This window comes from Neobacillus niacini (assembly GCF_000759675.1).
Lineage (GTDB): Bacteria > Bacillota > Bacilli > Bacillales > Cytobacillaceae > Neobacillus > Neobacillus niacini_A.
Genome location: NZ_BAWM01000026.1, coordinates 1 through 93935 on the forward strand (window position 1 = coordinate 1; position 93935 = coordinate 93935).

The 93935-nt window shown below is 37.8% G+C and carries 84 protein-coding genes, 1 tRNA gene, 1 pseudogene, 1 riboswitch and 1 other annotated feature; of the genes and pseudogenes, 62 read left to right on the top strand and 24 right to left on the bottom strand.

All coding sequences use genetic code 11. The annotated features are described in order from the left end of the window. Nucleotides 1-102: 102 nt before the first annotated feature. Nucleotides 103-984, bottom strand: coding sequence for a UTP--glucose-1-phosphate uridylyltransferase GalU (gene galU / locus TR08_RS14095; protein WP_081954486.1), 882 nt, complete (start codon nt 982-984; stop codon nt 103-105). A 182-nt stretch (nt 985-1166) separates the two neighbouring features. On the opposite strand from galU, the gene TR08_RS14100 reads away from it, so the two are divergent. The 3 genes from TR08_RS14100 (at nt 1167) to TR08_RS14110 (ending at nt 4641) form a co-directional block, all read left to right on the top strand. Then, entirely contained in the window at nt 1167-2840 is a 1674-nt protein-coding gene (locus TR08_RS14100; RefSeq protein ID WP_045519115.1) for a DUF6044 family protein, read from the top strand. 19 nt (nt 2841-2859) lie between these two features. Beyond that, a complete protein-coding gene (locus TR08_RS14105; protein WP_045519117.1) occupies nt 2860-3873 on the top strand; it encodes a glycosyltransferase family 2 protein in 1014 nt (337 codons plus the stop codon). A 138-nt stretch (nt 3874-4011) separates the two neighbouring features. Further along, the gene (locus TR08_RS14110; RefSeq protein WP_045519119.1) at nt 4012-4641 is read left to right on the top strand and encodes a LysE family transporter; all 630 of its coding nucleotides are present in this window, start codon (nt 4012-4014) and stop codon (nt 4639-4641) included. Nucleotides 4642-4675: 34 nt separating this feature from the next. Here TR08_RS14110 and TR08_RS14115 read toward each other — a convergent pair whose 3' ends face one another. Continuing rightward, nucleotides 4676-6037, bottom strand: coding sequence for an amino acid permease (locus TR08_RS14115; protein ID WP_045519121.1), 1362 nt, complete (start codon nt 6035-6037; stop codon nt 4676-4678). Next, nucleotides 6021-6194, bottom strand: a complete 174-nt coding sequence (locus TR08_RS32545) for a hypothetical protein (RefSeq protein WP_193747743.1) — start codon at nt 6192-6194, stop codon at nt 6021-6023. The genes TR08_RS14115 and TR08_RS32545 overlap by 17 nt, the downstream gene beginning before the upstream one ends. A 223-nt stretch (nt 6195-6417) precedes the next feature. On the opposite strand from TR08_RS32545, the gene TR08_RS14120 reads away from it, so the two are divergent. Next, the gene (locus TR08_RS14120) at nt 6418-7173 is read left to right on the top strand and encodes a TraR/DksA C4-type zinc finger protein (protein ID WP_045519122.1); all 756 of its coding nucleotides are present in this window, start codon (nt 6418-6420) and stop codon (nt 7171-7173) included. A gap of 320 nt (nt 7174-7493) precedes the next feature. On the opposite strand, the gene TR08_RS14125 is transcribed toward TR08_RS14120, so the two are convergent. Further along, entirely contained in the window at nt 7494-7712 is a 219-nt protein-coding gene (locus tag TR08_RS14125; protein ID WP_045519123.1) for a YozQ family protein, read from the bottom strand. An 89-nt stretch (nt 7713-7801) separates the two neighbouring features. Here TR08_RS14125 and TR08_RS32550 point away from each other — a divergent pair, with 89 nt between their 5' ends. The 6 genes from TR08_RS32550 (at nt 7802) to TR08_RS14145 (ending at nt 12118) form a co-directional block, all read left to right on the top strand. Beyond that, nucleotides 7802-7942 (top strand): hypothetical protein, encoded by a 141-nt coding sequence (locus TR08_RS32550; RefSeq protein WP_193747744.1) that lies wholly within the window; start codon nt 7802-7804, stop codon nt 7940-7942. Between the two features lie 25 nt (nt 7943-7967). Then, nucleotides 7968-8852 carry a cation diffusion facilitator family transporter gene (locus tag TR08_RS14130; RefSeq protein ID WP_045519125.1) on the top strand — a complete coding sequence of 295 codons (885 nt, stop codon included), beginning with the start codon at nt 7968-7970 and terminating at the stop codon, nt 8850-8852. A 207-nt stretch (nt 8853-9059) separates the two neighbouring features. Beyond that, nucleotides 9060-9998, top strand: coding sequence for a magnesium transporter CorA family protein (locus TR08_RS14135; RefSeq protein WP_045519126.1), 939 nt, complete (start codon nt 9060-9062; stop codon nt 9996-9998). A gap of 212 nt (nt 9999-10210) precedes the next feature. Further along, nucleotides 10211-11431, top strand: coding sequence for a helix-turn-helix domain-containing protein (locus TR08_RS14140; RefSeq protein ID WP_045519127.1), 1221 nt, complete (start codon nt 10211-10213; stop codon nt 11429-11431). Nucleotides 11432-11442: 11 nt separating this feature from the next. After that, nucleotides 11443-11595, top strand: a complete 153-nt coding sequence (locus tag TR08_RS32555; protein ID WP_193747745.1) for a hypothetical protein — start codon at nt 11443-11445, stop codon at nt 11593-11595. Between the two features lie 112 nt (nt 11596-11707). Continuing rightward, the gene (locus TR08_RS14145) at nt 11708-12118 is read left to right on the top strand and encodes a hypothetical protein (RefSeq protein ID WP_045519128.1); all 411 of its coding nucleotides are present in this window, start codon (nt 11708-11710) and stop codon (nt 12116-12118) included. A 38-nt stretch (nt 12119-12156) separates the two neighbouring features. Here TR08_RS14145 and TR08_RS14150 read toward each other — a convergent pair whose 3' ends face one another. The 8 genes from TR08_RS14150 to TR08_RS14185 all read right to left on the bottom strand — a co-directional run bounded on the left by TR08_RS14150 (nt 12157) and on the right by TR08_RS14185 (nt 23044). After that, a complete protein-coding gene (locus TR08_RS14150; protein ID WP_045519129.1) occupies nt 12157-12720 on the bottom strand; it encodes an FAD-dependent oxidoreductase in 564 nt (187 codons plus the stop codon). Nucleotides 12721-12840: 120 nt separating this feature from the next. After that, entirely contained in the window at nt 12841-14052 is a 1212-nt protein-coding gene (locus tag TR08_RS14155) for an MFS transporter (RefSeq protein ID WP_045519131.1), read from the bottom strand. A gap of 14 nt (nt 14053-14066) precedes the next feature. Continuing rightward, nucleotides 14067-14480, bottom strand: a complete 414-nt coding sequence (locus tag TR08_RS14160; RefSeq protein ID WP_045519132.1) for a MarR family winged helix-turn-helix transcriptional regulator — start codon at nt 14478-14480, stop codon at nt 14067-14069. Between the two features lie 317 nt (nt 14481-14797). Next, a complete protein-coding gene (metH, locus tag TR08_RS14165) occupies nt 14798-18247 on the bottom strand; it encodes a methionine synthase (protein ID WP_045519134.1) in 3450 nt (1149 codons plus the stop codon). After that, complete coding sequence (locus tag TR08_RS14170) at nt 18225-20087, bottom strand: bifunctional homocysteine S-methyltransferase/methylenetetrahydrofolate reductase (protein ID WP_045519135.1); 1863 nt, start codon at nt 20085-20087, stop codon at nt 18225-18227. Before TR08_RS14170 ends, metH begins: the two co-directional genes overlap by 23 nt. Before the next feature lie 2 nt (nt 20088-20089). Continuing rightward, nucleotides 20090-21277 (bottom strand): cystathionine beta-lyase, encoded by a 1188-nt coding sequence (gene metC, locus TR08_RS14175; protein ID WP_045519136.1) that lies wholly within the window; start codon nt 21275-21277, stop codon nt 20090-20092. Then, nucleotides 21277-22392, bottom strand: coding sequence for a methionine biosynthesis PLP-dependent protein (locus TR08_RS14180; RefSeq protein ID WP_045519137.1), 1116 nt, complete (start codon nt 22390-22392; stop codon nt 21277-21279). Before TR08_RS14180 ends, metC begins: the two co-directional genes overlap by 1 nt. Before the next feature lie 82 nt (nt 22393-22474). Beyond that, nucleotides 22475-22590, bottom strand: a riboswitch (SAM riboswitch). Nucleotides 22591-22687: 97 nt separating this feature from the next. After that, nucleotides 22688-23044 carry a helix-turn-helix domain-containing protein gene (locus tag TR08_RS14185; protein ID WP_045519142.1) on the bottom strand — a complete coding sequence of 119 codons (357 nt, stop codon included), beginning with the start codon at nt 23042-23044 and terminating at the stop codon, nt 22688-22690. A gap of 698 nt (nt 23045-23742) precedes the next feature. On the opposite strand from TR08_RS14185, the gene TR08_RS14190 reads away from it, so the two are divergent. The 19 genes and pseudogenes from TR08_RS14190 (at nt 23743) to TR08_RS33945 (ending at nt 45258) form a co-directional block, all read left to right on the top strand. After that, on the top strand, nt 23743-25572 hold the full coding sequence (locus TR08_RS14190; RefSeq protein WP_045519144.1) for a polysaccharide biosynthesis protein: 1830 nt from the start codon (nt 23743-23745) through the stop codon (nt 25570-25572). Nucleotides 25573-25642: 70 nt separating this feature from the next. Beyond that, a pseudogene (gene galE, locus TR08_RS14195) lies at nt 25643-26704 on the top strand (UDP-glucose 4-epimerase GalE). 45 nt (nt 26705-26749) lie between these two features. Continuing rightward, nucleotides 26750-27487, top strand: coding sequence for a YveK family protein (locus TR08_RS14200; RefSeq protein ID WP_045519146.1), 738 nt, complete (start codon nt 26750-26752; stop codon nt 27485-27487). Beyond that, entirely contained in the window at nt 27468-28163 is a 696-nt protein-coding gene (locus TR08_RS14205) for a CpsD/CapB family tyrosine-protein kinase (RefSeq protein WP_370576311.1), read from the top strand. The genes TR08_RS14200 and TR08_RS14205 overlap by 20 nt, the downstream gene beginning before the upstream one ends. Before the next feature lie 127 nt (nt 28164-28290). Beyond that, complete coding sequence (locus TR08_RS14210) at nt 28291-29055, top strand: tyrosine-protein phosphatase (RefSeq protein WP_045519157.1); 765 nt, start codon at nt 28291-28293, stop codon at nt 29053-29055. Between the two features lie 60 nt (nt 29056-29115). After that, nucleotides 29116-30711, top strand: coding sequence for a phosphoenolpyruvate mutase (aepX, locus tag TR08_RS14215; RefSeq protein ID WP_045519159.1), 1596 nt, complete (start codon nt 29116-29118; stop codon nt 30709-30711). Further along, entirely contained in the window at nt 30708-31838 is a 1131-nt protein-coding gene (aepY, locus tag TR08_RS14220; RefSeq protein ID WP_045519161.1) for a phosphonopyruvate decarboxylase, read from the top strand. The genes aepX and aepY overlap by 4 nt, the downstream gene beginning before the upstream one ends. Next, nucleotides 31831-33687, top strand: a complete 1857-nt coding sequence (locus TR08_RS14225; protein ID WP_045519162.1) for a 2-aminoethylphosphonate aminotransferase — start codon at nt 31831-31833, stop codon at nt 33685-33687. The genes aepY and TR08_RS14225 overlap by 8 nt, the downstream gene beginning before the upstream one ends. 32 nt (nt 33688-33719) lie before the next feature. After that, nucleotides 33720-35243, top strand: coding sequence for a lipopolysaccharide biosynthesis protein (locus TR08_RS14230; protein WP_052427467.1), 1524 nt, complete (start codon nt 33720-33722; stop codon nt 35241-35243). Between the two features lie 139 nt (nt 35244-35382). Then, nucleotides 35383-36546, top strand: coding sequence for an O-antigen ligase family protein (locus tag TR08_RS14235; protein WP_152597427.1), 1164 nt, complete (start codon nt 35383-35385; stop codon nt 36544-36546). A gap of 45 nt (nt 36547-36591) precedes the next feature. After that, nucleotides 36592-37278, top strand: a complete 687-nt coding sequence (locus TR08_RS14240; RefSeq protein ID WP_045519164.1) for a LicD family protein — start codon at nt 36592-36594, stop codon at nt 37276-37278. 34 nt (nt 37279-37312) lie between these two features. Further along, entirely contained in the window at nt 37313-38515 is a 1203-nt protein-coding gene (locus TR08_RS14245) for a glycosyltransferase family 4 protein (protein ID WP_152597428.1), read from the top strand. Nucleotides 38516-38547: 32 nt separating this feature from the next. Next, nucleotides 38548-39801, top strand: a complete 1254-nt coding sequence (locus TR08_RS14250; RefSeq protein WP_045519166.1) for a DegT/DnrJ/EryC1/StrS family aminotransferase — start codon at nt 38548-38550, stop codon at nt 39799-39801. After that, on the top strand, nt 39794-40402 hold the full coding sequence (locus TR08_RS14255) for a sugar transferase (protein ID WP_045519168.1): 609 nt from the start codon (nt 39794-39796) through the stop codon (nt 40400-40402). Before TR08_RS14250 ends, TR08_RS14255 begins: the two co-directional genes overlap by 8 nt. A gap of 53 nt (nt 40403-40455) precedes the next feature. Further along, nucleotides 40456-41196, top strand: coding sequence for a WbqC family protein (locus tag TR08_RS14260; protein WP_274521014.1), 741 nt, complete (start codon nt 40456-40458; stop codon nt 41194-41196). Continuing rightward, nucleotides 41193-41900: a metallophosphoesterase family protein gene (locus TR08_RS14265; protein ID WP_045519169.1), complete on the top strand. Its 708-nt coding sequence runs from the start codon at nt 41193-41195 to the stop codon at nt 41898-41900. Before TR08_RS14260 ends, TR08_RS14265 begins: the two co-directional genes overlap by 4 nt. Further along, nucleotides 41897-42838, top strand: coding sequence for an ATP-grasp domain-containing protein (locus tag TR08_RS14270; protein ID WP_045519170.1), 942 nt, complete (start codon nt 41897-41899; stop codon nt 42836-42838). Before TR08_RS14265 ends, TR08_RS14270 begins: the two co-directional genes overlap by 4 nt. A 102-nt stretch (nt 42839-42940) precedes the next feature. Further along, nucleotides 42941-44650 carry a right-handed parallel beta-helix repeat-containing protein gene (locus TR08_RS14275; protein WP_045519171.1) on the top strand — a complete coding sequence of 570 codons (1710 nt, stop codon included), beginning with the start codon at nt 42941-42943 and terminating at the stop codon, nt 44648-44650. A 263-nt stretch (nt 44651-44913) separates the two neighbouring features. Next, the gene (locus tag TR08_RS33945) at nt 44914-45258 is read left to right on the top strand and encodes an acyltransferase family protein (protein WP_370576314.1); all 345 of its coding nucleotides are present in this window, start codon (nt 44914-44916) and stop codon (nt 45256-45258) included. Between the two features lie 48 nt (nt 45259-45306). On the opposite strand, the gene TR08_RS14280 is transcribed toward TR08_RS33945, so the two are convergent. Beyond that, nucleotides 45307-46011 carry a DUF421 domain-containing protein gene (locus tag TR08_RS14280; RefSeq protein WP_045519172.1) on the bottom strand — a complete coding sequence of 235 codons (705 nt, stop codon included), beginning with the start codon at nt 46009-46011 and terminating at the stop codon, nt 45307-45309. A gap of 27 nt (nt 46012-46038) precedes the next feature. Next, a complete protein-coding gene (locus TR08_RS14285) occupies nt 46039-47097 on the bottom strand; it encodes a lactonase family protein (RefSeq protein ID WP_045519173.1) in 1059 nt (352 codons plus the stop codon). A 154-nt stretch (nt 47098-47251) separates the two neighbouring features. On the opposite strand from TR08_RS14285, the gene TR08_RS14290 reads away from it, so the two are divergent. Together TR08_RS14290 and TR08_RS14295 are read left to right on the top strand one after the other, a co-directional pair. Then, nucleotides 47252-47965, top strand: coding sequence for a DsbA family protein (locus TR08_RS14290; RefSeq protein ID WP_045519174.1), 714 nt, complete (start codon nt 47252-47254; stop codon nt 47963-47965). Continuing rightward, nucleotides 47958-48377, top strand: a complete 420-nt coding sequence (locus TR08_RS14295; protein WP_045519175.1) for a disulfide oxidoreductase — start codon at nt 47958-47960, stop codon at nt 48375-48377. Before TR08_RS14290 ends, TR08_RS14295 begins: the two co-directional genes overlap by 8 nt. Before the next feature lie 73 nt (nt 48378-48450). On the opposite strand, the gene TR08_RS14300 is transcribed toward TR08_RS14295, so the two are convergent. Beyond that, a complete protein-coding gene (locus TR08_RS14300; RefSeq protein ID WP_045519176.1) occupies nt 48451-48897 on the bottom strand; it encodes a Dps family protein in 447 nt (148 codons plus the stop codon). A 360-nt stretch (nt 48898-49257) separates the two neighbouring features. Between TR08_RS14300 and TR08_RS14305 the strand changes: the two genes are divergently transcribed. Continuing rightward, nucleotides 49258-49857 (top strand): cell wall hydrolase, encoded by a 600-nt coding sequence (locus tag TR08_RS14305; RefSeq protein WP_045519177.1) that lies wholly within the window; start codon nt 49258-49260, stop codon nt 49855-49857. Nucleotides 49858-49943: 86 nt separating this feature from the next. Here TR08_RS14305 and speB read toward each other — a convergent pair whose 3' ends face one another. Beyond that, on the bottom strand, nt 49944-50873 hold the full coding sequence (gene speB / locus TR08_RS14310; protein WP_045519178.1) for an agmatinase: 930 nt from the start codon (nt 50871-50873) through the stop codon (nt 49944-49946). Between the two features lie 350 nt (nt 50874-51223). Between speB and TR08_RS14315 the strand changes: the two genes are divergently transcribed. The 12 genes from TR08_RS14315 (at nt 51224) to TR08_RS14370 (ending at nt 65700) form a co-directional block, all read left to right on the top strand. Then, a complete protein-coding gene (locus TR08_RS14315; RefSeq protein ID WP_045519179.1) occupies nt 51224-52570 on the top strand; it encodes an APC family permease in 1347 nt (448 codons plus the stop codon). 211 nt (nt 52571-52781) lie between these two features. Then, nucleotides 52782-54071, top strand: a complete 1290-nt coding sequence (locus tag TR08_RS14320) for a Glu/Leu/Phe/Val family dehydrogenase (RefSeq protein WP_045519180.1) — start codon at nt 52782-52784, stop codon at nt 54069-54071. Nucleotides 54072-54098: 27 nt separating this feature from the next. Further along, the gene (locus TR08_RS14325) at nt 54099-54389 is read left to right on the top strand and encodes an SAV0927 family protein (RefSeq protein WP_045519181.1); all 291 of its coding nucleotides are present in this window, start codon (nt 54099-54101) and stop codon (nt 54387-54389) included. Between the two features lie 23 nt (nt 54390-54412). After that, complete coding sequence (locus TR08_RS14330) at nt 54413-54661, top strand: biotin/lipoyl-binding protein (RefSeq protein WP_045519182.1); 249 nt, start codon at nt 54413-54415, stop codon at nt 54659-54661. Between the two features lie 103 nt (nt 54662-54764). Continuing rightward, nucleotides 54765-56900, top strand: coding sequence for a sigma 54-interacting transcriptional regulator (locus TR08_RS14335; RefSeq protein WP_045519184.1), 2136 nt, complete (start codon nt 54765-54767; stop codon nt 56898-56900). Between the two features lie 183 nt (nt 56901-57083). Further along, nucleotides 57084-58577, top strand: coding sequence for an aldehyde dehydrogenase family protein (locus tag TR08_RS14340; RefSeq protein WP_045519185.1), 1494 nt, complete (start codon nt 57084-57086; stop codon nt 58575-58577). Between the two features lie 20 nt (nt 58578-58597). Further along, nucleotides 58598-59971: a putrescine aminotransferase gene (locus tag TR08_RS14345; protein WP_045519187.1), complete on the top strand. Its 1374-nt coding sequence runs from the start codon at nt 58598-58600 to the stop codon at nt 59969-59971. A 31-nt stretch (nt 59972-60002) separates the two neighbouring features. Further along, nucleotides 60003-61370: a 4-aminobutyrate--2-oxoglutarate transaminase gene (gabT, locus tag TR08_RS14350; RefSeq protein ID WP_045519190.1), complete on the top strand. Its 1368-nt coding sequence runs from the start codon at nt 60003-60005 to the stop codon at nt 61368-61370. A gap of 4 nt (nt 61371-61374) precedes the next feature. Then, nucleotides 61375-62832: an NAD-dependent succinate-semialdehyde dehydrogenase gene (locus TR08_RS14355; protein ID WP_045519191.1), complete on the top strand. Its 1458-nt coding sequence runs from the start codon at nt 61375-61377 to the stop codon at nt 62830-62832. Between the two features lie 145 nt (nt 62833-62977). Beyond that, on the top strand, nt 62978-64162 hold the full coding sequence (locus TR08_RS14360) for a CaiB/BaiF CoA transferase family protein (protein WP_045519192.1): 1185 nt from the start codon (nt 62978-62980) through the stop codon (nt 64160-64162). Between the two features lie 12 nt (nt 64163-64174). Then, nucleotides 64175-65383 (top strand): acyl-CoA dehydrogenase family protein, encoded by a 1209-nt coding sequence (locus TR08_RS14365; RefSeq protein WP_045519194.1) that lies wholly within the window; start codon nt 64175-64177, stop codon nt 65381-65383. A gap of 17 nt (nt 65384-65400) precedes the next feature. Next, nucleotides 65401-65700: a DUF3870 domain-containing protein gene (locus TR08_RS14370; RefSeq protein WP_045519241.1), complete on the top strand. Its 300-nt coding sequence runs from the start codon at nt 65401-65403 to the stop codon at nt 65698-65700. Between the two features lie 173 nt (nt 65701-65873). Here TR08_RS14370 and TR08_RS14375 read toward each other — a convergent pair whose 3' ends face one another. Further along, entirely contained in the window at nt 65874-66173 is a 300-nt protein-coding gene (locus TR08_RS14375; RefSeq protein ID WP_238579145.1) for an AhpC/TSA family protein, read from the bottom strand. 90 nt (nt 66174-66263) lie between these two features. On the opposite strand from TR08_RS14375, the gene TR08_RS14380 reads away from it, so the two are divergent. Continuing rightward, the gene (locus TR08_RS14380) at nt 66264-67403 is read left to right on the top strand and encodes an HAD family hydrolase (protein WP_045519196.1); all 1140 of its coding nucleotides are present in this window, start codon (nt 66264-66266) and stop codon (nt 67401-67403) included. A gap of 184 nt (nt 67404-67587) precedes the next feature. On the opposite strand, the gene serA is transcribed toward TR08_RS14380, so the two are convergent. Then, on the bottom strand, nt 67588-69222 hold the full coding sequence (gene serA, locus TR08_RS14385) for a phosphoglycerate dehydrogenase (protein ID WP_045519198.1): 1635 nt from the start codon (nt 69220-69222) through the stop codon (nt 67588-67590). A gap of 187 nt (nt 69223-69409) precedes the next feature. Further along, nucleotides 69410-69617, bottom strand: a binding site (T-box leader). A 256-nt stretch (nt 69618-69873) separates the two neighbouring features. Between serA and TR08_RS14390 the strand changes: the two genes are divergently transcribed. The 3 genes from TR08_RS14390 to thrB are packed head-to-tail and all read left to right on the top strand — an operon-like array spanning nt 69874 to nt 73147. After that, entirely contained in the window at nt 69874-71169 is a 1296-nt protein-coding gene (locus TR08_RS14390) for a homoserine dehydrogenase (protein ID WP_045519200.1), read from the top strand. Beyond that, nucleotides 71166-72227 carry a threonine synthase gene (gene thrC, locus TR08_RS14395; protein WP_045519202.1) on the top strand — a complete coding sequence of 354 codons (1062 nt, stop codon included), beginning with the start codon at nt 71166-71168 and terminating at the stop codon, nt 72225-72227. Before TR08_RS14390 ends, thrC begins: the two co-directional genes overlap by 4 nt. Nucleotides 72228-72229: 2 nt before the next feature. Continuing rightward, on the top strand, nt 72230-73147 hold the full coding sequence (thrB, locus tag TR08_RS14400) for a homoserine kinase (RefSeq protein ID WP_152597430.1): 918 nt from the start codon (nt 72230-72232) through the stop codon (nt 73145-73147). Nucleotides 73148-73209: 62 nt separating this feature from the next. On the opposite strand, the gene TR08_RS32560 is transcribed toward thrB, so the two are convergent. Then, nucleotides 73210-73353 carry a hypothetical protein gene (locus tag TR08_RS32560; RefSeq protein WP_193747747.1) on the bottom strand — a complete coding sequence of 48 codons (144 nt, stop codon included), beginning with the start codon at nt 73351-73353 and terminating at the stop codon, nt 73210-73212. A gap of 168 nt (nt 73354-73521) precedes the next feature. On the opposite strand from TR08_RS32560, the gene TR08_RS14405 reads away from it, so the two are divergent. The 12 genes from TR08_RS14405 (at nt 73522) to TR08_RS14460 (ending at nt 87238) form a co-directional block, all read left to right on the top strand. Continuing rightward, nucleotides 73522-74274: a glucose 1-dehydrogenase gene (locus TR08_RS14405; protein WP_045519206.1), complete on the top strand. Its 753-nt coding sequence runs from the start codon at nt 73522-73524 to the stop codon at nt 74272-74274. Between the two features lie 124 nt (nt 74275-74398). Next, nucleotides 74399-77647 carry a BTAD domain-containing putative transcriptional regulator gene (locus TR08_RS14410; protein ID WP_045519207.1) on the top strand — a complete coding sequence of 1083 codons (3249 nt, stop codon included), beginning with the start codon at nt 74399-74401 and terminating at the stop codon, nt 77645-77647. Between the two features lie 163 nt (nt 77648-77810). Then, nucleotides 77811-78995, top strand: coding sequence for a substrate-binding domain-containing protein (locus TR08_RS14415; RefSeq protein ID WP_045519242.1), 1185 nt, complete (start codon nt 77811-77813; stop codon nt 78993-78995). A gap of 280 nt (nt 78996-79275) precedes the next feature. After that, on the top strand, nt 79276-80031 hold the full coding sequence (locus tag TR08_RS14420; protein WP_045519209.1) for an ABC transporter ATP-binding protein: 756 nt from the start codon (nt 79276-79278) through the stop codon (nt 80029-80031). Continuing rightward, nucleotides 80028-80735 carry an ABC transporter ATP-binding protein gene (locus tag TR08_RS14425; RefSeq protein ID WP_045519211.1) on the top strand — a complete coding sequence of 236 codons (708 nt, stop codon included), beginning with the start codon at nt 80028-80030 and terminating at the stop codon, nt 80733-80735. Before TR08_RS14420 ends, TR08_RS14425 begins: the two co-directional genes overlap by 4 nt. Before the next feature lie 18 nt (nt 80736-80753). Further along, nucleotides 80754-81614, top strand: a complete 861-nt coding sequence (locus TR08_RS14430) for a branched-chain amino acid ABC transporter permease (RefSeq protein WP_045519213.1) — start codon at nt 80754-80756, stop codon at nt 81612-81614. Between the two features lie 4 nt (nt 81615-81618). Next, the gene (locus TR08_RS14435; RefSeq protein ID WP_045519215.1) at nt 81619-82617 is read left to right on the top strand and encodes a branched-chain amino acid ABC transporter permease; all 999 of its coding nucleotides are present in this window, start codon (nt 81619-81621) and stop codon (nt 82615-82617) included. Nucleotides 82618-82628: 11 nt separating this feature from the next. Then, nucleotides 82629-82808, top strand: coding sequence for a hypothetical protein (locus TR08_RS14440; RefSeq protein WP_045519217.1), 180 nt, complete (start codon nt 82629-82631; stop codon nt 82806-82808). A gap of 17 nt (nt 82809-82825) precedes the next feature. Continuing rightward, nucleotides 82826-83839 (top strand): 3-oxoacyl-ACP synthase, encoded by a 1014-nt coding sequence (locus tag TR08_RS14445; RefSeq protein ID WP_045519219.1) that lies wholly within the window; start codon nt 82826-82828, stop codon nt 83837-83839. Continuing rightward, entirely contained in the window at nt 83840-84742 is a 903-nt protein-coding gene (gene phaZ / locus TR08_RS14450; protein WP_045519221.1) for an intracellular short-chain-length polyhydroxyalkanoate depolymerase, read from the top strand. Continuing rightward, on the top strand, nt 84739-85479 hold the full coding sequence (gene fabG / locus TR08_RS14455; RefSeq protein ID WP_045519222.1) for a 3-oxoacyl-ACP reductase FabG: 741 nt from the start codon (nt 84739-84741) through the stop codon (nt 85477-85479). Before phaZ ends, fabG begins: the two co-directional genes overlap by 4 nt. A gap of 259 nt (nt 85480-85738) precedes the next feature. Beyond that, nucleotides 85739-87238, top strand: coding sequence for an acyl-CoA synthetase (locus TR08_RS14460; RefSeq protein WP_045519224.1), 1500 nt, complete (start codon nt 85739-85741; stop codon nt 87236-87238). Between the two features lie 64 nt (nt 87239-87302). Here the strand turns inward: TR08_RS14460 and TR08_RS14465 are convergent, their stop codons facing one another. Continuing rightward, nucleotides 87303-88187 carry a selenium metabolism-associated LysR family transcriptional regulator gene (locus TR08_RS14465; protein ID WP_045519226.1) on the bottom strand — a complete coding sequence of 295 codons (885 nt, stop codon included), beginning with the start codon at nt 88185-88187 and terminating at the stop codon, nt 87303-87305. 124 nt (nt 88188-88311) lie between these two features. Here TR08_RS14465 and TR08_RS14470 point away from each other — a divergent pair, with 124 nt between their 5' ends. Both TR08_RS14470 and TR08_RS14475 read left to right on the top strand, forming a co-directional pair. Then, entirely contained in the window at nt 88312-88551 is a 240-nt protein-coding gene (locus tag TR08_RS14470) for a sulfurtransferase TusA family protein (protein WP_045519228.1), read from the top strand. A gap of 132 nt (nt 88552-88683) precedes the next feature. Continuing rightward, nucleotides 88684-90033, top strand: a complete 1350-nt coding sequence (locus TR08_RS14475; RefSeq protein WP_045519230.1) for a DEAD/DEAH box helicase — start codon at nt 88684-88686, stop codon at nt 90031-90033. Between the two features lie 220 nt (nt 90034-90253). Here the strand turns inward: TR08_RS14475 and TR08_RS14480 are convergent, their stop codons facing one another. From TR08_RS14480 to TR08_RS14495, 4 genes are all read right to left on the bottom strand, one after another. Then, entirely contained in the window at nt 90254-91786 is a 1533-nt protein-coding gene (locus TR08_RS14480) for a solute symporter family protein (protein WP_045519232.1), read from the bottom strand. Next, the gene (locus TR08_RS14485; protein WP_045519233.1) at nt 91786-92112 is read right to left on the bottom strand and encodes a DUF485 domain-containing protein; all 327 of its coding nucleotides are present in this window, start codon (nt 92110-92112) and stop codon (nt 91786-91788) included. Before TR08_RS14485 ends, TR08_RS14480 begins: the two co-directional genes overlap by 1 nt. Before the next feature lie 337 nt (nt 92113-92449). Further along, nucleotides 92450-92522, bottom strand: a tRNA-Ala gene (locus TR08_RS14490). 65 nt (nt 92523-92587) lie between these two features. Further along, nucleotides 92588-93286: an MgtC/SapB family protein gene (locus TR08_RS14495; protein ID WP_045519234.1), complete on the bottom strand. Its 699-nt coding sequence runs from the start codon at nt 93284-93286 to the stop codon at nt 92588-92590. Nucleotides 93287-93935: the final 649 nt, after the last annotated feature.

Sequence of the window (93935 nt, forward strand, 5' to 3'; positions counted from 1 at the left end):
TTCAAAATCGAACAAGAAATTGCCGTTTTTTTGTCTAGACCATGCTTACATTTCTAAAAACGTAAGTTTTTCAGTGCCCTCTTAAATTGGAAGGTTATTTTTTTAGCTAGGACCATTTTCCACCTTATTTAAGGTCTCCTGTAAATATTGTGTCAGCTTCCTCCTCAGCTCTGGCCGTTTTAAAGCAAAGTCGATGGAAGCTTGTAAAAATCCAAATTTATCACCAACATCATAGCGATTACCTTTAATCAGATAAGAAAAAATAGGTTCACGAGCCAAAAGGTGGTCAATGGCTTCTGTTAGTTGAATCTCTCCTTTTGAATCAGGTTTACCTCGCTCTAACATCTCAAAAATAGTAGGCGTTAATATATATCTACCTACAATCGCTTGTGTAGAGGGAGCTTGGGTAATAACGGGTTTTTCTATGAGACTCTGAACCTTATACAAGTCTTTATATGGATAGGAATAATCAACAATTCCGTACTTTACCACGTCTTCTTGGGGCACTTCTTTACAGCCGAGGATACTTGATTGCACTTCATGGTATTTATCAATCATTTGTCTCAATGCAGGTGTTTCGCTGTCAATAACATCATCCCCAAGGAGGACGGCAAAGGGTTCATTGCCAATAAATTTCTTTGCACATAATATGGCATGACCAAGCCCTAAGGGTTCCTTTTGGCGGACATAATGAATATCTGCAAGAGTAGAAATTTTTTGGACGACCTTTAGCATTTTTATTTTTCCACTGGTTTTTAATTGCATTTCTAATTCCAATGATTTATCAAAATGATCTTCTATCGCCCGCTTATTTTTACCAGTAACAATAATAATATTTTCGATTCCCGACAGGACAGCTTCCTCAACAATATATTGAATCGTTGGCTTATCGACTATTGGCAGCATTTCTTTAGGCTGAGCCTTAGTGGCTGGAAGAAATCGAGTCCCCAACCCAGCAGCAGGAATGACAGCTTTTTTTATCATCAATGCACCCCCTCTTTTCTCTAAAAGTTGAGACTCATTTAATCCTATGCTCCTTAGAATATATTTAGTATTAACGCATGGTTTAGCAAAACAATTGATAAAAAGGAATAATTTCCATTCTAGATGCGAACTTTATTAAACGAGTTAGGTGTTGAGAAAGAAGGCTTACGAGGTGTTAATGAGTGTTCAATGATTTTAAAAAAGAGCTAAGATTAATCCTATTTGCTTTACTTATTCTAACAATATATCTTTCCCCACTCTTTATTCTCCAAGAAAATGCTCATATCCGTGTTCATGATAATTTGGATTCGAATTTAGCATGGTATAAAGTTCTGACCAGAAGCGGTCAAATGTTTGGAGATGTAAATGCCGTGATCCCCCAAATTATTAATGGGGTACCAAGAAATGCATTTGGAACCGAATACAGTGTAATAGTCTGGCTCTATGCTTGGTTTCCAACCATGATGGCCTATTGTCTAAGTCAAACATTAACTAGGATTGTTGCCTTTATAGGAATGTATTTACTATTAAAAAAACATTTCCTTCCGGGTGAAAGATGGAGCTTTCTACAAGTTGGCACATCGCTTGCATTTGCCTTAACCCCCTTTTGGCCATCAGGCATGCTTAGTACGTTAGGAATGCCGCTGGCTCTGTGGGCTTTCCTTAATATCCGAAATGGAGAAGGAACAAAGAAAGATTACATTGTCCTTACGCTAATTCCTTTTTACGCTAGCATTGTCTTAGGTTTTTTCTTTTTTTTAAGTGCAATGGGAATCTTTTGGCTCGTGGATGTACTAAGAGGAAAAGGGTGGAATCTTCGTTTCTTAGTATCTATTGCCTATATGACTTGTATTTTTATGCTCGTTGAATATCGATTGGTCTACTCCTTTTTATTTTCTACTGAACTAAACAGCCGGGACGAATATTTTCACGCTTCCTTACCATTATGGCGAGTAGTACGGCTGACACTTAAAAATTATGTTTTAGGACATACGCATGTAATGACTGTACATGGTTTATTTATTTTACCAATTACGTTTATTGCCCTGTATTTTGTTTATTCAAAAAAACTATGGAAACAAGAAAAGCTTTTTGTTTTTTTATTTGTATTAAATTTCTTGTTATCACTCTGGTATGCCTTTTGGTTCTATAAAGGGTGGTTACCATTAACTAAAAAGTTCCATTTTATGGACACATTTAATTTTGCCCGCTATCACTTTTTAAGACCTTTGGTCATTTATACTGGGTTTGCTCTGGCATTAAAAATTGTTTCGCTCCAAGGGCATAGCTGGGCGAAAACAGCCAAATGGTTTGCCATTTTGCAAATTCTTTTATTGTTTTTATATAATGATGAGATTATCTATCAGAAAAAACCAACCGTAAAAGAATTTTATGCAGAGGAATTATTCGCTGAGATAAAAGAACACATAGGACAAGAACAAAAAGATTACCGAGTCGCAAGTATTGGGATTCATCCTGCCATTGCCCAGTATAATGGCTTTTACACACTGGATACCTATAATAACTTTTACCCATTAGCCTATAAACATCAATTTAGGAAAATAATCGAGGTAGAATTGGCAAAAAATAAAACAATCCGCAAATATTTTGATCAGTGGGGAGGCCGCTGTTATATCTTTACCAATCAGCTTAGAAAAAGATATATGATCAAGAAGGACTCCAAAAGGAAATTAAAAAACCTGCAATTAAATACTTCTGTGTTTAATGAGATGGGTGGTCAGTACATACTTTCTGCTCTGCCTATAACCAATTCAGAGGAAAATCAACTAACACTGGATAAGGTATTTGAATCGAAAAACTCGGCATGGAAGATTTATTTATACAAGACTTTGTAAACATCGGGGGTTATAACGGATGATGGAACCTGTCCTGACGATTGTTGTGCCTTGTTATAATGAAGAAGAAGTATTACCTGAAACGATTATTCAGCTCGACCAGTTCGTAAAGCAGTTGATAAGCGAGCAGCTCATTTCGAATCGTACTAAGATTTTGTTCGTTGATGACGGAAGTAAGGATCGAACATGGGAAATTATTTATAAAGCAGGTTTAAGAAATGAGCATGTCCGCGGCTTAAAATTATCAAGAAATGTTGGTCACCAAAACGCATTGTTAGCTGGCTTGTTTGCTGCTAAGGAGATTTCAGATTGTGTTGTCTCCATTGACGCCGACCTACAGGATGACATTCAGGTTATTCGTGAATTTATCCATAAATATAATGAAGGAAATGAGATTGTTTATGGCGTTAGAAATCGCAGGGATACTGACACCATCTTTAAGCGGAGTACGGCTCAAGGTTTTTATAAGGTTATGAAGAAGCTTGGTGTCGATCTTGTTTATAATCATGCAGATTTTCGCTTAATGAGTAAACGAGCATTAATGGAGTTAGAAGGATTTAAGGAAGTAAATCTTTTTTTACGTGGAATTGTTCCACTCCTCGGATTTCAGTCTGATATCGTTTACTACGATCGAAAAGAAAGACAAGCTGGTGAAACAAAGTACCCGTTAAAAAAAATGCTTGCTTTTGCCTTTGACGGAGTAACATCCTTTTCTGTTTCCCCTATTCGATTTGTATTATTTATCGGATTTGTTTCCTTTTTCCTAAGTCTTTTATTTGGTTTATACTTTTTAATGTTAAAAACGTTAGGTGAAACACAGACAGGCTGGACGTCACTCATCACTTCAATCTGGTTGATTGGCGGATTACAGTTGATTGCAATTGGTTTAATTGGAGAGTATATAGGGAAAATTTATAAAGAATCAAAGCAACGTCCCAAGTTTATTATTGATATTGATACCTTTTCGATGCCAATTCCAAGACATCATTTAATTAAAAAAAGTGAGGAGGATGAATTTTATAAAACCAACTAATTGATTTATTCGCTTACTATTGGTGAGTTTTCTTTTCTAAAGAAGACTCTTTTTTTTTGAAAATAATGTGGTACAATCCCTCTTTCCTGAATAAAAATTGATAGACAGGCTTCTATTTCGATTCAGGGAGAGATTAGGATGAATGTATTTTTGAGTTATATTTTACTGGGGTTATCGCTCGCTGCACCTATTGGACCAATTAATGCAGCTCAAATTGATAAGGGGATAAGACACGGATTTATGCATTCATGGCTTATTGGTGTAGGGGCTGTCGTTGCTGATGGGGTTTACATGATGGTCGTTTATTTTGGAGTTGTTCACTTCCTGGAAACTCCTTTTATGAAAACCTTTTTATGGTTATTTGGCTGTTTTATCTTAATTTATACGGGAATTGAAACCATGCTTTCTGCAAATAAGCTGAAAATAGGAGAGAAAAGGAAGGATGAATCACTAGTAAAATCCTTTTTATCAGGTTTTTTTATGTCTATATCTAATCCATTAACCATTTTATTTTGGCTGGGGATTTACGGGTCTGTTCTCGCCAAGACAGCTGCCACCTATGAAACGAACCAGTTAATTATTTATAGCAGTGCGATTTTTATTGGATTACTTATTTGGGATATCACAATGGCTGGTATTGCAAGTAATTTCCGAAAATATTTAACCTCTAAACTACTTGTAGGGATTTCACTTCTATCAGGAATCACTCTGATAGGGTTTGGGATTTACTTTGGCTTTCAAGCCTTCAATGTTCTATTTGGATCATAATGAAGCCAGCGAAACAATCGCTGGCGATCAGAAATTATGCGGTAGGCCAAGGACTAAGGACTTTTCCTTTTTTCTTTTTCTTCTTCCATTTGAAATTCATGATCAATGTGATACAGCCTATTATACCAACGAATGCTAAGCTGATAAAAAAGCCTAGACGGCTTGTGCTGTGAAATAATGTTCCACTGACTGCGACCAGTATTAATATGATCCCAATGGAGTATTTTATTTTATCCTTTGCCGTAACCTCTAAAAGTTTCCATGATGAAGCTAAAATAAAAATCCAATTGTATAGCAGCATGAGACCAGCAGCTGTTGTAATGTATTCATAAACATGACCAGGCATAAGCAGAGCACAGATAATGGATGAAGATATACCTATTAATGTAATCACTAACGTTGGCAAAGGTACCTTCAATTTGCCCTGCTTACAGAACATAGCTGGTGCATCGCACTCTTCTGAGAGAGTAACGAGAACACTAGTAACAGCAAAAAGGGACGCTACCATTGTCGAAAAACCGGCAATAATTAAAGCCCCATTAAAAAGATGTGGTATAAAAGTTAAATTGTAATTATCTAATGCGTTAACAAAAGGACTTTTCTCGCCATTAAATTGATTCCAAGGTACCATTAATACAGCGAGACCGATTGAGAGCATATAGATGATCATTAAAGTCAATAACATTGCTTTTCCAGCCTTTGGAGCTTCCTTAGGATCCTTTAACTGAGTGGCCATTAATCCTAATATTTCAATTCCTCCAAATGCATAAAAGGCAAAAATAACACCAGACCATAACCCTAGAACTCCATGTGGGATTAAATCCTTTCTGCTATCAGGATATTGAATAGGACGGTCTCCATCAATCACACCAAATATAGCCAGTAAAGCAATAATAACGAACATTAATATCGCGGCTATTTTTAATATAGCAAGCACGTTCTCTAATTTGTTTAAGATACTTACTCCGATTAGAATGACTACAAGACCTAAAAGAGCATATATACCTGCAAATACCCATAGTGGAATTTTTGGGAACCAAAATCGTGAAAAAATGGAAAGTGCAGTCATTTGACTGCCCATAATTAATACCTCAGACATCCAATAGACCCAGCCGCTGCTAAATCCAGCCCATCTGCCGAAAGCCTTTTTCGCATAGGAACGAAAACCGCCTTTTAAAGGTTCTTGAACAGTCATTTTTGCAAGGGCGTCGAAGACAAAATAGGTTCCAGCAGCAGCAAGGATGAACGCAATTAATATGGCAGGTCCTGTCATTTTGATAGCAATACTTGACCCTAGGAAGAATCCTGTACCAATGGTGCACCCCACCCCAAATAACGAAAGCTGCCACCACTTCATGTTATTTTCTTCATTTGCACTGCTACTTGATTTTCCCATTACTGTTTCTCCCAGTCGCTCCTACCGATTTATCCGTATTATCCTGGTTATTATATTCAGGGTCATTCATGCCGTGTTGTTGGTTGGCGCCACCTAAGTATACCCCCTGATGGTTTTGCTGTTCTTTTTTGAATTTATTAAAATCTTCGTTTACCATTTATATCCCCTCTTTTCCTTTCTAATGACTTTCTATATGTTAAGATACACCCTCTCCAAAAACTTATTCAGACAGTTAGTAAGAGCAATTTAGGATTTTGTTGGAATCACCAAATTAATTACATAATCATGACCATAATCAATGAAAATAAAAAGGTACTAGATAAAGTTGAAATCATTAATGGGCGATATAGATAAGCAATAAGCCTTGAAAGGGGTTTACTATGTTAACGACAGAACAGCTAGCTGGTTTTCGTTTGCAATTATTAAAGGAAAAAGAGGAAATAGAAGAGCGCCTCGAGCAAAATGATCACTATGGTTTAGAACGAGGGCATTTTCATGAATCAATGGGGGAGTTATCTAGTTATGATAATCACCCTGCAGATGAAGGAACAGAGTTGTATGAACGTGAAAAGGATATAGCGTTAAATGAGCATACAGATTTGCAGCTAAGAAATATTAATAAAGCACTCGAAGCAATGGAAAATGGGACGTATGGTAAGTGTGAGGTATGTGGAAAAGAGATCCCTTATGAACGATTAGAGGCCTTACCTAATACAACCTACTGCAAAGAACACAGTCCAGATCAAGTAATTTCACATGATCGACCTATTGAAGAAGGTGTATTAATGCCTCCGTTTGGAAAATTCGATATGGATTCGAAGGATGAAAACGTTGGCTTTGACGCCGAAGATTCGTGGCAAACCGTGGCTCAATGGGGAACATCCGAAACACCATCAGACCTCGCTTTTCCGGAGGAGCGTTACAACGATGTGAATATTGAACCAGATGAAAATGAGGGGTATGTTGAGGACTTTGAAAATTTTGTAGGAAATGATATGTATGGTAACAATATTACCGTTTACCCAAACTCACAACACGAACGCTATGAAGAGTCACTTGATGAAGAAGGTATCATGACAAGCTTTGGAGACTTACCAGCATATGAACATGATCCTTATGTAGACGACGATAAGTAAAAAAGAAAACAGCTTTCGGTTGGAAAGCTGTTTTCTCTAATTTTCAAAATAAGAAAGGATATTTTCGACTTCGAGAATTGTCTAGCTTCAGCGCCTAGGGGCTCGGGGTCATAAGCTTGTCTAGTTGCGGCTCCTTGGGACTTGAGTAATAAGCCACCCCATGAAGAAGGCAAAAAGCGCCTTCTTGCATGGTTCGTCTTATTCCTTCGTCCCAGGGCAGTCGCCTCCACATTTCTGACAATCCGTCAAGAAGGTAAAGACCAACCTTCTCGCCGGCTCGTCTTATGCCTGTCACCCCTAAGCAAGGCGCTTATGCTTTTCTAATGGTTTCTATAGGGTTTTTGGGCAATCGGGAGATCCTTCGCGTTTAAATCGTCATCAGTGGATGCATCTATTTCACCCTCCATATAGGCGTCACTTACCTGTTCATGTGTGGTCGATAGACCCGTAGACATGACATCGTTTTTTTGATAGTCGCTTGTTTCGTAAATACGTCCAGCGAGATCAGTACTGTTGTTGGCAGAATTCTTTTTATCCATGCAGCACACTCCTTTAATATTTTTGATACAACCGTATTTTCTACTTTTTATTCGAGGATTACTCATAAAAAAATTAGGAGCTGTTTAATATGAACAAAGATAAATATCCATCAAGGGAAGAATTGGATGAAGCATTTCATTTTCTCCATGATGCAATTAACAGAATCACAGTCGAAGAAGAAGAAGAAATGATGTTGGAGGAAAATAGGAATAATCAGATGAAGAAATAGAAATTTTTTGAGGTGGAGAAGGAAGATGAGGGAATCCTTAGCTAAGAAAATTGCCTGGATAAGTGTTATCAGTAATATCATTTTAACTTTAGGGAAACTTTTCATAGGTTGGTATGGGAATAGTGACGCTGTTTTTGCGGATGGAATTCATTCTGCTGCTGATGTTTTTGCTTCTGTTATCGTTTTAATGGTCATTAAACTTGCTAATAAACCTGCTGATAAAGAACATCCCTATGGTCATGGAAAAGCAGAGGTCATTGTTTCCGGCATAGTAGGAATTTTGCTATTTCTCGTTTCAATATATGTTGTCTATGAAGGAATCAGTGGTTTCTTCCATGAAGTAGAAACACCGAGTTTCTTAGCCATGTGGATTGCGATCATTTCATATGTTACAAAGGTTATTTTGTACCGTTCGTCATTAAAGGTGGCGAAGGAGCATAATAGTAAGGCAATTGAAGCCATTGCGTTTGACCACAAAGCGGATATTGTGGCTTCAATTGCTGCAGCTATCGGGGTTCTACTTTCCATAATTGGCGAACGCTTTGATATTTTATTCTTGCATTATGGCGATAAAGCAGCAAGTGTATTTGTAGCCTACTTAATTTTTAAAATCTCAAAAGAAATGTTAATGGAAGCGTTCGATATCTTACTCGAACGGAACATTGATGCCGAAACATTACAGGAATACATGAATGTTGTGAATGAATTCCGGGAGGTAAAGAGGATTGATCGGATAAGAGCGAGGGAACATGGTCATTATGTTTTAGTTGATCTTAGAATATCGATTGACCACTTTAAAACCATTAAGGAGGGTCATGACCTTGCTAAGTTAATTAAAGGGAGCATGATGGAGGAATACGATAACATTGAAGAGGTATTAATTCACTTAAATCCATATTTTCCAGAATAAAATCTTGTTTGTGCTTTTTTGTTTTTGGGTTTATGATAATGGAGTAATTAAATGTTAAGGAGTTGATATTTTTGAGTTATGCAATAGACCCAGACCCTAGTAGCAGTGGGGAAGTCAGTGTTATCTTTGAATTGGATTCTACAGGAATATCAGCTCTTAAGAAGGTAGTTTGGCTTCCTCGAACACAGTAAGTGAGGAGGTTTTATCATGTTGGAGATTTATAAAAGCAGTGAAACAAAAGTGCTGGAACAGGTGAATGAAATTTCAAAAGGCTGCTGGGTTAATATGTATGCCCCAACCGAAGAAGAAATTAATAGAGTCGCAAATGAAACAAACATCCACGTTGATTTTATTAAAGACGCCCTGGATGATGAAGAACGTCCAAGAATCGAGCGTGAAGATGGGCAGGTTTATATCATCGTGGATTACCCTTATATTACTCATGATGATGCTGGTTTCCCTATCTATGAGACGATTCCAATTGGGATTGTTTTAACCGATGAATTTATTATCACTGTATCGTTAAAGGATACCCCAATATTAGAAGTTTTTAAGAATAATAAAATAAAAGAGTTTTATACCTTTAAAAAGAACCGATTTGCCCTTCAAATTCTGGCTATCATTACGTCTTATTATCTTCGTTATTTAAAACAAATTAATAAACGAACAAATGAGATCGAGCGGGAACTTCACCAATCGATGAAAAACAAAGAGTTATATGCCTTTCTAGCATTAGAAAAGAGCCTAGTCTATTTCACCACCTCCCTAAAATCCAATAAAGTGGTCTTAGATAAAATTCTTCGTTTCAGTTATATAAAATTGTACGAAGAAGACAAGGATTTATTAGAAGATGTAATGATTGAAAAAATTCAGGCGATTGAAATGGCTGAGACGTATAGCTCGATACTTAGTGGGATGATGGATGCTTTTGCTTCGATTATCTCCAATAACGTAAATATTGTCATGAAGTTTTTAACATCATTCACGATCATTCTTTCGTTCCCAACCATCGTGTTCAGCTTTTATGGAATGAATGTTGATTTGCCGCTCCAAAACAGTCCACATGCCTTTTGGATATCAATAACCGTTGCATGTGTCTTATCCACATTAACTGCATTAATTTTTTGGAAAAAGAAATATTTTTAATATATTTTATGAAAAAAGTTGGGGCTCTGAAGTATATCTTCAGGGTCTTTTTTTATAGAAACGAAAAAATTTCCCAACTTGTTTATTTTTCAGATGGCTTTTCTTGCCCTTAATTATTATATTTTAAATAGTCTGAACAAATAAGTGGAAGAGGGGGTAGTGTTGGTATAAAATAGGAAAAAAAGGAAGGGATTCTAGAGGGTGGTTATGCTATGGAATTTGGACCATTAATTAAATTTTACAGGACCCAAAAAGGGATTACACAAAAGGAACTTGCTGCTGGAATTTGCTCTATCCCTCATTTAAGTAAGATCGAGAATAATTCAAAAGACGCTAATAAAGAGACTATTTCCTTATTGTTAGAGAGACTTGAAGTGAGCTTTGAGGAAATGGAAGAAAAAGAAGAGTTAATTAAAAGTCTATTAAAAGATTTTGGTGAAAAGATTAACTTCTATTTACGAGAGGAAATTGAAATAACTTTTAAAAGGTTAAAAGAAATAGAACATGTTATCCCTTTTTCTGCTCAGATGTATTCATATGAATTATATAAATATCGGTATCTACTTTTCAAGGGTTTACTATCAGAAGCAGAGGCTCAACGAGATATTTTATATAAGCAAAAGAAAAATTTTTCCCAACATGAAAGGTATTTATTTCGCTATTACAATGCTGTATTTTTAATATTGAAGGGACAGTTTAAAAAAGCAGATGTTATCTTCGATGAATTATTTCTAGAAAACAACAATGAAGCCGTAAATGGAGAATTTCTTTACCACTGGACTTTTGTAAAAAGTTCTCTTGATCAGCCTGGTCATGCTATTCACTTCGGTAGGCAGGCACTGCAAATCTTTATGAATCAACATAATTTTTATCGGATTCTCCATACGCTGATGGTGTTAGGTATTAATTATTCTCGTTCCAGTATTTACGAGGAAGCTCAGGTCTGTTTTAACCATTTAATAAGGAATGCTGAACTGCTAAAGGAAGAAAGAATGCTTCCGCAAATCTATCATAATATGGGCTACTTACAGGATAGAATGAACAACGTAAAGGATGCGTTAATGTATTATGAAAAGAGCCTATCTTTACAATCTATTAAAAACCAGCATTACTTTGTAACTTTATATGCAATTGGTGAAATTTACTATAATTTAAATATAATGGAAAGAGCGAAGGAATGTTTTCTTCTTATCAAATCCCTTTCCAAAGAGACTGGTGTGAAAAAACAAAGTCTTCTGTCTAACTTTTATCTCATTCATATGGAATCACCTGAAAAAGCAATGAAATTTTTAGAAGCAAAGGTAATTCCTTATTTAGAGAGCGCAAAAGAACATAAGGACGATTTAACCCGTTATTACAAGCTGCTTTCAGAGAATTACAATCAAAATGGAAAGTACTTAGAGGCAGTAAATTATCTATCCAAAATTACTTGAGGAGGAAGTAAATGAAAAAGTCTATTATACTCTTATTCTCACTCTCTTTACTTATTCTTTTATCACCTGCTACAAAGGATGTAAGCAGTACATCTTCTTCGAATGAACTTGCGAAAAATATCTATTATCAACATGCTGACCCTATTCACCCTCCTGTTGGATAATTATAAAAAAATCCTTTTAGACACTCTTTTTTTGTCTGAAAGGATTTTTTTTTATTAATTTTAATAATTAGGGAAAAGTAATTTATATGTGTTTAACAAGGAGGAAAGTTTTATGAAATCATTTGTTGTAGGTTTTCATCAAGAAGACAATGTGGATTCTATGCAAATTCAAAAGCTAAGCCAAGAGGATTTTGAAAAAGCAACAGAAGGGGGCACCAGACATTTATTTGATTTAGATACAAATATTGGGTTTTTTGTCTTTTTTGATGCAGAGGACGCAGATGGTGATGTTTCCTATATGGTGCTTCAATATGAGGATCCAACTGGAGAGGATGGCAGTGAAGATCCAGTGGGCTGCTATTCCTTCCAGTTGAAAGATTTTTATGAATTTACAGCACTTTACTTAAATGATCTCGAATTTAATGAAGAAGTAAGTGAAGAGGAAGAAGATTATGGACCGATTCACCATCTTGCTCATCTTCTATTCCATATTGTTGAAGAAGGAAAGGATTTAGAGGTATAAACAAAACCCCCTTAACAAAGGGGGTCTTATTATTAAGATTATGCTTTTAATACATCATGGTCGACATAGCGCTCGCCATTCAATTCACTAATTACATTGATCGCTACTTTCGCTCCGTCACCAGCGGTAATAATGGTATGTACACTCACACCAGCCGCAGTTCCTGCTGCCCAAATGCCATCTACACTTGTTTTGCCTTCAGCAGTTACATCAAAAATCGTTTTGACTCTTGGCTCAGTTCCAGGCTTAGTTGTTATACCTGCTTTTTCAGCAATGTCGACAAGGAATCCTGTTGCAACAATAACATGCTTAACTTCATGCTCTCCGTTGTCTGTTTCTACCTTAAAACCGCCTTCAACTTTACTAATGTTGGTAACGGTAGCTTGTACAATTTCGCCGCCAAATTTAGTTACTTGCTGCTTACCAATTTCAACGAGGTCAGGTCCGGAGATTTCAGAAACACCATAATGGTTCTCCACCCATGCACGCTTTGTAGCGCTCTTATCATTGTCAATCACCAATGTTTTCTTTCCTGCTTTCGCAGTAAATAAAGCGGCACTTGCTCCTGCAGGTCCAGCACCAATTACAACAACATCCAACATGGAAAAACCTCCATTCGAAAAATTATATACAAAAAAAGTGTACCTTAATAAGAAGTAAAAGTAAAAATCACTGCTCAAAACGTAGAAAAAACCATCAAAGTAAATGATGGTTCAAGTCGTTTATTGCTCTTTAACTTTTAAGTATTGCTGGTTTTTTAGTTCTGGAGATGCAGGTTTCCGAACTTGCAGGAAGTAGTAAAGAATGGCTCCAATAAGAACATAAAAAGCACTAAGGAAGTATAAAGTACTAAAGTCCATTTTTGCTACAATTAAACCCACTAAGAAAGAACCTAGTGCAATGCCAATATCATAGATTGATAGAAAAGTAGCTGTAGCTAAGCCTCGTTTTCTAGGAGCGGCATTTTGAATGGCAATCGTTTGAAATGTTGGGAAAAGGGTACCCCAGCCTAATCCAATCATTCCGGCTGATACGAGAAAAGTAATCGCACTTCCGCTTTGACTTAATACAAACATTCCTATCGCAAACAAGACGATTGAAGGGAAAACAATCACGTTAGGACCATATAGATCCAACCATTTGCCTGTAAAAGGTCTAGACATTAATAAGATTATCGCATAAACAACGAAGAACAGACTTGATACTTCTCCAAGATGGATTTCATTCGCATAGACGGATACGAAGGAAAGCAAGGCAGAATATACAATCGCTAGAAAACCGCCGACAAGTGCAATCGAAACTGCAGAGGGTTCAAACAAGCTTCTCAATGAGAAAGCTGGAACAATTACCTGCTGCTCAGGCTCTTCTGGTTTTGATAACTTAACTGTTAGACCGGTGATAAGCGCTCCAATAGCGACAATCACGGTCAGGATGAACATTGTTTTTGCTCCCCACTGTTGGATGGCTGTCAAACCTACAAAAGGTCCTAACACCATTGCCATGTTTGTCGACATGACGAAGTATCCCATTCCTTCTCCTCTTCGTGAGTTAGGAATAAGGTCTGCAACAATCGCTCCTACTGCAGTTGTGGCCATTCCAAACCCAATTCCGTGTAACAAACGAATAACAAGAAATCCTGTTACTGACTTTGGGAAAAAATATAAAAGGGAAGCTGCTGCGAAAATAATAAGTGCTGTTAATAGAACTTTTTTATTGCTTCCTCGCTCAAGCCATTGACCTGCAAGTGGTCGTGATATGATGGCGGAAAACAAGAATACAGTTGTCATTAATCCCGCCTGTGAAGCATTGCTGTGAAATTCCTGTAATGCGTATATAGGTAGAGTTACGAGTAAGATATAAAAAGTTAAAAATAGGAAAAAGTTACTCAAGGAAATATTAATAAAATCCTTCGTCCACAATTTTGGTTTGTTCATTTTTAACACTCCTTTTACAATAGCTGTTTTAACCAACTACTTTGCAAGCTTACTAATTCTTGTTGTGAAGTTTCTGGAAAATCCATCAATAATGCCTGGTTGCACTTCGAAACAGCATGTTCCCACTTAGGAAATTCTTTTACTGCTTCTTCGGTTAATTGGATAAACTTCTCACGTTTGTCCTGTCCCGGTATTTGTTTTACATACCCTTGTTTAACAAGACGCTGAATCGTCCGGGTCATAGGAGGAGCTTCAACAAATAAATACTCACATAGTTCTTTTTGAGTTATAGAACCTTTTGTGTTTAAAACAAAGAGGACAGACCATTGAGCACTATATAATCCATAAGGTTTTAGAGCTTCATTTAGTTTATTGGTAAGCTGTCTTGAAAGTTGATGAAGAGTATGAAATAATACGTGGTTGGTCAAATTAAATTCACTCCAAATTTAATATATGCACATTAGTTACCTGAGTAATTAATAAAAATTAATTACCTAGGTAACTATATCGATTATAGAGAGAAATGTCAAGGAATGAAGTCTATAGAGGCAGTTGGCGAGTAATTAAATGGATTCCGCGAGTAAAATGCAATTGTTCGCGAGTAAATCAGAAAATCTCGCGAGTAAATCGTACTATCTCTCAAAAATCAGAGCAAAAACACAATATCACACGTAAATAATCTAGATAAAAGCACAAAATAAAAAGTCCGCGGACAAATAATGCATTTCCGCGGAATAAATGACTACTATCTTAAAACATTAAAGTATCTAGCTTCTGGATGGGAAAAAACCATGGCTGATACGGAGGCTTCTGGCTCCATCATGCACCCATCTGTTAATTCAATCCCAATTTCCTCTGGATGAATCAACGCAAATAGTTTCTTCTGATCCTCTAGTTCTGGACATGCCGGATAACCAAAGGAGAAGCGTTGTCCTTGATATTTAGCGGTAAATCGATCCTGCATCGTAAACGTTAGAGGGTCAGGGAATCCCCAGCGATCACGCATTTGGCGATGGATTAATTCTGCAAAGCCTTCGGCCGTTTCAAGTGCTAATGATTGTAGGGCATGGCTTTCAAGAAAGCGGCCATCATGCTTGAATTGATCTGCCTTCTCACGGATACCTCTTCCGGCCGTTACCGTAAAGAAGCCAACATAATCTTTTTCACCGCTGTCGACCGACTTAACAAAATCGGCCAAGCATAAATGTGGTGCAGAATCCTGACGTGGGAAATCGAATGTTTCGATGATACGATTAGGCTCTTCTGGGTCGTATATGAAAATTTTATTTCCATCTGACTGGGCAGGGAAAAATTGATAGACCGCTGCTGGTAAAATCCAATTATCTTTTTTCGCATCTGCTAATAACCCATCAACTACTTCTTTTACCTTTACAGCTTTTTCATTTTTTTCAGCAAGTAGATTTGCAATTTTTCCTTTAACTCCTAAATGGTGACCGATTAACATTTGCATATTGATATAAGGCTCAATATGGGAAAGGGAGTAGGTTTTTAAGATATGTTTCTTTGTATCCATCGGTGTGAAAACCGGTACTTCTGTAGAAACGGATGGTCTAGTTTTTACAGCTATCGATACGGCTGAACGAGTTGGATGCTCCCGCGGTAGTTCTTGAGCCGCTAGTTTTTCATTTTTTTCAGCAATCAGTTTTTCATGCTCCTCTGGAGATTGAAGCTGATTCGCGAGTGATAATCCAGTCATGGCATCCTTTGCATAAAGTACGAGTCCTTCATATTCCTTTGCAATCTTGGTATCGGTGAACTTTCTAGAAAGAGCAGCTCCTCCCACCATGATAGGTGTTGAAATTCCAGCTTCTCTCATATCCTGTGCCGTTATAACCATTTGCTGTGCCGATTTCACAAGCAAGCCGGATAATCCAACTATGTCCGGTTTCTCTTTATGAATCGCTTGAACCAAATCAGTCGGTGATACCTTGATCCCTAAATCAAGCACATTATAGCCGTTATTGCTAAGAATAATGTCTACTAGGTTTTTCCCAATATCATGTACATCACCTTTTACTGTTGCCAAGATGACCTTCCCTTTGGAAGCAGACACATCGCCTTTTTCCATATAAGGTTCTAAATAAGAGACTGCCGCCTTCATGACCTCTGCGCTTTGAAGAACTTCAGCTACTATGAGTTGATTGTCATTGAAAAGACGTCCTACTTCTTTCATGCCTTCCATTAATGGTCCATTGATAATATCAAGGGGGGCAGGATAATTTTCAAGTGCTATAGCTAAATCAGGCAATAAGCCTTCCTTTGTTCCCTCTATCACATAGTAAGAAAGACGTTCTTCTAAACTCATGTTTGGTACAGTACTCTTTGTCTCTTTCTTTTTGCCTCGATAAAATTCAGTAAAGGTGGCTAATGTTTCATCTGTCGTGTTAAATAAAAGAGCTTCTGCTAATGACACTTCTTCCTTCGATATGGAAGCAAATCGTTCTAGTTTTTCAGTGTTTACAATCGCATAATCCAGACCTGCTAATGTACAGTGGTATAAAAATACAGAGTTTAAAATTTCTCTGCCGACAGGCGGAAGACCGAAAGATACATTACTGATACCAAGAATGGTTTGTGTCTTAGGAAGATGTTCTTTTATTAACTTAATACCCTCTACCGTTGCTTTTGCAGAGCCAATATATTGTTCATCACCAGTACCTACAGGAAAAACAAGCGGGTCAAAAATAAGATCCTGCGGCTTCAAACCAAATTTGTTAACTAGAATGTCATAGGATTGTTTGGCTATTTCTAATTTCTTTTGAGCTGTAACCCCCATACCTTTTTCATCAATCGTACCAACGACGACCGCTGCACCGTATTTATGAATCAGTGGAACGACTGCCTCAAATCTTTCTTCGCCATCTTCAAGGTTAATTGAATTAATAATCGCCTTTCCTTGAGAATACTTGAGTGCTTTTTCGAGTACTTTCTCATCTGTTGAATCAATAACTAGTGGAACTTTTATTTTTTTCACCACTTCAGGGATGAAATTCTCCATGTCGTTAAGTTCATCACGATCAGGGTCGGCAAGACAAATATCAATGACATGTGCGCCGCCCTTAACCTGGGCACGTGCAACCTCTGCCGCTTCTTCAATCTTACCTTCGTTAATGAGGCGTTTGAATTTACGAGAGCCAATGACATTTGTACGTTCTCCGACCATAATCGGACGCAGTGTCGGATCATCGTAAACAAATGGTTCAATACCAGATACCATATGGAAATCAGAAGACTGTGCCTCGCGTGGTGAGAACTTTTTCATTTCATCTGAAATCGCCCGAATATGATTTGGTGTTGTACCACAACAGCCGCCAACAATGTTTAACCAGCCATGGGCTGCAAAATCAGCAAGCTTTTTCGCTAGCGTTTCTGGTGTTTCATGATAATGTCCTTCTTCATCAGGCAACCCAGCATTTGGATAACAAATAATTGCTGTTGAAGCAAGATTGGAAAGGGAACGGACATGCTCCTGCATAAATTCCGGACCTGTCGCACAATTTAGTCCCACTGCGACGGGATTCATATGCTCTAATGAAATGTAAAAGGATTCAATCGACTGCCCAGCAAGGGTTGTGCCCATCGGCTCGATTGTGCCTGACACAATTAATGGAAGAACTTTTCCTGTTTTATTAAAAGCATTTTTTATTCCAATAAAACCAGCCTTTACATTCAGCATATCCTGACTTGTTTCAAGAAGCAGAAGGTCGACACCACCATCAATAAGCCCAATTGCCTGTTCCTCATAAGAAGCAGCTAATGCTTCAAATGTAGTTCCGCCAGTAACACTTAGAGTTTTAGTGGTCGGTCCCATTGAACCTGCTACATACCGCGGCCAATCAGCAGTAGAAATTTTTTCAGCTTCCTTTTTGGCAATTTGACCAGCAATTTTATTTAATTCATAGGCCTTAAAGCCAAGATTGTATTCATCAAGAACAATGCTTGTTGACCCAAAGGTATTGGTTTCAATAATATCCGCACCAGCCTCCAAGTATTCACGATGAATTTTCGCGATCACATCAGGAGCTGTTATATTCAGATACTCATTACAACCCTCGTATTGCTCACCGCCAAAGTCCTCTGCTGTTAGATTTTCCTGTTGAAGCATGGTACCCATCGCACCGTCCATCACAAGGATTCGTTTTTGTAGTTGTTCACTGAATGGAGCTTTCGACATAGCTGTTCCCCCTAACTTGACTTGCACGCTGTCTGGCATATATGGCTAATTCTGTTGTTAGTTCATATCGTAAAAATGGTGTGATTAAATAAATTCCATTGAATAAATCAAGTGCCGTGTCAATTAAAGATTTCGTTATTTCAATTCCTTCACGCGCAGCTTGAAGCGGTCGATCATTCAATGCCGCCATTCTGTCTCGAATCGATTGTGAGATTTTAATTCCTGGTACTTCATTATGAAGGAATTCTGCATTTCTACTGCCTGTTAATGGCATTAACCCGATGTAAATAGGTGCGTTAAGGTGTTTCGTATGTTCATGGACTTCGATTAATTTTTCCTCAGAGAAGACAGGCTGTGAAATGAAATAATCTGCTCCAAATTGAATCTTTTTCTCGAGACGTTTAACAGCTTTTTCTACTGAGCGAACATTTGGATTAAAGGCACCTGCAATACTAAAAGCCGTTTTTTGACCTAGGTCTTTTCCGGAGAATGACAACCCTTCATTTAACTGTTTAATCATTTGAATTAACTCAAATGACGATACATCATAAACAGAGGATGCACCAGGAAAGTCTCCGACTCTGGCTGGGTCACCGGTGATAGCCAGAACATCATGCATTCCAAGGGTATGAAGCCCCATTAGGTGAGATTGCAAACCAATAATATTCCGGTCTCTGCAGGCAATATGAATAAGCGGTCGCATCCCTAATTCTTGTTTAACAAGATAACCTAAAGATTCATTGGAAATCCTCACCTGAGCTAAAGAGTTATCTGCCATCGTAATCGCATCGATTCCTGCTTCTTTCAAAGCCTTTGCACCTTCAAAAAATTTACTGGTATCAAGCTTTCTTGGAGTATCTAATTCTACAATAACTGATGGTCGTCCCTTCACGATTTCCTCAAGAGGCTGGAGGTCCCTTTTAGCTGCACTGTGTTCAATGGTGATCTTCTTCGATTTAAATTTAACTACTTTATCAGTTACAGGAATGCTATTTTTTAACTCTGACGCAAACGCCTGGATATGTGCCGGGGTCGTTCCGCAGCAGCCGCCAAGTAAACGCACGCCTTCTTGACGGAAGCTTTGGGCAGATTTTTTAAAATAATCTGAGTCCCCTTCATAATGGAATTTACCGTCTGTATAGGCTGGCAGACTTGCATTCGGGTAGGCAGAAAGGTAAGCATGTTTAGGCAGTTCAATCTGCTCAAGTGTTTTCAGCATATGATGGGGCCCGAGCCGGCAATTCAAGCCAATTACATCAGCGCCAAGATTTTCAAGTCGGGTAAACGCATCATTAATCGGTGTTTGGTCTTGTAAAATGCCTAGCTCCTGAAGAGAGACTTGGGCAATAATCGGCAGCTTTGTTTCTTTTCGAGCAATTGTAAGGACCGTTTCCAGTTCCTCAAGGTCGTAAAAGGTTTCTAATAAAATGCCATCAACCTCTTCTAGCAATAGGCAATATAGCTGTTCACGGAAACTACGCTTTAATTCTTCTATTGATAAAGCACTAGGCTTAATCCCGCGGTTACCTCCGATTGTACCAAGAACAAAAGCATTTTGCTGAGCTGCTAATTTAGCATTCTGGACGGCTGCACTATTGATTGCTTTAACAGAGTCCTCTAGACCATATCTTTGCAGTTTTAGATAATTCGCCGCATACGTGTTTGTTTGAATCACGTCCGCACCGGCATCAATATAGGCTTTATGGATTTCTTGAATTTTTTCAGGATGAGAAAGGTTCAACTCTTCAAAGCAGCTATCCTTACCAAATGAATAAAGAAGGGTGCCCATGGCACCATCACCTATTATTATTTGATTTTTTAATTTCTCTAAAAAGGTCATCATCATTCTCCTTGCTGCAAGACCAATAGTTTTTCATTCACCTGATGTAACGCCTGAGAGAAGTCATTAATGAGATCGTCTGGATTCTCTAAGCCAACCGATAAACGAATGAGGCTATTTTTAATTCCTCGTTTTTCCCTTTCTGCTTGTGGCATAGCTGCATGCGACATTTTGGCCGGGTAGGATAAAATGGATTCAACTGCACCTAGACTAACAGCAAAAACAGGTATTTTAACATTGGAAAGAAAGACTTGAAGTGCTTGTTCGTTCGTAAAATCAAACGATAAAACCGCCCCAGGTCCTTTACTCTGACTTTTTTGCAGCTCGTGCTGTGGATGGTTTTTAAGACCAGGGTAGTAAACCTTTTCAATTAAAGGATGAGTCTCTAAAAATTCCGCTAGTTTGATAGCTGATTTTTGTGATTGTTCTAGTCTGACATGAAGGGTTTTTATTCCTCTTAGTACCAGCCAGGCATCCTGTACCCCAAGTATTGCACCAAAGGAATTTTGTAAAGAGTATAGCCTTCTTCCTAATTCTTCATCTATTACTACCGCAAGACCTGCAACTACATCACTATGACCTGATAAAAACTTAGTTGCACTATGAAGAACGACATCTGCTCCAAGCTCTAAAGGTCTTTGGTACTCGGGAGTTAAAAAAGTGTTATCTACATATGTGATTGCGTTCATTTCTTTTGCCAAAGAAGTAATGGCTTTAATATCCGTAACCTTTAATAGAGGGTTTGACGGTGTTTCCACATAAAATGCTTTGGTGTTAGGCTTAATTGCTGCTTTTACTAGATTTAGGTCTGTCATATCTACAAATGTATGCTCAATCCCGAACCGAGTCAGTACTTCAGTGACCATTCGATAGGTACCGCCATACACATCTTCGGTAATGACGATATGGTCTCCAGAAGAAAGAAGGAGGAAGGCTGTTGAAATAGCTGCCATTCCTGACGAAAAAGCAAAACCTCTCGTTCCGCCCTCTAATTCAGCAATAACATCTTCGAGCGCTTCTCTTGTGGGGTTTCCACTTCTAGCGTAATCGTATTTCCCGAAACTTTCTAAATCAAATTGATGGAAGGTTGATGCATGTTGGATCGGCACACTTACTGCTCCCGTGACTGGATCAACTTTATGCTGATTATGAAGGAGCTTGGTTTCAAAACGATAATTTTCTGAACTCATTATCCAATCACTCCTTCTTTTAATTTGGCTAATGCAAGTTCAAGATCTTGAATGATATCTGTAGGATCTTCAAGTCCTACAGAAAATCTTAACAACCGATTACAAACACCTGACTGAATTCGAATTTCTTCTGGAATATCTGCATGAGTCTGTGTCGCTGGATACGTAATAAAGCTCTCTGTTCCGCCAAGGCTTTCAGCAAAAGTAATAAGAGATAAACCTTGCAGGAATGGATTAACCCAGGCTTCATCCTGTAAGCGGAAGGAAACCATTCCTCCTTTTCCAGGGTAAAGGACATCTGATACTTCTTCATGATTAGAAAGGTATTCTACGATGACCTTCGCATTGCTTTCATGTCTTTGCATACGAAGGGATAAAGTTTTCATTCCGCGCATCACTAACCAGGAATCAAAAGGACTTAGGACTCCGCCTGCTCCGTTATGATGAAACGCGAGCGCCTCACAAATTTCTTTACCCTTAGCAACGATAAGACCTGCAAGGACATCATTATGGCCGCCTAAGTATTTTGTTGCACTATGAATAACAATATCCGCACCAAGCAGGATTGGCTGCTGGAGTAGCGGTGTATAGAATGTATTATCAACAATCAGAATAATTCCGTGCATCTTTGCAATCTTTGACACCGCAGCAATGTCTGATTGCTGCATAAGTGGATTAGTCGGAGTTTCAAGGAAAATCGCCTTGGTTTGAGTGGTAATCCGACTTTCAATATCTTCCGGACTACACGTATTAACATATTGAGTTTTCAATCCCCATTTTTTAAATCCCTTTTCTAGTAAACGATACGTTCCACCGTATAAATCCTCGCTCACAATCCATTCGTCCCCAGACTGGAAAAGAGAAAGGATTGTAAAAATAGCTGCCATACCCGAGCTGCAGGCATAGCCTTGATCTGCACATTCGAGGTCGGCAATCGCCTTTTCAAGGAGCTGGCGAGTAGGATTACCCGTCCGTGAGTAATCAAATCCTGTTGATTGCCCAATTCCCTCGTGGCGGTAGGCAGTTGAAAAATAAACAGGAGGATTGACGGTGCCTGTCACCTTATCACTTCTATTACCAATTTGAGCTAACTTTGTATCGATCTTATAAACCATTTTCTTTAACCTCCTTTATAAAAACAAAAAAAGCCTTCTATAAGAAGAAGACTTTTGGATGCTTGGTAAGCATAGGTCATTCTCCTTATCTCACAAGTTAACAAATAACTTGCAGGACTTAGCACCTTTTCAATGAAAAAAACATTGAAGGTTGCTGAGACTTCATAGGGCCATTCCCTCAGCCTCTCTTGATAAGAAAGTATAATATTTAGACTTTTTATAAAATTTACTACACTAAAAGAGAAGTGTCAATGTTATTTACTAACTAATTTAAATGTAAGCGTTTAGTTTAATATTATTTATTATTTTTTTCCCAAATTTTAAACTTAATATAATTTATATATTCTTTAAAGTCTTCTTTTTCTATTCCATCCTTAATAGCCTTTTCAATTATATTTTCCCATTCCTTATCAAGGATTTTTTCGCCATTGCAATCCACCTGGTTTTCAATTTGCTCTACCCCAATAAGTAAATATTCAATGGAAACATCTAAAGGTTTCGCAACCTTCATTAAAAAATGAATGGAAGGATTTTTATTAAGATCCCGTTCAATATAGCTTAAATATGACTTTGATACATTAGAAAGTTCCGCAAGCTCGGTTATAGAATATCCCTTTTGTTCTCTTAATTTTTTTATTCGGTCTCCGATCATATTAATCTCCTCAATACCATAATTTTATTATGTATAAAAATGAGTTTTCCCAATTAACAAAAGATATCATGCCTATGTTTTTAAAATTTTTTACTAAATGGGGTATAAGTTCTAAGTACTATCAGTATTAATTGTTAGAGCATATTTTACTAATATTATAAATCATTTAGTTGTACTTTTTAAAGAACAAATTATCGTCAAAATATATAAAGAATTTTAAAGGGAATTGTCGTAAATTAGGGAAAAAACAATATATTTGATTGAATAAAGGAGTTTGATTTTTTGGTCATAAGGATTATAATGTTCTTAATAAAGGATGTTCTGTATATAGAATTATTTTAAAAATATGAAAGAGATACCCAAGAATAAATACAATTTATTACATTTCGGGTGAAATAAATTTGACACTGTGAATTTGTGGGAAATGAAAGCTAAATAGGAAAAAATTTAGTTCTATTTCGAGTTAAACGGTCTATATTATGTAAATAATAGTTCTTAATATGGAATTGGTGATATCTTCTTACCATTATAAATGAAGGTACTCGGTTATACTGTGGGTTGTAAATGACCTTAGACGCTGGTCGTCGAGAGTATGATGTGAGGACGGGTTAGATGCCCTATTTATTAAAAAATTTTAATTATGTGCTCTTTTTCAAGATCATATAATTAAATTTTTTTAAGGGAGAGGAATGGATAATATGACCTATCGGCAGAGAATATCCTTATTTATTTTTATTGATTCATGTATGGTGTTTACCACCATCTTCTTTAGTCGATTTTTGGTAGGTGGAACCTTTAATGTTATTACTTTTCCAATAGTAATTAGCTTGATAGTCATTTTGCTCAGTCATTATTTCCTTTCATTTAGATTCAAGTTGTATAAAAAGGCCTGGGAATATGCGAGTGTAGGAGAATTATTAAGTATTTTGAAGGTTGTAACATCCTCAATCATCGTCACTGCATTTGTACAACACCTTGTGTTCCAAAATACTTCCTTTCGAATACTTGCCGTTACATGGTTACTTAACTTATTTTTTATTGGGGGTTCTCGATTTAGTTGGAGATTGTATCGAGATACCTTTTTAATAAAATTAAATAACAAGAAAAGAACACTAATTGTTGGTGCAGGTTCTGCCGGTATGATGGTAGCAAGACAATTAAAAATGAATAATGAAGCAGATTTATTGGCAGTTGGGTTTATTGATGATGATGTAAATAAACATAATCTTGATATCTTGGGTATTCCGGTAATTGGTGGAGTAAGTAAAATAAAAGAAACTGTTAAACGTTTTAATATTGATAACATTGTTATTGCTATTCCTTCACTAAGTAAAAAGGAATTAAATAGTATTTTTTTAGAGTGTGCTAAGACAAGTGCTAAAACACAAATCCTTCCAATGCTTGAAGATCTTATTTTAGGGAAAATATCAGTTAATCAATTTTGCGATGTTCAAGTTGAGGATTTATTAGGCAGAAATCCCGTTGAATTAGATATTAGTAGTATATCAGGATATCTTTTGGATAAGGTTGTACTAGTAACGGGTGCTGGAGGATCGATTGGCTCAGAAGTTTGCAGACAAATATCTATTTATAAACCAAAGGAACTAATTTTATTAGGCCATGGTGAAAATAGTATATATTCCATAGAGATGGAATTAAAAGAATCCTATAAAAATAAAGAAATTGAATTTATTCCAGTCATTGCTGATATTCAAGATCTTAATAAAATGAGGTTTGTAATGAGTACATACAGACCTGATGTTGTCTACCATGCTGCTGCTCATAAACATGTACCATTAATGGAGTGTAACCCGGAAGAGGCAGTAAAAAATAATATTATAGGAACTATGAATGTTGCAAACGCAGCTAGTTGGAATGATGTTAAAACCTTTGTCATGATTTCCTCTGATAAAGCTGTGAACCCAACAAGTATAATGGGTGCAACAAAAAGGATAGCCGAAATGATCATTCAAAATTTGGATATGGAAAGCAGTACTAAATTCGTTGCAGTTCGTTTTGGTAATGTCCTTGGTAGTAGTGGGAGTGTTATCCCTCTATTTAAAAATCAAATCAAAAAAGGTGGACCTGTTACTGTTACACATCCTGAAATGGTCCGTTACTTTATGACAATTCCGGAAGCAACGAGGCTTGTCCTTCAAGCAGGTGCTTTGGCAAATGGGGGAGAGATATTTATTTTAGATATGGGGGATCCGGTGAAAATTGTTGATTTAGCTACGAATTTAATAAAACTTTCAGGAAATTCTCTTGAAGAAATAGGTATTGAATTTACCGGAATAAGATTAGGAGAAAAGCTCTATGAAGAATTATTAAAAGATGATGAAGTTATTGAGAAACAAATTTATCCAAAGATATACATTGGTAAAGCATCAGAAATACATTTGCAGGAGATATATGAATTAATTTCCAATTGGCCAAAACTAGATAGGAATGAATTAAGAGAACAGCTTTTAAATCTTGCTAACAATAAACTAAACTCTAAGCCAAGTGTATCAGTATCAGTTTTATAGACTAAATAGAAAAGAATAAGAAATATTGGTCATAATGCTTGAATTGTTTTTATATTGGGAGGTGATATTTATGGCAATACTTGTTGCAGGGGGAGCAGGCTTTATTGGAAGCCATACACTAATAGAACTATTAAATGCCGGTTTATGATCTTATTGTTGTTGATAATTTTATAAACAGTAAACCTGAATCGTTACATAAAGTACACGAGATAACTGGAAGAAGTTTTAAGTTTTATCATGTTGATATGATTAAAGAAAAACAACTAGAAAACGTATTTTTAGAGAATCATATCGATGCTGTTATTCACCTTGCAGGAATTAAAGCTGTAAGGAGAATCCGTGAAAAATCCTCTTTGGTATTACAAAAATAACATAATGAGTACGGTTATTCTTACTCAACTAATGCAAAAATATAATGTCAAAAAGTTAGTATTCAGTTCATCAGCAACTGTTAACGGTTTAACTAATAAAGTTCCAATTTCAGAAGACCCTCCACTTAATGCACGTAATCCATATGGTAGGACTAAATTATTCATTGAAGAAATGCTACAAGTTTTATATTCAGCAGATCCGGATTGGAGAATAACTATATTAAGATATTTTAACACGATAGATGCCCATGAAAGCGGAAAGATTGGAGAAGATCCACAAGGGATTCCAACTAATTTAATGCCATATATTACCAAGGTTGTAGTAGGGAAGCTTGAAGTGCTTAATGTATATGGAAATTGTTATCCTACCGTGGATGGGACAGGTGTAAGAGATTATATCCATGTTGTTGACCTAGCAATTGGTCATATAAAGGCATTGGAAAAAATCAGCAATCAACTAGGGATATCTACATATAATCTTGGTACAGGTAAAGGTTGTAGTGTATTGGAATTAGTATCAGCATTCGAATCTGTTACAGGTATTAATATTCAGTATCAAATTACTCAGCCAAGACCAGGTGATTTAGCCATTTGCTATGCGGATCCCTAAAGCAATGAAAGAATTAGGTTGGAAAGCAGAGAGGGGAATCCAAGAAATGTTTTTGGACTCATGGAGATGGCAAGTTAATATTCCAGATGGGTATACAAAGGAAGAAAAATTAATTGGTGGTGTAAAAATTCCTAGCATAACAAAAAGCTAGGAATTTTTAGTTCAAGCACTTCCTTACAAGATCTTGGAGGGGACTATGGAGAAAACAATCAGTCTAATTGATTTTTTTAAAATCCTTAAGCACCGCTGGAAGTTAATTGTGGTTATTACATTGACTGCGGCGATAATTAGCAGCATTATCTCATTTTTTTTATTGACACCTTTATATCAAGCATCTACACAAATACTTGTAAATCAAAAAAATAGTGAGAATCAGTTAGACTACTATTTGTTACAAGGCAATGTGGATTTGATTAATACGTATAGCGTAATAATAAAAAGTCCAGCCATTCTTCAAAAAGTTATTGACGAACTTGAACTCAAACAAAGTGTAGAGGATCTCAATGAGAAAATTACGATTATCAGCCAAGAGAATTCACAAGTGTTTTCTTTGACAATTGAGGATCCTGATGCAGGAAAAGCAGTTGCAATGGCTAATATGGTGTCTGAAATTTTTCAAGAAGAGATTAAAGGCATTATGAACGTTGATAACGTTAGCATTCTTGCAAGAGCAGAATTAAAAGATAATCCTATTCCGGTATATCCACGGCCGATGTTGAATACTTCTATAGCATTTGTAATAGGATTAATGATCGGAATTGGGATAGCATTCCTATTAGAATTAATGGACAATACTCTAAAGGATGATCAAGATGCTGCAGCATACCTTGGACTACCGGTTCTCGGTACTATCGAAAAGGTTTCACGAACTCAAAGTATGGAAGAAAAAGGTTATTTAATTCAGGAAACGGGAAGTGAAACTCTTGAAGCGTAAATCTAAAAACAAAACTAAAAAAACAGTGTATTTAATTGTAAATGAAAATCCAAAATCCCCAATTACAGAACAGTATCGCCTGATAAGGAATAACATTCACTTTTCATCAGTGGATAAAGAAATTAAATCAATAGTAGTCACTTCACCTGAACCTTCTGATGGAAAGACCACTACAGCAGCAAATTTAGCAATAGTACTGACACAGCAAGGAAAAAGGGTTTTGCTTGTAGATACAGATTTAAGAAAACCCTCGGTTCATTATGCGTTTAATACAAGTAATTTAGATGGAATAACCAGTGTGCTAACTAAGGAAATTAACTTAGATTTCGCCATAGCTAAGACCAATGTTCCTAACCTGGATATATTAACTAGTGGGCCCATCCCCCCCAATCCTTTGGAACTTTTAGATTCAAAAGCTATGGAATTGGTAATGGAAGAATTAAAAGATATGTATGAGTATATAGTTTTTGATACACCACCAATACTTGCTGTCACAGACGCGCAAATCTTGGGAAATAAATGTGATGGTGTAGTATTGGTTGTGGCCAGTGGAAAAACCCATAAGGATCAGGCAAGGAAAGCGAAGGATATGTTAGAGAAGGCAAAGTGTCAATTGCTTGGTGTCGTGGTGAATGGAGTCGAATCTAAAAAGAATGGTTATGGTCATTATAGTTAGAGCATTACTCGATAAATTTTCCAAAATAAGGACAGAGTATTTAATCAATTCTTGTTTTAAGTAGGCTTAAAACTTTGCTTAAATCTGGTGATTTCCCTTCTCTACTTTTTTATTTGGGGGTGTAGGATTGATTGATTTGCATTCTCACATATTACCTGGACTAGATGACGGTTCCTCTAATCTTTTAGAGAGTTTGAATATGGCTAAAACAGCTGTAAAAGAAGGTATTACACATTTATTCGCTACACCGCATCATCTGAATGGACAATATTTCAATTCAAAGCGTGAAATCTTGGATAGTGTAATAGAGTTCAATAATCATTTAATACGAGAAAATATTCTCATTACCGTTCATCCAGGTCAAGAATTAAGAATCCATCGTGAATTATTTGCTTCACTGGAAATGAATGAAATATTAACTCTCGACAATAACGGTAAATACTTATTATTAGAACTTCCATCAGGGGAAGTTCCAAATTACACAAGAGAAGTGGTCTATGAACTGTTACTGAAGGAAATCACTCCAATTATTGTACACCCTGAAAGGAACTTAGGGTTTATGGAAGAAAACCATCTGCTTTTTGATTTGATTAATGAGGGCGCATTGACGCAACTTACATCCGGGAGTTTATTAGGGCACTTTGGTAAAAAAGTCAAATCTTTTTCTGGAAAAATCATCGAGCACAACTTGGCACATTTCATTGCAACTGATGCTCATAATGTAGTTTCCAGGGGGTTTTCTCTTCACGAATCCTATGAAATAATTACAAAAAAATTTGGTATTAATCGAACCTTTTATTTTATGGATAATGCCGAATTGCTCTTAAGTGGACAATATATTTACAAAGAGGACCCAGTTCCGATAAGAAAAAGGATATTGGGGATTTTTTAGTATGACAACCTCTTTTAAAAGAATAATTATATATTTTTTAAAATTGAAAGGGAGAAATCAATGAAAAAAACAACACAATTAAAAAACTTAATTTACTCAAATTCTTTGGAATTTATTATGGAGGCCCATAATGGATTGACTGCAAAAATTGTGGAAGAGGCAGGTTTTAAAGGGATATGGGGCAGTGGTCTTTCAATTTCAGCATCAATGGGGGTGCGAGACAATAATGAAGCTTCATGGACCCAGGTACTCGACACATTAGAATTCATGAGTGATGCGACCTCCGTTCCCATTCTACTAGATGGTGATACAGGGTACGGCAATTTCAATAATGCTAGAAGGTTAGTAAAAAAATTGGAGTCAAGAGATATTGCAGGTGTTTGTATTGAAGACAAATTATTTCCAAAAACCAATTCCTTTATTAGAGGGGAAACGCAGCCTCTTGCAGATATCGAGGAGTTTTGTGGAAAAATAAAAGCGATGAAGGACAGCCAGAAAGATGATGATTTTGTTGTGGTGTCCAGGGTGGAAGCCTTCATTGCTGGATGGGGGTTGGAGGAAGCACTTAGGCGTGCCGAGGCATATCGACAAGCCGGAACTGATGCTATCTTGATGCACAGTAAAAGAAGTGATATTTCAGAAATTGAAGCCTTTATGAAAGAGTGGGGGGGCAGACTACCGGTTGTAATCGTCCCAACCAAGTATTACACAGTTCCAACTGATAGATTTAGAGAATTAGGAACCAGCCTGGTTATTTGGGCTAATCATAATCTAAGATCAGCTATAACTGCTATTAAACAAACCTCAGAGCAGATTTATCGGGAACAAACTTTAGCCAATGTTGAGGAACAAATAGTTTCAGTTGACGAGGTATTCCGTCTTCAGGGAGCAGATGAATTAAAGAGAGCTGAGAAACGATATCTTCCTGCCATTGGAAAGAATGTAAGCGCTGTAATATTGGCGGCAAGCCGCGGGGAATTGGATGAGCTTACTGCAGAAATTCCAAAAACCCTTTTGGAAGTCGGTGGAAAGACCTTATTAAATACTCAGGTGGATGAATTCAAAAAGGTTGGTATCAAAGATATATGTGTAGTAAGGGGATTTGGAAAAGAGCAGGTTGCTGGTACAAATTTTTCAGTTATTGACAATGATTTACACTACAAAACTAAGGAGTTGTATTCCCTATACCTTGCAATGGATCAAATTAAAGAAAATACAATTATTAGTTATGGAGATATCATTTTTAAAAATTATATTTTAAATGACTTGCTTAATGATATGAGCGACATTACTCTCATAGTGGATGCTGATGTACAAACGATTAGCAATGACAAAGACTTCGTCTCAACAAATATTCCTTACTCGAAAAAACTATATTCAAGTACTGTCGAATTTATCAAAATGTCAGGGAACATGGAAGTAAATGAAATAAATGGTGAATTTATAGGGCTCTGGAAGGTAACAAAGAATGGTGCTGGCATTGTGAAGAGAGCAATAGCTGAATTAACGGAAAGACATGATTTTAAAAATCTCACATTGGCAGATCTTTTTAATCATATTAGTACGAATCATCCAATTGCAGTGAAATATATTAAGGGTTCTTGGCTAGATATCGATACAATAAAAGACCTACAAAAAGCAGGTGAATTGTTTTGATAAGCACGAAAGCGTTTGGCGATGAATTAAAAAGTCTCGGATTTGATTTTTATAGTGGGGTTCCTTGTTCGTTTTTAAAAAATTTAATTAATTTCGCAATAAATGAATGTGATTATGTTGCGGCAACTAATGAGGGCGAGGCGGTTGCTATTGCAGCAGGTGCATATCTTGGAGGAAAGAAACCGGTAGTTCTCATGCAAAATTCAGGGCTGACAAATGCTGTTTCTCCATTAGTATCCCTGAACTACCCTTTTAGACTGCCAGTGCTCGGCTTTGTCAGTCTAAGAGGAGAGATAGGAATTCCCGATGAACCCCAGCATGAGCTGATGGGCTGTATTACTAACGGGATGCTTGAACTGATGGAAATTAAATGGGATTATCTGTCCGCCGATTTGGAAACGGCAAAGGAACAATTGGATCGAGCCAATTCTTATATTGAGAATAATCAATCTTTCTTTTTTATCGTAAAAAAGAATACGTTTGAAAAAGAAGGGCTGAAGGAACAGAACCTGCTTATAAATGAAAATAGGTTAAAAATCAATCAAACAATAGAAAACGAGTTTCCCACCAGATATGAAACTTTACAGCTTATTAATTCTTTAAAAGATGGAAAAACGGTTCAATTGGCGACAACTGGCAAAACAGGCAGAGAACTCAACGAGGTCGAGGATGTTCCGAATAATTTTTACATGGTCGGCTCAATGGGATGTGTCAGCTCAATCGGACTGGGTCTTGCATTAACGAAAAATGAACACGATCTAGTCGTGATTGAAGGGGACGGAGCCTTGCTTATGAGGATGGGAAGCCTGGCGACAAATGGAAGTTATGCCCCGAAAAATATGCTTCATATCCTGCTGGACAATAATACACATGATTCGACTGGAGGGCAGCTTACAGTTTCGAACAATGTTCAATTCGTCGATATTGCTGCAGCATGCGGCTATTCGAAGTCTATTTATATCCATAATCTATCAGAGTTGGAAACCAGCATAAAAACTTGGAAGAAGGAAAAGCAATTAACCTTCCTCTATATAAAAATAGCCAAAGGTTCTAAGGTAGATTTGGGAAGGCCGAAAATGAAGCCGCACGAAGTTAAAGAGAGATTGAAGGTGTTTATTGATGATTAAAACTGCCGTGATTTTAGCAGGGGGAATGGGCACCCGCCTGGGAGACCGCACAGCGGATAAACCAAAAGGGTTCCTGTCCTTGGAGGCTAAGCCTATTGTTGAAGAATCGATAATAAAGTTGCTAGAGTCAGGGATTGAAAAGGTCATCATCGGGACCGGTTATTTGGCAGAGGTATACGAACAACTTGAAGATAGCTATCCGCAAGTCCGCTGTGTTCGTAACCATGATTATATGGAAACGGGGAGCATGTACACACTATATATTTTAAGAGATTATGTTTCGGAGGACTTTCTTCTGCTTGAAAGCGACTTAATTTATGAAAAGCGGGGATTGGAACAGTTAATAAACCATCAGCAGCCTGACGTGATTTTGGCAAGCGGTTTTACCAATTCAAATGACGAGGTTTTTATTGAAATCAATGAAGACAATCTGCTGGTAAGGATGTCAAAAAACAGAGAAGATCTTAAACAGGCTCAAGCGGAATTAACAGGAATCACAAAGCTTTCCCTGTCGGCTTTTCGTGCATTATGCAGCTTTGCAGATACACAATTTCCAAAAGACCCGCTGCTTGATTACGAAACAGCGTTAGTAGGCATCTCACACAGGATTCCAATCTATGTTCACACTGTAAAAGATTTTGTCTGGTGTGAAATTGATGACGACTGCCATTTGCTTCGGGCAAAGCAGTTTATTTATCCGATGGTCGCTCTAAAAGACAAAAATTTGCCCTCTGTTACAAGGAATCGGTTGCTCAATCCGGGCCCTGCAACAACAACGGATACGGTGAAATATTCACAGGTGGTGCCTGATATTTGTCCAAGAGAGACGGAATTCGGCGAGGTAATGGAAATGATTGCGGCCGAACTGACGAAATTGGCGGGTGACCCAGAAAAATATACGACGGTTTTATTTGGCGGTTCGGGGACGGCGGCGGTTGAGGCGATTTTGAGCTCTGTAATTGGGGAGGATGCAGTCCTTATCATTAATAATGGCGCTTATGGAGAAAGAATGTGCCAGATTGCAGATGTTTATCGAATGAATTATATTGATTTCCGCAGCAGTCCATCCGAAGCGATTAATCTTGATTCGTTAGAGAAAGAAATTCAATCCTCCAACAAGAAAATTACTCATCTCTGCGTTGTCCATAATGAAACAACAACAGGATTACTGAATGATATTTATGCCATTGGGTCCCTTTGCAAAAGGTACAATATCCAGTTAATTGTTGATGCAATGAGCTCTTTTGGTGCCATACCCATTCGGATGGATGAAATGAATATTAGTTATCTTGCCGCTTCTTCCAATAAGAACCTTCAGGGAATGGCGGGAGTTGGTTTTGTTATTGCCAATAGGGCGGATTTGGAGATGACCCGGGATCTTCCACCAAGGAATTTCTATCTTCATCTTTTTTCACAGTATCACTATTTTTCCAAAACAAAACAGCTGCGATTTACTCCTCCTGTTCAAACGCTGTATGCGCTAAGACAGGCGATTATTGAAACCAATTTGGAGGGTGTAGAAAACAGGTACGCCAGATATAGCCAGGCATGGGCGGTTTTAATTGATGGAATCGCAAGGCTCGGTTTAACCCTGCTCGTCCCTAAAAACCATCATTCCCGGATTATTACGGCGATTCGTGAGCCGGAGACCCCTGACTATGATTTTAATAAGATGCATGATTATTTTTCACGTCACGGGTTTACAATTTACCCTGGAAAGCTTGATGAACAGAATACCTTTCGAATTGCCAATATCGGCGATATAACATTGGAGGATATGGAAGTGTTTATCACGCTTCTTGAACAGTATTTAATAAGTATAGGTCATTGTCTTGAAGAGAAAGTATAGGACAAAATTAATAAAAGGCGGCACACCCGATTATGCGGACAAAAAAAGCTTTTTATATTATGATCTCTAATCTCTCGTATCAACTGATTTATACCTTAATCTGGCTGGTTCTGCCGAGGTTATTTATGACCGTTTATGGTTCTGCCATAAACGGTCTTATTTTATCAATTAGACAATTTTTAAATTTTTTTTATATCGTGGAAGCCGGAATCGGGCTTACGTCGATAACAGCTTTGCTAAAGCCGTTGGCATCCGGCGATAGGAACGGTGCCAATAGGATTCTATCCTCGGCAAAGGTTCTTTACAAGCGGGCCGGTTTGATTTTTTTAAGCCTGACCATAATGCTTGCCGTAATCTACCCTTTCATTATTGCCGGACAGGTTAGCTACACATTATCGTTCTCGTTGGTTCTTATTCTTGGCTTTAGCATCTTTTTGGATTTTTTTATCATCGGAAAATATAAGGTATTGCTTGTTGCAGACCAACGGGAATATGTACTGACAGCTATCCAGATTATCAGCTTGATTTTTAATTTAATCGCTTATTTGGTGTTGATTAAATTTGGAATGCATATTTTGTTTGTAAATGGTATTGCATCAATCATGCTGTTATCGAGATCAATAATGGTTGCTTCCTATATCAAGAAAAACTATTCTCATGTCAGTTTTAAAGAAAAGCCAGATACCGCGGTTTTTGCCCAGCGCAAGGATGTTTTTATCCATCAAATAACCGGTGTGATTGTATTTAACAGCCCCATCATTGTTATTACGCTCTTTTTAGGGCTTAAAGAAGTGAGTGTGTACACGACTTATAACATGGTGTTCTCGGCAATCATTATGTTGGTCACTTCCTTTTCGGGGTCGCTGTTTGCTGGAATAGGTGATTTGCTGGTAAGAGGGGAAATGCAGAAGGTGAAAGAGGTTTTTATGATCTTTGAATCGATTTATTTTGCCATGATTGCCTGGGCTTTTTCCACGACTTTTATACTGATTCTCCCATTTATAGAGGTATACACTCGGGGTGTTTCTGATGCAGAATATATTCGGCCCGAATTAGCCATTTTGTTTATTAGTGTGGGAGCTGTCAGCAATATTAGAATTCCGGCGCAAACGCTGATTCATTCTGCCGGACATTTTAAGCAAACAAAAAACCGCGCCATTGCGGAAGCTGCTATAAATCTTAGTGCCTCCCTTTTTTTTGTCCAGATATTTGGAATGGAAGGGGTTCTCATAGGCGCCCTATGCTCTTATCTTTATCGGACGACCGATATCATTTTTTATGCATCCAGAAAAATATTGGATCATTCCTTAACCCTGACCATTTATAAGCTAGGGATTAATTTGCTCTTATCCGTAGCTGCCGTTTTGCCAATTCAGCTTTTTCTGACCATTCAACCTAAAAACTTTATTGAATGGACGGGATACGCCCTGCTCCTTTCTGCTTGGAATTTTGGCATTATCATTGTTGGAAATATCCTGGCAGATCCTAAAATGTCCATGAGCATATTCCAAAGGGGGAAACTCATTCTTTCCAGAAAAAGAGAAGTAATGCATTAATTCGTACAGATTGTAAAGTTTGGTTTTTAGAATGCTTTGATGAAAGGGGGCTAGGAAAATAGCTTCTTTATCTGCTGTTTCTACTACAGAGACGCAAAAGAATCTCTATTATTTTCTGGTTCTTTTGCTTTCTATATTTTTGAATCAAACGAGTATTATTGGAGGAATCAATTTTTCATATAGTGATACTATCATTGTTGCCTTGCTGATTTATTTGTTTTTTAGCGGGATAAAAGTTCCGGGTTACCATACCGTTTATTTTTTATTTTTATCTGCAGCCTTGGTTACCACATCGATTTTTTATACACCTTATAAGTTTGGTGTGACTGCTGAAATTCAGTCCATCCTGACAGATTATATTAAGCTGGCAGTCGTGTTTGCTTATTTCATAGCAGGATTTAATTTAATCCAGGAAAAAGCAGTCCGCTTATCGTTAAAATGGTATTCCATTGCTGCGTTATTAGCAGGAACATTGGGGATTGTCATGCATCTATTTGGACTGACATTCCTTTATCAATGGTATGATTTTGGCGAGTTTCGTTACAATGGATTTATGAACGACCCGAACTACTTTGCTATAGTCCAAATCAGCGCACTGCCGTTTTTTTTGCGGGAGGAAAAAATTTCTTTGAAGGCTAAATTACTCATCTTTGTGATAATTTTAGGCAGCATTTTTTTATCAGGATCTAAAACGGGTTTAATTACTTTAGGTTTATATATGGTAATGTTTATTTTTCGCAGACTTTTTAAAAGGAAATTAAAATACAAAACAGTCTTGTTTACATTTGTATCCATTTGTCTTTTATTAATCATACTGGGGATCTTGCCATTATTTGAATCAAACCTTTCTTTAAATTTGGATAAGAATTTACAATATCAGCGTATGGCTCTGCTCTTTACAGATTTTAACGCTGCGTTCAATGATAGCGGATCCTCAAGACTTACCGTTTGGCTGACAGGGATTCAGTTGATTGGTCTATCACCTTTACTTGGAGTAGGTGTTGGAACGTATACAGCGGTTGCGGAAAAAATATCTGGGATTGGTACAGTTGCTCATAATACGTATATCCAATCTTACTCAGAGTGGGGTGGAATCTTTGCCACCATCTTCTATGTTTATTTAGCCGCCCTGCTGTTCAAAGCCACATTGAACAAAGAAAAGAAAGATACCAATAGAATGTTAAGAGATATTTTAATTGTGTTATTAATTGGATCTATCGCGGTTTCCTTAAATAACGCCAGAATGTTTTGGTTTTTCTTGGGTGTATTGATTTGCAATCTGAAAGGGAAGCAGCAAAGCTAAGATACATAGAAAAGCCAAAAATTTGAAGGTAAGTGAGGCCGAATTATGGAAAATTTATTAAAAAATCTTTTTTTTAAACTTGGAATTTACGAATTTGCAAAAAGGTATTTCATGAAGCCATATGTAAAATTGATTGGAATCCTATTTAATTTAAGCGCCAAAAAGGCAATCAAGACCTTAGTAGAAGCCATGAGTCAAAATAATTGGAGGTACTGGTTAGAGTTCGGAACCTTGCTCGGAGCCGTTAGAGATAAAGGATTTATTTCCCACGATTTTGACATCGATATTGCAATGTGTATTGACGACAGGGACGAACGGATGGAACAAATATTAGCTGCAAGAGGGTTTAAATTAAAGAAAAGAGCGAAACTGTTGTCCGGACAAATTATTGAGGAAACCTATAAATATAAAACGGCAACAATTGATATCTTTTATGCTTATAAACTGGAGGATCAAATCAAGATTTTTGAATTTCAAAGCTTCAATAATCTAAGCCCGGATGAATGCATAAAACAATTTGGCGGCTTACGGGTCAGTGAATATTGTTTGTCAAAATTTGAATTAACTAAGTATGATTTCTACGGTTTACAGGTATGGGTCCCGGATAATTATCATTCTCACCTTGAAGAATTATATGGGCGAAGTTTTATGATAAAGAATAAAAATTGGAGCATTGATTCCTGTGAGGTCAGAAAATTAACCAATCATTTAGCCGTCATTGAGCACGTATAGAGAATGCCTATAATCGATGAAAGGATGTGATCGGTTGAAAAAATATGTGTTTATCGCCAATGGCAATAAGCCCACCCCTGAAGAACAAATGAACATGGATAAAATAAAGCTGAGTAATTTTAGTTTGCCATGTGTGGAGGCGGCCCTAGAACAGGGGTATAAAATTTTCATGGGTGTAAATCGAAAGACGGCCGAAAATCTGGAATGTGAAGGCTATGATATTATATTCTATGATTCTAGTACGTTTCGCAGCTTGTTGGATATTAAAAGTAACTTCACTGCCTTTAAAAATTTGTTGTCCCTGCTGAAAAGGGAACAAATCGACGTCATTCACTGTAATACTCCCATTGGCGGCATCATGGGACGATTATGCGGAAAATTGGCGAAGGTTCCGAAAGTAATTTATACAGCTCATGGTTTTCATTTTTATAATGGGGCCCCCTTGATAAATCGGACATTTTTTAAATGGGCTGAAATGATTATGGCTCGATTCACAGATGCCATCATAACAATGAACCAGGAGGATTTTGAAGCAGCCCAAAAATTTAATTTAAGAAAGGGCGGAAGGGTTTATTATATACCTGGTGTTGGAATTGATACCGAGCAATATCAACTTGAAAGTTTGGACAAAAGAAAGATCAGAGAAGCTATTGGTTTAAGAGGTGACGATATTGCTATCATATCCACTGGTGATTTGATAAAAAGAAAGAATTTTAACACTGCAATAACAGCCATCGCGAAAGCGAACAACCCCAAGCTGCATTTTTTGATTTGCGGGAAAGGTCCTGAATTAGACTCGCTAACAGCTTTAGCAAAAGAACTTGGGGTAGACAATCAAATACATTTTTTGGGTTTTCGATCAGATATCAAGGAATTACTGCATATATCTGATCTTTTTTTGTTTCCAAGTATTCAGGAAGGGCTGCCCCGATCATTGATGGAAGCAATGGCTTCAGGGCTTCCATGTATTGTTTCCAACGTACGTGGGAATGTGGATCTAATTGAACATGGCAATGGGGGCATGTTAATCAATCCTTTTGACGCAAATGGGTATGCAAAGGCCATTAATGAACTTATAGCAAACGAAAATTTAAGGTTCGAAATGAGCTCGAATAACTTAGAGGCAATCAAAAAGTTTGATGTGGAAATTGTGAAAAAAGAAATGAATGAAATTTATAAACATATTCTAGTGGATAGGTATGAAGGAGGTGTCATTGATTTAAAGCTTCGTATGTAAACTGGCTAATTAGCATGAAAGGATGGTAGTAAATGAACGCAGGAAAAACTCTTCAAATTCCATTCTCTCCTCCAGATATTACTGAGCATGAAGTCAATGCTGTGATCGATACCCTAAAATCAGGATGGATTACAACAGGACCGAAAACAAAATTATTGGAAGAAAAAATCGCTGCCTATACCAATTCGGGTAAAGCTGTTTGCTTGAATTCAGCAACGGCGGCGATGGAATTAACGTTGAGAATTCTCGGCATTGGTCAAGGGGATGAGGTAATCACCAGCGCCTATACGTACACCGCTTCCGCTAGTGTAATTCACCATACAGGGGCAAAAATTGTATTAGTAGATACAGCAAAGGATTCTTTTCAAATGGATTATGACCGGTTAGAGAAGGCCATTACTGAAAAAACAAAAGCCATTATTCCAGTCGATATTGCCGGCGTGATGTGTGATTATGATCGAATCTTTGAAATCGCAAGTCGAAAAAAACATTTATTTCACCCGACAAATGAGCTGCAAGAGGCATTTGGCCGGGTAATCGTCCTTGCCGACGCTGCCCATTCTTTTGGAGCTGTATATAAGGGAAGAAAAAGCGGTGAGGCCGCGGATTTTACCAGCCTCTCCTTTCATGCTGTTAAAAATTTGACTACTGCTGAAGGCGGGGCTGTTATTTGGAAAGACATCCCAGGGATTGATAATGAGGAACTATATAAGCAATACATGCTGTTATCACTGCATGGGCAGTCGAAGGATGCCTTGACTAAAAACAAATTAGGCGGCTGGGAATATGACATCCTATATCCTGCTTACAAATGTAATATGACGGATATTATGGCTTCTATTGGGCTTGCTCAGTTTCAGCGATATGATTCTCTCTTGGAAAAAAGAAAACAAATAATTGAACGGTATGACCAGGAGCTTGCTGAACAAGGATTGGATATATTAAAGCATTATACGGATGACTATTCTTCCAGTGGACACTTATACCTCGTCCGCTTAAAAGGAAGAGACGAGTCTTATCGTAATTATGTAATTGAAGAAATGGCGCGAAATGGCATTTCTACCAATGTTCATTATAAGCCGCTTCCATTACATACGGCATACAAAAATATGGGGTTTGACATTCAGGATTTTCCGAATGCTTTTGCCGTTTATCAGAATGAAATTACGCTTCCGCTTCATACATTATTGAGCGATGAGGATATCGAGTATGTAATGTTTTTTTTCAAGAAAATCTTGAGAGGCAATTTTTTAGCTGCAAAAGTGGGAGAGAGGGCGAATGTATAAATTATTTTTAAAAAGATGGATGGATTTATTGGCGGCCATACTAGCCCTGCCAGTATTAATGTTTGTGATATTAATAGTTGGCATTTTAATAAAGTTAGAGGATAACGGCCCCATTTTTTATAAGTCAAAACGGCTTGGAAAAAATGGGATTCCATTTCTTATGTATAAGTTCAGGTCAATGAAAGTAAATGCTCCGGATATTAGAAATGAAGACGGATCCACCTTTAATTCGGAAAATGATCCCAGGATGACCAAAATCGGCAAATTTATTCGAAAAACAAGTATCGATGAAGTGCCCCAATTATTAAATGTAGTAATTGGGAATATGAGCTTTATTGGACCCAGGCCGGATTTGCCAGATCAAATCTCTTTATATGAAGGAAATGAAATTCGTAAATTAGAAGTTTTACCAGGTTTAACTGGTTATAATCAAGCTTATTTCCGCAACTCGATTCCCTTAAGAGAAAAGTTTGAAAATGATGTTTATTACGTGGATCACATTAGCCTCTTTTTTGATTTAAAAATCCTATTAAAAACATTCACAATAATAATTCATCGCAAACATGTTTATTCAAATCATGATAAATCTATCGGGGGATAAAGATCAGGAGGAGATTAATAACCGTGAGATGTGCAATAATGCAGCCAACCTATATGCCTTGGATTGGATATTTTTCAATGATTGATAAAGTAGATGTTTTTGTTTTTCTAGATGATGTCCAATTAGTGAAGCGTAGTTGGCAGGTCAGGAACAAAATAAAAAGTAATGGTAAAGAGCTATTGCTTACAATTCCGATTGTAAAGGACAAAAAAAGAAATGATATGCTCATCCAAAATTCATCGTACTGTAAAAAAGAAAATTGGAAAGAAAAGCATTTAAAATCCATCAATCATAGCTATTCGAAAGCTAAATGCTATTACGAAGTGTATCCATTTATCGAAAAAATATATTGGAAAAATCATGCCAGTATAGCCCAATTCAATATAGATATAATTAAAAGGATTTGTGAAAAAATAGGGATTACTTCAAGGTTAATCGTTTCATCAAATATAAACAAAAATAAAGGAAAAAAAGATGAACTGCTGGCAAATATCTGTGAATCTATTAATGTCAGACGTTTTTTATCAGCTCAAGGGGCGGTTCCGTATATAGAGGAAAACAACCCTGGTGGGGAGTTTACTGAAAGAAAAATAGAACTATATTATCACATGTATAATCACCCAATCTATCCGCAATTAGGAAATGATTTTATCTCCCATATGGGAATATTTGATTTGTTATTTAACACAGGGTTCGATCATGCATTGGAAATCATTAGAAGCGGAAATGAAAAAGATTTATTTTATTTAGATTACCGGGATCTATTTTTGCAAAATGCGAGGGGTAATATGTGAAAATTTGCCTTTTTTCAGATATACATGGGAATCTATATGCATTAGAAAAATTCCTTATAAAAAGTAGAGAACTAGGAATAGACTTTTATGTTTTTTGTGGGGATATTTTTGGTTATTATTACGATCAGGACACTATCATTTCCAAACTGAAAGGGATGGAACATTTATCTGCGATAAAAGGGAACCATGACCAATATTTTTTAAATGCCAGTATGAGCCAGGCAGAGGAGAAATGCTTAATTGATAAATTTGGATATTCTTATAAAGATATAACAATAAAAATATCCAATGAAAATAAAGAATTTGTTAAAAATTTATCGGAGCAAATAGAGCTGAATTTTTTTGGGAAAAGGATAGGCATCTTTCATGGCTCACCTATGGATCCGTTGAATGGCAGGGTTTATCCGGATACGGAAATCTCTGAATCTGATGGTTATTTAAAATATGATTACGTCATTTTGGGGCATACCCATTACCGCATGGTAAGACATATAGGATCTACAACCGTTATCAACCCCGGTTCCCTTGGACAGCCGCGTGATAAACATGGCTTTAGTTTTGCTGTACTGACAATTCCCGAAGGAGAAATTGAATACCACGAAATTGAGTGGGATAGGAATTTGCTGGTAAAAGATATTGAAATTAATGATCCCGGCAGCCAAAAATTGATAAACATTCTGTTTAGAAATGAGGAGTCACCTTGAATAGAACGATACTTGTCTCTGCTATTGGCGGAGATGTCGGACATAGCGTGTTAAAATGTCTTTTACAGGAAAAAGATAAATTAATAGGCTGCGATTTGTATCAATTCCCTGTAGGTTTAAATGTGGTTGACGGGTTTTTTACTTCACTTCCAGCACTGCACTCAAATTATATTTCTCATTTGCTGGAACATTGTAAAAAATATCAGGTAACTCATTTTATACCGATCAGTGAGCCTGAAATTGAAGTTGTCAGTGATAACCTTGAAGTATTTCAAAAGGAAAAAATCAAGGTCCTTATAAATCAGAAGGAAATTATTCAATACTGTCTCGATAAAAACCTATCTGCAAAAAAATTAAAAAGCATCGGCTTAGATGTCCCTGACTCCTGGCTGGCAGATGACTTTGAACCGGATGGCAAAAAGTACATCGTCAAATTTATAAAATCATGGGGGTCAAAATTATTAAGAGTGATAGCCACTAAAGAAGAATTAGAACAGATCAAAAAAAGCTTCACGCAGCCTCTTTTAATCCAAGAGTATATTGATGAACCTGACAATGAATATACAGTAGGGGTTTTCAGTGATGGGGAGGATATAAGAGTCATTTCATTTAAGAGAAAGCTTCAGGGGGGATACACCAAATTTGTGGAATTAATAAATGATGAGACTATAAAACGTGATGCCATGATTGCCGCAAAAGAATTCGGGCTAAAAGGGAGTTTTAACATCCAATTAAGGAAATCAAACGGAAGAAACTATATTTTTGAGATAAATCCAAGATTGTCGGGGTCCGTTCACTTCCGGCATTTGTTGGGTTTTAAAGACGTTTTATGGTGGCTCGATTCTTTAGATCAATTCAAATTAGCGGAGTATAAAAATCCTTATAGTATAGCGATAGGTGTGAGGGAATTGAATGAAAAGTTCTTGCTTGTAGAATAAAAGGATCTAAGGCAAGAATTATAATAAATGGGGCTTTGGGTGATTAACCAAGCCCCTTTTTTATTTCGAGGTAAGAAAAGATCATTGCCTGTGGAGGTAATTATGAAAATAAAAAAGTCCTTCCCAGTTTTTAGAAATCAAGAAGATAACGAACGGAGAAACTTTTTATCTTGGCTATTTTTTGGGCTTCTAGCCTTCATAACTTTTTTTTCTTTTAAAAGGGAAGGTGGAGTAATAGACCCACAAAAAGTTAATAAAGGAATGATGTTGAATAAAGATGAGAATACGATTTCTAATGAACTTGAAAAGATAAATGCAAAGTTGACGGATATATCGGTAAATGTTAAAAGTTTTGGAGCAAGAGGTGACGGGAAAGCCGATGATACTGTCCCTATTCAAAACGCTATAGATTATACAGCATCACTTGGGGGGGGAATTGTATATTTCCCGAATGGTCATTTCCGTACTTCCTCAACCATTTCAATTGACGCTGATTACGTTAGTTTAGTTGGAGTAGGCTGTAATTCTTCATATCTATCCCCATTATTGGGCCACATGACAGCTATCCTTTTTTTTGGAAATGAAAAGGGTTCGTGGAGATGGGGAAATGTTGTAAAGGACTTGGGAATTAGGAATTCACATGCAGAAGGCATTAAAATGGTAAATAACCTTCAATGGAAATTAGAAGGAATAGATGTGAGAAACTGTGAAGGAAATGGGGTTTACGGAAAAAATTCATGGATCGGAAGGTTGCATAATTCCTGTCTTTATAGGAATAAAAAATCAGGTTTCTATGCTGACAAAGACTGTCATGCTCTATCTATTATTGGTACACACATTATCGATAATAAGAGGTATGGGATTTATGCTCCAAAGGAATCTACTATAACAGGAAATACTTTTGAACTAAATAAATTGGCAGATATCTACATCCCTTCTACCAAGGAAAGTATTTTTATTGCAGGGAATTATTTTGAGGGTGGAAGAAGTGAAGGAGCAGCTATTCACGTCTTAGGTAAATTTATTTCAATTGATACGAATGGACTAGGGGGGCAGCCCTTAGGAATAAAACTAGAGGGTGCAAGTCATGTAAAAGTATCAAACAATTTTGTAGGGATGACACTTGGGGAATTAGCCCATAACAATCTTCAAACCATTTATGTAGATGAAAAGTGTAAAAATATCGAGCTTGATAATGTAGGAACATTAACTGTTAAACCAGGTGCAAATCTGATCAAACAGGGGGCAGTTAAGGATCATTTATATCCATTTGGAGAGTTTGAATCACTAAAGAATGGGGTTCCGGTAGGATGGACAAAAAAAGGTACCTTTACTTCTCAAGTTGTTCCGTCATTTAGCGGGGAATGTGATAAAGCTTTAAAGGTAACAACAAAGTCAAAACATGATCGAATGATAAGAAACTTGTCTGGCTTAAAACCTAATACAATCTATACCTGGGGTGCGATGATTAGTACGGAGGATGCCGATGCGGTTGAAGTCAGGTGCTATAACACTGCAATTGTAAAAGGTGATGAACATTATTGGAGCGCGAATTTCAAAAAAGGGCATTACATAGCAACTACCGCATTTATAACAGCTATCGATGGTAGCGCTGATATCAGTATAGGTTCGGCCTATTTAGGAACTTTTAAATTAGAATGGATTGCCGTGGTAGAAGGGTATTACACCGAGCGAAATTTCCCAAGAAAAAGCAACAGAGAAAATACAAGCGTTATTCAAAGCGAAAATGGTTCATATTACAAAATTTCCGTCAATAATGATGGTACTTTTAAAAGCATTTTATTAATTTAATTCACTTTTGAAAAAAGTGCGAAACAATGTTTTAAAATACTAGGAGCTTTTGGCAATTAACTTAAATAAGATAGTTAGTTGCAGTTCAGTTTTTTCCAAACCATTATCATGAATTCAAAGTATTAATCTAATGTTGTCAATATTAACTTGATGTACATCAAGTTTGGGGAGATGCTTAAATGTAGTAATAGCCCTATAACCTAAAAATGAAACATATAGATATATAAAAGATTAAAGAATTTCTTTTCGAAAAACTCCCAAGAATCAGAATTGCTGTAATCTCTATTTTGATAATTATTAGTTATATACTAACCTATATAATAAGTGACATAGTTCCAAATTCAAATACAATATTAAATACTTTCACACTAATTCTTGTATTAGGATTACTATATAAATATCTGAACAAGTCAAATCGATTTCTAAAATATATGTCCGAATCATCTTATTCTGTATATCTTATTCATCACCCTGTTATTATCGTTGTCAGTTACTATTATATAGAATATATTAATGATCTAAATCCAGTTGGGAAAATATCTATAGGCATTAATAATAACAAAAAGAATAAACGAACTGTTCCTAAGGCAAAAACGGTACAAGGGTAATTGCATAAACAAAGGGGGTGTCTCTAAAAGAGACACCCCCTTTGACCATTAGTGATATAAAAAAAGTGTAAGGTTATTTTTACGGTCGATTGTTGCTAATAATACATTACTTACTTCAGTCTGATGGTGGCTCCATAGTGTGTGTATAAGCCACCCTTCATCCTTATTTAGTTGTTGGAGCTCATGTAGTTCAATTTTGCCTTCTTTAATTATGGTCTTAGGGAGGTCAAAGGGTTCGGTAACCATGTTATAGGTTGACGGGGTGATTGCTTCGTATTTTGGATCTAAAAAAACGGACAATTTCCCATCAGCTTCCCACAATGCTAATGCAACTTTTTTAACATCTTCTACTTTCTCTTCCCGTAATTCTTCTAATAAAATATCGATTGATATTCTTGCTTTTTTCAAACCTTTAGAAATAATCTCTCCGTCTTTAACCAGTGTAATGGGTGGAGGAGTAATTAATTTTCTAATTCGGGGCCATTTTAACATCGTATACACACTGCCAATATACAGCACCACCAATACTGCTGTTGTGGTAATAGAACCTTTTAGTCCAAGACGTTCATCTGACAATGGGTGGGCAAGGATGTTCCCGATTATAAGAGCAATAGCGAAATCAATCAATCTTAGCTGAGCAATGGAACGCTGTCCCATTGCTTTCGCCACAAGAATCAAAAAGAAATAGGCAACGATAGCACGTAGAATCCACTCTATTGTCGTTAAGGATTCCTGACCATGAAAGAAATTCAACGAAGACACATCCTTTAATAGTTAAGTCTAATTTCCAGAAAACTTAACACAAACCGGGTGTGGTACCTTTATATCAGATTGTAAAAGAGTTAATTTTCCGGTATTTTCATCTCTTGCAAATAGAACTAAGTTACTGGATTCTTGATTGGAAGCAACAATATATCTACCAGAAGGTTCTATTTCAAAATCCCTTGGCCAATCTCCCTCTGTAGATGTATATTCTAAGAAATGGAGGCCGCCTGTTTCTTCATTGACGGAAAAAACAGCAATGCTATTGTGACCACGGTTTCCTGCATAAACAAAGCGTCCGTCGTTAGAGATATGAATCGCACTTCCTTGATTATTTTCTTTAAAATCTTCAGGTAAAGTAGAAATATATTGTTCTTCTATAAATTTGCCACTTTCTGGATGATAACTCAGAACAATTACTTCGGAACTAAATTCGGTCATGATATATGCAATTTTTCCATGAGGATGGAAAGTAAGGTGCCGAGGTCCGCTGCCAGCTTTTAACGGAAGAAGCTGTACTTTAGCAAGTTTTCCTTCCTCACTTACTTCATAGGTTGTAAGAGAATCTGTTCCTAAATCAACAGCCACAAGGTATTTTTCATCTGGTGTCAATCCAGCATAGTGCAAATGCGGTTTTTCCTGTCTCGGATCAGGTCCAGAACCTTCATGCTGAATAATAGAGGATGCAGGCTGTATCGAGCCTTCTTCTGGGTTAATTAAATAGGATTCCACAGTTCCTTTATGATAATTTGCGCTAAAAACATACCGCATCATACTATCAACACTCACATGACAGGGAGGAGACCCCTCTGATAATTGATTATTGATAGGGGTAAGTTCTCCGTTGTCAGTAATAGAGTAGGCAGAAAGTCCGCCAAAGTTTCCCTCCTTGGCCACTGAGTATAAATATTTTTTATCATTGGATAAAGTTAGGTAGGTTGGATTCTCAAGAGTTGCAACAGCCCTAATATCTGTTATTTTTCCTTCATCACTGTCTAAAGTGAATTTATAAATTCCTTTACTTTCTCCTTTTGTGTATGTACCAATATAACCTAGCTGTAAATTAGATGATGTCATGTTAAAAACTCCTTACAAATTATTATTCCTTTATTTTAACCTTAGCAAAGGACTTCAGTCTAATAACTGGAATTTTTATTTAACCCGCTATATAGTTAATAACATAAAGTAATTATTTAATAGATAAAAAATTACATAAATAAGGAGTTCAATTATGGCACAAAAGAAAAAGAAAGTTAACAAACCAACAAAATCCTCATCATCAAAATTTGTTTTTTGGATTATTGGATTGATCGCAATAGCTATTATTGGATTTATCTTTTTAGCCAATAACCAAAAATCAAATGATACGGCTAACGAAGAGATCGATTATGCAAACCAGCCCTTTCTAGGTGAAGAATCTGCACCAGTTTCAATTGTAGAATTTGGTGATTACAAATGCCCGAATTGTAAAAACTTTACAGACGATGTTGTGCCGCTAGTAGTAAAAGAATTTGTTGATACTGGAAAAGCTAAATTCTATTATTTCCATTATCCGTTTATTAATGTTGATTCAGAGCGGACAGCTAAATTTTCAGAAGCAGTTTATCATGAGTTAGGGAACGAAAAATTTTGGGAGTTTCATGAACTTATTTTCGAAAAGCAGCCGGAAGATACACGATATGAAACCATCGATGTTTTTACCGAAGAATTTTTAACTGAAACACTGCAAGAAATAGCTAGTGATGAAGAGGTTAAGAAGGTAGCTGCCTATTTTGATACGAAGGAGCCAGAGGCAGCTTGGAAAAGTGATGAGGCAATTGGTGGAAAATTAGGAGTTAGTGGAACACCAACCGTTTTTGTTAATGGTAAGAGATTTGATGGAAAAACTATGGACGATTTAAATGAATTAGTGGAGGAAGCGGCAAAGGAGAAAGGTAATGAATAAACCTTTACTGCTTGCATGGGTTGCAGCCCTTATTGCAACCATTGGGAGTTTGTATTTCAGTGAAGTTCTCCTCTACATTCCTTGTACCTTATGTTGGTATCAGAGAATCTTTATGTATCCATTAGCGGTCATACTGGGAATCGCCTTTTACCGAAATGATAATGGAATTGTAAAATACACAATACCATTGTCCATCATCGGGATGCTCATTTCAGGCTACCATACGGCTCTGCAAAAGATTCCTTACTTGCAGCAATTTGAAATGTGTAAAAGTGGTGTTCCTTGCTCAAAAGATTATATTAATTGGCTTGGATTTATCACCATTCCAATATTGGCGTTTACCGCCTTTACGATTATTACCGTCTGCTTAGTATTTATTGCACGCAGTCAAAAGGGAGAAGAGGCTATTTAATAGTCTCTTCTTTTTTGTGTTCACAATAGAAATAGGACTCAGCGGCTGCTGAGTCTTATTCAATCCTAGCGGGTTAGATAGATTTTCCAAGAAAAGCTGTTAACATCCATACATGTTTTTCTAAACCAGAATGAATGGCAAGGAGCATATCACCTGTGGTTTCATCATCCTTTTCTCCAGCAAAGCTCATACCTTCTTTTAATTCTCCAATGATAATGGAGAAATCATTAATAATGGTTTGAACCATTTCTTCAGCTGATTCGTTACCATTTGCTTCTATAATAGTTGAAATTTCAAGACATTCTTTCATCGTTGCTACTGGATTTCCTCCAATTGCTAGTAATCGTTCTGCTAACTCATCTACATGCAGTCCTGCCTCGTTATAGAATTCTTCAAATTTTGCGTGTAAGGTAAAAAATTGACCACCCTTCACATACCAGTGATAGTTATGTAACTTGATATACAATACAGACCAGTTTGCGATTTGTTTGTTAAGTACGCTGACTAACTGATTTTCCATTGATGGAACCTCCATTATTTTGTCTTCTATTATATTATTACCAAAGTTTCAGGTAGAATCCTGTACAAAATCGAGGGATATTTTGTCAATTTGGTGAAGATTTGCTTTGTTACAATGGTATTTTATGAAATGAGCATGAAATAGAATGTAATAAATTAACCTTAATTATCCACTAGTGGAATTAAAGAGGGAATGAAAAGGAATTGGGATATAATTCTATATGATAGATAAAAGCTTTCATAGCAGGAGCCATTTATATTATTCTTACACTGGTTTTTTTTGGTTAATGAATTAGAATGTTACAACTGATAGCCTTATTAGTAGAGAAACAAATACGAGACTACTAGGAGGCTACAAAACATGAAAAAACTAAAAAAACTTGTTATTGCAACGGGATTGATTTTTTCAATGTCAGCATTTACGGGTGTAACTAAGTCAGAAGCAGCTTCTACGCATAAAGTTCAATACGGAGAAACATATTGGAAAATCGCAACAAAGTATGGTGTACCAGTTACTAACTTAATGAAAGCAAACAATGCAACTAGTTCTCTACTATATACTGGCTCAAGTCTAGTAATCCCGAATGCTACTATTTCGGCAGCGGATAAAGACTTAATGGCGCGCCTTGTTCGTGCAGAGGCAGTAGGTGAACCATATGCAGGAAAGGTTGCCGTTGCAACTGTTATCTTAAACCGTGTAGCAAGTCCTGATTTTCCTAACTCAGTAAGGGAAGTTATTTACCAAATTTCTAATGGACATTATGCATTCACGCCAGTCCAAAACGGTCAGATTAATCAACCAGCTGATTCCGCTTCCAAACAAGCTGTGAACGAAGCACTTGCTTTCCAAGGGCAAGGAAATGGCTCTTTATTTTTCTACAATCCAAATACAGCAGTAAGCCAGTGGATCTTTTCACGTGAAACAACGGTAACAATCGGAAACCACCGTTTTGCAAAATAAACATTTCTAATAGCATTCCAATAAAAATATTCTTTATAAAAAAAGCAGTGGACTCGTAAACATAGAGTACACTGCTTTTTTAGGGCTTATTTTATTTTTAGTGCAACAAGGCTGGCAAAATCATGGATAATGGTAGCAGCGAGTAAGGATGTAATCTGGGTTGGGTCGTATGGAGGTAAAACCTCAACAAGGTCAAAGCCAATAAAATTAAAATCTGTTAGGGACCGAATGATTTGTAAGGATTCAAAGCTATTTAACCCGCCAACCTCAAGCGTCCCTGTTCCGGGGGCACAGGATGGATCAACAAAATCGATATCAAAACTGAGAAAACATGGTGTTTCCCCAATTTTTTCTTTCATTTCTTTCACAACGTTTTCAAATCCACGATCCTTTAATTCAGGAGTTGTAATCACATGGTATCCTAAATCCCTGCTTGAATCGATATCCCCAGGATGATTTAGGGTTCCACGAATTCCAACTTGAAAAACCTTGTCGGGAATCAATAAATTTTCCTCGTATGCACGAATGAATGGTGAACCATGCCAATATTTTTCTTCATAATAAGTATCCCATGTATCTGTATGGGAATCAAAATGAATTAACGCAACAGGTCCGTGGATTTTGGCTGCGGCTCTGAGGTTTGCTAATGTAACAGAGTGGTCGCCGCCTAGTCCAATTGGGATTATCCTCTTCTCCATTAACTCCATCACTGCTTTTTCCATAACTTCATAACTTCGATGAATATTATGAGGAATAACCGAAACGTCACCAATATCAATCGCGTTACATGCATCAAATGGATATACCTTATGAATTGGATGGTAGGGAAATAACGTCATAGATGCTTGACGAATCGCTTGTGGTGCAAAGCGTGCCCCTACGCGAAATGAGGCAGCTGTATCAAACGGCAGCCCTACAATGGCTAATTTAGCATTTTCCCTGCTCGAGGGTAACCTCATAAAGGTTCCTGTTGTACAAAACTCGGGTTTAACATCCGGTGTTAAAGGATAATGCATCTTCGATTCCTCCATTCTCTCTTTGTAATAATTATATTGCAATTTTTATGCCATGATCAAATTCCTCATTGGTCCATTCCTTGGTGACAGGTGCTATTTAATATGGAATAATGTATGCGTAGATGAATAATTCTAAAAATTCTAAACCTTATGTCGTTTATCCTTTATAATCATTTATTTTAAAAAAACAGATAAACACAGCGTTATTTTAATGAAAATAAACTTTGGCATAGAAATTGCATAATTACATAGTGAAATTAGAAATAAGTGAAGGAGGAATAAAAAATTTTAAAAAGACAAAGGGGTAACTTTGAAATGAAAACGCTTTAATAGAAGGGGAGGAATGATATGTGGAAAATGGCGTAAAGTTGAAAAGATCGTTAAAGTTATGGCAGGTTGTCATAATGGGTTTAGCTTATATGACTCCTATGGTAGTTTTTGATACATTTGGAATTGTTTCTGGTGTATCAAATGGGCATGTACCTGCTGCTTATATTATTGCCTTGATTGGCATGCTTTTCACTGCGGTTAGCTACGGGAAGCTGGTACGGGTTTTTCCTCAGGCTGGGTCAGCCTATACCTATACCCAAAAAGCGATAAACCGGCATCTCGGTTTTCTTGTTGGCTGGTCATCTTTACTTGATTATTTATTTTTGCCAATGGTAAATGCGTTGTTAACCAAACTTTACTTAAATGCTTTGTTTCCGTCCGTTCCAGATTTTATTTGGGTATTATTATTTGTTGGAATTGTAACCTTCCTTAATTTACGAAGCGTCAATGTTCTGGCAAATTTCAATACACTTTTTGTTCTTGTGCAAATATTAATCATGGTTGTTTTCATAATCCTAGTTATTAAAGGGCTTAATGCAGGAGAAGGAACAGGAACTGTTTTTAGCATGCAGCCGTTTTTTGTTGAGGGTATGAACATTCCAATCCTGATAACAGGAGCGACAATACTCTGCTTTTCATTCCTGGGCTTTGATGCTGTTACGACATTATCGGAAGAAACGCCAAATCCAGAAAAAACAATCCCAAAAGCAATTCTCCTTACAGCTTTATGGGGAGGGGTAATCTTTATCACTACCTCATTTTTTATACAATCATTTTTCCCAGATAATTCGAGGTTCATTGATTCAGAGGCAGCTTTACCTGAAATTGCCCTTTATGTTGGTGGGAAGCTGTTTCAGTCGATATTCTTATGTACAACCTTTGTGAATACACTTGCATCAGGACTTGCTTCTCACGCAAGTGTTTCCCGTCTCTTGTATGTTATGGGGCGCGATAAAGTATTCCCGGAAAAATGGTTTGGATACGTCCATCCAAAATGGAGAACACCTGCGATAAATGTTTTAATCGTCGGAGTGATTTCATTATCAGCCTGGTTCTTTGATTTAGTAACAGCCACTTCACTTATTAATTTCGGAGCATTAATGGCCTTTACGTTTGTTAATCTTTCGGTGATTAGTCATTTTGCTGTCCGTGAAAAAATGCACCGTACTCCAAAGGGATTTTTTGATTACGTTATTATGCCGTTAATTGGAGCCGGATTAGTTGGAATCCTTTGGATCAATCTTGAGCTTAGTTCTTTAGTCATGGGTGCCGGCTGGTTCCTCATCGGACTTGCCTACCTGGTGTTTATAACCAAAGCCTTCAAGGTAGCACCTCCTCAATATAAGGCAGAGGAAGCAGAAGTATAATTAGATGGAAAAATACGCATTCCACCTCTCAGGAATGCGTATTTTTTTCATTTTTAAAATATATGCAGATATGAATAAATCAGTCATTTTTTCATAATATCCACTCTATTACGCTAGGAAAATTTTATTAAAGCGTTGGAAATGAGGTATTTCCTCAGTTGGCACGAAACTTGCTAATTAGATTAACAACAATAAAAAATGAGGTGTTATGATGGCTATCGAATCTTTAGATTTGAAAAGGAATGAAGGGTTAAAGGTAAAGGATAATTCACTTATTGAGTTTCAGGAAATTCTTAAGGAAGCGGTTGACATACTGAACTATCCTCCTCAGGTCTTTGAATTTTTAAAGAAGCCAATGAGATTTTTGGAAGTGAGTATTCCTATTCGCATGGATAATGGGCAAACAGAGATTTTCCAAGGATACCGTGCACAGCATAATGATGCTGCAGGACCGACAAAGGGTGGTATCCGTTTCCATCCAGATGTTACACCTGAAGAAGTGAAAGCGTTGGCTGGCTGGATGAGTTTAAAATGCGGCATCACGGACATTCCTTATGGAGGGGCAAAAGGTGGGATTATTTGTGACCCGCGCAAAATGAGTTTAGATGAGTTAGAGCGATTAAGCAGGGGGTATGTAAGAGCAGTCAGCCAAATGGTCGGACCGACGAAAGATATTCCGGCCCCTGATATGTATACCAATTCGCAAATAATGGCATGGATGCTCGATGAATATGACCATATTCGTGAATTTGATTCGCCAGGTTTTATTACCGGGAAACCCATCGCATTAGGGGGATCAAAGGGCAGGGAAACAGCTACCTCGAAAGGTGTTCTTTATACGCTTCAAATGGTATGTGAATTGAAGAAAATTCCTTTAACAAATTTGCGGGTTATTATTCAAGGCTTTGGAAATGTCGGCAGTTATCTGGCTCAGTATTTATATGATCTGGGGGCAAAGGTAATTGGAATAGGTGACGTACTCGGTGGTTTATACGACGAAAATGGCTTGGATATCCCCTATCTCCTAGAAAACAGAGACTCATTCGGTATCATAACCAATCGATTAAATAACAGTATCACAAATCAAGAATTGCTGGAAAAAGAATGTGATGTCCTGATTCCGGCTGCCATTTCAGGCGTGATTAACAAACAAAATGCCAGCATGCTTAAATGCAATATTGTAATTGAAGCAGCTAATGGCCCTACAACCAAAGATGCGCTAAAAATTTTAGATGAACGCGAAATTCTTGTTGTGCCTGATATTCTTGCAAATTCCGGCGGTGTAATTGTTTCATATTTTGAGTGGTGTCAAAACAACCAAGGCTATTATTGGACCGAGGAAACAGTGGATACTCGATTAAAAGAAAAAATAACAGACAGCTTTAAGAATGTGTATAACACCTCCAAAAAGTATGGAGTGAATATGAAAATTGCTGCTTATATTGAGGGAATTAAAAAGCTGGCAGAAACCTCGAGGTTAAGAGGCTGGTTGAAATATTAAAAATCCATGTAAAGGAGGAAGATGCAAATGAAGCTTGATATTCTATCAGAACAAAAAGATCAGCAGCTCCTGCATTACTTTTGTCTCATTTCAAATAATCACCGCTACGATTTGACCATTGGTTACTCTAATCATTTTTATGGAAAAGCAATGGTCACTTCGATGCAAACAGGGAATATGGTTTTACTTTGCCATGAGGATACTTACGCTGCTCATTATTGGGCTGATCGATTAGGAATAGAAGAGGAGGACATTGCAGAGTTTCAAGAATTTTTTGGTCTTGTATTACAATCGGGGTCCTTTCAGGAACAATACTAGCACAAATCTAGAGGAGTGAAACGATGTATTTTGGAGTGGTACTTAGTCCGTGCTATGGGGTTGTTGAAAAAGTTTCAATCCAAAGTGAAACAAGGATTTATGAATGGGAACCATTATTTCAAATTAAAACGGCTGAAGGCAAGGTTCAAATGATTCAAACGGGTTTAAGCGGTGAAGTAGAATCACTTGAAGTCCAGGAAGGGGATCACGTTATTCCTGGCATGGTCCTTGCCTTTATAAAAGAAGATTTATATGTAACGGGCAGTGATTAAATGCTAGAAAAAAGAAGATGGACACAACATCTTCTTTTTTCTATTTTAAAAATTCTAAATAGAGTGATAGTATAAAAGTGATAAGAATAAGGGGGATGAAAAGATGTTTTCCGTCGCAAAGGATAAGATTAAGCCAATAATATCTATCACAATAGATGAAGAAGTTGTATTGAAATCGACTTTAGACCAATGCAAAGAACCCTTTATATTCTTAAAAAAACAAGGTCAATTATTTGCCTATGCATCAATCAATAATCCATTACTTGAGCTGCTTGAAAGCAAAAATTATTCCATAGAGGCTTTGTTAGATCAGTCCAAATCTATCAAAAGTATTTGTTTCCTTAGCAAGAATATTTCTTTCCCCTCATTGTTCCAGATTATTGGTGAACCGTTCGCGATCATAATAGGTGAGGATGGCGAACCATTAGGATACATACGAAGAGAAGATGTTTTAGCAGAGCTTTTTAAACAGGAAAATAAAAGTGTGGATTTATTGAAAATCCTTCTTACCTCAATACCTATGGGGATTTTTGTACTTGATAAGGAGAAACAAATTATTAATTGCAATGAATCAGGGTTAAAGATGATTAAATCTACTGCTGAACAGGTGCTTAATTATCCAGGGGGAACTATTTTTAACGCTCAACAGATTAACAACGTGTTTGCTACAGGAAAAACGATTTTAAATCATCTAGAAATAACGAATGACACGGGGGTTCTCGTCGATTATTGTCCTATTTTAACCGATAATGAAGAAGTTGAAGGGATGATAATTGTTGTTCAGGATTTGCCAATGGTCGAGGATATGGCCAACGAAATCGAATATATTAAGGATTTGAATCGAGACTTGAATGCGATATTGTCGAGTATTTATGATGAAATTCTGGTGGTTAATGCCAAAGGAGAATTGCTCAGATACAGTGACAATATCATACAAGATTTCTGGAAGGTAGATCTTAAAGAACTGATTGGAAAAAATATACTGGAGCTTGAGGATCAGGGGCTATTTACCCCATCAGTAACAAGATTAGTAATTGAAAAAAGAAAAAAAGTTTCCGTTGTCCAGGAAACAAAAGCAGGCAGGAAAATTCTTGCGGTTGGTAATCCAGTCTTTAATGAAAATCACGAGCTGGACCGGATTATCATTGCATCAAGGGATATTACTGAAACAACGCGGCTAAAAAGTGAGCTTCAGGAAATAAGGAAAATAACGGAACAATATAAAAAAGAATTAGATGATTTTAAAAGTAAAGATCGCTTTTTAAAGAAGCTCATTTATTGCAGTCCTAAAATGGAAAAGATTATAAATCAGGTTAAGAAAATAGCTGACTTTTCATCCACTGTCCTCCTTAACGGTGAATCTGGTGTGGGTAAAGAGGTGATTGCTCAAGCAATCCATCAATTAGGGAAACGATCCTCAAAGCCATTCCTTAAATTAAATTGTGGGGCAATCCCTGAAAATCTTTTAGAAAGTGAATTGTATGGATACGCTAAGGGGTCGTTTACAGGTGCAGATAAAAATGGAAAAGAAGGTTATTTTAAACAAGCAGATGGAGGAATATTGTTTCTTGATGAAATTGGTGAAATGCCGCTGCATCTTCAAGTAAAGCTCTTACGTGTTCTTCAAGAGCAAGAGGTTATTCCGATTGGCAGTACAATCCCTATTAAGGTTAATGTCCAAATCATTGCAGCCACCAATAAAAGGCTTGAGAAAATGGTGGAAAATGGGACTTTTCGAGAAGACCTATTCTACCGTTTAAATGTTATACCGATTCAGATTCCTCCGCTCCGGGAACGAACAGAGGATATCTCTTTACTAGCCTTTCATTTTTTACAGCAGCTGAATGAAAAGTATGATCGCAATTATCATTTAACACCAGATGCGATTAATGTACTTGAATTTTACTCTTGGCCGGGAAATGTCCGTGAGCTGCAAAATATTATTGAAAGATTAGTGGTTACCGCTGATGATCCTGCCATTGATGCTGAGTTTGTAAGCCAGTTTTTATCACTAGGCATTAATAATAAAAAAATAAAGCCCGTGATTACTAGAGTTATTCCCTTACAGGAGGCTATTGATCATGTAGAGGAGCAGCTAATTGTGTTGGCAATGAATCAATACAAAACAACCACAAAGGCAGCAAAAGCCTTAGGAATCAGCCAGTCCTCGGTAAGTAGGAAATATCAAAAAATACTAAACGAGAAAAATATAAAAATCGAAAACTTATCTTCCATCTAAATAAAAGCTGTTTCAGATTACATTCTGAAACAGTTTTTTTATGTATGCAGGGATAAATACGGTTATGCAGTTTTGAATAACTATAAATGATTTTTTTTGAAAACACTCGATAATGACCACTTTTCTACTTTGGCACAGTTCTTGCAATAATAGATAGTAAGGAGAATAAAGGAGGAGTGTATAATGGTCGAGATAAAAAACTGCGTTGCTAACCTTAAAATGTTTATTGATGGTGAATGGAAAGAGTCTGAAACTCTGGAAATACGTCCAGTCATTAATCCTGCAAATGGGGAAGTGATTTCATATGCCCCTGAAGGAACAGCTGCTGATGCACGAGCAGCGATCTTTGCAGCACGGAGGGCTTTCGAAGAAGGTGTATGGTCAGGAATATCAGCCCAGGAGAGAGCCTCCTATTTATTTAAAATCGCCCACAAAATTGAGGAATATGCAGATGAATTAACACAGCTTGAAACGATGGATAACGGGAAACCATTAAGAGAAGCTGGATTTGATGTCGGTGATGCGGCAGCGTGCTTCCGCTATTATGCAGGACTGATTACAAAGCCAGATGGCTTTACCTATCATGTAGCTGACCCTATGCAGGCGATGGTTGTCCGTGAGCCTGTTGGAGTATGTGGTCTGATTGTCCCATGGAATTATCCACTCTTAATGAGTGTTTGGAAAATTGCTCCCGCTTTAGCCGCTGGAAATACAATCGTTTTTAAACCGTCAGAAGTAACACCGGTTACACCGAAGAAGCTTTTTGAAATCTTTGAAGAAGTGGGACTGCCAAATGGAGTAGCCAATATGGTGATGGGAGCCGGTCCTGTTGTTGGTCATGAAATTGCTTCCCATCCCGAAGTAGATATGATTTCGTTTACCGGTGGTACGAAAACAGGTAAACATATCATGAAAACGGCAGCTGACACGATGAAGAAAGTATCCTTAGAATTAGGGGGCAAATCACCCAATATTATTTTTGCGGATGCTGATTTTGAAACGGCAGTGGATTATGCACTATTTGGAATCTTTGCTGGTTCAGGTCAAGTGTGCTCAGCAGGGTCGAGAATTCTAGTAGAAGAAAGTATTTATGATAAATTTGTTGAACGCTTTGTTGAAAGAGCGAAGTACATTAAGGTTGGTCCTGGAAATGACCCAGCTTCTGAGATGGGGCCGCTTGTTAGTCAGCAGCATATGGAAAAAGTTTTGCACTACATTGAGGTTGGGAAGCAGGAGGGAGCAACCATTGCATGCGGTGGAAACCGAATCGTAAGTAACGGCTTAGAAAAGGGCTACTTTGTTGAACCAACTGTTTTTATAAATGTAAAACAAGAGATGAAAATCGTACAAGAAGAAATATTCGGTCCAGTTGTTGTCATTCAGAAGTTTAAGGATGAAAGTGAAGCAGTGAAACTGGCAAATAATACGATCTATGGACTTGCTGGTGCTGTTTTTTCAAATGACGGGGCAAAAGCATTAAGAGTCATTAAAAAGCTTCGTGCTGGTATTACCTGGGTGAATTCCTATCACCCAACCTATAATGAAGCACCATGGGGCGGCTATAAGCAAAGTGGAATAGGGCGAAGCCTTGGAACATTCGGGCTAGAGGAATTCCAAGAAATAAAACAAATCAATATTAATTTACAAGTGGAGCCAATTGGCTGGTTTTCCAACTAATGACGACGAGGAGCGATAATATGAGTATCGATTTAAGACGAGAGACAAAGAATGATCAGGATCAAAAAGTTAGCGAATACATTAATAAGGTTTTAAGTTTAATAGAAAAGGAAGAGGTTAATAAGGAAGAAGCAGCCTGGATTACTAAGGAAACGGTTGATGGATTCCGTGAGCACGTTAACCCAGGATTTTTAACTTACCGTAAATCGGTGACAAAGGATGGTCAATTTGCAGCAGTAGAATGGTCAGATAATGGTGCCTGCTTTAAGGATGTAAACGGTAAGGAATATATTGATTGTCTCGGCGGCTTCGGTATCTATAATGTTGGTCACCGCAATCCCAAGGTCGTAAAGGCAGTAACAGATCAGTTGAAGCGTCAAGCTCTTCACAGCCAAGACCTGCTTGATCCATTGCGTGCGATGCTGGCGAAAATTTTAGCCGATATTACCCCAGGTGATTTGAAATATGCCTTTTTTACTAACAGCGGAACTGAAAGTGTTGAAGCAGCATTAAAGCTTGCGAAAATGTATAGTGAGCGAACTACCTTTATATCAACTACGCGTGCTTTCCATGGCAAAAGTCTTGGTTCATTATCAGGAACAGCCAAAGGAATGTTCCGTAAACCATTCCTGCCTTTGATTCCAGGCTTCCGTCATGTACCATTTGGTGATTTTGACATGATGAAAAAAACATTTGAGGTCTGCGCTGCGGTTGGAGAAGATGTTGCTGCAGTCATTTTAGAGCCGATTCAAGGTGAAGGAGGAATCATTCTTCCGCCAGAGGGATATTTAAAACAGGTTCGTGAGCTTTGTGATGAATATGGCAGTCTTTTAATTTTTGATGAGGTACAGACTGGTATGGGACGTACCGGAAAAATGTTTGCGGCTGATTTGTATAATGTCGTTCCAGATATTATTTGTCTTGCAAAAGCCTTTGGCGGCGGTGTTATGCCAGCAGGAGCGATTGTAGCAAGGGAAAAAGTGTTCAAAAGCTGGTTCCCGAATCCATTTATGCATACAACAACTTTTGGCGGCAACCCCTTAGCATGTGCAGCTGCAATTTCCACCATTGGTGTTTTAATCGAAGAAAATTTACCAGAAAGAGCCGGAATAGTTGGTGAATATTTCCTCAAGGGGTTAAAAGAAGCAGCGCAAGGACATGAAGATAAGATACTTGAAATTCGCGGCCAAGGATTGATGATCGGAATTGAATTCCATAAGGATGAAATCGGCTATGAAGTTTCCAAAGGAATGTTTGACCGTGGGATCCTTGTGGCAGGAACTTTAATCAACTCGAAGACGATACGAATTGAACCGGCATTAACAATTGGCTATGAAGAAGTCGATATGGTAATTAGCACCTTTAAGGAAGTTTTAAATCTAGTAAAAGCATAAAGATTTAATTTTAAAAGGGGGGAGCACGGAATTGGAAAAGAAATTTGTTAAGCTCCAAACAGAAATACCCGGACCAAAATCAAAAGAAATCTTGGAGCGGAGAAATAAATATGTTCCAAAGGGAATCAGCAATAATTGTCATTCCTTTGTGAAAAAAGCACATGGTTCTCTAGTTGAGGATGTGGACGGTAATATTTTTATAGATTTTGCTGGCGCGATTGGAACTTTAAACGTTGGTCACACCCACCCAAGAGTGGTGAGGGCCCTGCAGGAACAAGCAAGTCAATTTATCCATACAGGGTTTAATGTCATGATGTATGAATCCTATATAAACCTAGCTGAGAGGCTGTGTCAGCTTGCTCCCGGTGATTTTAATAAGCAGGCAGCTTTCTTTAACAGCGGTGCAGAAGCTGTTGAAAATGCCGTTAAAATAGCTAGAAAATATACAAAGCGGCAAGGAATTATTTCCTTTACACGAGGATTCCATGGCAGAACGTTAATGACCATGACGATGACTAGTAAAGTCAAGCCATACAAGTTTGGTTTTGGACCGTTTGCTCCAGAAGTTTACAAGGCGCCGTATCCATACGTATACCGCCGCCCTGAAGGAATAAGCGAACAGCAATACAGTGAAATGATTATTGAGCAATTTGAGACGTTTTTACTGGCGGAAGTGGCTCCCGAAACGATTGCTGCGGTTGTAATGGAACCAGTTCAAGGAGAGGGCGGATTTATCGTTCCAGATAAAGCGTTTGTTCAAAGAGTTAGAGAAATTTGTACACAGTATGGAATCTTATTTGTAGCCGATGAAATTCAAACGGGATTTGCTCGTACCGGGAAATACTTTGCGATTGAACATTTTGGAGTTGAACCAGATTTAATCACTATTTCAAAATCGATGGGTGCAGGAGTGCCAATTAGCGGGGTTATTGGCAGAGCAGAAATTTTGGATGCAGCAGATGTTGGCGAGCTAGGCGGAACCTATTCTGGAAGCCCACTAGGCTGTAGGGCAGCACTTACCGTTCTCGATATTATTGAAAGTGAAAACCTTAATGATAGAGCCCAAAAGATTGGTATGAGAGCTACGGAAAAAATGAAAGAGCTCGCAGAATGTTTCGATAGTATTGGAGATGTCCGTGGTCTTGGGGCCATGTGCGCAATGGAAATCGTTAAAGACCGTCACAGTAAAACTCCTGATAAAGACGCAGTTGGAAAAATAGTTAAAGCTGCAGGAGAGCGGGGACTTATGTTACTAAGCGCAGGGTTATATGGAAACGTTATCCGCCTGCTAATGCCGTTAACCATCACAGATGAGCAGTTAGAGGAAGGATTACAAATTCTTGAGGAAGCCTTTGAGGCAGTATATTTGAATGATTCTGCTGTGCCGGCTGGGAGGTAATGAAATGGACATTGTAGAGCAAAAATATCAAATCTATCCAATGTATCTTGATGGAAAATGGGTGGGGAATGATTTTGAGGTGTTTACCGATGTCATTAATCCAGCAACGAAGGAAGTTATAGGGGCAGTGCCAACTGGGGGTGCTTTTGAAGCGGAGCAGGCTGTAGATGCGGCCCACAAGGCATTTAAAGCATGGTCGAAAAAGACCGCTGAAGAACGTAGTCAGCTCCTCATGAAATGGTATCAATTAATTGATGAAAATAAACATGAAATTGCCAGGATTATGACAATGGAGCAGGGAAAACCATTAAAAGAAGCATTAGGCGAAGTTCAATACGCTAATGGCTTTATCTCATGGTATGCGGAGGAAGGTAAACGAATCTATGGAGAAACAATTCCAGCCTCCCAACCCAATAAACGAATTCTAGTTAGAAAAGAACCGGTTGGAGTGGTTGCAGCGATTACACCATGGAACTTCCCTGCAGCAATGATTACAAGAAAAGTAGCACCAGCACTCGCAGCAGGGTGTACTTGCGTGGTAAAACCAGCCAATCAAACACCGCTTACGGCATTAAAAATGGTGGAGCTTGCCCATAAGGCAGGTATTCCGAATGGTGTCTTAAATGTGATTACAGGAAGGTCATCTGAAATTGGTGAGGTCTGGCTGAAGGATCCCCGTGTAACCAAGATAACCTTTACAGGTTCGACTGAAGTAGGGAAAACGTTAATGCGTGGTGCCGCTGAAAATGTAAAAAAGGTATCGCTTGAGCTTGGTGGGAATGCCCCATTTATTGTCATGGATGATGCGAATCTTGTGAAGGCAGCAGAGGGATTGGTACAATCAAAATTCCGTAATGCAGGCCAGACGTGTATTTGTACGAATCGTGTATATGTGCAAGAAGGAATAGCTGATAAATTTATACAGTTTTTCCAGGCAGAATTAGAAAAACTTAAGGTTGGAAACGGACTTGAAGAGGGAACAGATATCGGACCATTAATCGATAAGGCTGCATATAAAAAAGTGGAAGGGCTTGTGAATGATGCGGTTAAAAAGGGAGGAAAGGTCACATATAGCGGGCTTAAACCTGATGAAGACAATGGCTATTTCTACGCCCCAACGATTTTAACTGCTATTCACGACGATATGGAATGTATGAAGGATGAAATCTTTGGACCGGTGGCACCTATTTCAACCTTCAAAACCGAAGAAGAAGTAATTGAACGGGCCAATAATTCCAGATTTGGCTTAGCCGCGTATGTTTTTACAGAAAATCTAAGCCGTTCCTTCAGAATTACGGAGCAGCTCGAATATGGAATCATTGGCCTTAATGATTCCCTGCCATCAGCTGTTCAAGTTCCATTTGGCGGCTATAAAGAGAGCGGTCTTGGCCGTGAAGGCGGTCACTACGGAATCGAAGAATTTTTAGAAGTAAAATATATTTCAATTGGGTTAGATATGTAGCTGCCGAATTCGTTCAACCTCCTGCCAGAGGAAGATTCACGAATAATTGCCAGTGAAAGCATCAGTGACTTTATTTGGCATTGATTGATTTCACTGGCATTTTTTTATAGTTTAATCATTCTAATAAAAAAGAGGTGATACACCAGTGCCAGGACCATTGAATGGGATGAAAGTTATTGATTTATCCAGAGTTTTAGCCGGACCATATTGCACGATGATCCTAGGAGATATGGGGGCAGAAGTAATAAAGATTGAAAGTATCGATACAGGAGATGAAACGAGAGTGTGGGGACCACCTTTTGTAGAAGGGGAAAGTGCCTACTATCTATGCACCAATCGAAATAAGCAGGGAATCACTCTAAACTTGAAGTCGGAAAAAGGCATAGAAATTTTACAAAAACTAGTTTTAGAGGCGGATGTGGTTGTGCAGAATTTTAAGCCAGGAACTCTCAAGCGACTAGGCTTCGGTTATGAGGAGATGAAAAAGTGTAATAAGGGAATAATCCTAGCATCGATCAGCGGATTTGGATCTAATGGGCCATACTCCCATCTGCCAGGCTATGATTATATTATTCAAGCAATGTCAGGATTAATGAGTATTACTGGAGATAAGGCTGCTGAGCCTGTCAAAGTCGGTGTGGCAATTGCTGACGTACTAACCGGGCTATATACCTGTATCGGGGTCTTAGGGGCGATTCAACACCGGCACATGACTGGAGAAGGACAGGAAGTGGATATTTCTTTATTTGATTCTCAGCTTGCTGCAATGGTGAATGTTGCAAGTAATTATTTATGTTCAGTCCGGATTCCAGAACGTCTTGGCAATGCCCATCCCAATATCGTACCTTATCAGTTGTTTACAGCCAGCGATGGCGATTTTGTTATTGCGGTTGGAAATGACCGGCAATATCGAAAGCTGGCCATTCTGCTTGAGGACCCATCATTGCTTTCACAGGTATATGAAACCAACCCCGGCAGGCTGAAATATAAGGACGAGTTAGTAAACCTCATCGCCAAGAGAATTATAAAGAAATCAAGAGGAGAATGGAAAGAGCTCCTTGATGTGGCAGGCATCCCAAATGGTCCGATTAATAATGTCAAAGAAGCATTAGAGTCTGAGCAGGCGATTTCAAGAAATATGGTTGTAGATGTAAAGCATCCGAAAATCCCTGATTTAAAGCTAGTCGGTTCACCGTTAAAGTTTTCTAAATCATCGGTAAAAATCGATCGTCACCCGCCTTTGATCAGCGAACACACTGAAGAAGTCTTGATTAAACTTGGATATTCTAAATCTGAAATTCAAGCTATGAAACAAAACCAAATTATATAGGGGGAGAATTAAATGGATTTTTCATATACGGAAGAACAGAAAAGCGTTAGAAAGGTCGTTAGAACATTTGTTGATCGTGAAATTATTCCTTTTATTAAGGAGTGGGATGAGAAGGTACATTTTGAAACCAATATTTTGAAGCGCTTGGCTGATTTGCAGCTTATGGGTGTATGTATCCCTGAGGAATATGGCGGTGTTGGTATGGACTACAATACGCTGGCAATCGTTTGTGAGGAATTAGAACGTGGGGATACCGCCTTCCGCACCGCGGTTTCTGTTCATACCGGCTTAAACAGCATGACGCTTTTGCAATGGGGAACAGAGGAACAGAAACAAAAGTACCTCGTTCCGCAGGCAAAGGGATTAAAAATTGGAGCTTTTGGGCTCACGGAACCAAACGCCGGCTCTGATGTAGCGGCGATGGAAACAACGGCCGTAAAAGACGGAGAATACTATCTATTAAATGGCTCGAAAACATGGATTTCATTATGTGACGTTGCCGATCACTTTTTGATTTTTGCCAAAACGAATCTAGAAGCGAAGCATAAAGGCATCTCGTGTTTTATTGTTGAACGATCTTTCCCAGGTGTGTCGACAAAAGCGATTAAAGGAAAGCTTGGCATCCGCGCAGGTAATACGGGAGAAGTATTTCTAGACAATGTTCAAGTTCCAGTAGAGAATATGCTGGGGGATGAAGGCGAGGGCTTTAAAATTGCCATGTCTGCGCTTGATAACGGCCGGTTTACTGTAGCCGCTGGGGCATGTGGAACAATCATGGCATCTTTAGAGGCTAGTGTAAAATACTGTGAGGAACGAAAAACATTTGGTAAAGAAATCGGAAGGCATCAGCTTGTCCAGCAAATGATTGCAAAAATGTCTGCAAACCTTGAGATTTCTCGCCTGTTAGTCTTTAAAGCTGGCTGGTTAAAAAATAACGGAAAGCGTAACACGCAAGAAACTTCATTGGCAAAATGGATTTCCTGTGATGCCGCTTTAGAAGCTGCCAACGATGCTGTGCAAATTCACGGAGCTTACGGCTTCTCCAATGAATTCCCGGTTGAGCGGTATTTAAGGAATGCAAAAGCTCCCGTTATTTATGAGGGAACACGTGAAATTCATACCATTATGCAGGGGGAGTATGCACTTGGTTACCGTGAGGATAAACCACTGCGAAAAATGCTGCCTGCCTGGCCATTTGAAGAGATTTTAATAAAAGGATAGGTGAAAATATGTCGGGAATAAAAACCTATTTCCTCGCTGGTCATGCCCGCCTGCCGCAGGGGATGGCAGCACAAAGTGTTTTTGACTCATTAACGATTACTGTTGAGATTGATAAAAAATACGGGGTCATTATCCAATCCTCCTGCACACTTGCCACTGACCATGGAAGAGAATATATTCAACAAATTTTAAAGGGGCACAGCTTACAGGATGGGATTGATGAGATTGTTGAAATGATTAGAGAGGGGTATCGGGGAAAAGCAGTCAATGCACTTATAGCAGCAGTAAAAGATTTATATAGTCAATATAGTGAATAAAATTTAAAAAGCAGCTTAACAAAAGTCGTTAAGCTGTTTTTGAGTTTCAGTGATTTTTCATCTCATTGAGTATCGTTTCGATTGAAGCATGTTCTTCAGGAGCAGTATCAATATGATTCCAAAGGATGTTCCCTTTTTCATCAAATAACCAAGTTCCACCCTGGATAAAGATATCATGTGTTTTCATGGCTTTTTGAACGAGCCTTTTTTTGCTCGGGGTCATCTGGTATGAATGCTTTCGTGCCGCCTTTTAATAAGCCTTTTCCTGCCTTTGCAAGCAGCTTCCATTTCTGCATAGTTTGATGACCCATATTGTAATAAAGTTCACGTTTAGGATCACCATAAACTGAGTATGGATAGTGACCAAAAGCTTCAACAAATTGTCCTAAGTAACCCCCAGTAGATGGGGTGATAATAACAATTTGGCAACCTGTTACTGTTAAGCACAAATGATTACTTTGTGAAAATTGCATGTCTTTTTAAATCAATAATTTTACTTTAAATTTAGACCTTTACTGTGTTACGATAACGAATAAAAGTAGACTGGGAGAGAAGGTGGTTAGATGATTAAAACAATATTGTTTGACGTGGATGGGGTCTTGTTAAGTGAAGAGCATTATTTTGATGCATCTGCCTTAACTGTTTGGGAGTTGTTAATTAGCAATAATTATTTGGGATTGGCACCTGAAAAATTCAAAACAGACTATAGTGCAGCGGAGATTAAGACTATTCGCGAGAATGTGTTTGGTAAAAATGATGAGGTCCTTAAGCTAATGAAATCAAGAGGACTAAATGCCAATTGGGATATGATCTATTTATCCTTCGGTAATCAATTGATTCATCTCCTGTCTCAAATAAAGGAAATGGAGCATGAAAGAATCAGCAGTTGGCTGCAGGAACCAATTAATAGAGAAACGCTGCTTGATATAGGGCGTGTCCTACATAACTATTCAGTTAACACTGATTTTAATTTATTTATAGCTGAATTTGAGCAATCGAAGGAAACTAAGCAAGAATTGTTTAATTATCTAAATCAATTAGCTGAAGAAAAGCTATGTGTACAAACAACTATCTTTAGTGGTATCGGGGCACTTTGGTGTGTATGTGAGCATTCTTCTCAGGAATGGTACGTTGGAGATGAAAATGTACAAAAATCCACTGGCAAACCTTCTGTGCAGCTGGGTAAGAAAGGTTTTTTAGCGAATGAAACAACATTGGCAGCTAAAGATGAAATAGATGCACTATTTACATTCTTAAACGAATCGGGATTAACGATAGGAATTGGGACGGGAAGACCTGAGCTTGAAACCATTCAGCCATTTCACCATCTGGACTGGCTAAAACACTTTGATATCAATCATATAGTAACTGCAGATGATGTGCTAAAAGCAGAAAACGAACTGATGGAAAGAAGATCATTGTCAAAGCCAGAACCTTTTACGTACATTATGGGTCTTAATGGCAGGGAATCTTCAGTCGAGACCTGTTTCAATACACCGCTGCCAATTGAAAACGGTGAAGAGGTTCTAGTTGTAGGTGACTCGTTGGCAGACTTGCTGGCTGCAAAAAAGATGGGATGTCAGTTTGCAGCAGTTTTAACAGGTTTATCAGGAAAAGACGCGAGAAGTGACTTTGAGAAGCACAAGGCAGACTATATTCTGGATACAGTCCTTGATGTAAGGAAAATTATAGAGGAAAAATAAGAGGGATTGCAGCACAATCCCTCTTATTTTTGGTTTACTCGCGAATTAATGAATTTTACTCGCGGAAATTTCACGTTTACTCGCGACTTTTGTCAATTTACTTGCCGTTTTTGTCAATTTACTCGCAAACTCCATAAATATATATAAAAAGACCAAATCAAGATCAGATTTGGTCATCATTATTTTATTTAATTTTTTCTAGTTCAAGTTTCCCAGGATAAAAGGAATCCACATTGGATAACTCTAAAGATTGTGCTTCGTTTAAACCGTTAATTAGTGTAAGGGCACGAATAACCTCTGGACTAATTTGCTTATCAAGTGTTAACACCATGATCGCTTCTCCGCCAACGGTTGTTCTACCTACTTGCATCGTTCCAATATTGATCTGATAATCCCCTAGAAGAGATCCAACCTTACCAATCATACCAGGAACGTCCTGATGTTTTACAAGTAAGAGGTGGCTTTCAGGTCTTATATCAATACGATAATCGTTGATTTTCACGATTCTTGCACCATAGCCGTTTAATACGGTCGCTCCAATTTTAGCGGTTTCTGAGCCCTTTGTTATGGAAAGTTCCATATAATTGGCAAAGCCTTTATTATTGGCATTTTTCTGGACATTATAGGAAACTCCCTGCTCCTTCAAAAGATGAAGAGCATTAATCAAATTCACAGAATCACTTAAATGGTGGGATAAAACACCTTTAATCATCGTTCTTGTTAATAATTCTGTATCTTCTTCGATTAAATCACCATAATAATTAATTTCTATTTTAGAAGGAGCATGTTTTAATAGTTGAACGACAAGCTGCCCCACTTGTTCACCAAGCAGTAAGTATGGCTGCATTTTTTGCTGTGTCTCCCCAGACATTTGCGGCATATTAACCGCATTCCGGATGGATTGTGTTTCTAGGATTTCAATAATTTCTTCACTAACCTCTTGGGCAACCTTTTCCTGTGCTTCTACAGTAGAGGCTCCTAAATGCGGTGTAATAATTATATTAGGATTTTGTAGTAACTCAGGATCAGCAACAGGTTCCTTTTCAAAAACATCGAGTGCGGCACCTGCAACATGTCCTGCTTGAATGGCCCTTACCAAAGCCTTTTCATCAATAATTCCGCCACGTGCACAGTTAACGAAACGTACACCTTTTTTAGTCTTGCTTAAGTATTCGTCATTAACCAGCCCTTTGGTATCATTTGTGAGTGGCGTGTGAATGGTAATGAAATCTGACTCACGGGCTATTAAATCGAGACTAGCTTTTTTCATTCCCAGTTTTTCTGCTCTCTCTTCTGTTAAATAAGGATCGTAGCCTAATATATTCATACCAAAGCTTTTAGCACGCTTTGATACTTCGGTTCCGATTTTACCCATACCAATGACGCCAAGCGTTTTTTTGTATAATTCTACTCCCTTGAAAGAATTTCGGTCCCATTCTCCTCCAATGGTTTTTTTATGAGCCTGAGGAATATTCCTTGCCAAAGAGAGCAGCATCGCTAATGTATGTTCAGTAGCTGCGATTGTGTTGGCTCCAGGAGCATTTATGACGATAATCCCTTTTCCTGTAGCGGCATTCACATCAATATTATCTACACCTACACCTGCTCTTGCAATTACCTTAAGCCGGTCCGCATAATGAAGCAGTTCTGCGGTTACTTTTGTTTGGCTGCGTACAATTAAAGCCTCGTAATCTCCTATTATATTCTTTAACTCTTCGGGCTTTAATGTAGGCTGACGCTCAACAATAAAATTAGGGTGATCAAACAAACTTTTTAAACCAGTATCACTAATGCCATCTGTTACAAGTACCTTAAACATTTTAAACCTCATCCTTTCATTAGTTAATATAAACAATCAAACTATCTAGCTCCAGCGCCTAGGGGCTTGGGGTCATAAGCGTGTCTAGTTTCGGCTCCTTGGAACTCGAGTCATAAGCCACCCCCTGAACCAGGCGCTTCCGCTTTAAAATTAAAAAGTCCCTCATAACAGACAGATTTGTCTTGTTATGAGGGACGTGATCTACGTGGTGCCACCCTCTTTTGCTGCTTAATAACGCAGCCTCAATATGTTAACGGGTTTTCCCGGGCATTCCTACTATAACTTCAGTCTGCCAGTTCAGAAGGGCTGGGCAAAAATAAGAAATTGCACCGGATCACAGCAACCACCGGCTCTCTGCAGCACTTTCTTACTGCCGTCTTCATCATCACATTTTTATAAACTATTACCTGAATTTAAAGAATATTCTACATTGATACCTTTAGTATTGTAAAGGGATATAAAGAATAATTTTTCGAGTATTCAAATTTAAATTTTTTTAAAAAAATGCATGCCAATGCTGGTACGGTAGTAAGCGATTACATTGAATTTTTTAAAAAATTTGTCTATTGTAAATGTATTGAGAGAATAATATAATGTCTACTATATAAATACAAATGTACGCATGTGGTAGACAGTGTGGGAGGGATATATATGAAAGCAATCCAAATTGGGTTACTTGGTTTAGGAACAGTTGGTACAGGAGTTGTAAAAATTATTAAAAACCACCAAGATAAATTAATGCATCAGGTGGGTTGTCCTGTAGTAGTAAAGAAAATCCTGGTCCAAGATTTACATAAAACAAGACCGGTTGAAGTGGATCCAGAGTTGTTAACATCTACCCCATCTGACATCCTGCATGATCGTGAGATAGATGTTGTGATTGAAGTGATGGGCGGGGTCAATGAAACAAAAGAGTATTTGCTTAGTGCCCTCCGTCAAGGAAAGCATGTTGTGACAGCAAACAAGGATTTAATGGCCCTTCATGGATCAGAATTGTTATCTGTCGCTTCTGAAAATAGCTGTGATTTATTCTATGAAGCAAGTGTTGCGGGAGGTATTCCAATCTTAAGAGGCTTAGTTGATGGTCTTGCTTCTGATCGGATCACCCAAATGATGGGAATTGTAAATGGAACCACTAATTTTATTTTAACGAAAATGAGCCAGGAGGGGACTGCCTATGAAGACGTTCTTAAAGAAGCTCAAAGGCTGGGCTTTGCAGAAACCGACCCAACCTCAGATGTAGAAGGACTGGATGCTGCCCGGAAAATGACAATATTAGCCACTTTAGGTTTTTCAATGCATATTGACCTTGATGATGTAAAGGTAAGTGGAATTTCGAATATTACAGAGGAAGACCTACGTTATGGAAAACAATTAGGCTATACAATGAAGTTGTTAGGATATGCCCACCGTGATGGGGAAAAAGTAGAGGTAAGTGTCCAGCCTACATTCTTGTCCGACAACCATCCGTTGGCTTCGGTACAAAATGAGTATAATGCAGTTTATGTGTATGGCGAGGCTGTGGGTGAAACTATGTTCTATGGACCAGGTGCTGGAAGCTTGCCAACGGCAACTGCAGTTGTTTCAGATTTAGTTGGAGTAATAAAAAATTTTCGACTTGGCGTAAATGGTCGAAGTGCTGTAACACCTCAATATCCTAAGCTCCTAAAGGATGATAATGAAAAATACTCTAAATACTTCTTACGAATCCATGTGCAGGATGAGGTTGGAGTATTTGCTGAACTTACCTCCATTTTTGCAAAGTATGGTGTAAGCTTTGAAAAAATATTACAGCTTCCAGTTAAGAAAAACGAAACATCTGAAATTGTCTTAGTTACACATCGAGCATCACTAACAAATTACGATGCAATCCTTTATGAATTAAAGGATTTACCGGCGGTTAAAGAAATAAAAAGTGCTTATAGAGTGGTGAGGAAATCATTATGAGATGGCCAGGATTGATTGAAGCATATAAAGAATTTTTACCAGTAACAAATGAAACACCTAAGTTAACATTAAATGAGGGAAATACTCCATTAGTAAAGCTAGAACGGCTTTCAAAGGAATGGGATGTAGAGCTTTACGTTAAACTTGAAGGAGCAAATCCGACAGGTTCCTTTAAAGACCGTGGAATGGTGATGGCTGTTGCAAAGGCGATAGAATCTGGCAGTAAAACCGTCATTTGTGCTTCCACAGGAAATACGTCTGCAGCTGCTGCCGCATATGCAGCCCGGGCAGGGTTACGTTGCATTATTGTTATTCCTGAAGGCAAAATTGCCTTAGGGAAGCTTGCTCAAGCAATGATGTATGGAGCAGAAATTATCTCGATTCAAGGGAATTTCGATCAAGCATTACAGATGGTACGCAATATAAGTAAAGAACAACCGATTACCCTTGTTAATTCAGTTAATCCTCATCGTTTAGAGGGACAAAAAACAGCTGCATTTGAGGTTTGTGATCAATTAGGGTTTGCTCCAGATATTTTAGCCATTCCAGTCGGGAATGCCGGTAATATCAGTGCATATTGGAAAGGGTTTAAAGAATACGCAAATCATAAGGGAACGGGATTACCAAGAATGTATGGCTTTGAAGCAGCAGGGGCGGCGGCACTCGTTCACAATCGTGTATTTGAAAATCCAGAAACCATTGCAACAGCTATTCGAATTGGAAATCCCGCAAGCTGGGACTTAGCAGTTTCCGCTGTGGAAGAATCAAATGGACTATTTGATGAAGTCAGTGATGATCAAATAGTAGCTGCATATAAGAAAATTGCAGCCACGGAAGGAATCTTCGCTGAACCAGCTTCATGTGCGTCAATCGCTGGTATTATTAAATCCATCGAAAAAGGAAAAATTGAAAAGGGATCAAAAATTGTCGCTGTACTTACTGGAAATGGATTAAAGGATCCTGATACTGCTATTCAAAGCAGCCTTGTGGATGTAATGCAATTGCCAAATGATGAGAAAGCTGTGACAGAACACATCAGGGGAGTTGTCCATCGATGACTTTGAATGACGGGAAATTTGTTATCAAAGTACCAGCAAGTTCAGCAAATCTAGGACCTGGCTTTGATTCAATCGGTGTTGCTCTTAATCTATATTTAAGTTTAGAAGTAGAGAAAAGTGAGAAATGGGAATGTTATTCCACAACAGAGGAATTAAAGGACCTCCCATCAGATGAACAGCATTTTATCTGTCAAATTGCTCTGCAAACAGCAGCAAAATATGGAAAGGAATTGCAACCTTGTAAAATCACGGTTGAAAGTGAGATTCCCTTGGCACGTGGTCTTGGTTCAAGTGCATCAGCTATTATTGCAGGGATTGAACTGGCAGATTACGTTGGAGAGTTAGGATTAACAAAAAAAGAAAAGCTATTACTTTCTACTGAAATAGAAGGTCATCCAGATAATGTTGGTGCTTCTTTATATGGTGGACTTGTTATCGGCAGTTATGAGCAAGGAGAGGTTGATGTCGTTTCTATTTCAGATATTTCTTTTGAAATGGTTGCCATCATCCCGAAAGAAAGCTTATTAACTAAGGATTCTCGCGGTGTTTTGCCAATAGAATTTTCGTATAAAAATACGATACGTGCTTCTTCAATAGCAAATGTTTTAGTTGGAGCACTACTTAGTAATAACTGGGAAATGGCTGGGAAGATGATGGAAAAGGATATTTTTCACCAGCCATATAGGAAACCCCTAATCCCGTTTTATGATGAAGCTGCAAATTTCGCAAAGTCTGAAGGAGCGTTCGGTGTGGCCTTAAGTGGAGCTGGCCCAACTGTTTTATGTTTTTGTGAAAAAGGAAAAGGTAAATCACTTGAGCAATCAATAAAATCTGCTTATCCTAACATGACAGCTAAACTACTTAGCATAGACTATACAGGAAGCAGCGTATTCAAACTTAATAACTGCATAGTGAATTAGGGCCGAGAAAGGATCGGCCCTTTTTCTTTTTAATGGGCAAGTTGACCAATGCATAGATGGCACTAGCCTTTTAGTCCTTGAAGCCACTCCTGATAACATTCATCACAAAGGATCTCATCTCTTTCAGTATTAGAGCTTAAAAATGTAACATAGTGATGTTGCTTTTCCTCAATTTCATTTACACAATAGAAACATTTTTCCTGCATTTAAACATTTCTCCTTTACCTAGAGGTTTCCTTAGTTTTTCTTGAAAATTTTTTTTGTTACATAGAAATAATCCCCACATATGTTCTTGATTAAGTCAGCAATTTTTATTGTTTGTAAATTAGAGTTAAACTGAAGTGGAAGGCGTTAAAAATTGGAGGATAAGTGATATGAGTTTTACAATTAAAGTTGTTATTGTGACTGGGGCAGCAAATGGAATCGGTCGAGCTATTGCTGCTGCTTATGCTGAAAAGGGGGCAAAGGTGTTGCTTGCTGATATAGAGGATGCGGCAGGCAGGAGAACAGAATTGGAACTAAAGAAAATAGGCGCAGATGTACATTATATGAAAACAGACGTAAAAAGAGAAAGTGATATTATTAACCTTATGGAAACAGCAAAAAAGATCTATGGCCGAATAGATGTGTTAATTAATAATGCTGGAAAAGGTTTGTTTAAATCAATCTATGAAGTAACAGTAGAAGAATGGGATGATATTATTCAAACCAACTTGAGGAGTGTCTTCCTCTGTTCACGAGAAGCAGCAAAGTATATGCGTGAGAATAAACAGGGTGGAGCAATTGTTAACATGGCTTCGACTCGTGCAATTATGTCTGAGCCGAATTCGGAGGGATATGCAGCAACTAAAGGAGGAATAGTCGCAATCACCCATGCTTTAGCTGCTACACTGAGTGAGGACCGAATTACCGTTAATGCGATTTCACCTGGTTGGATTCACACAGGTGACTATTCTCAATTAACCTCCAACGATCATGAACAGCATTTATCAAAACGAGTTGGTAAACCAGATGATATAGCAAGGGCATGTCTTTATTTAACGGCACAAGAAAATGATTTTGTTACAGGAATTAATTTGATTGTTGACGGTGGCATGACGAGAAAAATGATATATGAAGAAGAATGAGGCTACCTATGCATTTGTTAGATAGCCTTCTCCATTTGAGGAAGCAACTTAAGCAATTCCACATTGGTCTATTATATGATAAAATAGTGTAAAAATTGGGAAAATTAGAAAGGAGGATAAATAAATGAAGCTGCCGATTATTCAAACAAAACTGCGAATTCCGGCCGTCAAAGATGAATATATTAGACGGGCAAAACTTACTAGGAAAATGAAGAAAATTCCTGATTACCCTTTGACAATTATTCATTCTGGAGCAGGTTTTGGAAAAAGTTCGGCACTGGCTTTATTTATGAGGGATGAAAAAATCCCTGGCTGCTGGTACTCCATCTCATCAATGGATGACGACATCCTTCCGTTCATTTCCTATATCATTCATTCGATTAGAGGGTTTGTTCCTGAATTTGGACAGGAAATTGCGAAGTATATCGAAACAATGGACCGTTACATAAGGGAAGAAGATTTGAGTTATTTATGCACCCTCTTTATAAATGAAATCCTTGAAGTTAATTCCGATATTATATTAATTTTGGACGACTATCATCAAATTGAGCATTCATACACAATCAATAGCTGGATTGAAAAATTACTGCAGCATATTCCTTCGAATTTACACTTGGTTATCTCAAGCCGCAGCCGACCGGGCTGGAAGCATTTAACGAAAATGAGGGTTAACGGGCAGTTATTAGAAATTTCACGAGATGATTTAGTATTAACCATTGAAGAAATAGAATTGTTATTAACGGACCTTTACGGGCTAGAAATAGAGCCCGCTCATTTACAAAGTATTTATAAATTAACAGAAGGCTGGATTATTGCATTGTGTATGATTGCACAGCAGATTCCACTTACTGGAGATATTTCAGCACTCTTTGAACATTCCTCCTATTCACTTCAAGACTTATTTGACTACTTAGTAATGGAAGTCTTTTCAAAACAGCCGCCAATGATTCAACAATTTTTGGAACAAACTTCAATCTTAGATGTTATTGAGGAAGAACTTTGTGATGAAGTAATTGGAATTCATGGTGCATCTAGCATGCTCGAGCAATTGAAAGAAAGAAATTTGTTCATTCAAAAGATTGGAGTAAAACATTATCGCTACCATGCACTTTTTAAAGAGTTTTTAGAAAACGCTTTCCTGAAAAATAACCCATCTAACTTTTCGGCACTCCATGAGAAATGTGCACGCTTCTATGAAAAAAGGTGGATGTGGGAAGAATCTCTCTATCACTATAAAAAAATTAATCATTTTAAAGCAATGGCGTCTATCCTACAAGACAATGGGGGGGAAATGCTTGAGGGCGGGAAGCTAAAAAGTTTGTCTGATCAATTAATGTTGATCCCTGCGCTTGAGTTGGACACTTATTATCTTCTCTGGTTCCTAAAAGCAGAGGTCCACCGCTATCGCTCTCAATATCAAGAAGCTGAGAAATGTTATGATAAATCCTATATAGAGGCCGGGAAGAGGAATGATTTTCTCGGGATGAGCAAGGCGTTAGAAGGAAAAGCGAAGATTTATTTAGATACCATCCAACCTCACCAAGCCGAAAAGTTATTATATGAAGCCATTGAAGCGAGAGAAAAAAGTATTAGTTCAGAAGCAGAAAAGGCAAAGCTATATTATTTGCTCTCTGAGAATCTTCTGAATTCTGGAAAATCAACAAACGCTGAAAAATGGCTGCAAAAGGCTAAGGAATCAAGCCCGTCAATAGTAGATGGAAATATTGAAGCAAGATTATATTTAAGAACAGGTCGATTTGAGGAAGCAAAAAAGGTTCTTCACAACCAAAAGGAAGAATTATCAAGTAAAAATGGTACTGCACTTCCGAAGTCACACAGAGAAACAGATTTACTATTATCCTTAATAGATGCCTTTACAGGCGAAGGTTTGAAGGCCAAGAATTTAGCACAAGCAAGCATACAACAAGGTATTAGTTTAAAAGCGCCTTTTGTGGAGGCATGTGGCTGGATTCGGATGGGGCATGCTGTACAAATTCTCAATAAATATGATTCGGATTTAGCAGAACAGTGCTACAATACGGCTTTGGATATAATGAGTAAGCTTAATGTAGAAAGGGGAAAAGCCGAGCCGTTAATGGGACTTTGTATCCTGTATGGAACAAGGGGAGAATACGAGCGGGCGATGGAGGCAGGAAAGAAAGCATTGAAGGAGACTGAAAAAGTACAGGATATCTGGCTTTCAGCTCTTATTAGCCTATGTATGGGGGTCACTTGTATTTATAACGAAAGAGTAAATAAGGGACTAGATTACTTAGAAAAAACAAAAGCATTATTCTATCAATGTGAGGATACTTTTGGACAAATGTTATCCAGTTTCTGGCTTGCCTATATTTACTTTATAGAAAAAGAAGACGAATTGTTTAAACAAACAATAGATAAGTTTTTATATTTGATTCAAACATATGATTTTGAGTTCTTTTTTCATAAGGTGTCAGTATTTAGTCCAAGGGATTTACAAATGGTCGTTCCGCTGTTAATAGAGTGTGCAAAGGGGAATGTTCAAAAGTCATATGCGGTAAAAATCCTCCAGGATATGGGGATCACTGCATTGAATTCACATCCTGGATATTCGATAAGAGTTCAAACGCTAGGGCAATTTAAAATATGGCTTGGAGAAAAGGACGTTGGGGAAAAAGATTGGCAGCGTGAAAAAGGCAAGGAATTATTTCAGCTCTTTATTACTGTTAATGAACTCGTAACCAAAGAAGAGATACTCCAAATTCTTTGGCCAAATCAAGTTACAAAAAATGCAGACCGTGACTTTAAAGTTGCATTAAATAGTCTTCATCACGTTCTGGAGCCAATGCGGAAGGCAAGGTCAGCCCCCTTTTTTATCATAAGAGAAGGGATGTTTTATGGTATAAATCCTCATGCCAAAATCGAATTAGATACAACTCAATTTCAAACATTGATTGAAAATGGTTTAAGTGAAACATCCCAAGAAAAAGTGATTACTCTTCTAGAAAAAGGCTTAAGGCTTTATCAAGGGGAATACTTACCAGAACGAAGGTATGATGATTGGTGTATAAGTAAAAGAGAGAGTATGCTCGTATACTTTTTACGAGCTGCAGAAAAAATAGCTCAAATTATGGTCCGTCAAGAAAATTATGATCGTGCCATTTATTGGTGTGAAAAAATACTAAAGCGCGATCGAACCTGGGAGGAAGCCTATCGATTATTAATGTATTGTTATTATCGTAAAAACAATCGCCCACAGGCAATGAAGTGGTATCAAAAATGCAAGAATGTATTAGAAGAAGAGTTAGGAGTATCCCCTCTGGAACCAACGAAACAAATGCACGATATGATTCTCGAATCAGAAAAGTATATAGAGCAAATCGAGCAGCCTTAATTTGAGGCTGTTTTTTTTGTCTTTCCTAATTTTGTAACTTAAATGTAACTCTACTTTTCTATTATTAACCTAAAGCTTTGCCTATTTTTATTTTAAATTATAAGGGGGAAAAGAAGTGAAGGCATTTGGTGGAAAAGGGATTTTACTAGGATTTCTTATTCTTATGATGATTTTTGCTACAGCATGCAGCTCAGACAAAACCGAGGGAGATACAAATGGTAATGGAGAAAAGGCAGAGAAAAAGGAGCCTATTAAAATTGGTGTTCTTGCCTCAACAACTGGTGCTTTAGAATCTTATGGTAAACAAACATTAAGAGGTTTTGAGCTAGGACTTGAATATGCAACTGAAGGAACAATGGAGGTTGCAGGCAGAAAAATTGAGTTTGTGGTCGAAGATACAGAAACGAAGCCAGAAGTTGCCGTTCAAAAAGCAACGAAGCTTCTTGAAGAAGATAAAGTTGACTTTTTAGTGGGATCTTCCAGCTCTGCAGATACATTAGCAGTCCTGCCGCTTGCAGAAGAATACCAAAAGATTATGATTGTTGAACCTGCTGCAGCTGATAGTATTACAGGCTCCGAGTTTAATAAGTACATTTTCCGTTCAGCGCGAAATTCTTCACAGGATGCTGTTGCTGGTGCAGCTGCAATTGCAGGTAAAGGTGTAAAAATTGCCACTCTTGCTCCAGATTATTCTTTTGGACGTGATGGAGTTGCTGCCTTTAAAGAAGCAGCTGAAAAACTTGGTGCAGATATTGTATTAGAAGAGTATGCAGACCCAGCTGCAACTGACTTTACTTCAAACATTCAAAAGATTATTGATGCAAAGCCTGATTATTTATTTGTTGTTTGGGCGGGTGCTAACTCACCTTGGAAGCAGATTTCTGATATGAAGGTTCAAGATAAAGGAATCAAAATTTCTACGGGTGCCCCTGACATTGCAGCTTTAGCTACAATGGAGCCGCTTGTTGGTATGGAAGGCTTCACTGTTTATTATCATGACCTTCCTAAAAATGAAATTAATGATTGGTTAGTAACTGAACATAAGAAGCGATTTAACGGCAATGTCCCTGATTTATTTACACCAGGTGGTATGAGTGCTGCAATTTCAATTGTTGAAGCATTGAAGAAAACCGAAGGTGACGCCGATGCGGATAAACTGATTGAAACGATGGAGGGCATGAGCTTTGAATCTCCAAAAGGAAAAATGACTTATCGCCCTGAAGATCACCAGGCGCTTCAAGCACTATATGCCATTAAACTAGAAAAGAAAGACGGGGTAGCTTATCCAGTGCCTGTGTTAATCAGAGAATTGACACCAGAAGAAACAGCACCTCCAGTACGTAATTAGGAAAGTGTTCGTAAAAAATCAATGTGTTCAAGCTAAATGCTAATTTTGGCACTCTGTTGATTGGAGCGGAAGGCACGAAGACTCCTGCAGGAGTACGGAGCAGGTGAGACCCCACAGGCGCAAGCGCCGAGGAGGCTCACCGCAACGCCTGCGGAAAGCGAAGTGCCTGGAGTGGAAATCAACAGACAATCGTTAACACATCCAAATTATATGAGGGTTCGACCTGTTGTTTTTGGTCACCCTCTTCCTTATTTCTATCTAAAAGATTGGTGGTGAAAGCGTGACAACCTTAATTGAAACAGATCAATTATCGATAACCTTTGGTGGGCACACGGCAGTTGATTCTGTCAGTATTAAAGTCTCTGAAAAACACTTTAAATCCATCATTGGTCCAAATGGTGCTGGAAAAACAACCTTCTTTAATCTTTTAAGTGGTCAATTAGCGCCTACAAAAGGAAAAATTTATTTTCGCGGAAAGGATATCACGAAACTTTCTCCGACAAAGCGTACCAGGGAAGGAATAGGACGTTCTTTTCAAATTACGAATGTTTTCCCTAATCTAACTGTCCTTGAAAATGTAAGGCTTGCCGTTCAGTCAAGAGCCGGAGTTCGCTACCAGATGTTATTTCATTATAAGAAATATCGAGAATTTGAAGTAAAGGCCCTAGAATGGCTAAGGCTTGTGCTGTTAGATGATAAAGTGGATTCGTTGGCGAGCAATTTGGCACATGGGGAAAAGAGAAAGCTAGAAATGGCTATGCTGCTTGCACTTGAAACCGAGGTTCTTTTATTAGATGAACCGACCGCAGGTATGTCTTTAGAAGATGTTCCTGCCATATTGGAAGTCATCAAAAGAATTAAGGATCAAGGGAATAGGACGATTATTTTAATTGAGCACAAAATGGATATGATATTAGACTTATCAGATTCTGTAATGGTGCTATTTAATGGCAGACTACTGGCGGACGGAACACCTGAGGAAATTATGAAAAATGAAACGGTTCAATCTGCTTATTTAGGAGGTATCAGCTTGTGAGCGAGCTGCTGAAGCTTAATAATATCGAAACGTATATTGGACAATATCATATTTTACAGGGTGTTTCAGTTGAAGTGAAAAAGGGTGAGGTAACGGTGCTGCTCGGAAGAAATGGTGCCGGAAAAACTACAACATTACGGACCATTATGGGTCTAAATCCAGCCTCAAAAGGTAGTGTTGTCTATAAAGGAGAAGAGATCCAAGCGCTGCCGACCTATACCATTGCCCAAAAGGGGATCGGGTATGTTCCGGAAGACCAAGGTATATTTGCTGGGCTGACAGTCGAAGAGAATATGAAAGTAGCCATTCAAAAAGAAAATGAAGAAACAAATAAGCGGCTTGATTATATATTAAATTTATTTCCTGACTTACAGAAGTTCTGGAAAAAACCTGGTGGATTACTGAGCGGCGGTCAAAAGCAAATGCTTTCCATTGCCCGAGCCTATGTTAATGATAACGAACTGTTATTAATTGATGAACCAAGTAAAGGTTTAGCCCCTATCGTTGTGGAGAAGGTGATGGAATCCATCCTTCAAATGAAGGATCAAACTACCATCGTCTTGGTAGAACAAAATTTCATGATGGCTAGTACCATCGGTGATTGCTTTTACATTATCGATGATGGCAGAACGGTAAGCAATGGAACTATGAAACAGTTAAAAGAGGATGAGGAAATGAAACGAAAGTACTTGGGGATTGCGTAGGAAAGGAGGAAAGGTTGAATGGAGCTATTGTTCAATTTAACATTAAATGGATTGGCAACAGGCATGCTGATCTTCCTATTAGCAGCAGGGTTGACGCTTATTTTCGGTCTGATGGATGTGCTTAACTTTGCCCATGGCGGTTTGTTTGCCTGGGGTGCCTATAGCGGCATTTGGATTTATACCACTACTGGAAGCTTTCTGATCGGTATTTTTGGGGCCATTCTTACAGGTTTTTTACTGGGGATTATCACTGAAAAGTGGATTATCAAACCAGTTTATGGAAACCATGTTCAACAAATTTTAATTACACTGGGATTAATGTTGGTTTTATCAGAGATGTTAAAAGTGATATGGGGACCTAATCAATTAACAGCCAACCCGCCCGAATATTTAAAGGGCAGCTGGGAAATCGGCGATATCATTATCATTAAATATCGAGTATTTATCATATTTGTTGGATTACTTGTATTTGCAGGAGTACAATTTTTGCTTAAAAATACAAAAATAGGCCTGGTTGTCCGGGCAGGAGTTATGAATAAGGAAATGGTCCAGGCATTGGGGATTAATATTAAGAAGGTATTTATGTTTGTCTTTATGATTGGTTCTGGTATGGCTGCACTTGGAGGAGTACTATTCGGACCATACTCTGGAGTCATTCATGCGGGAATGGGAATGGAATTTGCCATATTAGCGTTCATTGTTGTTGTCATTGGCGGTATGGGGAATTTCACGGGATCTGTCATGGCCGCGATTTTAGTTGGGCTGTCTGGTTCGTTCATGGCCTATTATGTACCGGAATTATCATTAGCTGTAAATATGCTTTTAATGGCAATTGTGTTAATTGTAAAGCCACAAGGGCTATTTGGCGGGAAGGGGTGAGAGGATGAAGTGGATTGTAAATAATAGAATGAATGCTATTTATATCATAATTGCTGCTTTTCTGTTTCTCTTACCTTTCGTCTATGAATCTAGAAATATGTTAATCCTGTTAACTCAAATTTTCGTGTTTGCCATCCTAGCGATGAGCTACGATTTATTACTAGGCTTTACCGGAATTGTCTCCTTTGGTCATGCGATGTTTTTTGGTATAGGGGCCTACTCGATTGGGATATTCATGAAGCGTTTGGAGCCAACTATGCTTCATTTCATTTATGCAGTACTTGCAACCATTCTGATTACTGCGATTGTAAGTTTTATTGTTGGTTTACTTACCCTTCGCTTGAAAAGCCATTTTTACGCGATGTTAACCATGGCTTTGGCGGGATTATTCTTAGTATTAGCAGAGAAATGGCGGACTTTAACGTTCGGAAATGATGGATTTACCTTTCGAGTACCAGAGTTATTTATTGATCGGACTAATTTTTACATCATTTGTTTAGTCTCGATGATAGCTGTTTTTATGATACTAAAACGCTTTACGAATTCCCCGCTTGGGAGAGTTTTGCAGGCAATTCGAGAAAATGAACAACGAACAGAGTCTTTAGGTTATCAAGTATTACATTATAAGATTGCAGCTAGTGTCGTTTCGGGTGTTTTAGCTGGGATTGCCGGAATCTTTTATGCAATGTCGCTTCGATATGTGAATACAAGTGTATTTGCGATGGATATTACCTTAGACGCTTTGTTAATGACGATCATCGGCGGAGTAGGTACCTTAGTTGGAGCCATTATTGGTGCAGGATTAATTGAATTTGCCCACGACGGGTTAACGGAGCTGGCAAAGGAACACTGGATATTTGAACGTTGGATTATTTTCTTTGGCATTATTTATATTTTGGTTGTGATTTTCTTCCCGTTAGGTATTGTGGGGACACTGAGGAAGTTCACATGGATACGAAAAAAACAGCATCCTGCTAAGAAAAAAGAAAATTTAGCAGGTTAGGGGGGTCATTAATGGATCCGTTTCAAATAGCTTCCTTCGTCGTTCGTTTTCAACTAACCGCAGTGGAAAAAGAAACAGGCAAAAAACAATGGAGAATAAAAGTTACCCATGTACAAGAGGGGCATGAAACTTTATTTGAATCAATTGAAGAAGCGACTGCATTTATGATGTCAATGGTGGAAGACTCTTAGTCTAGGTGGTGAAAGTTTTGCAAATAGGCATTGTTAGTACGGGTATTTACCTCCCTGAGGAATTTTTGACTGGTAAAGAGATAGCAGAAATGGCAGGTATACCAACGGCGGTTGTCGAAGAGAAAATGGGAATAAAGAAAAAATACGTCCCTGGCACGAATGACCATACGTGTGAAATGGGGATCATTGCTGCAAAACAAGCGATTGAAAAAGCAGGTATCAACCCGTTTGAGATTGATGTTGTTATTTATATTGGTGAAGAGCATAAAGAATATCCACTTTGGACGGCTGGAATCAAACTCCAGGAAGCAGTTGGAGCCTTAAATGCATGGGCATTTGATGTTGCCTTACGTTGTGGAACTACCGTTATGGCGCTTAAGGTAGCAAAAAGCCTGATGATGGCAGATTCAACCATCCAAACTGTACTGCTGGCGGGAGGTTATCGAAATGTGGATTTCATCGACTACCAGAACCCGCGGACTCGCTTTATGTTTAACCTAGGTGCAGGCGGCGGAGCGATTCTGTTGAAAAAAGACCACAATGAGAACGTCTTGTTAGAAACGAAGTTACTGACAGATGGTTCCTTTTCAGAGGATGTTGTGGTTGTTTCTGGCGGTACAAAAATTCCAATTACAAAAGAAGCTATTGATAAACGCTTAAATATGCTGGACGTCCTTAACCCAGAGGGAATGAAACAGCGATTGGAACAAAAATCAATGGTTAATTTTATAAAGGTGATCAGAGAATCAGTAAAAAAAAGTGGTTATAAAGAAGAAGATATTTCTTATATAGCGATGCTTCACATGAAAAAGTCTGCACATGATTATGTATTAAAGGAATTAGGCTTATCCCAAAAACAATCAATCTATCTAGAGGACTACGGTCATATCGGTCAAATAGACCAAATTTTATCTTTAGAGCTTGCACTAAAGGAAGGGAAGGTAAAAGATGGTGACCTTGTCGTTTTCGTTAGTGCGGGGATTGGGTATGCTTGGGGGGCAGCTGCAATAAAATGGGGGAAGGTGATTTAAATGGCTAATGTAACAATGAAAGAAGTACAGTTAACAAATGGAGAAACCATTGCCTATCGTGAGCGAGAAGGCGGAGAAAAAAAGGTACTGTTAATTCATGGAAACATGACTTCTTCCAAGCATTGGGACCTTGTTCTAGATAATATGTCTGAAGAATATAAGGTATTTGCATTGGATTTACGAGGGTTTGGAAAATCCAGCTACAATAAACTTATTACATCCATAAAGGATTTTTCGGATGATGTAAAGCTCTTTGTCGATGAAATTGGCTTAAAGGATTTCGCACTTGTGGGCTGGTCAACAGGTGGTGCTGTCGCCATGCAATTTGCTGCCGATTATCTCGGTTATTGCAATAAGCTGGTATTATTAGCTTCAGAATCTACTAGAGGCTATCCGTTCGATGGAAAAACCAGCGAGAACGAGACACCTCGAAGATTCTCATCCTATGAAGATATTAAACGGGATCTCATTCGAACCATACCTGTCCAAGCAGCCTACGATACCAATAATGTGGAATTATTGAAATTAATTTGGAATGCTGTTATCTATACAAAAAATCAGCCTGTACCAGAGCTATATGATGAATATGTACAGGATATGAGAACACAGCGAAACTTAGCTGAGGTACATCATTCTAACAATACTTTTAATATTAGTCATCACCATAATGGACTGGTAGAAGGAAACAGATTAGTGGATCAAATTAATGTGCCTGTTCTAGTATTAAGAGGTGACCGTGATTTCGTTGTTACGGCTGAAATGACAAGTGAATTAGTAGAGGATTTAGGAGCAAAAGCTAAATTTGTGGAGTTAAAGGATTGTGGACATTCACCGCTAGTAGATGACTTACCACAATTGTTAAAAGAGGTTACTGATTTCCTAAATACTGAGGTGTACAAATGAGATTAAAGGATAAAGTGGCTCTGATAACAGGTGCGGCAAATGGAATTGGTTTAACTGCCTCAGAAGTCTTTGCCAAAGAAGGTGCAAAGGTAGCCATGGCTGATTTTAATGCAGAACAAGGTGAAAAAAGGGCACAAGAGTTACGGGGAAAGGGCTATGATGTGACCTTTTTTCAAGTGAATGTTGCACAGCGATCCAGTGTGGATGAAATGGTGGAGAAGGTCCGCGATACCTATGGAAATATTGGTGTTCTAATAAATAATGCTGGAATTACAAAAGATGCGATGCTTTCAAAATTAACCGTCGAGGATTTCCAAGCTGTTTTGGATGTTAATCTTACAGGGGTATTTCATTGTACGCAGGCTGTTTTGCCGTCCATGATTGAAAATGGAAAAGGAAAAATTATTAATACTTCTTCTGTTTCTGGTGTGTATGGAAATATCGGACAAACGAATTATGCAGCAACAAAAGCTGGTGTGGTTGGCATGACGAAATCATGGGCAAAGGAGCTGGGGCGAAAAGGAATTAATGTTAATGCCGTTGCCCCTGGTTTTATCGATACCGGAATGACAGCTAAGGTTCCTGAAAAAATATTAGACCAAATGAAACAAATGATTCCGCTAGCAAGGCTAGGAAAGCCAGAAGATATCGCCAATGCCTACTTGTTTTTAGCATCCGATGAATCGAATTATATAAATGGAACCGTTCTTCATGTAGATGGGGGAATAATGATGTGAATAGGAAAAGCAGAAGCGACCTAGATAGGTCGTTTTTTGGGTTTCTGGATGTATATAAGAGTTTACTCGCTGAATATCGAATTTTACTCGCGGAATTTTTAGATTTACTCGCGACTTTATGTAGTTTACTCGCCGGTTTTGCCTTTTTACTCGCTAACGTCAAAAATTCGTATAACCAATCAAGGTCAGTCCGTGTAACTTCGCTGTAACTATAATTCAGTAAGATGTTCTCATCTAGTTGTGAAGGAGCGATTGTTCTGTGAGGTGGGAACTCGATTGGCTGGAAAATAGAGCGAGGTTATCGCCAAATAAGAATGCAATTATTGATGAAGATACAAATATGGCATGGACCTATAAAGAATTAAATAAACGTTCGTCCTCCGTGGCTGGCTGGTTAAAAAGTCAAGGCGTAAAAAAAGGTGATCGAGTTGCCCTTTTGTCGCCAAACGATATCAGTTATTTTGATTTGTTGTTTGCCTGTGGGAAAATTGGTGCCATTTTTGTTCCGTTAAATTGGCGCCTGTCAGTACATGAATTAAATGAAATTTTGTTGGATTGTTCACCCTTATTGCTTGGTGTTCATCGGCAGTTCGATAACAGGTTTACTTCCTTGCAAACTACGGTTCCTAATTGTTTTTGTGTGGGGGGATCTAATTACTATGAGATTGTGAACAACGCGATAGATATTAACCAGATAGAAGCTATTTCTGATCATGACCCATTAGCCATAATCTATACAGGAGGAACTACGGGTAAACCAAAAGGTGTTGTATTAAGCCATCAATCCATTCAATGGAATGCCATTAATACCATTCTTAGCTGGAACTTATCTAAAGAGGATATAACGATCAACTATATGCCGATGTTTCATACAGGCGGGCTAAATGCTTTATCGCTGCCAATCTTAATGATTGGCGGAACAGTGGTTATTGGAGATCAGTACACGGGAAAAAAAGTGGTATATTCAATCGAACAATACAACTGTACCATTATTCTCCTTGTACCAACGATGTACCATTCACTCATTCAAACGGAAGAGTTCCAGAGAAGTGATTTTCCTTCTATGAAAATCTTCTTATCAGGTGCTGCACCTTGTCCATTACAAGTATACGAGGCCTTTCTGAAAAAGGGATTAGCCTTTAAAGAGGGGTATGGATTAACGGAAGCTGGACCAAATAATTTCTTTATTCACCCTGAGGATGCACAAGAGAAACGCGGGTCAGTAGGGAAACCAATGTTATTTAATGCAATAAAACTGGAAAAGGAAGATGGTCAAGAGGCAAAGGTAAACGAGGTTGGAGAACTTTTAATAAAAGGAAAACACTCCTTCTCGCATTATTGGAATAACGAACTCGCTACATTGGAAACAAAAAAGGGAGGCTGGGTGCATACCGGAGACTTGGCAAAGAAGGATGAGGAAGGATTCCATTATATTGTCGGAAGAAAAAAAGATATGATTATCACGGGTGGTGAAAATGTCTATCCACTCGAGATTGAGCATTGGCTTGCAGCTCACCCTGCTATCGATGAAGTAGCAGTAATTGGTCTACCAGATGAAAAATGGGGAGAACTCGTTGCAGCTTTCATTGTACCTAAACATTCTCATCAGATCGAAGAAGAAGACCTTATAGTTTATTGCGAAAAAAAGCTAGGAAGGTACAAAATTCCAAAGAAGTTCATTCCATTAATAGAACTTCCGAAAACACATGTTGGAAAGATCGATAAAAAAAAGTTAAAAGAATTAAGTATCCAAATCTAAAAGGAGAACCGCAGAAGGTTCTCCTTAGGGCTGGAAATTTCCAGCTCTCTTTAATTTGTTTTATCTAAATAAGTTCATAGGCACTCTCAATAAATATTTTTGATAACATCGATTGTGTTTTGTTTTGGTTATAAACCAGATAAAAATATCTTTCATCATTGAATTCTTTGATTTCATGAATCATTAATAAATTTCTGTCGTAGTATTCCCTTGCCGCCATTTCTGAAATAATCGCAATACCGATTTCTTGAAGCACGAACTGAATCAAACTTTGTCCGCTTTCAGTATAGGCCACAATATTCATTTTATCTTTTGATATTTGATTTTTTTTCAGGAATTTTTCAATTAGAGAGTTGGTTCCTGAATCAGAGTTTCTCATAATAAATGGGTAATTTAAAAGGTCTTGAATATACGCAGGTCCGGTAATATCAGATTGCTTTGATGTGATAAGTACTAGCTTTTCTTTTAGTAAAGGAATATAGCAAAGCTTATCATTTTCGTATTTTTCGCCTAAAATACCAAAATCGACTGATCCATTTAAAACCTTTTCGGCAACATTTTTTGAGGATGATTGGTTTATATGGAATGTTGCTTTTGGGTATTGTTCTCTATATTGCTTGACCATCTTTGGAACCAAAAATTGCCCGGGAACAGAACTGGCCCCGATTCGAATCATTCCTCTAAGCTCTGTCGCTCCCTCCTTTAAGTCCAGCATTGCCTGGTCCTTTAATAATAAAAGTTTTAATGCCCATTGATATAAACGCTCGCCGGATGGGGTTAGAATATTTTCTCTGCCAACTCGATCAAAAAGACTTACATTTAGAGTTCTTTCGAGTGCTTGAATATGTGAGCTGACAGTTGATTGACTTAAAAAAATGTCTTCGGCCGCTTTGGAAAAACTTTTATGTTCAACTACCTTCGTAAACACAAACAATTGGTGTAAATCCATTTGAATGATCCCCTCTTATATTCACATAATCGATTTATTTTAATAGATAGAATAGATAAAATGAATTTATCTCATCATATCATTTTTTTATAATGAAAGTAATACTGTGATGGGAGCTGAATGGATGTCACTCCAATATGTACCAGATCTTATCTATGATGCAGGCAAAACAGAATATGAAGAGCTGGTAAATAACCTGTCCTCAACAATGAAGAAGTTAAATAGGGGACATATACTTGAAATCATATCCACTGACCCAGGTGTAAAAGAAAACGTGCCTTCCTGGTGCAGAATGGAGAAGCACATATTTCTAAACCGGAAGGATTTTGGTGGAATTAGTTATTACTATATTGAAAAACGGTAACAAGGATGGAAAGGACTTATCTGATGATAAGGCCTTTTTTTATGTGAAAAAGATTATTTGCTATTTCCGTGATAAACACTCAATATTAATAAGACAAAATATTTGTTATAGATAGAGAAAGTAGGGATTTTTTTGCCTGATTTTAAATCATTAGATATTTCTGAGTCAATTGAAAATAAATTAAGGAGCTACGGTGTAGCGACACCAACACCTATCCAAGAAAAAGCAATACCAATTGTAATGGGTGGAAAAGATGTAATTGCACAAGCTCAAACAGGAACAGGAAAGACTTTTGCGTTCATACTGCCAATTTTAGAAAAAATAAATCCACTTGCATCACATGTACAAGCACTAATTGTTACTCCAACTAGAGAATTGGCTCTTCAAATTACCGATGAATTTCAAAAGTTGACCAATGATATGGCAGGCGTCGATGTACTTGCAGTATATGGAGGACAGGATGTTGATAAACAGTTAAAGAAACTTAAGAAAAATGTTCAGATTGTGGTCGGCACGCCAGGCAGGCTGTTAGATCATATTGGAAGAGGGACAGTCCAATTATCAGAAGTATCATTCCTAGTCCTTGATGAAGCAGATCAAATGCTCCATATAGGTTTTCTGAATGAGGTTGAGGATATTATTAAGGAAACACCTAAGACTCGTCAAACCATGCTCTTTTCTGCAACAATGCCAGAGGAAATAAGGACATTAGCCAATAAACACATGCGTAAACCTGAATACATCCAAGTTGAAAAAACGCAGGGTCCGGCAGAAAATGTTAAACTAATAGCCATTCATACTATAGATCGAGCTAAGCAAGCAACATTAATTCAATTGGTTGAAACACATCGACCCTATTTAGCCGTTATCTTTTGTAGAACCAAACGCAGAGTCTCCAAGTTGTATGAAGTATTAAAATCTCATAAATTTTTGTGTGATGAACTGCATGGTGATTTATCACAAGCAAAAAGAGAGCAAGTGATGAAACGTTTCAGAGATGGGGAAATTCAATTATTGATAGCAACAGATGTCGCAGCAAGAGGTCTGGATGTTGAAGGTGTAACACATGTATTTAACTATGACATCCCACAAGATGTGGAGAGCTTTATCCATCGGATTGGAAGAACAGGAAGAGCAGGCACGAAGGGCATGGCCATTACTTTTTACTCCTCAGATGATCGCCCAACACTTGATATGATTGAAAAAGAGTTAAATATCACTATCCAAAAACAAAACATAGGAAACACTGGAAGTGATCAAAAAAATAAACAAGAACTATCTAAGAACCAGGGGAAAAAGGATGGAAAAACTAGAGCTGCGAGTGGCCAAAGGAAAGATAGTAAACCTAAATTTCCGTCAAGAAATGGAAGTAAGCCAAAATCAATTAAGAACAAGCAAACTAATTCCAGCCAAACAGGTGGAGGTAGGAATAATAGGAAAAGCAGTAATCCAGGATTAGTCAAAACTAAGCGGAGTAAATAAAAAAAGGACTGAAGTAACTTTCAGTCCTCAGCTTGTTGGGAAACCCCCTTTTTCGAAAAGTATCATCGAGAAAAGGGGGATTTTTATATTTGAGGTACCACATATAGTAAAACAATTATTTTGAAACCCCGATATATTGTTCAAAAATAAAAGCAAAAAGGCTGTCGAGACTTTCTCGACAGCCTGAGGACTGAAGTAACTTTCAGTCCTTTCTGGTTACCTATTGACCAATCCCAAGATTGGATTTAACGAGTACTTCATCATATTTCTTCGCATCAGCTTTTTGACTGGAAAGGATTGTTCCCAGGTACCCTGCAATAAACCCTAATGGTATGGATACAATTCCTGGTGTCGTGTATGGAAATAGAGGATTCCCTACGAAAATTGCCTTTCCTACTTCAGGACTGAAAACATTCGGGCTAATGATTACAAGTCCAATCGCCGAGATAAGTCCAACTACCATAGCCCAAATGGCTCCCGTAGTATTAAATCGTTTCCAGTAAATTGTATAAATAATAACTGGCAGATTTGCACTTGCTGCTACAGCAAAGGCTAAGGAAACAAGGAAAGCCACGTTAAGAGATTGAGCCCCTAAAGCTAAAACTATTGATACCACAGATACTCCAATGGAAGCCCATCGTGCCATACTTACCTGCTGCTTTTCTGTTGCTTTACCTTTTTTAAGAATTTCATTATAGAAATCATGTGCAAAAGCTGAAGCTGCAGTTAATACAAGCCCTGCTACAACCGCAAGAATCGTAGCAAATGCAACCGCGGAAATAAACGCGAACAGCATATTGCCGCCAAGTGCCTGCGCTAAAAGAGGGGCAGCCATATTTCCAGCTGCATTTGCAGCAACTATATCAGTTGTACCTACAAATGCTGCAGCACCAAAGCCAAGGAATATCGTCATGACGTAAAAAATTCCAATGATCCAAGTAGCATAAACAACTGAACTGCGGGCAGTTTTTGCATCTTTTACAGTAAAGAAACGGACCAAAATATGAGGCAAACCAGCAGTCCCTAAAACTAGTCCCATGTTTAATGAAAGCGTGTCAATACCGTCCTTGTATTTTACCCCTGGGTTTAAGAATGCTTCCTTTAATGGGGTTGCTGTTTTCATTTGATCGAACATGTCTGTAATACTAAAGTTAAATTTAGCGAAAACAACAATGGATATTAAGAAGGTTCCACCCATTAAAAGAACAGCTTTAATAATTTGGACCCAGCTTGTTGCATGCATCCCACCAAATATAACGTAAACGGTCATTAATACTCCAACGATTAAAACAGATGTGGTATACTCCAACCCTAATAATAATTTAATAAGTGCACCAGCACCTACAAGCTGAGCGATCATATAAAAAATAGAAATAGTTACGGTGTTCATAGCCGCAAATCCACGAACCTTTTTTGCATCAAAGCGTGCTGCGATCATATCAGCAAATGTATATTTTCCGAGATTCCGCAACGGTTCTGCAACTAAATACAAAACAACCAAGTAGGCAACTAAGAAACCTATACTATAAAAGAATCCGTCAAAACCGGTTAATGCAACGGCGCCAGCAATTCCAAGAAATGAAGCAGCAGACATATAATCGCCTGCGATAGCCAAACCATTTTGCCAGCCAGTCAGTCCTCCACCTGCAGTGTAAAATTCACTAGCGTTTTTTGTACGTTTTGAAGCGAAGTATGTAATAACCAACGTTACAAAAACAATACCAAGAAACATGGTAAAAGCAGCGGTATTCATTAGGCTCTCCCCCCCTCTTTTACAACTTTTTCAGCTAAATCGTCAAATTTGGCTGCTTTTTTAGAGTAGAGCATACATAATCCCCATGTCATTATGAACTGAAGAAAGGCAAAAACCCAAGCCCAGGTAATACTGCCTATGAATTTGTTATTTAGAACAGTTGAATATGAAGTTAAGATAGGTAAGGCGAAATAAAAACAAAAGAAGAAGATCGTGATAGGAATAATGAATTTTTTCTTTTCGGAGAGTAATTTTTGGAATGAAGATGATTGAACAATAGCACTGTAATCTCTTTCGGAATTAGCTGTTATTTTTCTAGCCTCCATTGGAAGCTCCCCCTCTCATAGGAAAAAAATGTACAACAAAATTATGAGGACTGAAAATAGCACATAGCTGACTGTTTATGAAAGTAAATAAAAGGCAGTCATAACCGCAGAAACATGTCCCCCCCTTAATAAAAATTGATTTTTCTAAATATTTTAATTTTTGTTACGTTTATTATTATAGTAACAACATATTAAAATTTGCAATAGGATAAATTACATTTTTTTGACAAAAGGATTTTTTACTATATTGAGGGTAAAAACCAAAATAAAGGTAGAAGAAATATGATGGGGAGACATAAAAAACAAAAAACCTTTGCAGCGCAAAGGTTTTTGAAGATGGAGACTATCGGGATCGAACCGACGACCTCTTGCATGCCATGCAAGCGCTCTCCCAGCTGAGCTAAGCCCCCGTAAGTGGTACAAGAAAAATTATATCTTTCTCACACCGTTCTTGCAATACTTTTTTTGAAAAAGGTTAATAACCCATGCTCTCTATTTCAACCTTATGGACTCCGTCTAATTTTGAAACAGAATCATATACATCTGTTGTTTTTTCCCGGTAATCTACTGCAACTAAAATTTGAACGAGATGGTCGCCGTTGTCTAAATCCTTTATTCGGATTCTGCGAATAATGTACTTTCTCTCCATTAAAAATGAAATTGCATTTTCAATTTGGATTTTATCCCTGATAAATAATTGAAGACTGATTTCTTTTTCCCGTAATTGTTTCGGACCAATGAACTTCATCACGTAAGGTACTAATTCGACACTAATAATGAGTAATGCAACACCAACAAATGCTTCGATAAAGAAACCAGCCCCTACAGCAATTCCGATTCCCGCTGCTCCCCAAATCATCGCGGCTGTGGTTAATCCAGAGATACTATCATTTCCTCTTCTAAGGATTACTCCTGCTCCTAGAAAACCGATCCCGGAAACAATTTGTGCTGCAAGACGAAGAGGGTCCATTGTAATTTTTACATCATCAGAATCAGGAAACATATAAGCTGATTCTATTGAAACAATTGTAAGTAGACAACTCACTACAGATATTACAAGGCTTGTTTTAAGTCCTACAGGTTTTCTCTTTAATTCTCGTTCAAGTCCGATGATAAGTCCCAAAACAGCTGAGATTCCAAGCTTTATTAATATATCGTAATCAATATTCTCCATTGCCTTCACGTCCATTATTTAGTAAGTTAAGTGCTTCTTAGACAAACAGTTATTTCTATTATACGATATCCCTACTATGTTAAATAAGGAATTTTTCCTTATTCTAAAGGGTAGTCATTGAAGTAAAGATTAAATCCTTTTGTCCAGCCTCTAATGAGTAGTATAAAAAGCCTTCTCTTATTACATATACATGAATGGTTGATAATATGAGTCCATCACCCATTTGATTTATCCTTTGACAGTTGAATATTCTTTATTCTCTTCTATAATTTGACGAAAGCAGTGCTGTTTGTATTTTATAAAAAAGAAATGAATCAAAAAAACTTTTAAAATTATATTGCAAACATTTTTTGAACATGGTATATTAAATCTCGTCCTCATCGAGAGAGTCACACAGCAAAAAAAAGAAATTCAAAAAGTTGTTGACATCACGAAAGCGGATGTGTTAAATTAAAGAGGTCGCTTTCGAGCTTATCTAGTAAGGCAAGCTTACCTGCGATGCTAATTGTTCTTTGAAAACTAAACAAACAAGAACGTCAACAAACAATATTTTTTAGCTTTTTTAAAAAGCTAAGCCAACGTAACTTTTATGAGCTATATCAACTTTCTTGGAGAGTTTGATCCTGGCTCAGGACGAACGCTGGCGGCG

What these genes read in the sequence shown, in the direction of transcription:
- galU (WP_081954486.1), bottom strand. Translation starts at nt 984, where the DNA reads ATGATAAAAAAAGCTGTCATTCCTGCTGCTGGGTTGGGGACTCGATTT.
- TR08_RS14105 (WP_045519117.1), top strand. Translation starts at nt 2,860, where the DNA reads ATGATGGAACCTGTCCTGACGATTGTTGTGCCTTGTTATAATGAAGAA.
- TR08_RS14110 (WP_045519119.1), top strand. Translation starts at nt 4,012, where the DNA reads ATGAATGTATTTTTGAGTTATATTTTACTGGGGTTATCGCTCGCTGCA.
- TR08_RS14115 (WP_045519121.1), bottom strand. Translation starts at nt 6,037, where the DNA reads ATGGGAAAATCAAGTAGCAGTGCAAATGAAGAAAATAACATGAAGTGG.
- TR08_RS32545 (WP_193747743.1), bottom strand. Translation starts at nt 6,194, where the DNA reads ATGGTAAACGAAGATTTTAATAAATTCAAAAAAGAACAGCAAAACCAT.
- TR08_RS14120 (WP_045519122.1), top strand. Translation starts at nt 6,418, where the DNA reads ATGTTAACGACAGAACAGCTAGCTGGTTTTCGTTTGCAATTATTAAAG.
- TR08_RS14125 (WP_045519123.1), bottom strand. Translation starts at nt 7,712, where the DNA reads ATGGATAAAAAGAATTCTGCCAACAACAGTACTGATCTCGCTGGACGT.
- TR08_RS32550 (WP_193747744.1), top strand. Translation starts at nt 7,802, where the DNA reads ATGAACAAAGATAAATATCCATCAAGGGAAGAATTGGATGAAGCATTT.
- TR08_RS14130 (WP_045519125.1), top strand. Translation starts at nt 7,968, where the DNA reads ATGAGGGAATCCTTAGCTAAGAAAATTGCCTGGATAAGTGTTATCAGT.
- TR08_RS14135 (WP_045519126.1), top strand. Translation starts at nt 9,060, where the DNA reads ATGTTGGAGATTTATAAAAGCAGTGAAACAAAAGTGCTGGAACAGGTG.
- TR08_RS14140 (WP_045519127.1), top strand. Translation starts at nt 10,211, where the DNA reads ATGGAATTTGGACCATTAATTAAATTTTACAGGACCCAAAAAGGGATT.
- TR08_RS32555 (WP_193747745.1), top strand. Translation starts at nt 11,443, where the DNA reads ATGAAAAAGTCTATTATACTCTTATTCTCACTCTCTTTACTTATTCTT.
- TR08_RS14145 (WP_045519128.1), top strand. Translation starts at nt 11,708, where the DNA reads ATGAAATCATTTGTTGTAGGTTTTCATCAAGAAGACAATGTGGATTCT.
- TR08_RS14150 (WP_045519129.1), bottom strand. Translation starts at nt 12,720, where the DNA reads ATGTTGGATGTTGTTGTAATTGGTGCTGGACCTGCAGGAGCAAGTGCC.
- TR08_RS14155 (WP_045519131.1), bottom strand. Translation starts at nt 14,052, where the DNA reads ATGAACAAACCAAAATTGTGGACGAAGGATTTTATTAATATTTCCTTG.
- metH (WP_045519134.1), bottom strand. Translation starts at nt 18,247, where the DNA reads ATGTCGAAAGCTCCATTCAGTGAACAACTACAAAAACGAATCCTTGTG.
- TR08_RS14170 (WP_045519135.1), bottom strand. Translation starts at nt 20,087, where the DNA reads ATGACCTTTTTAGAGAAATTAAAAAATCAAATAATAATAGGTGATGGT.
- metC (WP_045519136.1), bottom strand. Translation starts at nt 21,277, where the DNA reads ATGAGTTCAGAAAATTATCGTTTTGAAACCAAGCTCCTTCATAATCAG.
- TR08_RS14180 (WP_045519137.1), bottom strand. Translation starts at nt 22,392, where the DNA reads ATGGTTTATAAGATCGATACAAAGTTAGCTCAAATTGGTAATAGAAGT.
- TR08_RS14185 (WP_045519142.1), bottom strand. Translation starts at nt 23,044, where the DNA reads ATGATCGGAGACCGAATAAAAAAATTAAGAGAACAAAAGGGATATTCT.
- TR08_RS14190 (WP_045519144.1), top strand. Translation starts at nt 23,743, where the DNA reads ATGACCTATCGGCAGAGAATATCCTTATTTATTTTTATTGATTCATGT.
- TR08_RS14200 (WP_045519146.1), top strand. Translation starts at nt 26,750, where the DNA reads ATGGAGAAAACAATCAGTCTAATTGATTTTTTTAAAATCCTTAAGCAC.
- aepX (WP_045519159.1), top strand. Translation starts at nt 29,116, where the DNA reads ATGAAAAAAACAACACAATTAAAAAACTTAATTTACTCAAATTCTTTG.
- TR08_RS14225 (WP_045519162.1), top strand. Translation starts at nt 31,831, where the DNA reads ATGATTAAAACTGCCGTGATTTTAGCAGGGGGAATGGGCACCCGCCTG.
- TR08_RS14230 (WP_052427467.1), top strand. Translation starts at nt 33,720, where the DNA reads ATGCGGACAAAAAAAGCTTTTTATATTATGATCTCTAATCTCTCGTAT.
- TR08_RS14240 (WP_045519164.1), top strand. Translation starts at nt 36,592, where the DNA reads ATGGAAAATTTATTAAAAAATCTTTTTTTTAAACTTGGAATTTACGAA.
- TR08_RS14250 (WP_045519166.1), top strand. Translation starts at nt 38,548, where the DNA reads ATGAACGCAGGAAAAACTCTTCAAATTCCATTCTCTCCTCCAGATATT.
- TR08_RS14255 (WP_045519168.1), top strand. Translation starts at nt 39,794, where the DNA reads ATGTATAAATTATTTTTAAAAAGATGGATGGATTTATTGGCGGCCATA.
- TR08_RS14260 (WP_274521014.1), top strand. Translation starts at nt 40,456, where the DNA reads ATGCCTTGGATTGGATATTTTTCAATGATTGATAAAGTAGATGTTTTT.
- TR08_RS14275 (WP_045519171.1), top strand. Translation starts at nt 42,941, where the DNA reads ATGAAAATAAAAAAGTCCTTCCCAGTTTTTAGAAATCAAGAAGATAAC.
- TR08_RS14285 (WP_045519173.1), bottom strand. Translation starts at nt 47,097, where the DNA reads ATGACATCATCTAATTTACAGCTAGGTTATATTGGTACATACACAAAA.
- TR08_RS14290 (WP_045519174.1), top strand. Translation starts at nt 47,252, where the DNA reads ATGGCACAAAAGAAAAAGAAAGTTAACAAACCAACAAAATCCTCATCA.
- TR08_RS14295 (WP_045519175.1), top strand. Translation starts at nt 47,958, where the DNA reads ATGAATAAACCTTTACTGCTTGCATGGGTTGCAGCCCTTATTGCAACC.
- TR08_RS14300 (WP_045519176.1), bottom strand. Translation starts at nt 48,897, where the DNA reads ATGGAAAATCAGTTAGTCAGCGTACTTAACAAACAAATCGCAAACTGG.
- TR08_RS14305 (WP_045519177.1), top strand. Translation starts at nt 49,258, where the DNA reads ATGAAAAAACTAAAAAAACTTGTTATTGCAACGGGATTGATTTTTTCA.
- speB (WP_045519178.1), bottom strand. Translation starts at nt 50,873, where the DNA reads ATGCATTATCCTTTAACACCGGATGTTAAACCCGAGTTTTGTACAACA.
- TR08_RS14320 (WP_045519180.1), top strand. Translation starts at nt 52,782, where the DNA reads ATGGCTATCGAATCTTTAGATTTGAAAAGGAATGAAGGGTTAAAGGTA.
- TR08_RS14325 (WP_045519181.1), top strand. Translation starts at nt 54,099, where the DNA reads ATGAAGCTTGATATTCTATCAGAACAAAAAGATCAGCAGCTCCTGCAT.
- TR08_RS14330 (WP_045519182.1), top strand. Translation starts at nt 54,413, where the DNA reads ATGTATTTTGGAGTGGTACTTAGTCCGTGCTATGGGGTTGTTGAAAAA.
- TR08_RS14335 (WP_045519184.1), top strand. Translation starts at nt 54,765, where the DNA reads ATGTTTTCCGTCGCAAAGGATAAGATTAAGCCAATAATATCTATCACA.
- TR08_RS14340 (WP_045519185.1), top strand. Translation starts at nt 57,084, where the DNA reads ATGGTCGAGATAAAAAACTGCGTTGCTAACCTTAAAATGTTTATTGAT.
- TR08_RS14345 (WP_045519187.1), top strand. Translation starts at nt 58,598, where the DNA reads ATGAGTATCGATTTAAGACGAGAGACAAAGAATGATCAGGATCAAAAA.
- TR08_RS14355 (WP_045519191.1), top strand. Translation starts at nt 61,375, where the DNA reads ATGGACATTGTAGAGCAAAAATATCAAATCTATCCAATGTATCTTGAT.
- TR08_RS14365 (WP_045519194.1), top strand. Translation starts at nt 64,175, where the DNA reads ATGGATTTTTCATATACGGAAGAACAGAAAAGCGTTAGAAAGGTCGTT.
- TR08_RS14375 (WP_238579145.1), bottom strand. Translation starts at nt 66,173, where the DNA reads ATGCAATTTTCACAAAGTAATCATTTGTGCTTAACAGTAACAGGTTGC.
- TR08_RS14380 (WP_045519196.1), top strand. Translation starts at nt 66,264, where the DNA reads ATGATTAAAACAATATTGTTTGACGTGGATGGGGTCTTGTTAAGTGAA.
- serA (WP_045519198.1), bottom strand. Translation starts at nt 69,222, where the DNA reads ATGTTTAAGGTACTTGTAACAGATGGCATTAGTGATACTGGTTTAAAA.
- TR08_RS14390 (WP_045519200.1), top strand. Translation starts at nt 69,874, where the DNA reads ATGAAAGCAATCCAAATTGGGTTACTTGGTTTAGGAACAGTTGGTACA.
- thrC (WP_045519202.1), top strand. Translation starts at nt 71,166, where the DNA reads ATGAGATGGCCAGGATTGATTGAAGCATATAAAGAATTTTTACCAGTA.
- TR08_RS32560 (WP_193747747.1), bottom strand. Translation starts at nt 73,353, where the DNA reads ATGCAGGAAAAATGTTTCTATTGTGTAAATGAAATTGAGGAAAAGCAA.
- TR08_RS14405 (WP_045519206.1), top strand. Translation starts at nt 73,522, where the DNA reads ATGAGTTTTACAATTAAAGTTGTTATTGTGACTGGGGCAGCAAATGGA.
- TR08_RS14410 (WP_045519207.1), top strand. Translation starts at nt 74,399, where the DNA reads ATGAAGCTGCCGATTATTCAAACAAAACTGCGAATTCCGGCCGTCAAA.
- TR08_RS14415 (WP_045519242.1), top strand. Translation starts at nt 77,811, where the DNA reads ATGATGATTTTTGCTACAGCATGCAGCTCAGACAAAACCGAGGGAGAT.
- TR08_RS14430 (WP_045519213.1), top strand. Translation starts at nt 80,754, where the DNA reads ATGGAGCTATTGTTCAATTTAACATTAAATGGATTGGCAACAGGCATG.
- TR08_RS14435 (WP_045519215.1), top strand. Translation starts at nt 81,619, where the DNA reads ATGAAGTGGATTGTAAATAATAGAATGAATGCTATTTATATCATAATT.
- TR08_RS14440 (WP_045519217.1), top strand. Translation starts at nt 82,629, where the DNA reads ATGGATCCGTTTCAAATAGCTTCCTTCGTCGTTCGTTTTCAACTAACC.
- phaZ (WP_045519221.1), top strand. Translation starts at nt 83,840, where the DNA reads ATGGCTAATGTAACAATGAAAGAAGTACAGTTAACAAATGGAGAAACC.
- fabG (WP_045519222.1), top strand. Translation starts at nt 84,739, where the DNA reads ATGAGATTAAAGGATAAAGTGGCTCTGATAACAGGTGCGGCAAATGGA.
- TR08_RS14465 (WP_045519226.1), bottom strand. Translation starts at nt 88,187, where the DNA reads ATGGATTTACACCAATTGTTTGTGTTTACGAAGGTAGTTGAACATAAA.
- TR08_RS14470 (WP_045519228.1), top strand. Translation starts at nt 88,312, where the DNA reads ATGTCACTCCAATATGTACCAGATCTTATCTATGATGCAGGCAAAACA.
- TR08_RS14480 (WP_045519232.1), bottom strand. Translation starts at nt 91,786, where the DNA reads ATGAATACCGCTGCTTTTACCATGTTTCTTGGTATTGTTTTTGTAACG.
- TR08_RS14485 (WP_045519233.1), bottom strand. Translation starts at nt 92,112, where the DNA reads ATGGAGGCTAGAAAAATAACAGCTAATTCCGAAAGAGATTACAGTGCT.
- TR08_RS14495 (WP_045519234.1), bottom strand. Translation starts at nt 93,286, where the DNA reads ATGGAGAATATTGATTACGATATATTAATAAAGCTTGGAATCTCAGCT.